Consider the following 115,343-nt stretch of genomic DNA (forward strand, 5'->3'; position numbering starts at 1 on the left):
GAAAAAGATGTGAAAAAAATTTATCCACAAGGTTATAAGATGTGAAAAACTTGTCGATAAATGTTGTGGATACGAAAAAAACGACAAAAATTTTATCCACAACAATAATCACAACATAGTCAAAAAAAGATACTCCTGGAGTAGTTGACATTTCTCTAAATTTCTCACTATAATTAGAAAGACTGTCTTTTAACAGTTATTCCTCAGGGAGGTGTCATATATGAAAAGAACGTATCAACCAAATAAGCGGAAGCGTAGTAAAGTACACGGTTTCCGTGCGCGCATGAGCACAAAGAACGGAAGAAAAGTTCTTGCTCGCCGTCGTCGTAAAGGAAGAAAAGTATTATCTGCATAGGCCACTGAACGATCAGTGGTCTTTTTTCTAACGGGAGTTACGATCGAGGTGTGATTGGGACACATGAAAAAAAAATATCGCATAAAAAAAAATGATGAATTTCAAGAAGTATTTCAACGAGGAACATCGGTAGCGAATCGGCAGTTTGTCTTATACGTTTTAGATCAACCGGGACAATGTTATTTTCGTATCGGATTATCCGTTAGCAAAAAGATCGGAAAAGCAGTCGTTCGAAATCGCGTGAAACGTTATATTCGCCAAGTGTTTCACGAAGAACGTGATCGGATCGAAGCGGGAAAAGACTATGTCATTATTGCGCGAATGCCAGTAGCTACGATGGGGTATGAAGAGGTAAAAAAAAGTTTATTGCATGTTTTGAGGCGGGCGAACGTTTTTCATTAAATGTTTGGACGAGCGATATGTTAAAATATTTCGTGGAACGTATAAAGTAAGGGGGAAAAACGAGTGAAAAAAAGGCAAGTCGCATGGCTGTTTTTACTTCTTGCTGTTGTGTTAGCAGGATGTTCAGAAATTAACCAGCCAATTACTGCAGAAAGTAAAGGATTTTGGAACGAGTACATCGTTTACCCACTATCTTGGTTAATCACATACATGTCTGAGTTGTTTGGCTCCAATTACGGTTTAGGGATTATTGTCGTTACGATTTTAATTCGCCTAGCTATCTTGCCGTTGATGATTCAACAAACGAGAAGTTCCAAAGCAATGCAAGCGTTACAACCAGAACTACAAAAACTTCGTGAAAAATATAGTTCAAAAGATGCGCAAACGCAACAAAAACTGCAACAAGAAACGATGTTGCTTTTCCAAAAGCACGGTGTGAATCCGTTAGCAGGGTGTTTGCCGTTATTCATTCAAATGCCGATTTTAATTGGATTTTACCACGCTATTATGCGTACAGAAGAAATTGCACGCCATAACTTTTTATGGTTTGACTTAGGGGAAAAAGACCCGTTCTTTATCCTGCCGCTTGTCGCAGGGGTAACGACATTTATCCAACAAAAGATGATGATGGCGGGCACGGAACAACAAAATCCGCAACTGGCAATGATGCTTTGGTTAATGCCAATTATGGTCGTTGTATTTGCCATTAACTTTCCAGCTGCCCTCTCACTTTATTGGGTTGTCGGAAACTTGTTTATGATTGCACAAACGTATTTCATTAAAGGACCAGACTTAAAAGCAACAAAACAAGCTGGGGGAACAGGAAAGTGAAACGAGTGACGATGGGTGGCCAAACGGTAGAAGAGGCAGTGGAAAAAGCGTTAGCGCAATTACATGTGCCGAAAGAAGCGGTCGATATTGTTGTTGTTCAACAAGAAAAAAGGCCGTTTCTTGGCTTGTTCGGCGGAAAAGAAGCGGTCGTTGAAGTAACGATTAGCAACCCGTTTTTTTGTGTGGAATCGTTTTTAAAACATGTGATTGAACAAATGAATGTACGTGTCAATCTTTCTTGTCAAGCGGAAGGAGATCGTTTCGTTGTCTCGCTTTCGGGGCAAGATGTAGCACGAGTAATCGGAAGACACGGTCAAACACTTAACGCTTTACAATTATTGGCGCAAGGAGTTTTAAACCGTTGCACCGATCGTCCGCTTCATGTTGTGATTGATGCGGAAGGGTATCGGAAACGAAGAGAAGAGACGCTCGTTCGTTTAGCGAAAAATATGGCGAAAAAAGCAATCCAAACGGGACAAGATATTTCGTTAGAGCCAATGAGTGCATGGGAACGGAAAGTCATTCATACAGCGTTAAGCGATGATGAAAGGATACAAACGTTTTCAGCTGGGGCGGAGCCGTATCGTCATGTCGTTATTTCACTAAAACGATAAACATTCTCTAGGGGAAGTCGTTCCTAGAGAATTTTTTTTGTCAATTGAAACGTTACGTGTATGTTGTTATTCACATGTGGATAAGTTAAAATTTATTTGATTATCATTGTGAGGAAAACATACATGATATAGATTGTGGATATTTTTGTTTTTATGAAAGAAGGTGAACAAGATGGAATTTGATACAATTGCAGCGATTTCAACTCCGATGGGTGAAGGGGCGATTGCGATCGTCCGTTTAAGTGGGGATGAAGCGATAAAAATTGTTGATCAACTGTTTGTCGGTGTTGGGGGGAAGAAACTAAAAGACGTCCCATCTCACACAATCCATTACGGGCACATTGTGCATCCAGAGACGAAAGAAATTGTTGAAGAAGTGATGGTCACAGTGATGAGAGCTCCAAAAACGTTTACACGTGAAGATGTTGTTGAAATTAATTGCCACGGGGGGCTTGTTTCTGTTAATCGCGTGCTTCAGCTCGTGTTAGCACATGGAGCTCGTCTAGCACAACCCGGAGAATTTACAAAAAGAGCTTTTTTAAACGGGCGTATCGATTTATCACAAGCAGAAGCGGTAATGGATTTAATTCGTGCAAAAACCGATCGAGCGATGGCTGTCGCATTGAACCAAATGGAAGGACGTTTATCGAAACTCATTCGTCGATTACGTCAAACAATTTTAGAGACGTTGGCACATGTCGAAGTAAATATTGATTACCCCGAATACGACGATGTCGAAGAAATGACGCATCGATTGTTGCTTGAAAAGGCAACAGAAGTGAAAAACGAAATTGAGCGACTGTTACAAACAGCACAACAAGGAAAAGTGTTACGAGACGGATTAGCGACAGTCATTGTCGGGCGACCGAATGTTGGGAAATCGTCGCTATTAAACAGCTTGGCCCACGAAAACCGAGCGATTGTCACCGACATTCCAGGTACAACAAGAGATGTCATTGAGGAGTACGTCAACGTTCGCGGTGTACCGCTCCGTCTATTAGATACAGCAGGTATTCGTGAAACAGAAGATATTGTTGAACGAATTGGGGTCGAGCGATCACGGAAAGTGTTAAAAGAGGCAGACTTAATTTTACTCGTCCTCAACTATAACGAACCGTTAACGGAAGAAGATGAACGATTGTTCGAAGCGGTCAAAGGGATGGATGTTATTGTCATTGTTAATAAAACAGATTTACCGAAACGAATTGATATGGAGCGAGTACAGCAATTGGCGCAAGGCGCACCAATCATTACAACATCGCTGTTAGAAGAAAAGGGAATCGACCAACTAGAAGAGGCGATTGCCTCATTATTTTTCAGCGGAGATGTGGAAGCGCGCGACTTAACGTATGTATCAAACTCGCGTCATATTGCGTTATTGACGCAAGCGAAAAAAGCGATCGAAGAAGCGATTCACGGCATCGAAGCAGATATGCCAATCGACATCGTGCAAATTGATTTAACGAGAGCGTGGGAATTGTTAGGGGAAATCATTGGAGATACGGTGCACGAAAGCTTAATTGATCAATTGTTTGCACAATTTTGTTTAGGAAAATAAGGAGGGTATTTATGCATTACGAGGCAGGATCTTATGATGTCATCGTTGTAGGTGCTGGGCATGCAGGATGTGAAGCAGCGCTTGCTGCTGCGCGCATGGGAGCAAGTACGTTAGTGATCACACTCAATCTCGATATGATTGCTTTTATGCCATGTAACCCATCGATCGGTGGCCCTGCGAAAGGTATCGTCGTTCGCGAAATTGACGCATTAGGCGGAGAAATGGGGAAAAATATCGACAAAACGCATATTCAAATGCGTATGTTGAATACAGGAAAAGGGCCGGCTGTGCGGGCGTTACGTGCACAAGCAGATAAATTTTTATATCAACAAGAAATGAAAAAAACGCTAGAAAATCAAGAGAATTTAACATTATTGCAAGGAAAAGTAGAAAAATTAATCGTAGAAGACGGTGTATGTAAAGGAGTTATTACGCATACAGGTGCTCGCTATCATGCCAAGGCTGTCGTCATTACGACAGGAACGTTTTTACGCGGTGAGATCATTATCGGGGACATTAAGTATTCGAGTGGTCCGAACAATCAGCAGCCATCAATTAAGCTTTCAGAACATTTAGAGGAACTCGGTTTTGAATTGGTTCGTTTTAAAACGGGGACGCCACCGCGTGTCAATAGCCATACGATCGACTACAGCAAAACAGAAATTCAGCCAGGCGATGAAGTGCCGCGCGCATTTTCATATGAGACGACACAATATATTACCGATCAGCTCCCTTGTTGGCTTACTTATACGACAGAGGAGACGCACCGAATTATCGATGAAAATTTACATTTGTCACCGATGTATTCAGGGATGATTAAAGGGACAGGTCCGCGCTACTGTCCATCGATTGAAGATAAAATTGTTCGTTTCCATGACAAGCCACGTCACCAAATTTTCCTTGAGCCAGAAGGAAGACATACGAAAGAAGTGTATGTACAAGGATTGTCTACAAGCTTGCCGGAGCATATTCAACGCCAAATGTTAGCGACAATACCGGGGTTGGAAAAAGCGCAACTCATGCGAGCTGGCTATGCGATTGAATACGATGCGATCGTTCCAACGCAACTGTGGCCAACGTTAGAAACGAAGGTCGTTCAACGGTTATATACAGCAGGACAAATTAATGGGACATCAGGATATGAAGAGGCGGCTGGTCAAGGGCTTATTGCCGGCATTAATGCGGCATGCAAAGCGCTCGGAAAAGAGGAGTTAATTTTAAGTCGCTCAGAAGCATATATTGGCGTTTTAATTGACGATCTTGTTACAAAGGGAACGAACGAGCCGTACCGCCTGTTAACATCTCGTGCGGAATATCGTCTTTTATTGCGTCATGACAACGCAGATTTACGTTTAACGGAGATTGGTTATAAACTCGGACTAATTTCCCAAGAGCGATACGAAAAGTTTGTAGCGAAAAAAGAAGCGATCGAAGCGGAAAAGAAACGTTTAAAATCGTACATTATTAAACCGACGCCGCAAGTGCAAGAAATGATTCGTCACGTTGGGGGAAGCGAGTTAAAAGACGGCATTCGAGCAGCTGACTTGTTAAAGCGTCCAGAAATGACGTATGAGCATATTCAAATGATTGCACCGGGAGAACAACCGATTGATCCTGAAGTAGCGGAACAAGTAGAAATTCAAATTAAGTACGAAGGGTATATTGAAAAATCGCTACAACAAGTTGAAAAATTAAAGAAAATGGAGAATAAAAAAATTCCAGAAGACATTGATTACGATGCGATTACAGGGTTGGCGACAGAGGCGCGACAAAAATTAAAACAAGTTCGTCCGCTTTCAATTGCACAAGCATCGCGCATCTCGGGAGTCAATCCAGCGGATATTTCAATTTTATTAGTTTATTTGGAGCAGGGAAAAATCGCACGCGTGTCAAATGAATAAAGAGGGATGAATGATGGATGTAAATGTATTTAAACAAATGTTAGAGGAGAAAGGAATTTTGCTTTCTCCTCAACAACTCGCTCAATTCGAAACATATTATCAATTGCTTGTCGAATGGAATGAAAAAATGAACTTAACGGCTATTACAGACAAAGAAGGCGTATATTTAAAACATTTTTTCGATTCCATTACACCTGCTTTTTATTACGACTTCTCGCGGCCGTTATCCATTTGCGATGTTGGGGCGGGGGCAGGGTTTCCGAGCATACCGTTAAAAATTTGCTTTCCTCACTTACATGTATCAATTGTCGATTCATTGCAAAAACGAATTACGTTTCTAAATCATTTAGCTGCACAACTTCAGCTTGAAGGAGTAGCTTTTTATCACGATCGTGCTGAAACGTTTGGACAAAAAACGGTTCGAGAGTCGTTTGATGTCGTGATGGCTCGTGCGGTTGCTCGTTTGTCTGTGCTAAGTGAACTTTGTTTACCGCTTGTAAAAGTAGGCGGGACGTTTATCGCGATGAAAGGAGCATCAGCACACGAAGAGCTTGAGCAAGGGAGCACAGCGATCCGCGTGCTAGGCGGCGAAGTGACAAAAGTAGAACAATTTTTATTGCCGATTGAGGAAAGCGAACGAGCGATTGTTTTTGTTGAAAAGAGACGAAAAACACCGAAGAAATATCCACGCAAACCAGGGGTACCAAACAAACTTCCAATTGAATGAATGTTTTGAGTTCTCAAAGGTGGTGTCAGGGGGAAATGAAGCATCCTTTTTCGCGCTTTTTTAGCTTTGGTGAGAAAGAGCAAGAAGAAATCGTTGTACCAAATGAAGAAATAAAGCGAATCGCTATTTCACAAATTGTCCCAAACCGTTTTCAGCCGCGGACCATTTTTGTTGAAGATAAAATTGACGAGCTTGCTCAAACGATTCGAACACATGGAATGATTCAGCCAATTGTCGTTCGAGAATGTGAAGATGGGAAGTTTGAAATTATTGCCGGGGAACGAAGATGGCGGGCGGCACAAAAGCTTGGCTGGACGGATATCCCTGCCATTATTAAAAATTTAAACGATACGGAAACAGCTTCTGTTGCTTTAATTGAAAACTTACAGCGGGAAGAATTGACGCCTATTGAAGAGGCGATGGCTTATGCTCGCTTGCTAGAATTGCATCATTTAACGCAAGAAGCGTTAGCGCAACGGCTCGGAAAAGGACAATCGACGATTGCTAACAAACTTCGCTTATTAAAGCTGCCTCAAGAAGTACAAGACGCATTATTACAACGTCAAATTACAGAAAGGCATGCTCGTGCTTTAATTGCGTTAAAAGATTACGATAAACAGTTAAAGTTGCTTGAAGAAATTATCGAAAAGCAACTAAACGTGAAACAAACAGAAGATCGAGTCGCAAAAATGCTAGAAGGAGATGCAAATGAAAAACGCCCGAAACCGAAGCGAAAATCGTTGAGTAAAGATATGCGTATCGCTGTCAATACGATTCGTCAGTCGTTAACGATGGTCGCTGATAGTGGTGTAGCTATTGATTCAGAAGAAGAAGAGTTTGAAGACTATTACCAAATTACAATCCGCATCCCGAAAAGACAAAAATAACACCTCATCAAAAACGACGATGAGGTTTTCTTTTTGTATATGAAAATATTGAAAAATTCATGATACAATAAAAGTATTATAGGTAAAGGATGGGGAGCGTTGTGGGGAAAATTATTGCGATTGCCAATCAAAAAGGCGGTGTTGGCAAAACGACAACGGCGGTAAATTTATCGGCGTGTTTAGCTCATATGGGGAAGAAAACGTTACTTGTCGATATTGATCCGCAAGGAAATGCGACAAGTGGCATTGGTGTGGAAAAACATGAAATTGAACAATGTGCATATGACTTGTTAGTTGAGGAAGTGGATGTACGTCAAGTCATTCGCCCGACAAATATTGAGCGATTGCATATTATTCCTGCCACCATTCAATTAGCAGGAGCTGAGATTGAGCTCGTTCCAATCGTTTCAAGGGAAGTGCGCTTACAAAAAGCATTAAGTCCGGTGAAAGATATGTATGATTTTATTATTATCGACTGTCCACCTTCCCTCGGATTGTTGACGATTAATGCGTTAACTTCAGCAGATACAGTATTAATTCCTGTGCAATGTGAATATTACGCATTGGAAGGATTGAGTCAACTATTAAATACGATTCGTCTCGTGCAAAAACATTTAAATTCGAATTTACGCATCGAGGGTGTATTGCTCACGATGTTTGATGCGCGCACAAACCTTGGTATTCAAGTGATTCAAGAAGTTAAGAAGTATTTCCGTGAAAAAGTGTATGAAACGATTATCCCGCGCAATGTACGACTAAGTGAGGCACCAAGCCACGGGAAGCCAATTATTTTGTATGATGCGAAATCGCGGGGAGCGGAAGTATACGCAGACTTTGCCAAAGAGGTGATCGCAAATGGCTAAAGGGCTCGGAAAAGGCATTCATGCTCTTTTTACTAACTTGGAAGCAGAAAAAGGGGAAACGGTTCAAGAAATCGATATTCAACAACTTCGTCCTAACCCATATCAACCGCGCAAAACGTTCGATGAACAAGCGCTAGAAGAATTAAAGCAATCGATTATGGAACATGGGATCGTCCAACCGCTCATCGTTCGTCAGACGATCAAAGGGTATGAAATTGTCGTCGGTGAGCGGCGCTTTCGAGCAGCGCAATTAGCAGGAATGAAAACTGTTCCAGCGGTTGTGCGTGAACTTTCGGATGAAAAAATGATGGAGATTGCATTACTTGAAAATTTACAGCGTGAAGATTTAAATCCAATTGAAGAAGCAACAGCCTATCAATTATTGCTTACGCGATGCAAATTAACGCAAGAAGAGTTAGCGAAACGTGTAGGAAAGAGCCGACCGCATATTGCGAACCACCTTCGGCTTCTTTCACTTCCAAGTGATGTTCAGCAAATGATTGAAGAAGGTACATTATCGATGGGACACGGTCGGGCGTTACTTGCATTAAAAAACAAACAAAAGCTTGCAGCTGTTATTCAACGAGTCATGCAAGAATCGCTTAATGTCCGACAACTCGAGGCACTTATTCAGCAACTAAACAAAAATGTTCCACGTGAAACATCGAAAAAGAAAGAGGAAAAAAATTTATTTTTGGCACAAAGTGAAGCGTTATTGCGCGAGCGTTTAGGAACAGCAGTATGTATTAAAAAGCATCGAAAAAAAGGGAAAATCGAAATCGAATTTTTCTCAGAAGAAGATTTGACGCGTATTTTGCAACTGTTAAATGCGTACGATGAACAAATGGACGAATAGGATGTGAAATTAGTTGGCTTTACTCGGTACGCTTGTTAACGGAATATGTATTATTATTGGATCTCTGTTAGGTGCTATGTTCAAAAATATCCCAGAGCGCGTAAAATCAACGGTAATGAACGGAATTGGGCTTTCCGTCGTCGTGCTCGGCGTAAAAATGGGATTAGAAAGTGATCAATTTTTAATTGTCATTATTAGTTTAGTTTTTGGTGGAGTGCTAGGGGAAATATGGGATATTGAAGAAAAGCTTGAAAGGTTAGGAAAATGGGTGGAAAGAAAAATAGGATACGGAGCAGAAGGGGCAATCTCTAAAGGGTTTGTTAGTGCCACGCTTCTGTTTGTCGTTGGTTCGATGGCTATCGTCGGTGCGCTACATAGCGGGTTAAGAGGCGATCATCTTGTACTATATACAAAATCGATTTTAGACGGCTTTGCGAGCATCATCTTAACCGCTACGTTTGGCATCGGCGTTATTTTCTCAGCCATTCCCGTTGTCGTTTATCAAGGATCGATTGCCTTACTGGCTACGCAAATTAATCAGTTCATTCCATCAAGCGCCCTTGAAGCATTTATTGCTGAATCGACCGCAACAGGCGGAATTTTAATTATTGCGATTGGGTTAAACATGTTAAATCTTACATCTGTTCGTGTCGCAAACTTATTACCAAGTATTTTAATCAATGCGTTAATTGTTGCTTTCATGCATATGTTATTCTGATAGTTTATATTTCAGTTCGTTCACTTTCAACGACGCAAATCGTTGTTGTTTTTTCAGTTGCATTCCAGCTTCATAAATGCCTGTTGCAATTGTTTCTGCCATATTCATTACTAAATGAAGTCGGGTGTTTTGTAGCACGAAAAATTCCATAAATCCGCTCACATTGACAATTCCGGTAATGTGGGCATCACCGACAGAAGGGAGATTTTTATTGACAGCCGCTCCTGGTTTTAATGGACCTTTTTCAATTGTAACCATCCCGATGTTTTTCACGCGCCCGAGACAAGCATCAACAGCGATAATGAATGCCTGTTTATGTTGTTGTTGAATGTCTTTTAGCTTTTCTTCTAAATTAACGGCATGAATTGGATCTTTTAACGTTCCATACACATAAAACGGCAACGATCCTTTTTGCTCGAGCATTGTGCCGACAAGTGGACCGAGTGAATCGCCAGTCGAACGATCGGTACCGATGCAAATGATGACGACAGGTGTATGTGTAGAAGTTGGAAGTAAATATAAAATCGATGATGCAAGTTGGGATGCCGCATTCGGTTCATCGTAAAAAAATTTGTTTTGCATACGTCCGTTCCCTCCTCCGATTAAATGACATGGTAACAGTATACGGAAAAATGTGAATATATATACATTGAACGTCCTAGAAAGTTCACGCGCTACAAATGTAAGCAAAATACTGTTACAATAACTTATGCGTAAACAAGGGAGCTTGTATAGGTCATTTTGCCACGGTGGAGGTGTTTAAATGGAGCAAATCAAAAAAGTATACGTTCGTGTTGTTGAGAAAATATTGGAAGGTGACTGGCTCGTCACAGTCGGTGTCAGTTTGTTTAAAATGATGGCGATCATTCTCGTAGCATCAATTTTGCTGAAGGTTGTTAAATTAACGATCGCGAAGTTTTTTGCCGTTCGGCAAAAAGCACCGCTCCGATTATCTGAACGAAGAGAAGCAACATTGATGCGCTTATTGAACAATATGGCTACGTATAGCATTTACTTTATTACGTTTATGATGATTTTAGATGCTGTTGGCGTCGATATTCGTGCCATTTTAGCTGGCGCTGGCATCGTTGGGCTTGCTGTTGGTTTCGGAGCACAAAACCTTGTTCGCGATATTATCACGGGGTTTTTTATTATTCTTGAAGATCAATTTGCGGTTGGAGATTATGTACGTATCGGGACATTTGAAGGACATGTAGAAGAAATCGGTTTGCGTACAACGAAACTGAAAAGCTTTACGGGTGAAGTGCATATTTTGCCGAACGGGACGATTACGCAAGTGACAAACTTTTCTTTAAATAATAGCGTAGCAGTTGTTGATGTAAGTATTGCTTATGAAGGTGATTTAGAGAAGGCGGAAGCTGTGATTCGCGAAGTATTACAAGAAATGCCAAGCAAATATGAAGATATTGTGAGCACGCCAGAATTGTTAGGCGTACAAAATTTAGGACCGTCTGAAGTGGTCATGCGCATTACGTGCGAAACGAAGCCGATGCGTCATTGGCATATTGCTCGCGCCTTGCGAAAAGAAATTAAGCTTCGTTTGGACGAGCGTGGCATTGAAATTCCGTTTCCTCGTTTAGTTCTTTATAATCGTGAACAACAAGCGGAACGTGCTTAAACATCGGAAAGGAGTGTGCTATATTGAATAAAGAGTATGGCATGCATGATATCGTCGAAATGAAAAAGGAGCATCCTTGCGGGACAAATCGTTGGAAAATCATTCGAATGGGCATGGATATTCGCATTAAATGTGAAGGATGCGGGCACAGCGTTTTGTTACCGCGGAAAGAATTCGAGCGAAAAATGAAAAAAGTGCTTGTCAAACATGAGGAGTAGATGAAGAGAGGAGTATGATGATGGGTTTAACAGCAGGAATTGTTGGTCTTCCAAACGTCGGAAAATCAACGTTGTTTAATGCGATTACAAAAGCAGGTGCCGAATCTGCCAACTATCCGTTTTGTACGATTGAACCAAACGTCGGGATCGTTGAAGTGCCAGATGAGCGGCTAAAAACGTTGACAAAACTATTTAATCCAAAACGTACTGTTCCAACGGTATTTGAGTTTACGGATATTGCTGGAATTGTAAAAGGTGCGAGCAAAGGTGAAGGATTAGGAAATAAGTTTTTATCTCACATTCGTCAAGTCGATGCGATTTGCCAAGTTGTTCGTTGTTTTTCTGATGAAAATATTACGCATGTGGCTGGAAAAGTCGATCCGATTGCCGATATTGAAACGATTAATTTAGAGCTTATTTTTGCCGATTTAGAAACAGTAGATAAGCGAATCGATCGCGTTGGGAAAATGGCTAAACAAAAAGATAAAGAAGCGGTATTCGAATACGACATTTTAAGTCGCTTGAAGGAAACGTTTGAAGCAGGAAAACCAGCTAGAACGCTTTCGTTTACAGAAGAAGAAATGAAAGTCGTAAAGCAATTGCATTTATTAACGATTAAACCGATGTTGTATGTTGCGAACGTTGGGGAAGAAGATTTAGCTGATCCGAACAACAATGAGTACGTCCAACAAGTAAAAGCATTCGCAAAAGAGGATAACGCAGAAGTGATCGTCGTTTGCGCAAAAGTTGAGGCCGAGATGGCGGAGTTAGACGATGAAGAAAAAGAAATGTTTTTACAAGAGCTTGGCATCGAACAATCCGGTTTAGACCAACTTATTCGTGCATCATATAGCTTGCTTGGACTAGCAACATATTTTACAGCGGGTGAGCAAGAAGTGCGTGCATGGACGTTCCGTAAAGGAATGAAGGCACCGCAATGCGCAGGCATTATTCATTCTGATTTTGAACGAGGATTTATTCGTGCAGAAACAGTATCGTATGAAGACTTAGTTGCAGCAGGATCGATGGCCGCTGCTCGTGAAGCAGGAAAAGTACGATTAGAAGGCAAAGATTACGAAGTGCAAGATGGCGATATTATTCATTTCCGTTTCAACGTCTAATCTTGCATATGAAAGGTGTTCGTGATATAATTATCAAATGTGAGTAATGATATATTGCTCCTTGCTCTGTACAGAGCCGTGTAGACCAAAAGGAGGTGACTGTGATGAGAAAGTACGAAATTATGTACATTATCCGTCCGAACATGGAAGAAGAAGCGAGAAAAGCAGTTGTTGAGCGTTTTAATAACGTGTTAACTGAAAACGGTGCGGAAATTACAAACGTAAAAGAATGGGGTAAGCGTCGTCTCGCTTATGAAATTGAAAAATTCCGTGACGGTTACTACATGATTTTGAACGTTGTTGCGAAGCCAGCGGCAGTTCAAGAGTTTGACCGTTTAGCACGCATCAGCGAAGATATCATTCGTCATATCGTCGTGAAGGAAGAAGAATAATTTCCTCATGAATAGGAGTGGTTCTGATGATTAATCGCGTAATTCTCGTCGGAAGACTGACGAAAGATCCAGAATTACGCTATACTCCAAATGGAGTTGCTGTTGCCACGTTTACGCTAGCGGTGAACCGAACATATACAAACCAACAAGGTGAACGTGAAGCAGATTTCATTAACTGTATCGTTTGGCGCCGGCAAGCTGAAAATGTGGCAAACTACTTAAAAAAGGGTAGTTTAGCTGGAGTAGAAGGTCGAATTCAAACGAGATCATACGAAAACCAAGAAGGAAGAAAAGTGTATGTGACAGAGGTTGTCGCTGATAGCGTGCAGTTTTTAGAGCCGCGAGGTGGCGGTGAGCAACGTGGCATGGCATCAGGCAGCTATGGCGAGCCGTTTCCATTTGGATCAAATCAGAACCCGAACGAAGGACGTAGCAGCGGATTCAGTCGAATTGATGATGATCCATTTGCGAACGATGGACAACCAATCGATATATCGGATGATGATTTGCCGTTTTAATATACACACGATCAATGAAAGGAGGATATACGATGGCAGGACGTAAAGGTGGACGCACAAAACGTCGTAAAGTTTGCTACTTTACAGCAAACGGAATTACACACATCGACTACAAAGATGTAGACACATTAAAGAAATTTATTTCTGAGCGTGGTAAAATTTTACCTCGTCGCGTAACAGGTACGAGCGCAAAATATCAACGTAAATTAACAATTGCAATCAAGCGTGCTCGTCAAATGGCTTTATTACCATACGTTGCGGGCGAATAAAAAGAAAAGCAGTAAGGGGGACGGAGCCTTACTGCTTTTTGTTTTCGAGGAGGGAAAAAAGTGAAAAACGCGCGTGTATTAACAGAAGGGGCTGTGCAACTCGCCATTTTTACTGTGCTCCTTTTACTTAGTTTATATATGCCTGTATTCGGGATGGTTGCTACGTTTTTTTTAGCGATTCCATTTCTTTTATTTACGATGCGCCATACATATAAAAATGGTTTATTTTTACTTGCTACATCATTTATTCCGTCCATTTGGTTCGGTTCACTTTTCTCTGTTCCGATGACGTTTATGTTTGCAAGTAGCGGAGTAGCCATGGGGCATGTATGGCGAAAACACGGTGGGAAATACGCGGTTTTACTCGTTGGTACGCTCTCTTTTTTAGTCAGTATGATCATCATTTATGCGAGTTCTGTTTTGTTTTTTGACATTCACATTGGCAAACAAATTGAAGAAATTATGCAACAATCATTTCAAAGTGCACAAACCATATTAGAAACAATCGGGCAACCAGCAAACGAACAATTTGAAAAAACGATGAAACAAACGATGGACGTTGTCATCGATTTATTGCCGACTGCGTTCGTTTTCGCTGCTGCATGTTTTGCTTGGATTACTCAACAAGCTGCTTTGCCTATTTTAAAGCGATTAAATATGCCGATTGGCAACTGGCAACCGTTCCGGGAACTCGTTTTACCAAAAAGCTTATTGTGGTACTATTTAGCGACAATGCTTTTATTATTTTTTCCGATCGGGCACGGCTCATTTCTTTATGTTGCGCTCATCAATTTATTTCAAATTTTACAGTTGCTTATGATGATCCAAGGGTTCTCGTTCATTTTCTACTGGATGCATCATAAACATATGGGACGTAAAGGCGCTATTGCGATTGTTGTTCTATCTCTATTTTTCCCTTTTTTACTTCACCTCGTGCGAATATTAGGTATAATTGATTTAGGATTTGATTTGCGAAAGAGGTTGAAAGATTAATGACGCAAGGAGCTGACGTTCATGTCCAGTTTGTATGAAAAGCAGAGGCATCGCTATCCCTTGTATGTTTTGATCGGTATTACGTTCATATTGCTTGTTATCGTGACGTACTTTGAATGGGTAATTGGGATAGTTGCTGCTGTGCTCCTTGGACCTACGTTATTCCACGTATTTCGATCGTATAAAGTCGCCCAAGAGGAAATTGAAGATTATATTTCTACTCTTTCTTACCGCATTAAAAAAGTTGGCGAAGAAGCGTTAATGGGTATGCCAATTGGCATTATGCTCATTAACGATGAGTTAGAAATCGAGTGGACAAACACCTTTTTATCCTCTTGTTTTGGAGTCGATACGTTAGTCGGCCAATCGTTATATGATGTTGCTGAGCAACTCGTTCCGTTAATGAAAAAAGAAGCGACAGAAGAAGTCATTACGTTACGTGACCGAACGTTTAAAGTAATCATTCGTCGAGAAGAGCGGTTACTTTACTTTTTTGACATTACTGAACAAGCAGAACTAGAGAAAAAATACGAGCAAGAAAAAATCGTATTAGGCGTCATTTTTCTCGACAATTACGATGATGTGACGCAAGGGATGGACGATCAAAAGAAAAGCCAGCTCAATAGTCAAGTGACGTCCATTTTAAACAGATGGGCAAGCGAATATGGGTTATTTTTAAAACGGACGTCGTCAGATCGATTTGTCGCTGTGTTAAACGAACATATTTTACAACAGCTCGAGAAAAATAAATTTTCCGTTTTAGATGAGGTGCGTGAACAAACAGCGAAAAATCATGTGCCGTTAACGTTAAGTATCGGTATTGGAACAAACTCTCCTTCTTTGCCGGAATTAGGAGCATTGGCTCAGTCAAGTTTAGATTTAGCGCTTGGGCGTGGTGGCGACCAAGTAGCGATTAAACAACCAAATGGCAAAGTGAAATTTTACGGTGGAAAAACGAATCCGATGGAGAAACGGACAAGAGTCCGAGCCCGTGTCATATCGCATGCGCTAAAAGAGCTCATTTTAGAAAGTGAGCAAGTGTTTATTATGGGACATAAATATCCCGATATGGACGCCATTGGTGCTGCCATCGGTATTTTAAAAGTAGCCCAAATGAATCAAAAGGAAGCGTTTATTATTATTGATACGAGCCGTATTGACTCTGGAGTACAACGGTTGCTTGAGGAAGTGAAAAAGCAGACGGAACTTTGGTCTCGCTTTATTTCTCCTGAGCAAGCATTAGAGTTAGCGACAGAAGATACGTTGCTTGTTGTCGTAGATACACATAAACCTTCCCTAGTGATTGAGGAACGGTTATTGTTGCGACTAGATCGGGTTGTAGTCATTGATCATCATCGTCGCGGTGAAGAATTCATTCAAGATCCGATTCTTGTTTATATGGAACCGTATGCGTCATCAACGTCAGAGTTAGTGACGGAATTGTTAGAATACCAACCGAAACGTTCGAAGCTTTCTATGCTTGAGGCGACAGCTTTATTAGCTGGCATTGTTGTTGATACGAAAAGTTTTACGTTGCGCACAGGATCGCGGACGTTCGATGCCGCTTCATATTTACGTGCGCAAGGGGCGGATACAACACTTGTCCAAAAATTGTTAAAAGAAAATATTGAGCATTACGTTAAACGTGCTAAAATAATTGAGAACGCTATCATCGATGAACACGGTTTCGCGATTGCGAAAGGAAATGTGAACGAAACGTACGACCCTGTTTTAATTGCTCAAGCAGCGGATACGTTATTATCTTTGCATGGCGTTGTCGCTTCGTTTGTCATCTCGAAGCGAAACGATCAAACGATTGGAATTAGCGCTCGTTCATTAGGAGATGTCAACGTTCAGTTAATTATGGAAAAGCTTGATGGCGGAGGCCATTTGACGAATGCTGCGACTCAGCTTGCCAATGTAACGATGGACGAAGCGGAAAAACGATTGCGAGCAGCCATTCGAGAATATATTGAAGGAGGTAAAGAAACATGAAAGTCATCTTTTTAAAAGACGTGAAAGGAAAAGGGAAAAAAGGAGAAGTAAAAAACGTTGCTGATGGTTATGCGCAAAACTTTTTATTTAAACAAGGGCTGGCGATTGAAGCAACTCCAGCGAACTTAAAAGCGTTAGAAGCGCAAAAAAATAAACAAAAGAAAGAAGCGGAAGAAGAATTAGCTCGCGCAAAACAATTGAAAGAAAAAATGGATACGTTGACAGTCGAGTTGTTTGCGAAAGCTGGTGAGGGAGGCCGTTTATTCGGTTCGATCACAAGCAAACAAATTGCTGAGGCGCTCCAGCAACAACATGACATTAAGATTGATAAACGGAAAATTGAATTAGATGATGCGATTCGAGCGCTAGGATATACGAATGTACCAATTAAGCTTCATCCAGAAGTGACTGCAACATTAAAAGTACATGTGCAAGAGCAAAAGTAATGAAATGTGATTTTATGCCGGATTTTTTCCGTGCATATAATCACATTTTTCTTATGAGAAAGGATGGTGAGCGTATATGAACGACGTATTTGCTGATCGACTCCCCCCACAAAATATTGAAGCTGAGCAAGCTGTGCTCGGAGCGATTTTATTGGAGCCATCCGCGCTCACGACCGCTTCAGAAATATTAATTCCCGAAGATTTTTATCGAGCTGCCCATCAAAAAATTTTCCGAACGATGTTGCAACTATCTGATCGTGGTGAACCAGTCGATTTAGTAACCGTTACATCTGAACTAGCAGATGCGAATGCCCTTGAAGAAATAGGGGGCGTTTCATACTTAACCGAGCTAGCGAATGCTGTTCCGACGGCGGCAAACGTACAATATTATGCGAAAATTGTAGAAGAAAAATCTATTTTACGCCGTTTAATTCGTACAGCTACATCTATTGCTCAAGACGGTTATACGCGGGAAGATGAAGTAGAAGATGTGTTAAATGAAGCGGAGCGAAAAATTTTAGAAGTATCGCAACGAAAAAATACGAGCGGATTTCAAAATATAAAAGATGTGCTCGTTCAAGCATATGACAATATTGAAATGCTCCATAATCGTAAAGGTGAAATCACCGGAATCCCAACCGGTTTTATTGAGCTTGATCGAATGACGGCTGGATTTCAACGAAGCGATTTTATTATTGTTGCTGCTCGTCCATCTGTCGGGAAGACGGCATTTGCATTAAATATTGCGCAAAATGTGGCGACGCGTACAGGTGAGAATGTGGCCATTTTCAGCTTAGAAATGGGAGCGCAACAGCTTGTGATGCGTATGCTTTGTGCGGAAGGAAACATTAACGCTCAAAACTTGCGGACGGGCAAACTGACACCGGAAGACTGGGGAAAGTTGACGATGGCGATGGGAAGCCTTTCGAATGCTGGTATTTTTATTGATGATACGCCGAACATTCGCGTAAGTGAAATTCGTGCCAAGTGTCGTCGCTTAAAACAAGAACAAGGACTTGGAATGGTATTAATCGACTACTTACAGCTTATCCAAGGAAGTGGACGAAACCGCGAAAATCGTCAACAAGAAGTATCGGAAATTTCTCGCTCATTAAAAGCGTTAGCTCGTGAATTAGATGTTCCTGTCATTGCTTTATCACAGCTTTCTCGTAGCGTAGAGCAGCGCCAAGATAAACGCCCGATGATGTCTGACTTGCGTGAATCGGGAAGTATTGAGCAAGATGCGGATATTGTTGCTTTTTTATATCGCGATGATTATTACGATAAAGAATCGGAAAACAAAAACATCATTGAAATTATTATCGCAAAACAACGGAACGGTCCGGTTGGTACTGTACAGCTTGCTTTTGTTAAAGAGTATAACAAGTTTGTCAACTTAGAGCGCCGCTTCGATGATGCAAACGTTCCGCCTGGAGCTTAATTGAATACGAATAAAAAACATAAAATCATATATAAACGTTCGGTTTTTTATTGATTTTTCGTAGTTGATTTGGTACACTTACTTTGTTTGGAATTGATGAAGCGGAGGTGCTCGCCATGTCTTCAGTTGTTGTTGTTGGAACACAATGGGGCGATGAAGGAAAGGGAAAAATTACAGACTTTTTATCACAACATGCAGAAGTGATTGCACGATATCAGGGTGGAAATAACGCCGGACATACAATTGTATTTAACGGCGAAAAGTATAAATTACATTTAATTCCTTCTGGCATTTTTTATAAAGATAAAATTTGTGTCATTGGAAACGGAATGGTTGTTGATCCGAAAGCGCTTGTGCAAGAATTAGCGTATTTACACGAGCGCGGTGTAAGCACGGAAAATTTGCGCATCAGCAACCGTGCCCATGTGATTTTGCCTTATCATTTGAAGCTTGATGAAGTAGAAGAAGAACGAAAAGGGGCTAATAAAATCGGAACGACGAAAAAAGGAATTGGCCCTGCTTATATGGATAAAGCGGCACGTGTCGGCATCCGCATCGCAGATTTGCTCGACCGTGAAGTATTTGAAGAAAAATTAGCCCGTAATTTAGCGGAGAAAAACGTACTTTTTGAAAAAGTGTACGGTGTTGAAGGATTTAAACTAGAACACATTCTTGATGAATATTATGAATATGGGCAACAAATCGCAAAGTATGTTTGCGATACGTCCGTCGTATTAAACGATGCGCTCGATGAAGGACGTCGTGTTTTATTTGAAGGCGCCCAAGGCGTCATGTTAGATATTGACCAAGGAACGTATCCGTTCGTTACTTCATCTAACCCTGTGGCTGGTGGGGTAACGATTGGTGCAGGTGTTGGTCCGACAAAAATTAAACATGTTGTTGGTGTAGCTAAAGCATATACAACACGTGTCGGTGACGGTCCGTTTCCAACGGAGTTAAACAATGAAATCGGTGACCGCATTCGTGAAGTAGGCCGCGAGTATGGAACGACGACAGGGCGCCCACGTCGTGTCGGTTGGTTCGATAGCGTTGTTGTTCGCCATGCACGCCGAGTTAGTGGGATTACAGATTTATCTTTAAACTCAATCGATGTATTAACAGGTATTGAGACGTTAAAAATTTGCATCGCTTATCGATATAAAGGACAGATCATAGAAGAGTTTCCTGCAAGCTTAAAAGTGCTAGCGGAATGCGAACCTGTATATGAAGAATTGCCAGGGTGGACAGAAGATATTACTGGCGTAAAAAGCTTAGACGAACTTCCAGCTAACGCACGCCATTACGTTGAACGCATTTCGCAATTGACAGGCATTCCACTTTCTATTTTCTCTGTCGGGCCAGACCGTTCTCAAACGAATGTTGTCCGTAACGTATATGCATAAGAAAAAACGTCGATGACCCGTTCGTCGACGTTTTTTTAAAAAAAAACTATTGTCTTATTACTAATTATATAATAAAATAATAAATGTCCGTTAGAATACGGTTCCGTGGTGTAGGGGTTAACATGCCTGCCTGTCACGCAGGAGATCGCGGGTTCGAATCCCGTCGGAACCGCCATTTTTTTATAATCATAGGCGTACATCGTGAGCAAGCAAAACGAGAGCGGGACGAAGGACGTTTTGTTTTCGAATAAATAAAGGATGAAGCTACAATTCATATGGCTCGGTAGCTCAGTCGGTAGAGCACGCTCGAATGGACTTCATTGATCAGGCACCAGCGTACCGCTCGAGCCGCATCTTGAATAAGCAAACGGAGAGCGGGACGAAGGACGTTTTGTTTTTGAATAAATAAAGGATGAAGCTACAATTCATATGGCTCGGTAGCTCAGTCGGTAGAGCAAAGGACTGAAAATCCTTGTGTCGGCGGTTCGATTCCGTCCCGAGCCACTTGTAAGCATAGATACGTATATGTGTCTATGCTTTTTTATTTTATAATAGTGACATGGTACACTATATGTAAATACGCCTTTTTGGGGGAGTGAACATAAATGGAGAAAAAAATTTTAGTTGTTGATGATGAAAAGCCGATTGCTGACATTTTGCAATTTAATTTAAGAAAAGAAGGATATGACGTATATTGTGCGTACGACGGTGTGGAGGCATTACAAAAAGTAGAAGATATTCAACCCGATTTAATTTTATTAGATATTATGCTTCCGCAAAAAGATGGTATGGAAGTATGCCGCGAAATTCGTAAAAAATACGATATGCCGATCATTATGTTGACAGCGAAAGATTCTGAAATTGATAAAGTGCTTGGACTAGAGCTCGGTGCGGACGATTATGTCACGAAACCATTTAGCACGCGCGAGTTGCTGGCGCGCGTGAAAGCTAATTTGCGTCGCCATCAACAAAGACAAGAACAAGATGTAAAGGAAATGAGCGAAATAAAAATTGGTTCGCTCACCATTCATCCAGACGCTTATATTGTATCTAAACGAGGCGAGGAAATTGAATTAACTCACCGCGAGTTTGAACTTCTTCACTACTTAGCGAAACATATCGGTCAAGTGATGACACGTGAACATTTACTTCAAACGGTATGGGGATACGATTATTTTGGCGATGTGCGTACCGTTGATGTAACGGTTCGACGTTTGCGTGAAAAAATTGAGGACAACCCTTCGCATCCGACGTGGATCGTGACGAGACGAGGGGTAGGATATTATTTACGAAATCCGGAACAGGAGTAACCGCATGAGAAAAGTAAGTATATTCCAATCAATTCACGTGAAATTTGCCTTGATTTACATTTTGCTTATTTTAATTGCGATGCAAATTATCGGGGCTTATTTCGTGCGCCAATTAGAAGCGCAACTCGTTGAAAACTTTAAAAACTCTTTGAATGAGCGCGTAATTTTGCTTGCTTATAATATTGAACAAGAAATGAATAAAGAACGCGATAAAAAAAGCCCTACAATCGAAGAAGAAATTCGCGCGATTTTACAAGATTTCGTGTCACAAGATATTTCTGAAGTGCGCGTTATTGATAATAAAAGTAAAGTATTAGGAACATCGAACCCATACAATCAAAATATTGTCGGAAAACGTACGACAGATTTACTAATTAAACGAACGTTAGTCGCGGGCGAAATGACAGAAAAAATGCTTGTCGACCCGAAAACAGGTCATCGCATGTATATTTCCTCGACTCCAATTAAATTAAAGAACGAAATAAAAGGGGCTATTTATGTTATCGCCTCGATGGAAAATGTTTTTGCACAGATGAGGCAAATTAATAACATTTTAGCGACCGGAACAGGAATCGCTTTAGTCATTACAGCGTTGCTAGGCATTTTACTAGCGCAAACGATTACGCGTCCAATTTCAGATATGCGTAAACAAGCATTAGCGATGGCCAAAGGTAATTTTTCACGGAAAGTAAAAGTATATGGGTATGATGAAATTGGCCAACTTGCGCTTAGCTTTAACAACTTAACGAAAAAATTGCAAGAAGCGCAAGCGACGACCGAAGGAGAGCGCCGCAAGTTAGAATCGGTATTAACGCATATGACGGATGGTGTAATTGCAACAGATAGAAAAGGGAGAATTATTTTAATTAATGATGCAGCGCTAAACATTTTAAATGTTTCACGTGAAACAGTGTTGTCTGCTCCTATTGTGAGCGTATTAGGATTAGATGAACAATACACATTTGAAACGCTGCTTGAAGAGCGTGAAACGTTAATTTTAGATTTTAGTACAGAGGAAGAAATGTACATTTTACGTGCTTCTTTATCTGTTATTCAAAAAGAAAAAGGGTTTGTAAACGGTTTAATCGTTGTGTTGCACGATATTACAGAACACGAGAAAATTGACCGCGATCGTCGAGAATTCGTTGCCAATGTATCACATGAACTACGGACACCGTTAACGACAATGCGCAGTTATTTAGAGGCGCTCGCAGACGGGGCGTGGCGCGATGAGGAAATTGCCCCACGGTTTATTGAAGTGACACAAAATGAAACAGAACGAATGATTCGTCTCGTCAACGATTTGTTGCAGCTTTCTAAGCTCGACAGTAAAGACTACAAATTGAAAAAGACACGCGTTCATTTTATTCCATATTTTCATAAAGTGATCGATCGATTTGAACTAACGAAAAAAGAAAACGTGTCGTTCGTTCGAGACTTTCCAGACGAAAAAATCTTTGTTCATATGGACGAAGATAAAATTACACAAGTGCTTGATAACATTATTTCTAACGCCTTAAAATACTCTCCGCAAGGAGGAAAAATTACGTTTCGCGTAAAGAAAAAAGAGGAGCATATTGAAGTAAGTGTGAAAGATGAAGGGGTGGGCATTCCTAAATCGGATTTATCGAAAATTTTTGAGCGCTTTTACCGTGTCGACAAGGCACGCTCGCGGAAGCTCGGTGGAACAGGGCTAGGTCTTGCGATTGCAAAAGAAGTTGTCGTTGCACATGGTGGGCGTATTTGGGCTGAAAGTCAAGAACGGAAAGGGACAACGATTTACTTTACTTTGCCGATTGAACAACAGAAAAAAGGATGAAAATGATGAGATACGAAACGATTAAATCGATTGTATTGACGATTCTTGTATGTACGAGCGTTTTTTTAACGTGGAGTTTATGGACGTATCAGCCGAAATATGACTTCATTGAAAACGCAAAATACATTCAAAACGTCCCTGTCAGCAATGTTGCGGTCGATTATGGAACAGTTGTTCAGCCGCGTTATATTTTTATTCATAAAGATGCACAACATTACGGGATGACACATCATTCGGACATTTATAAATTTATGAAGGAAATGAAAAATTGGACGTTCGATCATTTTGAAAATATATCAGACACAGTGAAAAAAGAACAATTTCTTTCATTTATCCACGGGAAAGGAAAAATAGAAATTATTTATCCAGATGATATACCAATCGAAATGTATCGCACGATTTTTCAAATAGACGATACAGATGTTGAAAAAGTTCGCTTTGATCGAATCATTATTCCGATGAATGAAGACGAAGAAGAAATTCACGTATATTTCGTATCTGCCAATGAAAAGCGTATATATAAAGCGGTCGCTCAAGATGTGTCGATTGAGAATTTGAAACAAACATATTATGCACGCGCAGAGCGTTATACACCGTTTTTATCGTACGACATAAGCGAAACAAAATCATTATTTTTACCAGCTCGTCCACTCGTATTAAACCGATTGCAATACTATATGGATGAATTAAGTGCAGATCGTTTTAAAGATGCGTTATTTACAGATCCGAGTTTTGTGAAAAAAGATGTCCTTAGTTTTGGAGAAGAATATACAGATGGTTCGCGTTTAATGGATGTCGATTTATCTAAAAAGTTACTATTGTATGTCAACCCAGCGGCTCGTGGCGAAACACAAACGTTTGATCCAACGATCTTGCAAAAAAGCATCGATTTTGTGAACGATCACGGTGGTTGGACGGATACGTATTATTTTGATCGCTTAGACGAAAACGGTAGAAAAGTAACTTTTCGTTTGTTTGCCAATGGTTATCCTGTATTTAATCGTTACGGTATGGCAGAAATTATACAAATATGGGGAGAAAATGAGATTATCAATTACCAACGTCCATTATTTACATTAGCTATTCCCGATCGGGTGAGCTTGCCAATTACACTTTCGTCTGGATATGAAGTCATTGATCAGTTGAAAAAACAAAAAAATATTCAACATGAGTTAATTGATGACATCGCAATCGGTTATGAGCTCATTCGTGATTCGGAGCGGGAAAATATCGTCATGTTAGAACCAGCTTGGTACTGTTTATATAGCGGAACGTGGCGCAAAATTGTGATGACGACAGATGAACGAAGAGGGGATATCATTGGATTGGAGTAAAACGAAGACGATTTTTATTATTACATTTTTTATTCTTGATATATTTTTAGGGTACCAATTTATTCAGAAAAAAAATAGTAGCCAGCTTGATGTTATTTTAGAAGCGACAATTGAAGAGCAACTTGAAGCGGATGGCATTACGTATGTTGATTTGCCGAAGGAGATCACGAAAGCGACATATGTAAGTGGGAAAAGTAAAACGTTTACGGAAGAAGAAGTTAAAAATTTGCCAAACCAGCAAGTAGAAACGGCAAACGAAACCGTTTTGCAAGCGCATTTTATTAAACCTGTTCCGTTACAAGATCCAAAAGACGGTTATCGTTTAACAGAGTTTTTAAGGCAAAATATCATTGCGGGTGATCAATATGCGTTTTGGAAGTACGACGAAGATTTACAAGCGCTCATTTATTTTCAACAATACGAAGGCAAGACGATTTATAAAAACATAAGCAGTATGTTGCTTATTTATGTGAACGATCAAAATGAAATGGTCGGTTATGAACAAACGTTGCTCATTGATTTAGAAAAAAACGAGAAAAAACAAGAAATTTTGCCAGCAATTAAAGCGTTAGAGACGTTGTATAAGCGAAATTACTTAAAGCCAGGTGATCAAGTAACGAAAATCGATCTTGGCTATTACGCGCTTGTCCAATTCACGACTTCGCAAGTATTAACACCGACATGGCACGTTGTTGTGAATGGAAAAACAGATTATTATGTCAATGCATTTGAAGGACAAGTAATTAGCGATGAAAATAAAGTGTTGGAGTGAATAACATGAGGTTTAGCGTTTTGGCGAGCGGCAGTACGGGTAACGCCTTTTACGTAGAAACGGAACGTGAACGGTTACTTGTTGATGCAGGGTTAAGCGGCAAACAATTAGAGCAACTATTTGCTCATATTGATCGCCACATTCAAGATGTCACAGGTGTTTTAGTGACACATGAACATAGTGACCATATTAAAGGTTTAGGCGTCATTGCTCGGAAGTATCGCCTTCCGATTTATGCGAATGAAAAAACATGGAAAGCGATGGACGGGCTCATTGGTGACATTCCATCTGAACAAAAATTTATTTTTCCAACTGGTACCGTTCGGACGTTTGGAGATATAGATGTTGAGTCATTTGGTGTATCGCACGATGCCGCCGAGCCTATGTTTTATGTATTTCATTATGAAGGAAAAAAGCTAGCGCTTATCACAGATACAGGTTATGTTAGCGAACGAATGAAAGGTGTCATTTGTCATGCGGATGTATTTGTATTTGAAAGCAACCATGATGTAGAAATGTTACGTATGGGGAAATATCCATGGAACATTAAGCGACGTATTTTAAGTGACGTCGGACACGTATCGAACGAAGATGCCGGTCTCGCCCTAGCGGATGTGATCGGTGACAAAACAAAACGCATTTATTTAGCTCATTTAAGCCAAGATAACAATATGAAAGAATTAGCGCGAATGACAGTTGCTCAGACGCTTGAGAAAAAAGGGATGATCGTCGGGGAATCTTTTCAACTATATGATACGGATCCGGTTCGTCCGACAGCGCTCGTTTCCGTATAAATTTCACCGTTTTTTCACCAACATACCGTATGTATATTATTAGATGATTGGCGAAAAAACAGGTTATAATGGAAAAGGGGTCAATATTTGAGATAGAAAGGACGGGTGAAAAATGGGCTATTATGATGATCATTATGCACATGTTCGTCAAAAACAAAAAGGGAACCGCGGAGGAACGTTTTTAGCAGGTTTAGTCGGAGCGGTTTTAGGCGGAATGCTTGTCATCGTCTCTATTCCTTCGCTAGTGAAATGGGACGTGTTACCTTATTCACTTGAACAAGCGGAAGAAAAACAGACGACGGTGACAGAGCAGCCAAAAGTAGATAAAAGTGTAGCGGTGGATGTTGTGACTCAAGTAACGAAAGCAGTCAACAAAGTATCTAATGCGGTTGTCGGCATTGTAAATATTCAAGAAGCAAGTTTTTGGTCAGAGAGCGGGGAAGCCGGAACAGGTTCAGGTGTTATTTATAAAAAAGAAGGGAATAAGGCATATATCGTCACTAACCATCACGTCGTTGAAGGTGCGAGCCGTGTCGAAGTGAGCTTAAGCGACGGAACAAAAGTGCCAGCTCGTCTTCTTGGAAGCGATGTATGGACCGATTTAGCAGTATTAGAAATCGATGCGAAACATGTCACAAACGTAGCTGAATTCGGTAACTCAGATGTCGTGAAGGTCGGGGAGCCAGTGATTGCAGTTGGAAACCCGCTTGGTTTACAATTTGCAGGTTCTGTGACGCAAGGAATTATTTCTGGGGTAAACCGTACGATTCCAATTGATATTGATCAAGATGGCATCCCAGATTGGCATGCAGAAGTATTACAAACAGATGCTGCGATTAACCCAGGAAATAGCGGAGGAGCGCTCGTAAATATCGAAGGTCAAGTCATTGGAATTAACTCGATGAAAATTGCGCAAGAAGCGGTGGAAGGCATCGGATTATCTATTCCGATTAATTACGCAAAACCGATCATTGCGGATTTAGAGAAGTTTGGACAAGTTCGCCGACCATATATGGGAGTAGAACTCCGTTCATTAAGCGATATTCCAGCATATCATTGGCAACAGACGCTTCATTTGCCGGCAAACGTGAAAGAAGGGGTTGCTATTTTACAAGTCGTGCCGGGATCACCAGCTGCCCAAGCCGGTTTACGTGAATTTGATGTCATTGTCGCGTTAGATGACGAAAACATTTCGGATGTCATCGCCTTAAGAAAGCATTTATATAATCGGAAACAAATTGGCGATACGATGAAAGTAACGTTTTATCGCGATGGCAAAAAACAAACAGTGACATTAAAATTGGCTAAACAATCATTATAATGAAACGGCAGGGCATTCCCTGTCGTTTCATTCGTAAACGAGGAGTGGTATGCTTTGTGGAAATGTTGTGAACAACATGTCGAACTTGCGATTGATATGTATGTGGATGAAAAACAACAAGCACCTGAGATATCAACAGTTTCTGTGGATAAAAAAGAAGAAATGTGCGATTTTTGTGAACAACGTGCGGTATATATAGTAGGGAACTAATGTTTCTACACAATATGTGGATTTGTATTGTGGATATGTGGATAAAACCTGTGGATATTATGTTTGTAAAGTGGGGATCACTTGTGAATATATATATTATTGCTGTGGGTAAGTTGAAAGAAAAATATTTAAAACAAGGGATCGAAGAATATACGAAACGATTATCATCGTATGCAAAAATCGACATCATTGAAGTAGCGGATGAAAAAGCGCCAGAGCAATTAAGTGAACAACAAATGGGGCTCGTAAAAAAGAAAGAAGGCGAGCGTATTTTAGGTAAAATAACAGACGATATGCACGTCATTGCTTTAGCGATTGAAGGAAAAATGATGTCTTCTGAACAATTCGCTCAAACGCTTGATCGGTTAGCGACATACGGGAAAAGTAAAGTGGCTTTTGTCATTGGAGGGTCTCTCGGCTTAAGCGATGACGTCATGAAACGAGCAAACGAATCGCTTTCATTTTCAAAAATGACGTTTCCGCATCAACTCATGCGCCTCATTTTAACCGAGCAAATTTACCGCGCTTTTCGCATTAACCGAGGAGAACCGTATCACAAGTAAAAATAAGAGGATAGCTTTTCGCCATCCTCTTATTTGCGATGCATTTTAAACTGTAAAAACAATTCATTGTAGTACGCAAGCATGCTTTTCCCCAGGTTTTCATACACTTCAAGTTTATTGGCAAGTTGTTCGCTCGGGTAAAAACGCTCATCTTCAACAATTTCCTTCGGCAAATATTCGAGCGCTTTTTTATTTGGTGTTGAGTAGCCGACGTATTCGGCATTTTGGGCGGCATTTTTCGGATCAAGCATAAAATTAATAAATTGATGGGCACCTTCAATGTTTTTTGCCGTCTTTGGAATGACCATATTATCAAACCATAAGTTTGTTCCTTCTTTTGGGATGACATAATCGAGCCGTTCATTTTCCCACATAATTTCTGCCGCATCCCCTGACCAGACGATGCCGATCGCTGCTTCTTCGTTCGCAAGAAGCATTTTAATTTCGTCGCCGACGATCGCTTTGACGTTTGGCGTGAGGGCATCTAGTTTTTGTTTTGCTTGTTGTAAATGCGTTTTGTTCGTATCATTGAGCGAATAATGTAAACTATTTAACGCCATACCTATAATTTCGCGCGCGCCATCGACAAGTAAAATTTGATTTTTAAACGCCGGATCCCATAAATCGTTCCAACTTGTAATTTCTTTCCCACCAAGCAGGGCGCGGTTGTAGACGATGCCGACCGTTCCCCAGAAGTAAGGAATGGAATATTGATTGCCTGGATCAAACGATAAGTTAAGAAAACGCTCATCAATATAGCGTAAGTTTGGGATTTTGGCATGATTGATGGGAAGTAACAACCCTTCTTCTTTCATTTTGCTGATGGCGTACTCCGAAGGGACAGCAACGTCAAATGTCGTGCCACCTTGCGCAATTTTTGTCATCATCGCTTCGTTCGAATCAAACGTTTGGTAAATGACTTTTAAGCCTGTTTCTTTTTCAAATTTTTTAATGAGTGCGGGGTCAATGTAGTCGCCCCAGTTATAAATTGTTACGGTATTATTTCCTCCATACCCTTTAGACGATTCGATTGTTTTTGTAACATAAAGCAAGCTAAAAGCAACGAGCCAAACAAGTAAAAAAAGCGACACTACTTTTTTCATTTTTGTCCCCCCTTGACGCTAGTCCGTTGTGTCATGACGTAATACACAACGACAAGGAAAAGCGTAAATAAGAAAAGAAGGGTAGATAAAGCATTGACTGATAACGAAATCCCTTGTCGTGCCCGCGAATAAATTTCAACAGACAACGTCGAAAAACCGTTTCCCGTCACGAAAAACGTAACTGCAAAGTCATCAAGCGAGTACGTGAGTGCCATGAAAAAACCAGCGAAAATGCCAGGGGTAATGTACGGGAGAACGACTTTTGTCAATACGTTCCATTCATTTGCCCCTAAATCGCGTGCCGCATCAATTAGCGTTGGGCTCATTTCTTGTAGCTTGGGCAACACCATTAACACGACGATCGGAATGCTGAAAGCAATATGCGACAGGAGAACGGACGTAAAGCCGAGCTGAATGCCAGCGATCGTAAATAAAATGAGAAACGATGCCCCGATAATGACGTCAGGGCTGACAATTAAGATGTTATTTAACGTAAGCAACGTTTGTTTCCAACGATGTTTTGCATAATAAATGGCAATTGCTCCGAAAACGCCAATGATTGTCGCTAGCGATGACGATAATAATGCAATAATCATCGTGTGCAACACGATGACAAGCAAGCGTGTATCAGCAAACACTTCTTTATACCAATCGAGCGTAAACGATTCAAAATGATGCATCGTTCCCCCACTATTAAACGAATAGTAAATTAAATAAAAAATAGGCATGTATAACACGAAAAACACAAACGCTAAGTAGAGGCGAGAAACTTTCATTGTCTCACCCCCCATTTTTTATTCCCTGTCAACGCCATTATACTAGCCATGGCGATCATTAAAAAGACAGCGATTGTCGCACCCATTCCCCAATTTTGCGTCACGAGAAAATGTTGCTCAACAGCGGTACCAAGCGTAATGACGCGGTTTCCAGCGATCAACCTCGTCAACATAAAGAGCGAAAGCGACGGAATAAACACGGCTTGACATCCTGCTTTTACGCCATCAAGCGTAAGCGGAAAAATGACGCGACGAAATGTCGTCCATTCGTTCGCTCCTAAATCGCGTGCTGCATCGATCAACGAAGGATTCAATTTTTCAAGCGCATTAAAAATCGGCAAAATCATAAACGGAATAAAAATATAGACGGATACGAAAACAAAACTAAAGTCTGTAAACAATAACTGTTTCGTTCCGATCCCAAGTGCTTCAAATAGCGCGTTCACTGCGCCATACGTGCCGAACAATCCGAGGAAAGCGTACGCTTTCAACAATAAATTGACCCATGTCGGCAAAATAATAAGCAACAACCAGAGCTGCTTATGCTTCGTTTTTGTCAACAAATAGGCCGTTGGATAAGCGATAAGAAGCGAAATGGCTGTAATTAAGAAGGCATACCAAAACGAATTGAACGTCATTCGTAAATACACAGGTGTGAAAAAAGTTTCATAGTTGACGAGCGAGAAATGGCCTTCAATATCGAAAAACGAATAATAAACAATAAGAATAATCGGTGCAATGACGAACAATCCGATCCATAGCCAATATGGGATAGCATAAGCGTAACGGCGCATGTTATTCCCCTCCGCTCTGCTTCATGACATGGATCGCTTCTGGTTCAAAATGAAGGCCAATTTCTTCCCCGATGTCCGCCTTTTTTGTTGAGTGAACGAGCCACTCGTTCCCATGCGTATCATAACAACAAAGCTCATAATGTACGCCGCGAAATAAAACGGAATCGACGCGTACACGCAATTTGCCTCGTTCAACCGTTGTTAATTCTAAATCTTCAGGTCGGATGACAATATCCACTTGTTCGTTTTTCGCAAATCCGTGATCGACGCACGTAAATTGTTGATTTGCAAATTCCACAACAAAATCGTCAATCATCGTTCCCGTAATGATGTTTGACTCCCCAATAAAATCAGCGACAAAGCGGTTGACAGGCTCATCATAAATATCTTTTGGTGTACCGCGTTGTTGAATCTTTCCTTTATTTAACACAAAAATTTCATCTGACATCGCAAGCGCTTCTTCTTGATCGTGAGTGACGAAAATAAATGTAATGCCAAGTCTTCGTTGCAGTTCGCGCAACTCATATTGCATTTCTGTTCTCAGCTTTAAATCGAGCGCAGAAAGCGGTTCATCTAATAAAAGGACGTCTGGTTCGTTGACGATCGCGCGGGCGATGGCGACACGTTGCCGTTGTCCGCCTGACATTTCATGAATGGCGCGTTGTTCGTATCCTTCTAAGTTGACGAAACGAAGCGCTTCTTTTACTTTTCGTTCAATGTCTGCCTTTGGCATTTTTTTTATACGCAAGCCAAAAGCAACGTTTTCAAACACGTTTAAGTGAGGGAAAAGCGCATAGTCTTGGAACACCGTATTCACTTGCCGTTTATTTGCTGGAACATTGTTTATTCGTTTTCCGTGGAAATAAATATCACCTTTCGTCGGTTCGATAAAACCAGCGACTAAACGAAGAATGGTCGTTTTTCCGCAACCGGACGGACCGAGAAGCGTATAAAATTTGCCTCGCTCGATTTCAAAGCTGACATCATCGAGTACAGGAAGATCATCATCGTATTGTTTCGTCACATGGTCAAAGCGAATGATGACGCGATCGTCCATATTGTTTTTCCCACCTCATTTAGCTATTTTTTAAATTCATTATGAACGATCCGTCTGTATTCAGCAACTTTTTATTGAAGAACGCCGTAGCTAATAATTTCAACCGTTGGATGAATATCGATCTTTGCTTTCGCGAATGCTTTTGGCCAGCTTTTTTGCTTTTGAAACTGTTTGTATTCGTAAGCGCGGGCATACAAACCAAATCCGACTGGATCGACTTCGTATTTTTGTATTTTTTTAACGACGGATTCCAGTTGTTTTTGTATTTCTTTTGCAAGCCATTTCTCTACCTTTTTCTTTTCTTTTTTCATATCGATGTATGTTGTTGACTCAGTGACAATGACACCGAGCTTCATACGAACGTCAAAATGGAACGCCCCGTTTCGAAATGACGGTTTATATGAAAAATCACCATGTTCAACCGAAATGCTGACATATTCTTTTTGTTTTTTCGTTTGAAACGTAAGCGATGTAGCAGGTTTAACATTTTTTTTCAATATCGCAAAATACGGACTTTCTTTTTGTAAAAGGCTACCGACATATTTTCGTTGTTCATTAAATAAAGCAATGCCCCCCGCTATTAAGTCGCCTTTATGCACTTTTAAAATGGGTGCAAATGAAGTTTGGGCACGATCGAGCGATAAACGCCGAAAATCAAGCATATTAATTTTTGTCGTTTGTTTACTTACATGGGCAGTTAATATGACATCGCGAATAGCGACAGATAAACGCGGTTTATCGTTGAGACGAACGTACATTAAATCTTTTAATGGGCCATCGAAAACGATAAAATTCGCTGTTGTTGAATTTTTTGGATCGCGATAAAACACATCCAAATAGGAAAACATGTCGTGTTTTTTCGCGAGCGTTTTGCTGACGATAATGTTTTGCGCTTTTCCACCAACAATTTTTCCAGACGCAAACGCGTTTGCTTTTGAACGTCCGTCGCGCGGTGTCATTCCAACTGTACGAATGACTTCGTAAATGTTTTTTGCTTCTTTATTAAATACCGGGCTAATCGAGTAAATGAGTAAATTTCCATTTTTCCCCTCATCTAAACCGACCGTCAATGCGAGTGTTAATTCGTCAAGTTGTGTTTTCATTCCACATCCAGTAGTTATAAAAAAGCAAAGTATGGCATATATACACTTTTTCATTTCTTTTTCCCCCTTTGAAACCATCGTGCAATGGAGGTGTAAATAAATAAACCGATAGGGAAAAAGTAAGCTCCCCACAAACCGTATTTCTCCCACCACGATCCTAACGTTTGAACATGAAAAAACGATGGATTGTATAAAAAAGACGTGAAAATAAATATACAAACGGCAACGAGTAATACGATCGTATGATCCTTTTTTCCAATGAGTTGACTAATGCCGAAAACAGTTGTAAAAATGTACGGGATACCTGTCGTTGACATAACAAACAAATAAAACGATAAAAAAATCACTTCAAATCGTTCAATAAACGGAAATTCAATTGTTTTCAGTAGCGACAACGTCGGCCAAATGAGCAAAGGTGTTTCATCTGGACTAAAAAAAATAAAACATGTGATCGTAATGAGCAAAAATGTAAGAGCAGAGATGCTGTTGGCGATGACCATCGCTTTTACGGCATGTTTTTTTTCTTTTAAAAACGGGTAAAACACGAACGCTAACTCAAAGCCTAAAAAAGATAAAACCGTCGTTTTCACCGCTTGAATAATTGGAGCCCATCCTTCTTTTAACATAGGGAGCATATGCAAAATCGTTCCCTTTTGTAACGGCACAGCGATAAGAATAGGCATCCAAAGCGTTAAATAAAAGACAACTTCAGCATAACGCCCAAGTATGCGCACACCATTTTTCGTAATGAAAAAGCCAGGGAGCATAAATAACATCATAATAAGATAGTTTGGTGTGTTTGGTAAAATCCATACTTGTGTAATATGAATGGCAGTAAAAACGACGGTGATTGACGCTAATAAAGCGTAAGCGACAAAAGCGATATGGATGAACGTTCCGAATGTACGACCGAAGTAGCGACGAGAAAGATCAAAAATTGTATCTTGCTGATGCTTTTCCATCGTTTTTATAATGATCGTACTTGCGATGATCGAAATGATCCAACCGATGACAATGGCGATCCATCCATCTGTATTGGCGATATCGGCAAGTTGGGCTGGAAGTGATAAAATGCCGATGCCGATTTGTGTACCCGAAATAAGAAAAATATATTGCATCGTTGTTATTTCGTTAAATTGATATCGTTTCATACGCACCACTTATTTGCGAAATTTTTTTTGTCTTGTCAGTTGCGTTGGGCGAGCAGATAACGGCCGTGTACGCATCATCCAAAGCGGGAAGCGTAAAAGTGTATCTTTCCAATCGCGCAACCGCGTCGGAGCAAACGGGCTTCCTGCAGGTGTGCCGAGCGACTCTAATGAAATTAAATGGCCGATAATAAGCATGAACCCGATCACCATTCCGACTAAACCGAACAAAGAAGCAGCAATCATCATTGGAAAACGCAATAAACGAATCGACTCGGACATATCTGGGTTCGGAATAATAAACGATGCAATCGCTGTTAACGAGACGATGACGACCATAATGTTGCTGACGATACCGGCTTCAACGGCCGCTTGTCCAATGACGACCCCCCCAACAATGCCGACCGTTTGTCCGATTGGCGCAGGTAAACGCAAACCCGCTTCACGCAACATTTCGAGCGCAAGCTCCATTAAAATGGCTTCTAAAATCGGCGGAAGCGGGACGCGTTCTCGTGACTCTCCAACCGTAAGCAATAAATTGAGCGGAATAATTTCGTAATGAAACGAAAGTGCTGCAATGTAAGCGGACGGTAAAAAAATCGCCATAAAAAAGGCAAGCAACCGCAAAAGTCGCAAAAACGAGGCGATCATCCAACGTGTACTGTAATCATCAACGGTTTGGAAAAACGTAATAAACGTCATCGGTCCAATCATGACGCTAGGCGAGCGGTCAACAACGATAACGATGCGACCTTGCAGTAAGTTGCTTACCGCAGCATCTGGTCGCTCCGTCAACAAAAATTGCGGAAACGGTGAAAACGGATTATCTTCAATATATTGCATCAGTTCCCCGGTATTGACGATCGTATCGACATCAACTTGTTCAATCCGATCTTTTAACTCTTGCAGCACTTCTGGATGGGCGACATCTTCTAAATACAATAATGCGACAGGGGTATGTCCGCGTCTGCCGACGGTCGTTTCTTCAATTTTTAATTGTTGGTGCGGCAAGTAACGACGAATTAACGCAATATTTTTTTCACACGTTTCAATAAAACCTTGGTGCGACCCCTTAAGCGATGATTCAATTTGCGGCTCTGCGATCGCGCGTTGCGGCCATCCTTGCGTATCCAAAAGCAATACGTGGTCGTCACCGTCTAGGAATAGCGCGGTTTCCCCTTGAAACACTCGTTGAATGACATGTTCCCATTTTGTCGTATATGATTTTGAGCCGATTGGCAGTTGAATATCCGCAATCGTGTGAATTTGTTTCGTTTCAAATAAAAGCGGATCAATAATGTTATTATTAATCGAATTTTTATCCACGAGCGTATTGAGATAAATAAGCAACGCTCGCTTTTTTGGTTCCCCAATAAATAGATGGCAATATATGAGATCAGGCGTTTTTGTAAAATAATCACGCAACGTTTGTTCGTTCATATCGAGCGAGTGCGTGACGGTTTGTTGTATTCCGTTCATCATTCATCCCCTTTAAGCTGTTGAAGTGGTTCGATAGCTGGTCCTTCTAGCACTTTTCCAGTAAAACAGAAGCGTGAACCGTGGCACGGGCAGTCCCATGACCGTTCGCTATTGTTCCATTCGAGTTCACAACCCATATGTGTACATGTCGTATCGACGACATACAGTGTGCCTTGTTCATCGCGGTAGGCACCTGCCCGTTTTCCGTCCACATTGACAACGGCTCCTTCTCCTTTCGATATGTCGTGCGGAGTAAGAAGAGCATATTCGAGTTTTCCAGTTAAAAAATGTTTAGCGACATCAATGCCCTCAGTAAACAAATTGTTTAGTGATGGGTCAGCGATAAATCGTGACGGAGTAAATAAATGTGCGTAACGATGTTCTTTTTGTAACGCTAAATCTGTCAAAAGACGAGCTGCGACCATACTTGTCGTCATCCCCCATTTTCGATATCCTGTTGCGACAAGAATGTGCGGGAGACTTTTGCGAATCGGACCGATGTATGGAAGATTGTCTAGCGTGATGAGATCTTGCGCCGACCAACGATATAGCACATGTGATAAACCGAACGTATGTTCACAAAATGATTGTAACGCTTCATAGTGTTGAATCATGTTGATCCCTTGTCCGACTTTATGCGACTCGCCACCGATTAGAAGAAGCGGCTTACCGTCCATCGTTGTGCAGCGAAGAGATCGCTTCGGTTCATTTGCGCTCAAATACATGCCTTGCAATCGTTCGTGAGCTTCGACCGCAATGACGTAAGATCGCTCTGCATGCAAGCGTGCAAAGTAAAAAGCAGGGTCAAAAAACGGAAAGTGGGTACAAATGACAACAGTGTCACATGTGATCGTTGCTCCATTTTTCGTTCGTACAATCGGCCGCTCCGTTGTCTCGATATGTTGTGCGACAGTTTGTTCGTAAAAAGATGCCCCGTATTTTACTGCAAGCTCGACTAATGTTTTTATATAATGGAGCGGATGAAATTGCGCTTGGTTGCGCATCATGACTGCACCTTGGATGGAGAAAGGAAGCGACAGTTGATCGACATATGCCCCGTCGATGCCGAGCGTTTCATACGCTTTCCATTCCGCCTCAAGCTTATATAATTGCGTTTCTTCAGTTGTATACACGTATGCGTCTTCTACCGATAAGTCGCAATGAATATCGTGTTCTTTTACGATATGCAAAATCGATTGCAGCGCTTCTTTATTTGCTTCGTAATATTGACGGGCGCTATCTTCACCGAAGTGGGCTATCAGTTCATGATAAATGAGATCATGCTGGGCAGTCATTTTCGCAGTCGTATGTCCTGTTGTGCCGTGACATAGCCGATCTGCTTCGATGACGGTGACGCGCACTCCATGTTTAGCGAGCAAATAAGCCGTCGTAATGCCTGTTATTCCTCCACCAATAATCGCTACATCTGTTTCAATCGGTTGCGTCAGAGATGGAAAAGACGGAATCGTTGTTGTTTGTAGCCAATACGATTGTGATAACTTTGGTAAAGACATGTTTTTGTTCCTCCATAACCATGTTTTTCTTAATTTTCCCCAAATCGAAAAGTTTATGATGAACATTTGTAAAGATGATAAAATGGAAATAGACGAGTATCGAAACGTTTTTATAACATAACGTAAGAGGGAGATCGAAAGTGAATAAAGATGCAAACATTCGTTTACAAGATAACGTGGTGTTAGAACATTATGGGCTTAATGAATTGCATTTAGAATCTGTTCGTCATTATCGCGAACAATTTGCAAAAGCAAAGCCAAATCATCCGTGGAACGGGTTAGAAACGAAAGATTTTTTATATAAAATTGGGGCATGGGGAAAAATACGAGATACAAACAAAGAAGGGCTCACATTAGCAGGGCTCCTTATGTTCAGCGAAGAGCGAATGATTACAGAAGTTTTACCACAATACTTTTTAGAATATCGCGAACATGACGACAATGATATGCATTGGACAAATCGTTTCACTTCACAAGACGGAACGTGGTCGGGAAATATTTATGATTTTTATTTTAAAGTGATGAACGAGTTTAAAGATGTATCTACATTTGAAAAAGAAGCTGTGCATGAAGCGCTCATCAACGCGATTGTCCATGCCGATTACAACGGTGATGGAGGCGTTATTGTTGAACGGCAGCGATCATATATACAATTTTCTAATCCTGGGCTTTTCGGCATTCCTTTAGAACAAGCGTATAGCGGCGGGATTAGCCATTTGCGCAATCCGAATATGTTTAAAATGTTTATTTACATTCAATTTTGTAAACGTGCTGGAGTCGGTTTAAAAACGATAGAGACGATTTGTTTACAGCAACTTGCTGTTGAGCAATATGATTTTCAAAAACGAACGGTCGTTACATTGCCTATTGTGTCCTTCTCAGAAAGACACGAACATATAGAGAAGATCGAGGCAGTAAGTGATTGGACGGATGATGTGCCATTGTTGGACTTCGTAAATAAAGACGAAAACTCCTATAATATCGAACAAAACTCCGTTAATAACGAGATTAAGTCCGTGAATAAAGAACAAAACTCCTTGAATAGCGAGCTAAACTCCGTAAACAAAGGGCTTAACTCCATAAATAATAAGGATAGCTCCATAAATAAAGACGAAAACTCCGTAAATATCCCTTTCGACTCCGTAAATAAATCGGATGAGGAAGAAGAAATAAATGTCGATCAGGAGCTATGGAACATTGCTGAAATTGCACGTAAGAAAAAAAGGCTTGCACCGACTAAAATGGAAGAAATCATTTTGCAACTATGCGCTCATCGACCGTTAATGTTAAAACAATTAGCGTATTTATTAGATCGAACGCCAGACGGTTTACGAAACAACTATTTAGGAAAGTTATTAGCAGAAGGAAAAATGAGGTTAAAGTATCCAGAACAACCAAATCATCCGAAACAAGCATATATGACGAATAAGTAATATTCATGATTTGTTCAATATTTCACAATCTATAATAGAGAAAAGAATGTTACAATGATGGTAACAAAAGAAAAGTTGAGGTGACAAACAATGCTTGTATGCGAATGGAGAAACTTTTCAACAGATGCGGAAACATATACACTAGAGCTATTTGAAGAAATGATTGGCGATGAATTTGAAGCGATGATGTTTGAAGATGATCAAGAAATTCCTTCTTATATATGGACAGTAAACTATGTTGTCATTGTCAAACGAAATACGCGCATGTACAACGATATTTCGTTTACGAAAATTCCGCGCAATCCAGTATGTGAGTAACCGCCTTCTTTATGAAGAAGCGGTTCTCTTATAAAACATACTTGCTCAACATTTCACAAAGTTGACACACACGAACAAAATTCCTTTCGCTATAATGAAAATGTGAAAACAATCACAATTTTATTTTCAATTAGATTGTGAAAAATTTCACAAGAACAATACAGGAGGGTCTTATATGGCTGTTGATGAAAAAGTATTAGACCAAAAGAAAGAAGTTACGAAAATGATCGACACCCTTGTGGCGAATGCGCAAAAGGCGTTAAAAGCATTTCGTGATTACGATCAAGAAGCGATTGACCATATCGTCAAGCAAATGGCGTTAGCTGGACTTGATAAGCATATGTATTTAGCAAAATTAGCGATCGAAGAAACAAAACGTGGCGTGTATGAAGATAAAATTATTAAAAACATTTTTGCGACAGAATACATTTACCATAACATTAAATACGATAAAACGGTTGGCGTCATCCGAGAAAATGAACAAGAAGGCATCATTGAAATTGCCGAGCCTGTTGGGGTGATTGCTGGGGTTACACCGGTAACAAACCCAACATCAACAACGATGTTTAAGGCGCTTATTTCAATTAAAACGCGCAACCCAATCATTTTTGCGTTCCACCCATCTGCGCAAAAATGTAGCAGTGAAGCAGCACGCATTTTACGCGATGCAGCCATTGCAGCTGGCGCGCCAGAGCATTGTATTCAATGGATCGAAACGCCTTCTGTCGAAGCGACTCAACAATTGATGCATCATCCTGGCGTTTCGCTTATTCTTGCGACAGGTGGAGCAGGCATGGTTAAAGCGGCATATAGCTCAGGAAAGCCAGCATTAGGGGTTGGACCTGGTAACGTGCCTTGCTATATTGAGAAAACCGCAAATATAAAACGTGCCGTGAACGATCTTATCCTTTCAAAAACGTTTGACAACGGTATGATTTGTGCATCTGAACAAGCGGTCATTATTGATAAAGAAATTTATGATGCTGTGAAAAATGAGATGATCGCAAACAAATGTTATTTCTTAAATGAAGAAGAAAAGAAAAAAGTTGAAAAGCTTGTCATTAATGAGAATACGTGCGCAGTCAATCCGAATATCGTCGGTAAACCAGCATATGAAATTGCGAAAATGGCAGGCGTTGATGTGCCAGTTGATACGAAAATTGTTGTGGCAGAACTAAAAAGCGTCGGTCCGCAAGAGCCGCTTTCTCGTGAAAAATTAAGCCCGGTATTGGCGTGCTATAAGGTGAATAGTACAGAGGAAGGATTAAAACGAGCAGAAGAGATGCTTGAATTCGGTGGACTTGGCCACTCGGCTGTCATTCATTCAGAAAATCAAGAAGTCATTCTTGAATTCGGTAAGCGAATGAAAGCAGGACGGATCATTTCGAACGCCCCATCTTCACAAGGAGCGATCGGAGATATTTACAACGCATACATTCCGTCATTGACGCTCGGTTGCGGTACGTTCGGTGGCAACTCTGTTTCGACAAACGTTGGGGCGACACATTTAATTAACATTAAAAAATTAGCGAGAAGGAATGTAAACATGCAATGGTTTAAAGTTCCGCCAAAAATTTATTTTGAAAAACATGCGACACAATATTTAGCGAAAATGCCAAACATCTCGCGTGCCTTTATCGTTACAGACCCAGGTATGGTGAAGCTCGGCTATGTTGATAAAGTGCTGTACTATTTACGCAAACGCCCAGATTATGTGCATTGCGAAATTTTCTCAGAAGTTGAGCCAGATCCATCGATTGAAACGGTCATGAAAGGTGCCGATATGATGCATGCGTTCCAACCAGACGTCATCATCGCTCTCGGCGGTGGTTCGGCGATGGACGCGGCGAAAGCGATGTGGTTGTTCTATGAACATCCGAATACAGACTTCAATGGGTTAAAACAAAAGTTTTTAGATATTCGTAAGCGTGTATTTAAATATCCAAAACTCGGTCAAAAAGCGCAATTTGTCGCGATTCCAACAACGTCTGGTACAGGTTCAGAAGTGACATCGTTTGCGGTCATTACAGATAAGAAAAATAACGTCAAATATCCGCTTGCTGATTATGAGTTAACACCAGATGTCGCCATCGTTGACCCACAATTTGTTATGACGATGCCAAAACATATTACAGCGGATACAGGTATGGACGTATTAACACATGCCATTGAGGCGTACGTATCGAACATGGCGAACGACTATACAGACGGATTAGCGTTAAAAGCGATTCAGCTCGTTTTTGAATACTTGCCACGCGCATACAAAAACGGCAACGATGAAGTAGCGCGCGAAAAAATGCACAACGCATCAACCATTGCTGGGATGGCATTTGCGAACGCCTTCTTAGGCATTAACCATAGTTTAGCGCATAAACTTGGTGCAGAATTCCATATTCCGCACGGACGGGCAAATACGATTTTAATGCCGCATGTCATTCGTTACAACGCGCAAAAACCGAAGAAGTTTACAGCGTTTCCGAAGTACGAACATTTCGTAGCTGACGAACGTTATGCTCAAATTGCGCGCTTGCTCGGCTTGCCAGCAAGAACGACAGAAGAAGGAGTAGAAAGCCTCGTTCAAGCGGTCATTAAGCTCGCAAAAGAACTCGACATGCCATTAAGCATCGCAGCAACAGGCGTCAGCAAAGAAGCATTCGAAAGCAAAGTTGACCAACTTGCTGAATTAGCTTTCGAAGATCAATGTACAACAGCTAATCCAAAATTGCCATTAGTCAGCGACCTTGCCGACATTTATCGCCAAGCGTATAAGGGAGTGTAAGAAGATTAGGGACGTCCTGCGAAGGATGTCCCTTCTTTTTGTTTATGGTACACTAATAGAGGAAAGCGAGGGACGGATCATGAAGCAAGTAAAGACGAATGCTGTGCGCATGCTTGAGCGCGCGCGTGTGCCATATGAACTGTTGACTTACGACTATACGGATGGGCAAATTGATGGAATATCGGTTGCGAAAAAAATTGGGCAACGTGAAGAAATTGTATATAAAACGCTTGTGACAAAAGGGGTGAGCGGACAACTTTACGTATTCGTCATCCCTGTCGCAGCGGAGTTGCATGTAAAAAAAGCAGCGGCCGTTGTTGGAGAAAAAAGCGTGCATATGTTGCCTGTGGCAGACATTGAAAAAATGACAGGGTATGTGCGTGGCGGTTGTTCGCCAATTGGAATGAAAAAGATGTATGACACGTATGTTGACGAATCCGCCCTTGCGCACGAGCAAATCATTGTGAGCGCAGGGAAAATTGGCATGCAAATGAAACTTTCTGTTCGAGATTTATTAAAGCTGACAAATGGAAAAACCGCACATGTCGTCAAAGAGTAGAAAGGAGAATTTTCGCATGCGAATGATAAGAGAGGAAGAACTACACATCGAAGAAGGATTGTTGGATGATGACAATCGGTTGCTTGCGGAAATGATTTTGCCAAGTCGGTTAAAGCGCATGTATGATGTGCTAAGTGCACGAACAAGGTATATTACTATTTTGACGGAAGCGGTAGACGACCCGCACAATCAGGCAGCGGTATTGCGTTCAGCGGAGGCATTTGGCATTCAAGATGTTCATGTCGTTACCGGAGCGGCTCCGTTTGAGCCGAACAAATGGGTGACGCGACATGCGGACAAATGGTTAACGGTGCATAAACATTCATCGATTGAACGGGCGATTCGCCATCTCCAACAAAAAGGCTACCAAGTATATGCAAGCTACCTCGGAGAAGGGACGATTCCGCTTGAACAAATTGACGTATCGAAACCGACGGTGCTTTTGTTCGGAAATGAGCATCGTGGGGTATCCGAAGAAGCGCTTGCTTTAGCGGACGGAAAGTTTATCATTCCGATGAACGGATTTGTGCAAAGTTTTAATATTTCTGTCGCGGCAGCGATTTCCCTTTATGAAATCACGAAGCGGGCGAAACAAGTGGCAGGGGAGCGTTATCATTTATCGCTAGCAGAAAAGAAAGAAATATACGAACATTGGATGAAGCTTTCGCTTAGCCCACGGCTAAGAAAAATGGTGGAAAGTAAAATAGGAGGACGCAATGATTGAAGCGGTGATTTTTGATTTAGATGGCGTCATTGCTGATACTGTTGAACTGTATTATATTGCGACAAAACGTGTCGCCGATGAAATTGGGGTACCGTTTGATCGACAGCTCAATCAAAAGCTACAAGGGATGAGCAGACAGGCGATGGTTGAGGCGCTTCTCGGTGAAAAAGCGCATGAATGGTCGGAGGAAGAAAAGCGAGCTCTTGGTGACCTTCGCGGTCAATATTATCGCGAGTTGATCGAGCAATTGTCGTCAAGTGACGTGTTGCCGGGAATGAGGGAGCTTCTTTGCGACATTCAGCGCGACGGTGTCCCGATGGCTCTCGCATCGTCAAGCTCAAACGCACGTGTCGTTGTCGAACGACTCAACGTGCGCTCTTTTTTTGATGTCATTGTGGATGTCAAAACGATTACGCGCATGAAGCCAGATCCGGAAATTTTTTTAACAGCTGCGAGACAGCTTCGTGTCGACCCATCTCATTGTATTGCTATTGAAGACGGGGAAGCGGGAATGAAAGCGATCAAACAGGCGAATATGTTTTCCGTCGGCATCGGAGTGCATTTAGCCTCGCTGTCTCCCGATTGGCTCGTTCAGCGGACAACGCAATTGACATGGGACGAGTTAAAAAAGCGATTTATGCAAAAAGCTGGTCAATGACGACCAGCTTATTTTGCGCCTAATATTTCCCTTGCTTTTTCGACAAGTTCTTCTGATGGCGTCGGGATGCCTTCAAGTGGATATGTGAGTCCAAGCGCTTTCCATTTGTATACACCGAGTTGATGATACGGAAGAACTTCAATTTTTTCGACGTTGTGCAACGTACGAATGAAGTCAGCTAAGCGATGTAAATCTTCTTCATCGTCTGTGACGGTTGGAACGAGCACATGGCGAATCCAAACAGGTACGTCTCGTTCTGATAATAGACGTGCAAACGCTAAAATATGTTCATTCGTTTTTCCTGTTAGTTTACGATGTTTTTTTTCATCAATATGTTTTAAATCAAGCAAAATTAAATCTGTGTATTGAAGCAATTCATTTAATTTTTTTTGAAATGATGCTTCCGTCGTATAACATCCGCCAGACGAATCAATCGTTGTATGAATGCCAAGCTGTTTACAACGGCGAAATAGCTCAATTAAAAAATCGATTTGTAAAAGCGGTTCTCCGCCACTAACCGTTATTCCGCCGCCGGATGCTTGCATAAAAGGCAAGTACGTCTTTGCATCAGCAATAACTTCATCAACAGACATTTGTTTTCCTTTGCCAATCTCCCACGTATCTGCGTTGTGGCAATATTGGCAGCGCAATAAACAGCCTTGAGTAAAAATGACGTAACGAATACCGGGACCATCCACCGTTCCGCACGATTCGATTGAATGAATAAATCCGTTCATGTTGTTTCCTCCTAGGTAGAAAGCTCCCACGATGCGTGGGAGCTTCCATTACATTGTTTCATGGAACGTCCGATTAATGACGTCAATTTGTTGTTCGCGTGTTAATTTAATAAAGTTGACCGCATAACCTGATACGCGAATAGTCAATTGCGGATATTTTTCAGGATGTTCCATCGCGTCAAGCAACGTGTCGCGGTTAAAGACGTTGACGTTTAAATGATGACCGCGTTTTTGCGCATAGCCATCTAAAATCGCGACAAGGTTTTGAATGCGTGTCGCTTCATCTTTCCCGAGCGCTTTTGGTACGATCGAGAACGTGTTCGAAATGCCGTCTAATGCATATTCATACGGTAATTTTGCGACAGAGCTTAACGATGCAAGCGCTCCTTTTGTATCGCGACCGTGTAATGGATTCGCCCCAGGGGCGAACGGTTCACCAGCGCGACGACCATCTGGTGTATTTCCTGTCTTTTTACCGTATACGACGTTTGATGTGATCGTTAAGATGGATGTCGTATGTTTCGAATCGCGATACGTTTTATGTTTGCGCAATTTTGTCATAAAGCGTTCAACAATATCGACCGCAATCGCATCAACGCGATCATCGTTATTTCCGTATTTCGGGAAGTCGCCTTCAATTTCAAAGTCGACAGCTAAGCCGTTTTCATCGCGAATCGTTTTTACTTTCGCATATTTAATGGCACTTAATGAGTCAGCGACAACGGACAACCCAGCGATACCAGTTGCCATCGTGCGCAAAATGTGCGTATCGTGAAGCGCCATTTCGATTCGTTCATAACAATATTTATCATGCATGTAATGGATGACGTTTAATGTATTAATATACAATTCTGCTAGCCATTCCATGACGTTGTCAAATTTGCGCATCACTTCATCGTAGTCTAAGTATTCAGATGTGATTGGCGCAAACTCTGGGCCGATTTGCACTTTTAATTTTTCATCCACGCCGCCGTTAATTGCGTATAATAATGCTTTTGCAAGGTTTGCACGCGCGCCGAAAAATTGCATTTGTTTGCCGATGCGCATCGCGGATACGCAGCATGCGATGCCGTAGTCGTCGCCGAACTCAGGTCGCATTAAATCGTCATTTTCATATTGAATGGAGCTTGTTTGAATCGACATTTTCGCGCAATATTTCTTAAACGCTTCTGGCAACTGTGTTGACCAAAGCACCGTTAAGTTTGGTTCTGGCGCCGGGCCTAAGTTATCGAGTGTATGCAAGAAGCGGAATGAGTTTTTCGTCACAAGCGGACGACCGTCAATCGCGACACCGCCAATGGACTCTGTGACCCACGTTGGGTCGCCGCTAAATAGCTCATTGTATTCTGGCGTTCTTGCGAATTTGACGAGACGCAATTTCATAACGAAATGGTCAACAAGCTCTTGCGCTTCGCGTTCTGTTAATGTTCCTTCTTGCAAGTCGCGCTCGATATAAATATCTAAAAATGTAGAGACGCGACCTAAGCTCATGGCTGCACCGTTTTGTTCTTTAATCGCCGCAAGGTAAGCGAAATATAACCATTGGAACGCCTCATGTGCGTTGCGCGCCGGTTTAGAAATATCATATCCGTAGCTTGCAGCCATTTCTTTTAATTCTTGAAGAGCGCGAATTTGTTCCGCTAATTCTTCCCGAAGACGAATGATGTCTTCGCTCATTGTACGCGCACCTGTATTGCGTAAATCTTTCTTCTTCTCTTCAATTAAGCGATCCACACCGTATAAGGCAACGCGACGATAGTCACCGATAATGCGACCGCGTCCATATGCGTCAGGAAGTCCTGTAATAATTCCTGCTTTGCGCGCTGCTTTCATTTCATCGGTATATACGTCAAATACGCCTTGGTTATGCGTTTTACGATATTGCGTAAAAATTTTCTTTACTTCATCGCTTACTTCATATCCGTAAGCTTCGCATGCTTGCTCCGCCATGCGAATGCCGCCAAATGGCATAAGCGCCCGTTTAAACGGTTCGTCTGTTTGAAAACCAACAACTTTTTCAAGTTCTTTATTCAAATAGCCAGGTCCATGCGACGTAATGGTTGATACGATTTCTGTATCCATGTTGAGAACGCCGCCTCTTTCGCGTTCTAGTTTGGAAAGTTCCATCACTTGTTCCCAAAGCTTTTTCGTCGCTTCCGTCGGACCTTGTAAAAACGATTCATCCCCTGTGTAAACGGTTACGTTATTTAAAATAAAATCACGAACGTCAATTTCTTTTTTCCATTTATCACCTTTAAACGTTCTCCAAGCGTCCATTAACGCTTCATGTACAGTAAGTAGCGCCATTATAATCTCCTCCCATTCATTCAGGAATAATAAAAATATCCCCTATATAAAGAATACTACTTTTTGACAAGGTGAGGAGCATAAAGGATTGACGAATTTGTGAAAAGTTGATCAAAAACATTTTTTAAAATAAAGATTTTTCCAAAAATTATTTTTATAAAATTTGTTGCATAAAAACAAAAAAGCTGATAATATGTGAAACATGAGGGGCATAACATGTTTATACACAAACATTTATTATTTTACAACAAATAGTAAGGGGGATTAACAATGATAAAAAAAGGAATGATTGCAGCGCTTGTTTTTATGCTTATGTTTGCGCTTGTTGGATGTGGTAGTTCGACAGAAAAAACAGCGACAACAGAAAAGAAAATTACTGTCGTCACAGATGCGGCGTTTGCCCCATTTGAATACATGGATAAAGGGGAAATTGTCGGCTTTGATGTCGATTTATTAAAAGCTGTCATGAAAGAAGCTGGACTAGAATATGAATTAAAAAACATCGGCTGGGATCCATTGTTTGCGGCTATTCAAGGGAAAACAGCGGATATGGCCGTTTCAGGAATTACAATTAACGATGATCGGAAAAAAACATATGACTTTTCTATTCCTTACTTTGAATCAACACATATGATTCTTGTTAAAGAAGGAAGTTCGATTAAAAGCGCGAAAGATTTACAAGGAAAAGTTGTCGGTGTCCAAAATGGTACAACTGGACAAGAAGCGGTTGAGAAGATTTTAGGAAAAGAGAATAAAAATATTAAAAAGTTTGAGAATACGGTCGTTGCGATTATGGACTTATTAAACGGCGGTGTGGAAGCCGTTGTCACAGATAATGCCGTGGCGAACGAATACGTAAAAAATAATCCAGATGCTAAAATTGTAGCATTTGAGGATCCAGAACATTTTGAATCTGAATTTTACGGCTTTATGTTCCCGAAAGGAAGCGATTTAAAACAAAAAGTAGACGAAGCGTTGAAAAAAGTCATCGAAAATGGCACGTACACAGAAATTTATAAAAAATGGTTTGGTACAGAACCGAATATGGAATCATTACAACAACAGCAATAACGTTGATGTAAAAATTGCGTAACTGCTAAGGTTACGCAATTTTTACAAAGGGAAAGGTGATTGATGATGGATTTTCGTTTCAATATCATTGTTGAATATGCACCGTTTTTTTTGAAAGGGGTGCTCTGGACGATCGGCTTATCGTTAGTCGGTATCTTTTTCGGGACGATTCTCGGTTTAGCCATTGGGCTCGGAAAAATGGTTCAAAACCGCCTCATTCGTCTTCCTTTTGATTGGTACGTCCATTTTTTCCGTGGCACGCCATTGTTCGTACAAATTTTACTTATTCATTTTGGCGTGATGCCGATTTTTACCGCTCAACCGAACCCGCTCGTGTCTGGCGCCATTTCTTTATCTTTAAACGCAGCTGCGTATATTGCGGAAATTTTCCGTGCTGGCATCCAGTCCATTGATCGCGGTCAAATGGAAGCGGCTCGTTCGCTTGGAATGACGCACGTACAAGCGATGCGTTACATCATTTTGCCACAAGCCATTAAACGAATGATTCCGCCGCTTGGCAATGAATTTATCGTTCTCATTAAAGATTCTTCTCTTGCAGCAATTATTGCAGCGCCTGAACTCATGTATTGGGGACGAGCGATGCAAGGTCAATATTATCGCGTTTGGGAACCGTACTTAACTGTTGCGCTCATTTACTTAGTGCTTACCCTCTCGTTAAGCAAGTTGCTACATCGGTTAGAAAGAAGGTATGACGCATGATTCAAGTGACAAATTTAAAAAAATCGTTCGGATCGCTACAAGTGTTAAAAGGAATTGATGTGCACATTCATGAAAAAGAAGTGGTTGTCGTTATCGGCCCTTCTGGTTCAGGAAAGTCGACATTTTTACGTTGTTTAAACTTGCTTGAAGATTTTGATGAGGGGGATATCGTCGTTGACGGATTTCATTTAAAAGATCCGAAAACGGATTTAAATAAAGTGCGTGAAGAAGTTGGCATGGTGTTTCAACGATTTAATTTATTTCCGCATATGACGGTGCTTAATAATATTACACTCGCCCCGATGAAAGTGCGCAAATGGTCGAAAGAAAAAGCGACAGAAAAAGCGATGCAACTGCTTGCGAAAGTCGGCTTACAAGATAAGGCACACGTATATCCGGATTCATTATCTGGTGGACAGGCACAGCGTGTTGCTATTGCTCGTGCGCTTGCGATGGAGCCAAAAGTGATGTTATTTGATGAGCCAACATCTGCGCTCGATCCAGAAATGGTAGGGGAAGTGCTTGCCGTCATGAAACAACTAGCAAAAGAAGGAATGACGATGGTCGTCGTGACGCATGAAATGGGATTTGCGCGTGAAGTCGGGGATCGTGTTCTCTTTATGGACGGTGGAGTGATCGTGGAGGAAGGAACGCCACAACAAATTTTTGATGCACCACAACATGAGCGAACGAAGTCATTTTTATCCAAAGTGTTATAAGAAAAAGGTGTCCCGTGTGTCAGGACACCTTTCGTTTTTATGCTAATAATTGTTTCTCTAATGCCACTTCGACAGGAACGTAGTCGTAACCGAGGTCGCGTGCGACAGCTTCGTATGTGATTTCTCCGTTTGCGACGTTTACACCAAGGCGTAATGCAGGGTTGTCTGCGACCGCTTTGTGTACGCCTTTATTTGCAATTTGTAGTGCGTATGGCATTGTGACGTTTGTGAGCGCAAGTGTTGATGTGCGCGGCACAGCTCCAGGCATGTTCGCTACTGCGTAGTGAACGACGCCGTGTTTCACATATGTTGGGTTGTCGTGCGTTGTCACATGGTCGCTCGTTTCAACAATACCGCCTTGGTCGATCGCTACGTCAACGATGACCGAACCTGATTGCATCGCTTTCACCATTTCTTCTGTCACTAGTTTTGGCGCTTTTGCTCCTGGAATTAATACCGCACCGATCACAAGGTCAGACTCGGCAACAGCTTGTGCGATGTTCATTGGGTTAGACATAAGCGTATTAATTTGGCTTCCGAAAATATCGTCAAGTTCACGTAAACGTTCTGCGCTTAAGTCAATAATCGTGACGTTTGCACCTAAGCCGATCGCCACTTTTGCTGCGTTCGTTCCGACGACACCGCCGCCAATGATCGTTACTTTTCCGCGGCTAACGCCTGGGACACCGGAAAGAAGAATACCTTTTCCGCCTTTTGTTTTTTCAAGAAATTGGGCGCCAATTTGTGCTGCCATGCGTCCTGCTACTTCGCTCATCGGTGTCAAAAGCGGTAACGTACGACCAACTTGTACCGTTTCATAAGCGATTGCGATGACGCCTTTTTCTTTTAGCGCACGCGCTAACTCTGGTTCAGCAGCGAGGTGTAAGTATGTGAACAAGACTAAGCCTGGACGGAAGTATTCGTATTCGCTTGGTAGCGGTTCTTTTACTTTCATGACCATATCGGCTTGTGCCCATACATCTGCGGCACGTTCTACGATTTGTGCCCCTGCATTCACATATGCTTCATCTGTGAAACCGCTTCCAATTCCTGCATCTTTCTCAATGATGACAGTATGTCCATTGCTGACGAATGACATAACGCCAGCTGGTGTAATCGCTACACGATTTTCATTATTTTTAATCTCTTTTGGAACACCAATAATCATGTGCTGTTTCCCCTTTCATGTTGTCTTTCGTTATTATCTACAGTATAAATGTTTTTTATCATTTGTTGTTTGTTTAGAAAAGAGAAAGAAAAAACAAGCTTTTGTGGATTTCCACAAAAGCTATGTTGTCCGATATTTGTCTAATTTCATATCGATATATAGCTTTACTTTTTCGCTCATATTGCTTAAGTCGATGTTTCCGATTTCACTTATTCGCTTCAGACGGTAAGCGAGTGTATTCGGATGAATATTGAGCGTTTTCGCCGTTTCATTGACGTTGCTGTCACAGTCAAGATACGTTTCAATCGTCTCCACTAAGTTGGTGTGATGCTGTGCGTCGTACTGTTTCAGCTTTTCGAGCGCAACGTTGTGGAAATCCCCATGTCGTTTTTGTTCAAAAAGTAAATCAAAAAATTGATACATGCCAAGATGCTGATAGCTTTGAATATTCGCAAGTTGATGAGGAAAGGCGCGTTTCATTTTTAACACCGTTTGTGCTTCTTCATAACTTTTTGCAATTTTTGTGTAGCACTCATATACATTTCCGAACGCCCCCATCATAATGTCGACGCGAAATCGCTCTTTCATTTGCGTCATAAACGAGCGAAAAAATCGCTCAATGTGCGATTCCCCGTAGACGTTCGAGCTTGGAGCGACGAGCACGATAAGCCGCTGATGGTCGATCGTATAAAGCGGAATAGCGAGTTGTTGTGTCGTTTTTAATAAATAATCAATTTGCCGCTCCACTTGCGTTTGAATCTGTTGTTGAAATTGAAAAATGCCAACAGAAAAAAACGGATATACATGCACGTTTAATTGGTGACATTGTTCAACGATGTCGTGAGGAGAGGAAACATGCCCTGTTAGTAGTTTCCAAAAAAACTCTTGAATGCGCTCTTCTTTTTTATGTTTGCGAATTTGCAATTGCAACAACAAATTTTTTGCTGCTTTCGCTGCTTGTTTTAACAAATGGAACTGTTGCTCTGTCCACGGCTCATTCATTTCAATTGCCCAAATAAATCCGAGCACCTCTTTATTTTTCCAAATCGAAATGGCGATGCGATTGCCGAGCCCGACTTCTGAAATTTCCGCGACACGAACAGGCTCCTCGCTTTGCAGAAGCTTTGGGATCACCCCTTCGCGCCATAAGCTATTAATGACGCGTTCCGGCACGCGCCGATGGATAATGGTTGCCGTACGGGCAGGATCGGTGTAATGCTCATGTCCGCTATAAGCAATTAAGCGATGGTTTGCATCTTCAATCGTAATCGGACATTGCAATAACTCGCTCACACGATCTGCAAACTCCTCTAAACTTTCAAAATGAGTGGCAAAAGGATTCATTACATCCACTCCGTTTCTTACGTTGTTTTTACGATTATTGTAGCATATTGACAAATGAAAGAGCTTACTTTACTCTATAAGTGAAAAAGTCGCATATTGTGGGATTGTGACTGCGTTGCAGGCAAGACCTAAAACGGATGAAAGAAGGTTTCTTTCTTGCGTTTTAGGTCTTTTATTTTTATCCAAATAATTCTTTAGGAAGGAGATATTTCAAATGTTTCGTTTGTTTCGTAAGCGTGAAGAGGTCATTGTTTCCCCTTTAACAGGAAATGTACGATCGCTTGAAAATGTTCCAGACCCTGTGTTTGCCCAGAAAATGATGGGCGATGGTTTGGCGATTGAGCCGACAGATGGCGTTGTTGTTTCACCAATTAATGGAGAAGTAGTACAAGTGTTCCCGACAAAACATGCTGTTGGTTTGCGTTCGGATGAAGGATTAGAAATTCTTATTCACGTTGGCATTGATACAGTTCATATGCATGGAGAAGGATTTGAAGCGTACGTGAAAGCAGGGGATCGTGTTAGGGCAGGCGATCTGCTTTTGTCGTTTGATTTGTCGCTTGTACAACAAAAGGCGAAAAGTCTCCTTACCCCAGTAGTGATTACAAACGGGGAGGTGGTAAACGAGTGTCATCGAGAGCATACAGAAAAAGCGGAAAGAGGCAGCACAGTTTTAATGAGATTGAAATTGAAATAATATATATGTGATAAAACAAAGAGTGTTAAGGGGACGAAGATGACGTTGCGAATCCATAAAATTTTAAATAATAACGCTGTCGTTGTATTGGATGAAGGGCAAGAGAAAATTGTAATGGGTCCAGGTATTGCTTTTCAGAAAAAGAAAAATGACATCATCCCTCGTGCGAAAATCGAAAAAATTTTTGTGATGGAAGAAGAAAATGAAAAATTCCAAGAGTTGTTACGTACCCTTCCAGAAGAGCATATTGACATCGCTGAAGAAATTATTAGCTATGCCGAAGGAGAATTGCAAGCCCCGTTGAATAACCATATTCATATTGCGTTGACTGATCATTTATCTTTTGCGATTGAACGAATTCAGCAAGGGTACCAAATTCAAAATAAGCTGTTAAATGAAATTAAAGTGTTATATAAGAAAGAATATCAAATTGGTCTTTGGGCAAAGCGACTTATTCGGGAACGTCTCGGTATCGATATCCCTGATGACGAAGTCGCTCATATTGCTCTTCATATTCATACAGCGAAAATGGACGCAGCTAGCATGAATAAAACGTTACAACAAACAACTTTAATTCGTGAAATGATCGATTTAATGAAACAGAAATTACATGTTCATATTGATGAAGAAGGAATATCTTACCAAAGACTTGTGACACATTTGCGTTTTGCACTGAACCGAATTGAAAACGGTGAGTTGTTTCATTCGATGGATGATGATATGTTAGCGCTCATTCAAACGAAGTACGAAAAAGAGTTTGCATGTGCTGTTGCGATGGCTGAATATGCGAAAAAGGAATACGGAATTGAATTTCCTGTCACCGAATTAGCTTATATTACGTTGCACATCCAACGTCTAACCATAAAATAATATTTTTGTTTGTTATTGACTTAATTTCAATAATAAGATAAAATGAAAGCGGATAAAAAATCAAATATCGTAGGATTGTTACTGCATAAGCAGGCAAGACCTAAAATGTACGACGATGTTTAAGGCATTCGTATGTACATTTTAGGTCTTTTTGTTTTCTATCATTTTATATGCAGAGGAGGAGTTTATATGAATTACGAACACATAACAAAGCAACTTTTGTCTTTGCTTGGTGGAAAAGAAAATGTCATTAGTGCGGTTCATTGTGCAACTCGTCTTCGTCTTGTTTTAAAAGACGAAAAGAAGGTTAATCAACAAGCAATTGAACAACTTGATGGGGTCAAAGGTGCATTTTCTAGTTCCGGTCAGTATCAAATTATTTTTGGTACAGGTGTTGTCAACAAAGTATACGAACAGTTTGTCAAAGAAGCAGGTTTACAAAACGTAAGTGCCGATGTGCACCAAGAAGCAGTCAAGCAAAAGATGAATCCGATCGCTCGTCTCGCGAAAACGTTGTCAAATATTTTTGTTCCAATTATTCCAGCTATTGTAGCTAGCGGATTGCTTATGGGATTGCTCGGGATGATGAAGGCGTTCAAATGGGTAGCGCCAGATAGTGCATGGATTGTATTACTTGATATGTTCTCAAGTGCCGCTTTCATTATTTTGCCAATTTTAATTGGTTATAGTGCTGCGAAAGAATTTGGGGGAAACCCGTTTCTAGGAGCAGTGATCGGCGGAATTATGACTCATCCTGCTTTGTTGAATCCTTGGGGATTAGGAAGTGCTGAACCTGAGTATTTGCATTTTCTCGGTTTTGATATCGCAATGATTGGATATCAAGGAACGGTCATTCCAATTTTGCTTGCAACATATGTCATGAGTAAAATCGAAAAAAGCTTGCGAAAAGTCGTTCCACACGCAGTCGACTTGCTTGTTACACCATTTATTACGGTTATTTTAACAGGTTTCACTGCGATTTTAGTCATTGGTCCACTTGGAAATATAGTTGGGAAAGGAATTACAACAACGTTAAACTTCGTATATGACACAGGTGGAGCGCTTGCAGGCCTCATTTTCGGTGGTCTGTATTCGATGATTGTAATCACAGGTGTTCATCATAGTTTCCATGCGATTGAAGCCGGATTGCTTGCGGATATTGGTAAAAACTATTTATTGCCTATTTGGTCAATGGCAAACGTTGCTCAAGGTGGAGCGGGTTTAGCAGTATTTTTAAAATCAAAACGGACGAAAACAAAAGAAATCGCTTTGCCAGCTGCATTTTCCGCTTTTCTAGGCATTACTGAGCCTGTTATTTTTGGGATTAACTTAAAATATCGAAAACCGTTTATTGCAGCAGCTATCGGTGGTGCTGTCGGTGGTGCGTATGTGGTATTTACAAACGTTGTGGCAAATGCGTACGGATTAACTGGTATTCCAATGATTGCGATCGTGGCACCGATGGGGATGGCGAACTTAATAAACTATTTAATCGGCTTTGCAATTGCGGTTGGTACAGCATTTGTGGCAACATGGATATTAGGATTTAAAGAAGAATAAGGCGAGCGAATAACTCGCCTTTTTATGTAGGAGGGAATGACGATGAAGCAAGGAATTATTAGTCTTGGTGAAGCGTTAATTGATTTTATTCCACTTGATGCAACAAATCGGTCGTATCAAAAAAGTCCAGGGGGAGCGCCGGCAAATGTTGCGGTTGGTGTCGCACGGCTCGGTGTTCCATCGACGTTTCTAGGGAAAGTTGGTCGCGATGTATTAGGCGTTTTTCTAAAAGAAACGCTTGATGCATATGGAGTGAATACATCTTTCCTTCAATTTAGTGATGATGTTCGTACAGGTGTTGTTTTTGTAACGTTAGCGGAAAACGGAGAACGGAGCTTTGATTTTTACATTAACCCGAGCGCTGATCGCTTTTTATGCGAAGAAGAAATTGATGAGTCGTTATTTCGGACACATCGCATTCTTCATTTTGGTTCGATCTCACTGATTAGTGAGCCAGCACGAAGCGCTACAAAGCGAGCTGTTATGCTAGCTAAAGAAAACGGCATGATCGTTTCATATGACCCAAATTTACGCCTCGGTTTGTGGGAAGGTGAAAAACAAGCCCGTGAAATGATTATGTCGATGTTAAGAGAGGCAGATGTACTTAAAATTTCTGAAGAAGAGTTGACATTTATTACGGGAGAGAAAGATATTCAAAAAGGTATTGATGCCCTTGCCCCATACAATATTCCTCTCATCGTCGTCACGCTAGGGGAAAACGGTAGTTATGCGTTTACGAAAGAGGGATCCGTCTTTACGCCAGCGCTTAAAGTAGAGGCGGTTGATACGACAGGAGCCGGTGATGCTTTCGTTTCTGGCATGCTGTATTGCTTGCACGAAAGAGAAGGAACAATTGATTCGTTATCCCTTACGGAAATTGAACAAATGGCGCGTTTTGCGAGCGTTTCTGGAGCGTTAGCTGCATCAACGAAAGGAGCAATGACAGCGTTGCCAACACGCGATGAAGTCGAACGTATTTTACGCGAAGGTTGGTCGAAATGAAATCATTGAACGAAAAAAAACAAATACAGCTTGCGGAAGAAGAAGTAAAAAAATATGCTTCAATTGTTGAAAGTGACCCAAATCGTTTGCGTTATCATTTAATGCCTCCTGTCGGATTAATGAACGATCCAAATGGACTGATTTATTGGAAAGGGACGTACCATGTGTTTTATCAGTGGATGCCGTTTCAAACGACACATGGAGCAAAATTTTGGGGACATTATACATCGCGTGACTTTGTTCATTGGGAAAGACAAGCGCCTGCATTAGCTCCAAGCGAATGGTTTGATCGAAACGGTTGCTACTCCGGAAGCGCTGTGGACAATGATGGTGTACTTACACTTTTTTATACAGGGAATGTCAAAGACGATGACGGAACACGCCATACGTATCAATGTATGGCAGTATCAAGTGACGGTGTTCGCTTTGAGAAAAAGGGAGTTGTTGTTCATCTCCCAGACGGTTACACGGCTCATTTTCGTGACCCAAAAGTGTGGAAGCATGAAAACAAGTGGTATATGGTGATTGGCGCACAGAGCGAGCAATTAGATGGGAAGGCAGTATTATTTCGCTCTGATGATCTCATGCATTGGGAGCATATCGGTGCTATAGCAGGAGGAGAGGACGGAAACTTTGGGTACATGTGGGAGTGCCCAGATGTATTCCGTTTAAGCGGAAAAGATGTACTGATCGTCTGTCCGCAAGGATTGCAACCGGAAGGCATGCACTATCAAAACGTATATCAAGCAGGATATTTTGTCGGACAGTTAAATTATGAAACAGGACAATATGTACACGGTACATTTACTGAGCTGGATCGAGGGTTTGAATTTTATGCGCCACAAACGATGGTCGACGAGCATGGGCGTCGCGTGATGATTGCTTGGATGGGGGTACCAGATCAAGACGAAGATCAGCACCCGACAATTGCTTATCGATGGGTACATGCATTGACATTACCGCGTGAACTCGTTTTAATCGGAGATAAATTATATCAGCGTCCGATTGAGCAGTTGCAGTTGCTTCGGAGTGACGAAGTTCATCATCCAAATGTATTCTTGCAGAAGGAAGTTAGGCAATTTGATGGTGTAAAAGGAAAAACGGTTGAACTGCTACTTAAACAGATCGATGGTAAAGGTGTTTTCTCCATTCATATACAAAACAATGTTTCATTTTCATATGATTTTGAACAAAAAGTTGCGACGTTAGAGAGAGAAAGTTTTGCTCGAAATGGCATGAAAGAGAAACGACAATGTTTATTATCACAATTACACACGATTCACATGTTTATCGATACGTCGTCTATTGAAATTTTCTTAAATGATGGAGAAGAAGTATTTACGGCGCGGTTTTTCACGAAAGAAGAAAATGAACATATCTCATTTCAGACAAATGCGGAAGCTTCGTTTCATTTATCTAAATGGAAATTATGTTAAAACTTTTTCTTGTCAAATGTTCAGTTTTTTTCGTATGATGAAAGAAAAGGGAGTATTCCTTCAAATATGGAAGGTTGCTCCTTTTTCATTCATAAATAAAAGGTGATGAAGCGATGGAGCAAGATAAGCTAAAAAAAGTCGTTGAAGCAGCGAAATTGTATTATTTACTAGACTACAATCAAAACGACATTGCAAAAAAGCTTGGCGTATCGCGGCCGACGGTGTCGCGTCTACTACAGCAAGCAAAAGAAGAAGGAATTGTAGAAATTAAAATTAACGATCCGGCTGAAGATATTCAACAGTTAGCAAAACAGCTTGAACAAAAGTTCAATCTAAAAAAAGCAATTGTTGTATCGGTTCCAGAACATCAAGATGGCATTATTAAAAAATATTTAGGAAAAGAAGCCGCTGAGTATTTACGTTCGATCGTCAAAGACGGCGATGTGATCGGTGTGACGTGGGGAACAACGTTGTATCACGTTGCATTACAGCTAAAGCATAAACATGTCAAAGACGTGAAAGTTGTGCAATTAAAAGGTGGCGTTAGTTTATCCGAAACGAATACGTTTGCGTCAGATATTTTGCACTTGTTTGGAAGCGCCTTCAATGCAACGGTGCACCATTTGCCGCTACCTGCAATCGTGGATCATGTCGTTGTTAAGCAGGCGATGGAGGCGGACCGCCACATTCGCAAAATTCTTGATCTCGGTCGGCAAGCGAATATTGCTGTATTTACGATCGGACCAATTAAATCAGAGTCGCTATTGTTCCAGCTTGGTTATTTTACAGAAGAAGATTTACAAACGATTTATTCAAAAGCTGCTGGTGACATTTGTTCGCGCTTTTTTGATCAAAATGGAAAACTATGTAGCGAAGAGCTCAATGCACGCACGCTCGGCATTGAGTTAGAAGAGCTCAAAAAGAAAGAATATTCGATTGTCATTGCGGGAGGCATTCATAAAGTGGCTGGCATATACGGCGCGTTGAAAGGGAAATACGCCAACGTATTAGTGACAGATCAATTTACTGCCGAATGTTTGTTAGAAAAAGAATAAAGAAACGACAAATGGGGGAAAAGAAAAAAGCCCCCTTTTATTTATGTATTTATGAAAAAAGGAAGAAACATTTAGCGAAACCATGAATTTTCTTTGACATTTGTTCATGTTAACGTTTACATATGTTCGTTTTCCTGTTATATTGATTACGTAATCAAAATTCAGCTTATAGGAGTGTTCAACATGAATATCGTTTGGGGACTTGTTGGTATTATCGTTGTCCTTGGGATCGCTTTTCTTTCTTCAAACAACCGCAAAGCGATTAATCCGCGAACGATTTTAGGTGGTCTCGCGATTCAAGTCGCTTTTGCGTTTATCGTTTTAAAATGGGAAGCAGGGAAAGCAGCATTGCAGTGGTTAACAAATGGTATTACAAACATTATTAACTATGCGAACGAAGGAATTAACTTTTTGTTCGGTGGTGTGTTTGCGGCAAAAGGAATTGGATTTGTGTTTGCGTTCCAAGTGTTGCCGGTCGTCATTTTCTTCTCCGCATTAATTTCTGTTCTTTACTACATTGGTGTGATGCAATGGATTATCAAAATGATCGGTGGTCCGCTTGCGAAATTGCTCGGAACGAGCAAAGCGGAGTCCATGTCAGCAGCGGCCAACATTTTCGTCGGTCAAACGGAAGCGCCTCTTGTTATTCGTCCGTATTTATCTAAAATGACACAATCGGAATTGTTTGCAGTTATGACAGGGGGATTGGCATCTGTTGCTGGTTCGGTGCTCGTTGGTTACTCGCTTTTAGGTGTTCCGCTTGAATATTTACTTGCGGCAAGTTTCATGGCAGCGCCAGCAGGATTAGTTATGGCGAAAATGATTGTGCCAGAAACAGAGCCGATTAAAGAAGATGAGCATTTTGAGATGGAAAAAGACGAAGAATCAACAAACGTCATCGACGCAGCTGCGCGCGGAGCAAGCGATGGTTTGAAGTTAGCGTTAAATATCGGTGCGATGTTGTTAGCGTTTATCGCTCTTATTGCGTTAATTAATGGATTGCTTAGCGGCATCGGTAATTTGTTTAATTACGAAGGTTTGACGCTTCAGAACATTTTAGGATTCCTCTTTGCGCCTATTGCATTTGCGATTGGTGTACCGTGGTCTGAAGCGGTGACAGCTGGTGGATTTATCGGACAAAAATTAATTTTAAACGAATTTGTTGCGTATTCATCATTCGCACCACAAATTCCAGATTTATCTGCAAAAACGGTAGCGATCGTTAGCTTTGCGCTATGTGGATTTGCTAATATTTCTTCGATGGGTATTTTACTTGGTGGATTAGGAAGCTTAGCGCCAAATCGTCGTAGCGACATTGCGCGCATGGGCTTAAAAGCTGTCCTTGCTGGTATGCTTGCTTCATTGTTAAGCGCATCCATTGCGGGTATGTTTATTTAAAAAACAAGGAGGAATGAATGATGAACATTGCTAGCATGATTGATCATACGTTATTAAAACCAGAAACAACGAAAGCACAAATTGAAAAATTAGTGGAAGAAGCGAAAAAATATGAATTTGCATCTGTATGTGTGAATCCAACATGGGTGAAATTCGTTGCTGAGCGTTTACAAGGAACGAAAGTAAAAGTGTGTACAGTCATCGGCTTTCCGTTAGGAGCGACAACACCAGAAGTAAAAGCGTTTGAAACAAAACAAGCGATTGAAAATGGTGCGCAAGAAGTCGATATGGTCATCAATATCGGTGCGTTAAAAGACGGGGATCATGAGCTTGTAGAGCGCGACATTCGTGCTGTTGTTGATGCAGCAAAAGGAAAAGCTTTAACAAAAGTGATTATTGAAACAGCGTTGTTGACAGATGAAGAAAAAGTGCGCGCATGCGAAATTGCCGTTCGCGCTGGGGCAGATTTCGTTAAAACATCAACAGGATTCGCAAGCGGTGGTGCAACAGTAGAAGACGTCGCATTAATGCGTAAAACAGTTGGTCCAAACGTTGGCGTAAAAGCATCTGGCGGCGTGCGTAGCGCAGCGGACGCAAAAGCGATGATTGATGCAGGCGCAAACCGTATCGGTACAAGTTCTGGACCAGCAATTATGGAAGGAACAACTTCAAACGAAGCATACTAATGGAGGCATTGACCTATGAAAGAAGTATTACTTAGCTTACTTGCTGGGCTTGTTGTCGGGATTTTGTTTAAGTTTTTACGTTTGCCATTGCCAGCTCCGCCTGTATTGGCAGGAATGATGGGGGTATTTGGCGTATATTTAGGTGGCGTCGTTGCCGATTGGTTAATGAAGACGTTTTTTAACTAAACAGCCCAAGAAGGGATGATCAACAATGAATAAACAACAGTTAATTGAAGCGGCAAAACAAGCGAGGGAGCGGGCGTACGTTCCGTATTCCAAGTTTAAAGTTGGAGCAGCACTATTAACGAAAGATGGAAAAGTGTACGGTGGCTGCAACATCGAAAATGCATCATACGGCTTATGCAACTGCGCTGAGCGTACAGCTTTATTTAAAGCGTACTCAGAAGGCGATCATGAGTATGCGATGTTAGCCGTCGTTGCAGATACGGAGCGACCAGTTCCGCCGTGTGGCGCATGCCGTCAAGTCATTGTTGAATTATGTGATCCAAATATGCCTGTCATTTTAGCGAATATGAAAGGCGACATGCAGGAAACAACAGTAAAAGAACTTCTTCCTGGAGCGTTTTCAAAAGAAGACTTGCGATAAGCGTCGGTTTTTCCCGACGCTTTTTGCATTGATACATAACAAAAAAGGAAATATAATCATGAGGAAGACAATTTGACAGCTGACAACGGAGGGATGACATGAGTAAAGACGTATCAAGAAACAAGTTGCTTTGGATTGCCGGGCTTGGCTGGTTATTTGATGCGATGGATGTAGGGATGCTTTCGTTTATTATTGCTGCATTGCAAAAGGAATGGAATTTAACGGCTGAACAAATGGGTTGGATTGGAAGTATAAATTCGATCGGCATGGCAGTCGGTGCGCTCGTTTTTGGATTGTTAGCTGACCGCATTGGGCGAAAACAAGTTTTCATCATTACGCTTTTATTATTTTCGATCGGTAGCGGACTATCCGCACTTGCGACAACGTTAACGGTCTTTTTAATTTTACGTTTTTTTATCGGCATGGGACTTGGTGGCGAACTGCCTGTTGCGTCAACGCTCGTATCGGAAAGCGTTGCTGCACATGAACGCGGGAAAGTTGTCGTTTTATTGGAAAGCTTTTGGGCAGGTGGTTGGTTACTAGCAGCGCTCATTTCATTTTTCGTTATTCCAGCGTATGGATGGCAAATGGCACTTATTTTAGGAGCTGTACCAGCGCTATATGCCATTTATTTGCGCATCAATTTGCCAGATTCGAAAAAGTTTATGGCGACAAAAACGGAGCGCCGTTCCGTTTGGCAAAATATCGCAGACGTTTGGGCAAAACCGTACGCAAAACAAACGACAATGCTTTGGATTTTATGGTTTTCAGTCGTCTTTTCGTACTACGGCATGTTTTTATGGCTACCGAGCGTCATGGTCATGAAAGGATTTAGTTTAATTAAAAGTTTTGAGTACGTGCTCATCATGACATTAGCGCAGCTGCCGGGTTATTTTAGCGTCGCATGGTTAATTGAACGCATCGGTCGAAAAGCAGTACTGATCATTTATTTAACTGGTACCGCATTAAGTGCTTATTTCTTCGGAAATGCTGACTCAGCTGCGGCATTAATGACGTTTGGAGCATTGTTATCGTTTTTCAACCTTGGGGCATGGGGAGCGCTTTATGCCTATACACCAGAGCAATATCCAACGATCATTCGTGCGACGGGTGCAGGAATGGCTGCTTCATTCGGACGCATTGGCGGCATTTTAGGGCCGCTTCTCGTCGGCTATCTCGTCGCACAAAAAGTATCCATCACGATGATTTTTGCGATTTTTTGTATCGCGATTTTCATCGGCGCGCTTGCTGTTCTTTTCCTTGGCAAAGAAACGAAACAACAAGAACTCGCATAATCATACGAAAAGAAGCTATAATGGTATCATTGTAGCTTCTTTTTTTGAAAGGGGATTTTCTTTTGGGTGTTTCTGTAGTCGTTGCGACATATAACCGATTACTTCCATTAGCAGAATTGTTAGAGTCGTTAAGCAAACAAACGTATAAACCAACGCAAGTCATTATTGTTAATGATGGTGGTCCATCTGTGCAAGCTGCTGTCGATGCATATCCGGAGCTTTCTGTTGAACTCATTGAATTGCGTGAAAATGTCGGTCATGTCGAGGCGCGTAATATCGGTGTACGTGCCGCCACAGAAGATTTTATTATGCTTTGTGATGATGACGATTTACTATTGCCATGCCACATTGAGCGAATGATCGCTAATATGAATGATGCCGATTTTGTATATTCGGACGTAGAAATTTTTCATTATCGTATTGAAAATGGAGTGCGCATACCGACCGATCGCTTTTTATTTGCATATGAATTCGATTTGCAAGCGATGCGTACATTTTCGACGTATGTTCCTTCAGGGAGCATGTATCGGCGCACAATTCATGATACAATTGGATATTTTGATCCGTACGTTCATAACTATTGGGATTGGGATTTCTTTTTACGTGTGGCGAACGAGTTTCGTGTGAAACGTGTAGCGACAGCGAGCGTCCTTTATGCATTTTCGAATGAAGGCGATCATTTATCGAAGCAAATGAATGAAACGAGACAAATGTATTTAAATCGATTAAGTGAGAAACATCTGCTCGGTCATTTACCGACAAAAAACTTTTGGCTTCTTTTGTCAGAGCCGGAAGTACAAAAGCGACAAGCAACGAGCGAAGTCATATGGAATGGTGAACCGTTTCGTTCCCGTCTCGCCCACTTTATTCATTGTTAGGAGGGGGAAAATGTATTGGTGGAGCATTCAGCAATTATTTCTTTTGCTTTTGTTTTCACCGCTTCTTACTCGTCACGTATTTTATGGGCGCGTCAGCTCGTTTTTATTGTTTGTTTGCTTCGCTTTTGGAACGACCGTATTTGCAGAATATATGGTGAAGAAAAAAGGAAAACAAACATGGCTATTTGTCGCTGCGCTATTATGTAATGTTTCTGTTTTACTTGTTTTTTCTTTTGCTATGTGAGAAAGCAGAGTCTTTGCGAAGGCTCTGTTTTTTATTTATGAAAAAGGAATAAAAAGAAAATGTGTCGAAAAACTAAGACAGTTGTATAGTTTTTACTTGACAAATAAACATTCCTATATGATAATTTATATCGAATTATAATTGTTATAATTTATTTTTGCGTTCAGTCATATTTTTCGTATGGCTGGAGCATACTACTAACATGCAAAAAAATGATGCAGGAGGATGATTGACAATGCCATTAGTAGGAAAACAAGTACAACCATTTAAAGCGATGGCGTTCCATAACGGCGATTTCATCGAGGTAACAGAAGAAAACTTCAAAGGAAAATGGAGCGTCGTTTGCTTCTATCCAGCTGACTTTACATTCGTTTGTCCAACAGAATTAGAAGATTTACAAAACGAATATCCAAAATTAAAAGAGCTTGGTGTAGAAGTATACTCCGTTTCAACAGATACACACTTTACACATAAAGCATGGCACGACCACTCACCAGCGATCAGCAAAATCGAATATGTGATGATCGGTGACCCTTCTCAAAAATTATCACGCATGTTCGAAGTGCTTGATGAAGAGACAGGCCTTGCACAACGCGGTACGTTCATTATCGATCCAGATGGCGTTATTCAAGCTGTTGAAATTAACGCTGATGGCATCGGTCGTGATGCAAGCACAATCGTAAACAAAATTAAAGCAGCACAATACGTGCGCAACAATCCTGGCGAAGTGTGCCCAGCAAAATGGCAAGAAGGTGGAAAAACATTAAAGCCAAGCCTTGACCTTGTAGGTAAAATTTAAGGAGGCTTATGTCAATGATATTGGATGCTGAAATTAAAGCACAGCTCGCCCAATATCTACAATTGATGGAAAATGACATTGTGTTAAAAGTGAGCGCGGGAGACGATGAAGTTTCCCGCGATATGCTTGCTTTAGTCGATGAGCTTGCGACAATGTCATCGAAAATTAAAGTAGAGAAAACAACGCTAGAAAGAACACCTAGTTTTAGCGTCAATCGCATAGGGGAAGAAACAGGCGTTGTATTTGCGGGCGTGCCTTTAGGACATGAATTTACTTCTTTGGTGCTTGCATTGCTTCAAGTGAGCGGAAGACCGCCGAAAGTCGATCAAGCAGTCATTGAACAAATTAAAAATTTAAAAGGGACGTATCGTTTTGAAACATACGTCAGCTTAACATGCCATAACTGCCCAGACGTCGTTCAAGCGTTAAACGTGATGAGCGTACTAAATCCGAACGTCTCACATACGATGATTGATGGGGCTGCATTTAAAGAAGAAGTCGAGCGAAAAGATGTCATGGCTGTGCCAACCGTCTTTTTGAACGGTGAACCGTTCGCAAGCGGCCGTATGTCGCTTGAGGAAATTCTTGCGAAGTTAGGAAGCACGCCGGATGCTTCTACTTTTGAGGAAAAAGATCCGTTTGATGTGCTCGTCATCGGTGGAGGACCTGCAGGTGCAACAGCTGCCATTTATGCAGCGCGTAAAGGCATTCGCACAGGAATTGTTGCTGAACGCTTCGGCGGTCAAATTTTAGATACGTTAGGCATTGAAAACTTTATTAGCGTCAAATATACAGAAGGTCCGAAGCTTGCTGCGAGCCTTGAGGAACATGTGAAACATTACAATGTTGATATTATGAACTTGCAGCGTGCAAAACGGCTAGAAAAGAAAGACCTTATTGAAGTAGAGCTTGAGAATGGTGCGATTTTAAAAAGCAAAGCAGTCATTATCGCAACAGGCGCACGTTGGCGCAATCTCGGCGTCCCAGGCGAAGCAGAGTTTAAAAATAAAGGCGTCGCTTACTGCCCACATTGCGACGGTCCGTTATTTGAAGGAAAACATGTCGCAGTCATCGGCGGTGGAAACTCTGGCGTTGAGGCGGCAATTGACTTGGCTGGAATTGCTAAGCATGTGACGGTGCTTGAATTTGCGCCAGAATTAAAAGCAGATGCGGTATTGCAAGATCGTTTATACAGCTTACCGAATGTCACAGTAATCAAAAACGCGCAAACGAAAGAAATTACAGGCACAGATAAAGTGAATGGTATCACATATATTGATCGCGCAACAGGCGAAGAGCACCATATTGAACTTCAAGGTGTATTCGTGCAAATCGGACTTGTACCGAATACCGAATGGTTAGAAGGAACGGTAGAGCGCAATCGCTTCGGCGAAATTATCGTTGATAAGCGCGGAGCGACAAACGTCCCTGGCGTCTTCGCTGCTGGCGATTGTACAGATAGCGCATATAAACAGATTATCATTTCCATGGGTTCAGGCGCAACAGCTTCTTTAGGAGCGTTTGACTACTTAATTCGAAATTAATATGATCAACCCCTTAACTCACTTTGACCCGCTTTACTGCTTATGTAAAGCGGGTTTTGTTCCCCCCTTGACTCTCCTATTGCGGTTTGATACAATATTAGCCAAATGAAATATAGGTGCAACGATGAAAGATGGATAGTAGCTAAGGTAGTTCTTTTATAGCGAGCTAGGGGTGGTGGAAGCCTAGTAAAGACGCTTAGCGAAACGGCAGTCTGGAGTTGCTTCACGCAAAAGTGGATGCGTTATGCATCAACTAGGGTGGAACCGCGGGAGTTACGCTCTCGTCCCTAGGCGAAAGGCCTAAGGATGAGAGCGTTTTTTGTTTACATTTTATTATAAGGAGGATGAACGATGTCAGTAACGATGGAGCAAATTGTAGCACACGCGAAACATCGCGGCTTTGTTTTTCCCGGTTCAGAAATTTACGGCGGATTAGCAAATACGTGGGATTACGGTCCGTTAGGGACAGAATTAAAAAACAACATTAAGCGAGCATGGTGGAAAAAATTCGTTCAACAATCGCCATACAACGTCGGTTTAGATGCGGCTATTTTAATGAACCCACGCACGTGGGAAGCATCTGGTCATTTAGGAAACTTCAACGATCCGATGATTGACTGTAAACAATGTAAAGCACGTCATCGGGCGGATAAGTTAATTGAAAGCGCGCTTGAAGCGAAAGGGATTGAAATGGTTGTCGATGGGCTTCCTTTTGAAAAAATGGAGCAGCTCATTCAAGAGCACGACATTGCTTGTCCAGATTGCGGCAGCCGCGACTTCACAAACATTCGTCAATTCAACTTAATGTTTAAAACGTTCCAAGGCGTGACCGAGTCGAGCGCAAACGAAATTTACCTTCGTCCTGAAACGGCACAAGGCATTTTTGTAAACTTTAAAAACGTACAACGAACGATGCGCAAAAAATTGCCGTTCGGTATTGCGCAAATCGGAAAAAGCTTCCGAAACGAAATTACACCAGGAAACTTTACGTTCCGCACACGTGAATTTGAACAAATGGAGCTTGAATTTTTCTGTAAGCCGGGCGAAGAATTACAGTGGTTTGATTATTGGAAACAATATTGTGAACAATGGCTTTTATCGCTTGGTATGAAGCGTGAAAACATTCGTTTACGCGATCATTCCGAAGATGAATTATCCCACTACAGCAACGCCACAACAGATATTGAATATAAATTCCCGTTTGGTTGGGGCGAGCTATGGGGCATTGCATCGCGTACCGATTACGATTTGCGTCGCCATATGGAATATTCAGGAGAAGACTTCCACTACCTTGATCAAGAAACGAACGAACGTTTTATTCCATATTGCATTGAGCCTTCACTTGGTGCGGATCGCGTCACGCTCGCCTTTATGATTGACGCGTATGAAGAAGAGCAACTGGCAGACGGTACGACGCGCACAGTGATGCATCTTCACCCAGCGTTAGCGCCATATAAAGCGGCTGTATTGCCATTATCGAAAAAGTTATCAGAAGGTGCGCGTGCGATCTTTGAACAACTTTCACAACATTTTATGGTCGATTACGATGAGTCTGGATCCATCGGAAAACGATATCGTCGTCAAGATGAGATTGGAACACCGTTCTGTATTACGTATGATTTTGATTCAGAACAGGACGGCATGGTGACCGTGCGCGACCGCGATACGATGGAACAAACACGCATTCCAATTGCGGAATTAAAAAGCTTCTTAGAAGAAAAAATTCAGTTTTAAGCAAAAACAGGCTATCCTATAAAGTAGGGTAGCCTTTGTATTAGAAAGGAGTGCGATGATGAGCATATTGAAAAACGATTGGGCTCCTTTATTAGAAGAGGAGTTTCAAAAACCGTATTATGTGAAATTGCGTCAGTTTTTAAAAGAAGAATATCGAACGAAAACGATTTATCCGGATATGCACGACATTTTCAACGCCCTTCATTACACCCCGTATGCGAATGTAAAAGTCGTCATTTTAGGACAAGACCCATACCATGGGCCGAATCAAGCGCACGGATTAAGTTTTTCCGTCAAACCGGGCGTCGCTTTGCCTCCATCGTTGTTAAACATTTTTAAAGAGTTGCAAGATGACATCGGGTGCTATATTCCAAACAACGGCTACTTATTAAAATGGGCAAAGCAAGGGGTATTGCTTTTAAATACAGTATTGACGGTACGACGTGGAGAAGCGAATTCGCATAAAGGAAAAGGTTGGGAGTATTTTACAGATCGCGTCATTGAACTTGTGAATGAAAAACGTGAACCCGTTGTCTTCATTTTATGGGGACGTCATGCGCAAGCGAAAAAAGCCTTGATCACGAATGAATATCATTACATAATTGAAGCGCCACATCCAAGCCCATTCTCCGCAGCGCGAGGCTTTTTCGGTAGTCGCCCTTTTTCAAAAACGAATACTTTTTTACAACAGACAGGGAGAGAGCCAATTGACTGGCAAATCGAAAACATATAATGAGCGAGTAAATTGTTATGCATGCAAGCATTTTTATGTCACGTGGGATGCGCAAATGCCGCGCGGTTGTCGCGCATTCGGTTTTAAAAGTGCGATGTTGCCGTCTATTGTCGTCAAGCAATCGTCTGGTGCGCCTTGCATGAAGTTTGTACAAAAAGAACATAAGGGGAGAAACGGATGAGTTCATCGCGCTCGATCGTCGTTTCCGTCATCGCGATGATTGTCGCCATTATCGCAGGAACGATCGGATTTATGTTTTCAGAACAATTAACGTTTTTTGATGCACTTTGGTTGACAGTTGTCACCATTTTAACGGTTGGTTATGGCGATACAGTGCCACAAACGTTTTATGGTAAACTGTTTGCCCTTATCATTATTCCGATTGGTATTGGCATTGTGACATATGCGACAGGGGCAGTCGTGTCGATGATGATGGAAGGGGAATTTTCAAAAACGGTTCGGAGGCGAAAAATGAAAAAGAAAATAGAAGCGATGACAAACCATATTATCGTATGCGGGTTCGGTCGTGTCGGGGAACAAGTCGTACGTGAACTTGTCAAAAACGGGACAGCTGTCGTTGTCATCGAGCGGAATACGGACCGGTTAGAAGAAATGAATGATCCGATTCCTTATGTCGAAGGGGATGCGACAGAAGATGACGTGTTGATTGCGGCAGGTATTGAACGAGCGGCAGGGTTGGTCGCCGCATTGCCTTCAGATGCCGATAACGTCTTTATTTCCCTCACAGCAAAAGGGCTAAATCACGACATTCAAATTGTCGCGCGCGCCGAGCGACCGGAATCGGAAGAAAAGTTGCGGCGTGCAGGTGCTGATAAAGTCATTAACCCATCGTTTTTGAGCGGTCGCCGTATGGCGATGACAATGTTAAAACCTGTCAGTGTCGATTACGTCGATACGATTTTTCACGGCCATGCAGAGCAATACGCGATTGAAGAAGTGACAATTGAGCCGCATTCTTCATTTGTTGGGACATCTGTCCGCGATCAAGCGGTGCGCACGCGCTTTCATGTGACGATTATTGCGATTCAGCGTCAAAACAACATGATTGGTAACCCAACGCCAGACGAGCGGTTTTTCGTTGGAGATGTCCTGATCGTATTCGGTGAAAAACGAGCGCTAGAGGCGTTTGAACAGGCGGTAAATAAAAAATAAGCAGCCAAATCAGGCTGCTTATTGTAATGCATAAATTCTTGCTTCGTGCGGACGCATATAAAGCGTTGTACCTTCTTCTTTTACATCTGTATAATTGCCGAGCAAAAGATGGCGGTGAGCCGAAGCAAGCTCTTCTGGCAACTCATATACGTTGTCGTTGTCGCAATGGTTTAAGACGATGAGCCAACGAACGCCATCGAGCTCGCGTGTGTAGGCGTAAATGTACGGATCATGTTCCGAAAAATCGCGGAACGTTCCGTACACCATAACGGCATGTTGCTTGCGCAATTGAATGAGCTTTTTATAGTAATAATATACAGAGTTCGGATCCGCTAACGCTTGTTTTACATTGATTTCTTTATAGTTCGGATTCACTTTTAGCCAAGGTGTTCCTGTTGTAAATCCAGCATGTTCGCTATCATCCCACTGCATTGGTGTACGCGAGTTATCTCGGCTCAGTAGCTGCAAGCTTTCAAGCACTTCTTTCGGATCGCGACCTTTTGCGACTTCTTCTGCATATTTATTTTTCATCGCAATGTCGTTATAGTCTTCGATCGTGTCGAACTTGACGCCAGTCATGCCAATTTCTTCACCTTGATAAATGTACGGTGTCCCAGGCAACGTATGCACGAGCGTAGCGAGCAATTTTGCTGATTCGACGCGGAACTGTTTATCGTTTCCGTAGCGCGTCACTTGTCGCGTATGGTCGTGATTGTTTAAAAACTGCGAGTTCCACCCTTTGCCCCACAATCCTTCGTACCAACGTTTTTGAATTTGTTTAAAACGAATCGGATCCCATGTCGGCATTTCGTCGCACACTTCAAAGTGGAACAAAGTATGTAGTTCGTTTCGGTCTTCTCCGACATATTTTAATCCTTCCTCTGGCGATACGAAAGCGACTTCTCCGACGGTGAAAATATCATAATGTTTTAATACTTTTTCGTGCATTTCTTGTAAATAATCATGCACGCCTGGATTGTTTGTTAAATAACGAATGTCATACGGGTTTTCGGCATCTGGGAATCCTTCAGGTTTGGCTAGTAAGGCAATCGCATCTAAACGGAACCCATCGATCCCTTTATCTAACCAAAAACGCATCATTTTATAAATTTCTTCACGAACTTCTTCGTTTTCCCAGTTCAAATCTGGCTGTTCTACCGCAAACGAATGGAAATAATACTGTCCTGTTTTTTCATCATATTCCCATGCGGATGGAGTAAAGTACGAGCGCCAGTTATTCGGTTTGTCGCGCCATATGTACCAATCGCGTTTCGGATTGTCTTTTGACGAACGAGATTCAATAAACCAAGGATGTTGATCAGATGTATGGTTCACGACAAGGTCCATAATTAATTTCATTCCACGTTTATGCACCTCGTTCAGCAAGCGGTCAAACGTCTCCATATCCCCTGCTTTATCCATGATGCGATAGTAATCAGAAATGTCGTATCCGTTATCTTTATCAGGCGACTCATAGCACGGATTCAGCCAAATGACATCCACCCCTAAGTCACGAATGTAATCGAGTTTTTGAATAAGCCCTTCTAAATCGCCATACCCATCACCATTTGAGTCAAAAAAGCTGCGCCAATACACTTGATATACGACGGCTTCTTTCCACCATGTCCGTTTCATTTGTTGTCACTCCTTTTTTAAGCGTTTTCAATTTGAAAAGTTGCTATGTATAAGATACCATTGTTGTAAAGGAAAAAGAAGTAGGGAGTGAAAACGTTTTGGACATATCGGTGACAAATGTATTCGCAAAGATAGAAGAAGAAATCGCAAAAGCAAAACATGCGTCATCATCGCAAGCGGTGCGTGAACATATATATGCTGTTCGCGCATTGTGCGACATTATTTTGCAACAACCATCACCAAGCACACAAGAAGTGACTTTGCCGCAACCGACAACAACCGAACGATTAGATATCGGTGCCGATGCGAACGGACGATCATTACTTGATTTTTAGGAGGGGAAAACATGAAACTATTTACAATCATCGCTTCAATGAGTGCAGCGCTATGTGTGGCGCTAGGAGCGTTCGGAGCACACGTGTTGGAAGGAAGAATTCCAGAGCGATATATCGACACGTGGCAAAAAGCCGTTCAATATCAAATGTTCCATACGATCGGTTTGTTTCTCGTTGCGCTGCTGGCAACAAAATGGCCCCAAGTGACGCCTGCTGGTTGGTTTATGCTTGCGGGAATCGTTTTATTTTCAGGTAGTTTATACGTACTAAGCTTAACGCAAATAAAAATACTCGGGGCGATTACGCCGTTTGGAGGCGTATCGTTCATCGTTGCGTGGCTATTTTTAACATATGTCGCGATAAAACAAATGTAAAACGAGGCGCTGTGGACGCCTCGTTTTTAACGTGGAGCATATGTGCTTAATCCGACACCAGATGCAAATGGGTATTCATAATTAATTTCTTCATCGAATGTCACATAGTCGAGATAAATCATTGGCAATAAATAACGCATTCCTGTTTGCGGATCGCTTAAAATGAGATGATCGCGACCAGCTGCTTCAATGACACCGCGGAAAATTTTCGCGTTCCATTCACGATTGTTTTCAAACGTCATATAAACGGTCGCAATTTTCCCTTTGTTTAAGCGCAAAATGTTTTCAATGTACGATTCTTCGATCGGAAGCATGCCAGGAAGCGGCTGACTGGCCGTTGTCGGCGTTTGCATCGCCCCTGTTTGTGGTGTAAATGTTGGTGTAGGCAAGCCAAACGGATATGTCGGCATTTGGTATGGATAGTAGTACGGATACGAATAATATGGCATTTGTTGACGTTCATCACTCATTGAAACTCCTCCTTTTAATATACGCGTGGACAATTAGAACTCGTCGGTGCATAAAAACAATGTGCCTTAAAACGTCCGGCATTCCATTGATTAAACCATTGCGGTGGGCAACTGCCATCTGGCCGGAAAAACCAAAGCGAATTCGTTGCCGGGTGAAAACGTTCTCCGCGGATGACGCGGCGGGCGAGACGTATGTCTTGTTCACGCGCCCGTTGATAAAAATACCCTTTTTGTACTGCTTCAAATCCTCCAGGGCTTTGAAATACCATTTGGCGAATGGTACGAAGCCCTTCAAAGTCTAAACAGTTTGCGCGCACGCGGTTCACTCCAACATTCCCAACCATCAACATACCGAGCTGTCCGTCTTCCTCTGCCTCTGCGCGCATAAGACGGGCAAGCAATTTGACATCTTCTTCTGTATACGCAACAACAGCCATCCCTTCACCTCACTTTATGAAAATCGCTATTAGCCTATGATGAGACATACGAAAATGTGAGGAAAGTCGTCATTGTTATATGTATGAAAGAGATAATAAAAAAAGACCTCCAAATCGGAGGCCTACACATGTAAAAACTGTTCTATTTTTTCTTTCGGTAAAATGTTGCCGACGAAGAAAGAGCCGAATTCACCGAATCGTGCGCTCACTTCATCGAAACGCATTTCGTACACAAGTTTTTTAAACTGAAGTACATCATTTGAAAAGAGCGTCACACCCCATTCATAGTCATCGAAGCCGACCGAACCGGTAATGATTTGTACGACTTTTCCAGCATATTTTCTTCCTGTCATGCCGTGTGCGCGCATTAAATTGCGACGCTCTTCCATCGGAAGCATGTACCAGTTGTCGTTTCCTTGACGGCGCTTGTCCATCGGATAAAAGCAAACATGGCTTGTTTTCGGTAAGATCGGATATAAACGGCGACGCACTTCTGGATTTTCGTACGGGTCGCCTGCTTCTGCTGGCAAGTAGTTGCTTAATTCAACGACAGAGACGTATGAATAAGCAGGTACGAGATATTCAGCGAGCTTTGTTTTATTGATTGCCGTTTCAATTTCATGAAGCTCTTCCATCGTTGGACGTAAAAGCATGAACATCAAATCTGCTTTTTGCCCCATAATTGTGTAAATCGCATGGCTGCCTTCATTTGCCGCTTCTGTTTTTTCCCATTTTTCCACTAATGTAAAAAACTCTTGTATTGCTTCTTGGCGCTCTTCATTTGTGAGCGTTTTCCAAGCCGCCCAATCAACCGTGCGGAAATCATGCAGACAATACCAACCGTCTAGCGTTTGTGCTGCTTCGCTCATGTCCAACACTCCTTTTGTTATGTACTACCGAAATTGTATCATATGTGTTTCGTTTATGCCAAACGCACTATTTGAACCGTTTGTAAATAAGAAAAGCAATGATAATGACAATGCCACCAACGATCGTGATCGTTGTAAAATGTTGTTCAATAAATGTTTTCGCTTGAGCGCCTAAAGTGAAAATAATAAGCCCTTCTGCGAAAAAGCGCGCCCCACGACCGATGAACGACCAAAAAAGCAACGTGCGAATGTTGACGTTAGAAATGCCGGAGAAAATAGTGAACACTTTATACGGAATAGGGGTAAACCCAGCGATGACGATCGCCATTGCCCCGTATTGTTGAAAATATTGTTCTACCTTATCCATTTTTTCATCAGAGATAAAATAACGCAAAATCGGTCTGCCGAATTTTTTCCCAATGTACCATCCAAGCAGCGCACCGAATACAGAAGCGACCGTTGTTAAAAAGGAAAACCATAACGCTTTCTCCGGTTGGGCAATGCTTAACGGAATTAATAACACATCAGGCGGAATCGGAAAAAATGAAGATTCTGTAAAAGAAACGATAACGAGACCGATGACGCCAAATTCAAGCAACCATTGTTCAATATGATGAATCCATTGTGACATATAATAACGCTCCTTTATTTGTACATGTTCCTTAACAAATATATCACTTTTTAGGTCATATATCACTCAAGATAAAAAACAGAATTGTTATAAAAAAAAGACTATTTTCGTTTATGGTGTAATTCATTGCTTTTCGTCTCAATAAGAGTATTCTAATAGATAGACGAATTTTTTTAAACTAAGGAGGAACATTTCGTGAGTGATTTATTTGCAGCCTTAAAACAAAAGGTGGCAGGAAAAAATGTAACGATCGTGTTTCCGGAAGGACTAGATGAACGTATTTTGACAGCGGTCGGACGTCTAGCGGCAGAAAATGTGTTGCATCCGATTGTCATCGGCGAGCAAGAAGCTGTCGTCCAAAAAGCGAAAGAGCTTGGTTTGACGCTTGGGAAAGTAGAAATCATCGATCCACGTACGTACGAAGGAATGGAGGAAATGGTTGCCGCGTTTATTGAACGTCGCAAAGGAAAAGTGACGGAAGAAGATGCGCGCAACATTTTACTTGATGAAAATTACTTCGGTACGATGCTTGTGTATATGGGGAAAGCGCACGGGCTTGTGAGCGGTGCCGCGCATTCGACAGCGGATACAGTTCGTCCTGCGTTACAAATTATTAAAACAAAGCCAGGTATTCGCAAAACGTCTGGCGTGTTCATTATGGTGCGCGGCGATGAGAAATACGTATTTGCTGATTGCGCCATTAACATCGCTCCAGATAGCCAAGATTTAGCGGAAATCGCTATTGAGAGCGCACAAACAGCGAAAATGTTTGATATTGAGCCACGTGTAGCGATGCTTAGCTTCTCCACGAAAGGATCGGCGAAATCGCCAGAAACAGAAAAAGTGATTGAAGCGGTGCGCATCGCAAAAGAAATGGCACCAGAGTTAACGCTCGATGGCGAGTTTCAATTTGATGCCGCATTCGTTCCGTCTGTGGCGAAAAAGAAAGCGCCAGACTCTGTCATTCAAGGCGATGCGAACGTCTTTATTTTCCCAAGCTTAGAAGCGGGAAATATCGGATATAAAATTGCACAACGTCTCGGCAATTTTGAAGCGGTCGGTCCAATTTTACAAGGACTAAATCAACCGGTGAACGATTTATCACGCGGATGTAACGCCGAAGATGTGTACAAGCTATCACTCATCACAGCAGCGCAGGCGCTTGCGGCGATGGAATAATGAGCGAATTGTTGCGACAACAAACGTGGCGAATAATTGACCACACAACCCTCGGGCCATCGTTTGATGCGAAGCAGTCATTTGCGTTTGATGATGCGCTTTGCGAATCGGTTGGAAACGGTGAATCGCATCCGATCGTTCGCTTATGGGTGCATCATCAGACCGTTGTGCTTGGCATTCAAGATACGAAATTGCCGTACATTGAAAAAGGACTCGCCTACTTACATGAGCACGGTTGGCGTACGATCGTTCGCAACTCTGGTGGGTTGGCGGTTGTATTAGATGAAGGGGTTTTAAACGTTTCACTTATTTTTCCTGATACAAAAAAAGGAATTGACATTGATCGTGGGTATGAGGCAATGGCCGCGCTCATTGCGCGCATGTTGCCAGAAGCGCACGTGCAAGCGGGGGAAGTTGTTGGCTCGTATTGTCCAGGAAGTTTTGATTTAAGCATTGATGGAAAAAAGTTTGCGGGCATTTCACAGCGCCGCATTCGAGGCGGTGTCGCTGTGCAAGTGTATATATGCGCAAACGGAAGCGGCGCGGCACGAGCGGAGTTTATTCGTCAGTTTTATGAGCGCGCGCTTGCGGGAGAACAAACGAAGTTTACGTATCCGACGATCGTTCCACATACGATGGCGTCGCTTAGTGAATTACTCGGCAAAGAAATGACAGTTTCTACGCTTATCATTCGCCTATACGAAGCGCTCCAATCGCTTGGGAGTAGGCTCGAGCCATCGTCGCTCACCCCAAAAGAATGGGAGCGATATAACATGTATTTTCAACGTATGATTGAACGAAACGAGACGATGTTGCCGAAATAAAAAGCTGTCCGATGCGACAGCTTTTTTACTCGGCAATCTTTTCGATTTTTTCTAAGTTTCCGTTGCGATCCATTTTGAAAATAGGTGGTTTAAACTCATCCTCTGAAATTTCCATTTGTCTTGCACGGTTAATGATGCGTGCCATCGTTCCGTAATCTTCGCGCAATTCTTCATTTTCTTTTTGAAGTTTTGTAAATTGTTGTTCTAGTTGTTTATATTGTTGTTGTAGTTGTTCGAGCTCAATCTTCAGTTGTTTATTTTCCACTAGCGCTGTTTCTTGTCCGATATACGATTGTTTTAAAGAGTGTAAAAAAGCAATAACATGGTCAAGCGTTAAATGGTTTGTTTCGACATGTTCATATTCATTTGTTTGCACTTCTAACGGTTCCATTCCTAACTCTTCAAGCGAAGGAACAGGTGGTGTATAAAGCGGCCGCTTTCGCAATGCGTGTTTATTTCCAAGGGCACGCTGCCGTTGTTTTCGGAACTTTTTCGCCATTTGTAACGATTCTTCATATTGTTGGCGAACGACCGCATTCCAGCGGAACCCGCATGCCGCTGACGTACGATTCAATTTATCGCCTACTTCTTCAAACGCATTTAATTGCGTGCTCCCTTCGCGCACGTGGCGCAACACCGTTTCAGCTAACAATAAATCTTCTTCTTCAGTCCAAGCATCTTGTCGTTTTTTTGTCATGAAAAAAACCCCTTTCGCATTCTTTTACTTTCATAATCACCAAAAAACGAGAAATATATACTATTTTTCAAAGGAAATAGATGCAGCTTGCATTGTTCGCGTATACGCGTTAGAATACTCGTTAGCGAAAAGGAGTGAGGACGGTATGCAAAATGAATTTCGCGTCTGTGACGACTGTCAAGCAACGAATTTAAAAACGTTGTTGCCAAGGTTAAAAAAATTAGATCCGAACGCAACAATCGAAATTGGCTGCCAATCGTATTGCGGTCCAGGTCGAAAAAAAGTGTTTGCGTTCGTCAACAATCGACCCGTATCAGCGATGACGGAAGACGAGTTAATCGAAAAAATTGCTGCGAAGTTGAAAAAATAAGGTGGCTGTCACCGATCAAGGGGCATTCTATGAGAAAGGAATGCCTTTTTTGTTTGATTTTAGTGCATGTCATTGAAGGAAGTCTTTGTTTTTTTAAAAGAACGCTCTATAATAAAGCTATGTTATGAACGGAAGAGAGGGAGAACGATTGTATCCCAACGAAAAATTGAGCGAAGAGAAAGTGTTCAAAGATCCGGTGCACCGGTATGTGCATGTGCGTGATAAAGTCATTTGGGATTTAATTGGTACAAAAGAATTTCAACGGTTGCGTCGCATTAAACAGCTCGGTACGACGTATTTGACGTTTCACGGTGCAGAACATAGTCGTTTTAACCATTCGCTTGGCGTATATGAGATCGTGCGCCGCATCGTTGACGATGTGTTCGCTGGTCGTGCGGATTGGGATGAAAACGAGCGGCTGCTTTGTTTATGTGCTGCGCTTTTGCATGATTTAGGACATGGACCTTTTTCCCATTCGTTTGAAAAAGTGTTTCATCTTGACCATGAACAATTTACGCGCGCGATTATTTTAGGCGATACAGAAGTAAACGCGGTGCTTCGTCGTGTATCGTTAGACTTTCCGAAAAAGGTTGCGGAAGTCATTGCGAAGACGTATGAAAATAAGCTCGTCGTTAGTCTCATTTCAAGTCAAATCGACGCGGATCGCATGGACTATTTATTGCGCGATGCATATTATACAGGCGTCAGCTACGGGCATTTTGATATGGAACGCATTTTGCGTGTGATGCGTCCACGCGAGGAGCAAGTCGTCATTAAACGAAGCGGCATGCACGCAGTAGAAGACTACATTATGAGCCGATACCAAATGTATTGGCAAGTGTATTTCCATCCTGTGACGCGCAGTGCAGAAGTCATTTTGACGAAAATTTTGCATCGTGCGAAACATTTGTATTTGACAGGCTATACATTTCAAACACCTCCTGTTCACTTCCAATCTCTTTTTCATGGACACGCGCAACTAGAAGACTACTTAAAGTTAGATGAGGCGGTGACATTATTTTATTTTCAACAATGGCAAGAGGAACGAGATGCGATTTTAAGCGATTTATGCCGCCGTTTTATGAATCGCAATTTATTTAAATACGTCGAATTTCAACCGACGAATGAAGAAATGAAAAAGTTGATGGAACTGACGACGTTGTTTAAAAAAGCGGGCATTGATCCGGATTATTATTTAGTCGTTGACTCCTCATCGGATCTTCCGTACGACTTTTATCGTCCGGGGGAAGAGGAGGAAAGGCTTCCGATTTATTTGTTAATGCCGAGCGGGGAGTTGCGCGAATTGTCGCGGGAATCGACGATCGTTGATGCGATTTCAGGCAAACGTCGCACCGATCATAAACTATATTTTCCACAAGATTTTCTTGACGACTTATCGACAAAACGAAACGTGAAGAAAAAAATAAAACAACTTTTATATGAATAGGAGATGGGGACGTTGCTTTTCGAGCATGCGAAAATGTTGAAAGCGTTAGCGGCAGTCGGGGAAATTGTTGGACGAAAGAAGCTACAAAAAATGATTTACATTGCGAAAAAAATGAACTTTCCTTTTTACGAAAAATTTGATTTTCATTTTTACGGTCCGTATTCGGAAGAGTTGACTTTGCGCATAGAAGAGCTATGTAACGTCGGCTTTGTGCAAGAAATGAGAGAGAAAAAAGGTGGGTATTATCAATATCGTTATGCGTTGACGGAAGCAGGGGAGCAATTTTTAACGCATTACAATTTGGACATGCCTGATTTAGATGTTTGTTTGCGCAGTTTAAATGAACAAAGCGCGAGATTTTTAGAGCTCGTTTCTACGATTCTATACTTTGAAGATTTAAGTAAAGATGAAGTGAAAGAAAAAGTATTTACATTAAAAAGTAAACAACGATATACGGAAGAAGAAATAGAAGAAGCGTATCGTTATATCGAGCAGTTACGCGAACAAGCGTACATAAAAAGCTGACAGCCCGCTGTCAGCTTTCGTCGCTTAATCGCTTTCCGCCAATGGCATAATGATTTTTAGACATTTCTTCAATAAAAACGACGATTTTTTCTTTTGGTGCACCTGTTGTTTCCGCAACAGCTTCTGTTACTTTTTCCACGAGTGCTCGTTTTTGTTCTTCTGTGCGACCTTCAAGCATTTTTACTGTTACATATGGCATCGCGATCGCCCCTTTCTCCTTTATTCGACAACTGTTATTATATCACGCATCGACCGTTGTCAGTAGTGCTTCCGCCCGTTTTTCGTGTATAATAATCAAAAAATGAAAAAAGTTTGAAAAGGAGAAGGAACGTGGACCAATTTTTAGCATATCCAATTCGAGAAATACCGTATGTCGTGTTGGCGCTTGCGATTGCGTTTTCTGTCCATGAGTTTGCGCATGCATACGTAGCGTATAAATTTGGTGACCCGACAGCGAAACAACAAGGGAGGCTAACGTTGTCGCCGCTTGCTCATTTAGACATATTAGGAACGTTGCTTATTTTCATTGCCGGATTTGGTTGGGCGCGTCCGGTACCCGTGAATCGCGGTTATTTTCGTCACCCGCGTTTAGCCGGCATTCTCGTTTCTGTCGCCGGTCCGCTCAGCAATTTGTTGCTTGCGGCTATCGGTTTCGCTTTATGGTATGCGATGATTCGCATCGGTGTATTTGATTTTATTCCGATATGGTTTCGTGACGGATTGTATCAGTTTTTTGAAATTTATATCGGACTGAATATTTTATTGTTCGTTTTTAACTTATTGCCGTTTCCACCGCTTGATGGATATCGCATCGTCGAAGACTTGGCGCCGATGCATGTGCGCGCGAAAATGACGCAATTTGAAAATTACGGGGCGCTCATCTTTTTAATTCTTATTTTTACGCCGTTAGATCGATATACAATTCAGCCGATTTTTCAAATCGCCATTCCATCCGTTGCTCAATGGTTACAAAGTATATTTTCAACGCTTATTTTATAATGAAAGGATGAACGATCGTGGAAGAGAAAAAAAAGCCGATGTTTAATATTATTAAAAAAGAGCCGAAAGTGCACGGAACGTTCGGTACAGGAGTACTCAGTCTCGCGAACGTTTCGCCAGTCATTATTGATGTCGAAGCTGGCGAGGCGTTTATTGATATGGGAGCGATGCATGCGCGCAGCTCCGTTGAAAAAGGAATTAAATTTACGCCAAACCGCGATGAAGTACCAAACGGCAAGCCGTATTGGCTCGTATGGGTGACGGTCGATCAGGCGGAAGAAGGGGCGTATTATGCGGGGGTAACAGCGTGCGAAATGACGGTTGATCGCGAAGCGCGCCGCGGGTATAAATCGCTTCCTGAGCACGTCAATCGCATGGACAAATCGTTAAAGCGCCATATTATTGTTGACCATATGGACGAGCGGTCAAAAGAAGTATTAGCTTCATTTTTACAGCAGTATAACCGAGACATGTGGGACCGTTCGAGCGAGGAGTTAAAACGACAACTTCAAAATCATGGATAAAATGTGACGGTTTTGTGAACGAAAACAGGTCTATACTTGTCGTTGAGTGGGAAAAGGAGTAAACTAAAGGTACAAATGTAACACATGATAAAACTAGGACACATAAACGCCCAAGCATATGAGCTTGGGCGTTTATGTTTAAAACCAATCGAACAGCCGTTTAAACCACGAATCTTTTTCTTTTTGTTTTTTCTTCTTTTTCTTTTCAGCTGGGTGGTCTTTGCAGTAGTCGGTCGGTTCGGTGCCGACGACGTAATATGTCAATCGCTTTGTCGGACAAGCGGTTGTCGCAAGTTTGCCGCTATGAGGATCGACATATACGCCAACGACTCCTTCTGGCGGTTCGAATGTCGCGACCTTTCTTGCGCGTAAACTATCTTCCATAAAATTGACCCAAATATGCTTCGCGTATTGTTTTTCATCTGTGCGATCAATCGTTTCATCGCGGTCATATCCCGTCCAAACGGCTGTAACGAGTTGCGGCGTATAACCGATCATCCAACTGTCTGTTTTCGTCGTCCCTGATTTGCCAGCATACGGGCGAGTCATGCGGGAAATGATCGATTGCCCTGTCACAGAAGCATAGTCGTTTAACGTTGGGTCAAACATGCCCGTCATTAAGTGCGTCGTCACAAACGCAAGCGCTGGGTCGAGTATTTGTTCATCGCTTCGCCGTTGTTCGTATAGCACTTTTCCTTCGTAGTTTGTCACTTTTTTTATAAATATCGGCTCGACTTTTTTTCCGCCGTTGGCGATCGTGCTGTAGGCGCGCGCCATATCAATGACTTTAACGGGCGATGTGCCGAGGGCAAGCGACGGCACTTGCTTTAGTTTGCTTGTAATGCCGAGTTGTTTCGCGATGGCAACAAGCTGTTCTTGTCCGAGCAACAAATGTGTTTTTACAGCGTATACGTTATCTGAAAGGGCAATGGCTTGGGCAAGCGTAATCGTATCGTTCGCGTAGTAGTTGTTAAAGTTGCGCGGTGTATACGTCGAGCCGTCCTCTAGCGTAAACGTCGTGGCCTCGCTGCGCAATAGCGTCGATGGTGTAAATCCGTGTTGGAGGGCGACATAATATAAAAACGGCTTAAACGTTGAGCCGGGTTGGCGTTCTGCTTGTGTCGCGCGATTAAATGGACTTTTTTCATAGTCTCGCCCTCCGACGAGCGCCTTTACTTCGCCTGTTTTTGGCTCCATCGCGACAAGGGCTACTTGAATGTTTGATTGCGAATGAATCGTTTCTTTTATTTTTTCCTCTGCGATTGCTTGCATGTTGACATCGAGCGTTGTGTATACGCGCAATCCGCCCATTTCAATCGTTTCTTCATCGAGCCCAAGCACCGTTTTCAACATATATTTGACTGCATCTTGAAAATATGGGGCAATCGTTTTTGTTTTCATTTGCTTGCCGTTTGAGAAATGAAGCGGCTCGTTCGCAGCTTGTTTTGCTTCTTCTTTTGACAAAACATTTGCCTCAACCATCGCTTGCAAAACGATGCGTTGGCGCTTTTTTGCGCGCTCCATATCGACAAGCGGAGAATAGTAGCTCGGTCCTTTCGGAATGCCGGCAAGCATCGCCGCTTCCGCCACCGTCAATTCACGGGCGGATTTTCCGAAATAAAAATTTGCGGCTGCCTCAATTCCGTACACACCATGTCCGTAGTAAATCGTGTTTAAATATCCTTCCAAAATGTCATTTTTCTCGTAGTTTGCTTCTAGTCGAATCGTATATAGCGCCTCTCGTATTTTGCGCCACCACGTTTTTTCGTAGCTTAAAAATAAATTGCGTGCATATTGTTGCGTAATTGTGCTTGCCCCTTGCACTTTCCCCATCGCTTTCATATTCGCAACGATCGCTCCGGCAATTCGCTTAAAGTCGAAACCGTAATGCTCAAAAAATTTTCGGTCTTCTATCGCAATCGTTGCATCAATGGCATGTTGCGACATGTCGGATAATTTAATCCAATATCTTTTTCCGCCGTAATGGTTTTCGCCAATTTTTGTGCCGTCTTCCGCATAAAAAATCGTTGATTGCGGAACGGCTAAAGGGGGAGGGCCTTGCCATTTGGCAAATATAATGAGCCCTGCGATCGTAAACGTGCATAATAAGCTGCTAATAACAGCGAGCCAAAGAAATAGCCGCATATATTTAAACGTTCGTTTCCATCGTTCGATGGCAATCATCTCCATAGCCATCACCTCATTTTTTTACGTTTAAAATTAGTATGAAAACATTTTTATTTTTTTAAACGTTTTCTAGCAATTTTTACTTGAAATTTTGCTAGATTGCTCTATACTTTTTCATGTTTAGCATTTTATTTTTTGGGCATGATAAGCGGTGCATTATTGACGAAAGGGTGTTCAATATGGAACTTTGGTTTACTGAAAAACAGACGGACAACTTTGGGATTACAGCACGAATTAAACGCACTTTACATACAGAGCAAACGGAATTCCAAAAGCTCGATATGGTCGAAACAGAAGAATTCGGGAACATGCTTATTTTAGACGGAATGGTGATGACAACGCAAAAAGATGAGTTCGTCTATCATGAAATGGTTGCGCACGTTCCGCTATTTACGCATCCGAATCCAGAAAACGTTCTTGTTGTTGGCGGTGGAGACGGCGGCGTCATTCGCGAAGTGTTAAAGCATCCGAGCGTGAAAAAAGCGACGCTTGTTGAAATTGACGGAAAAGTTATCGAGTATTCGAAAAAGTATTTGCCAGAAATCGCTGGGCAATTAGACGATCCACGTGTTGAAGTGAAAGTGGACGACGGTTTTATGCACATTGCGCAAAGCGAAAACGAATACGACGTCATCATGGTTGACTCGACAGAGCCAGTCGGTCCAGCGGTTAATCTATTTACAAAAGGGTTTTATGCAGGCATTGCGAAAGCGTTAAAAGAAGACGGCATTTTTGTCGCGCAAACAGACAATCCGTGGTTTAAAGCGGATTTAATTCGCACTGTTCAACGCGATGTGCGCGAAATTTTCCCGATTACACGTCTATATATCGCAAACATTCCAACGTATCCGAGCGGCATGTGGACGTTTACACTCGGTTCGAAAAAATATGATCCGCTTGAAGTGAGCGAAGAGCGCTTCCACGACATCGAAACGAAATACTATACAAAACAGCTTCATAAAGCGTGCTTCGTATTGCCGAAATTTGTTGAAGACTTAGTGAAGTAAGGGGAGAAAACGATGCGATTTGATGAAGCGTATTCTGGCAACGTATTTATAAAAAGCCATCCAAATTTTGAAGAAAGCCAAGCGGTTATTTATGGGATGCCAATGGATTGGACAGTTAGCTACCGCCCAGGCTCTCGCTTCGGCCCAGCGCGTATTCGCGAAGTGTCGATCGGGCTTGAGGAATACAGCCCATATTTAGACCGTGAGCTCGATGAAGTGAAATATTTTGATGCGGGTGACATTCCTTTACCGTTCGGTAATGCGCAACGCAGTTTAGATATGATTGAACAGTTTGTCGATCGCATATTGGAAGCCGGGAAATTTCCGCTCGGTCTTGGCGGCGAGCATTTAGTGTCGTGGCCGGTGATGAAGGCGGTATATAAAAAGTATCCTGATTTAGCAATTATTCATATGGATGCGCATACGGATTTGCGCGAGCATTATGAAGGTGAACCGTTGTCGCATTCTACGCCAATTCGTAAAATTGCGGAACTCATTGGACCGAAAAACGTATATTCTTTCGGCATTCGTTCAGGAATGAAAGAAGAATTTGAGTGGGCGAAACAAAACGGGATGTACATTGCGAAATTTGACGTGCTTGAACCGTTAAAAGAAGTGCTTCCGACGCTTGCAGGTCGTCCGGTATATGTCACGATCGATATTGACGTATTGGATCCAGCGCATGCGCCGGGAACAGGAACAGTTGATGCTGGCGGCATTACGTCAAAAGAACTATTAGCTGCGATTCACGCGATCGCTCGTTCCGACGTGCGCGTTGTCGGGGCAGATTTAGTCGAAGTGGCGCCGGTATATGACCATTCTGAACAAACAGCCAACACAGCAAGCAAACTCGTACGCGAAATGCTTCTCGGTTGGGTGAAATAAAGACGAAAATCTCTGTCTGCGCGACAGGGATTTTTTTCATAAAAGTATTGCCAACGTCATACATTGAAAGTAACATTTACATAGTGAAAATGTTTGAAAGGAGGTGAGAAAAATGGGCATTCGATTAATTAAAATTTCTGCTGTTTATTTCGCAATCGGTGTCTGTTTAGGGCTTTATATGTCAATGACACACGTGTTTACATTTACGCCTGTTCACGTTCATATTAATTTGCTCGGTTGGACAGCGTTAACGCTTGCTGGTATTTTATATCATTTATTCCCTCATATTGCGGAAACAAAAACAGCGAAAGCGCACTTTTGGCTTCATAACATCGGCTTACCGGCGATGATGATCGGCTTAGCGTTTGTCGTTTCTGGAAACGAAGCGTTCATTCCGCTTACAGCGCTCGGAGGCACTCTTGTGACGTTGGCAGTGCTAACGTTTGCATGGAATGTAGTAAAAAACTTAAAGCAGGCATAATATGTTAGGCGGTCTCTAAAAAGAGGCCGCCTATTGCATGTATTCCCCTCTTTTTCTATACTTAACTACAGCACAACAACAGCGAGGGTGTGGGGAAGGTGAACGGAATACCGATACAACTAAAGCAAGTGACGGAAATTCGTGATGGCGCGCGAAAAGAAATTGTTGTCATCGAGGCAAATGGTTTATACTACTTAAAAGGAGATGCGACGTATGTGACGTTTGAAGAGACGCATGAAGGAGAAACGATTAAAAACGTCGTAAAAATCGCCAATGATGAAGTTGTCGTGCTTCGCTCTGGGGTCATTTCGATGCGCCATACGTTTCGTAAACAGTCGGAAACGATCGGCACGTACGAAAGTCCAGTGGCGCGCTGGGAAATAAAAACAAAAACAGAACAAGTATTGTATCAGTATAACGAGAAAACGAAAAAAGGGCAGTTGTTTTTTTCTTACATACTTCACTTATCAGGGAAACATGTTGGTCGTCATGCGGTGACGATTTCGTTTAAGGAGGCAAAGAAATGAATATTGTTGAACAAATGAAAAAAAAGTTAAAAGAAGAAATAAAAGAAGCGGTTATTCGTTCAGGGGTCGCGACAGAAGCGGACGTTCCAAACGTCATTTTAGAGACGCCGAAAGATAAAGCGCACGGCGACTATTCAACAAATGTCGCGATGCAATTAGCGCGCGTGGCGAAAAAGGCGCCACGTATGATTGCGGAAGACATCGTTCGTCATTTTAACGGTGAAGCGGTATTCGTTAAAAAAGTAGATATTGCTGGACCAGGATTTATTAATTTTTACATGGACAATCGTTATTTAACAGAGCTCGTTCCTGCGATTTTACAAGCAGGGGACGCATACGGTGAAACAAATGTCGGTCAAGGTCAAAAAGTGCAAGTCGAGTTTGTTTCAGCAAACCCGACAGGTAGTTTACATTTAGGACATGCCCGTGGAGCAGCGGTTGGCGATTCATTATGCAACATTTTGAAAAAAGCAGGCTTTGATGTCACGCGTGAATATTACATTAACGATGCCGGCAATCAAATTGCCAACTTAGCGAAATCGGTAGAAGCACGCTATTTTCAAGCGCTCGGAATCGAGAAAGACATGCCGGAAGATGGATATTTCGGTGAAGATATTATTGAATTAGGGAAAAAGCTAGCGGAAGAACATGGCGACAAATTTGTCGCGCTCGATGAACAAGAACGGCTTCAACAGTTCCGGGAATACGGATTAGCGTTTGAAATGGATAAAATTAAAAAAGATTTAGCGGACTTCCGCGTCACATTTGACGTTTGGTATTCGGAGACGTCGCTTTATCATAACGGAAAAATCGATAAAGCGCTTGAAACGTTACGTGAAAAAGGTCATATTTACGAACAAGATGGCGCGACATGGTTCCGCTCGACGACATTCGGCGACGACAAAGACCGCGTGCTCATTAAGCAAGATGGAACGTACACATATTTATTACCAGATATCGCATACCATCAAGATAAGCTTGAGCGCGGCTTTGAAAAAATTATTAATATTTGGGGAGCGGATCATCACGGTTACATTCCGCGCATGAAGGCGGCGATCGCTGCGCTCGGATACGATCCGGATGTATTAGAAGTTGAAATTATTCAGCTCGTTAGCTTATATCAAAACGGCGAAAAAGTGCGCATGAGCAAGCGAACAGGAAAGGCGGTGACGTTGCGCGACTTAATGGAAGAAGTCGGATTAGACGCAACACGCTATTTCTTCGCGATGCGCTCATCGGATACGCATTTAGATTTCGACATGGACCTAGCGGTGTCGCAATCGAACGAAAACCCTGTATATTATGCGCAATATGCCCATGCACGCGTATGCAGCATGCTTCGTCAAGGGGAAGAACAAGGACTATCTTATAATGGTGAACTATCTTTCACATACGAATTAGCAGAAAAAGAAATTGACTTATTGAAACAGCTAGGGGAGTTTCCTTCCGCTGTGGCAGAGGCAGCTGTGAAACGTTCACCGCATCGCATGACGAACTACATTTTTGATCTCGCATCGGCACTTCATAGTTTTTACAATGCGGAAAAAGTACTTGATGCAGCGAACGTTGAAAAAAGCCGTGCCCGCCTAGCGCTCATGAAAGCGGTGCAAGTAACGTTAAAAAATGCTTTAGCGCTCGTTGGAGTACATGCGCCAGAAAAAATGTAATACGAAAGCCCTTCTCGGCGGGGAAGGGCTTCTTATAATAACGGAGACAACATCGTTGCAACGGCTTCTTTGAAGCGATGAAGCCATGATTGCTTACGAAAATATTCCGCTGTCAACAATGTAGATGTGTCGATATCGCGAGCGATCGTTTGTTTTACATGTTGAATAAACGGTTTGTCATATATATAACAATTCATTTCGTAATTAATAAACAAGCTGCGGCGATCGAAATTTGCGGTGCCGATATCACATATGTCATCATCAATGACGATCACTTTTGTGTGGTAAAACCCGTTATAAAACTGATAAATATGAGCGCCTGCATGAAGAAGCTGACGAAAATAAGGGAATGAAGCTTCTTTTACAAACGGATGATCCGCTTGGATCGGTGCGATAATCGTCAGTTGAACGCCGCGTTTTATCGCTTCAAAAAGAGCGTCCATGATTTTTTTACTTGGGATAAAATACGGAGTACCGATGATGATTTCTCGTTTTGCGTGTTTGATGAGTTGAATAAACTCCTCTTCCAAATACGCCCCATCTGTCGGAACAAATCGATGTTTCACCGTTCCTTTTTGGAGAGGTGGGAAATATCGTTCATCATCTCCAAACGTTTGTCCTGTCGCTTCTTTCCAATCTTCCGCGAACTGCCGTTGTAAATCAGCCACCCCTTCCCCCGTTATTTTTAAATGATAGTCGCGCCAATGGCCAAACTTTGGATCTTGACCGATATATTCTTTTCCGATGTTAAATCCGCCTAAATAGCCGATTTTTCCGTCAATGACCGTAATTTTGCGATGATTTCGCTCGTTTAGCTTATAGAAAAAAAACAGCAATGTCGGACGGTTCGCAAAGGCAAATTGCCCGCTTTTTTGTCGGAGGGAAGACGGTAGCCCGAAACTTCCGACCCAATCGACGAGCACACGCACTTCTACCCCTTCATTTACTTTTTGTTCAAGTAAAGAAAAAAAGCGTTGTCCCATTTCATCATCGCGCACGATATAAAATAAAATGTGGATATGATGTTTTGCTCGTTCTAACTCTGCAAAGTAATCATCGAACAGCGTTTCCCCCGTCGTAAATAGCGTCATATCGCTTTGTCGCTCGACGCCGATTTTTTTCCGTGCCACAGCTTTTGAAACTTTGTTGCCCCAATTGTAATCAAGAAAAAGAAGAAACAATAAAATGATGACAATCACGAGCCAGCGCATGCCCTCACTCCTTTCGTTGTTGTAGTGTCCCCAAAAAGAAAATAAAAAATAAGAAAAAATATTGACTGAATGCTCATTCATTATATAATGAAAGTAAGTTTGTTCAGAAAATTTATTTTATTTTTACAACAAAGGGGGAAGGGTATTGTGCTTTGGTTGAACTGGATCGCTTTTTTACTTGTGACAGCGTACGCCGTTCATTTATTCGTGTATCTCGTCAAAACACGCATCGCCTATATTAAACTAGGGAAAAAAGTGGAGTTTGACGGAAAAGTAAAAGAGCGTTTGCAAAACATATGGGTGAACGTCTTTGGGCAAAAAAAGCTGTTAAAAGACAAAAAAAGCGGCATTATCCACGTCATGTTCTTTTACGGCTTTATTCTCGTACAGTTTGGTGCCATTGATTTCATCATTAAAGGGCTTGTCCCAGGGGCGCACTTGCCGCTCGGACCGCTATATCCAGCGTTTACGTTTTTTCAAGAAATTGTAACATTACTTATTTTAGTGGCTGTTTTATGGGCGTTTTATCGCCGTTACATCGAAAAGCTTGTTCGTTTAAAACGCGATTTTAAAGCAGGGCTTGTCCTTATTTTTATCGGTGGACTCATGCTTTCCGTGTTGTTCGGTAACGGTATGGGACGCATTTGGCATAACGAAGGAACATCATGGAGCGAACCTGTCGCTTCTGCGATTGCACTTGCGTTTAGTTGGGTAGGAGAAACAGGAGCTGCTGTATTGTTTTTTGTCGCTTGGTGGGTGCATTTGCTTATTTTATTAACGTTTTTAGTGTACGTGCCGCAATCCAAACATGCGCATTTAATCGCTGGACCAGTGAACGTCTTTTTTAGCCGATTAACGAGACCGAAGCTTGAGAAAATCAATTTTGAAGATGAAACACAAGAATCGTTTGGTGTTGGGAAAATCGAAGACTTTAAGCAAACACAACTCATCGATTTATATGCCTGTGTAGAGTGTGGACGCTGTACAAACATGTGTCCAGCAACAGGGACAGGGAAAATGCTATCCCCAATGGATCTTATTTTAAAATTGCGCGACCATTTAACAGAAAAAGGCGCAGCCATTACATCGAAGGCGCCTTGGGTGCCGACGTTTGCGTTTGCGAATACAAAAGGAAACCAGCTCGCTTTGATGGCGCAAGGGATGCAAGAACAAGCCGCAACGATCGAAATGCCGAACTTAATTGGCGATGTCATTACAGAAGAAGAAATTTGGGCATGTACGACGTGTCGCAACTGTGAAGACCAATGTCCGGTCATGAACGAACATGTTGATAAAATTATTGACTTACGTCGTTATCTCGTATTAACAGAAGGAAAATTAAATGCTGATGCACAACGGGCGATGACAAATATCGAACGTCAAGGCAATCCGTGGGGATTGAACCGAAAAGAGAAAGAAAACTGGCGCGAGTTGCGTGAAGATGTACGCATTCCGACAGTGAAAGAAATGCAAAAAGCAGGCGAAGAATTCGAATATTTATTCTGGGTCGGTTCGATGGGGTCGTTTGATAATCGAAGCCAAAAAATTGCGTTAGCTTTTGCGCGTCTATTAAATGAGGCGGGGGTAAAATTTGCGATTTTAGGAAACAAGGAGAAAAACTCTGGCGATACGCCGCGTCGTCTAGGAAACGAATTTTTATTCCAAGAACTAGCAACCGCAAACATTGCTGAATTTGAAAAAGCAGGCGTGAAAAAAATTGTGACGATCGATCCACATGCGTACAACACATTTAAAAATGAATATCCAGATTTCGGATTTGAAGCAGAAGTATATCACCATACAGAATTACTAGCAAAGCTTGTCGAAGAAGGTCGCCTCGTTCCAAAATATGAAGTCAACGAAGTCGTGACGTTTCACGATTCATGCTATTTAGGTAGATATAACGACGTATACGATGCACCACGTCAAATTTTGAAGGCGATTCCAGGCGTGAAGCTCGTTGAGATGGCGCGCCATCGTGAGACAGGCATGTGTTGCGGTGCTGGTGGCGGATTAATGTGGATGGAAGAAACGACGGGTACGCGCATTAACGTGGCGCGCACAGAACAGGCGCTAGAAGTGAATCCAACAATCATCAGCTCTGGCTGTCCGTACTGTTTAACGATGTTATCGGATGGAACGAAAGCAAAAGAAGTAGAAGAAAAAGTCGGCACGTATGATGTGGCCGAGCTGTTAGAAAAAGCTGTATTTGGCCCTGTTCATTAAAAATTCTAAAAAAAATAAATAGTTTTATTTTTAAGATATTTTCAGTATAATGAAAGCAACAGGAAGGTGTACGATTTTCGTGCGCCTTCTTTGCCCGTCCATTGTTGAACGAGCGTTCGCTCAATATTTTTGAAAGGGCTTTCTTATGACGAAAAGGGGGAGAAACATGGGGAAAACGGTCATTGTTAGCGGGGTACGTACGCCATTTGGGAAATTCGGAGGAAGTTTAAGTGCATTGAGCGCAGCACAACTTGGAGGCATTGCGATCAAAGAAGCGTTAGTGCGCGCAAATGTGAATGCAGAACATGTCGATGAAGTCGTATTTGGTACCGTATTGCAAGGTGGACAAGGGCAACTTCCATCGCGGCAAGCAGCTAGAGAAGCAGGCATTCCGTGGGAGACGAAAACAGAAACGATTAATAAAGTATGTGCCTCTGGTATGCGCAGCGTTACGCTTGGCGATCAAATGATTCGCGCGGGCGATGCGGACGTCATCGTGGCGGGTGGAATGGAATCGATGAGCAATGCGCCGTATATGTTGCCGAAAGCGCGTTGGGGTTTGCGCATGGGCGATTCGACAGTAAAAGATTTAATGGTGTATGACGGATTAACATGTAGCTTCACAGGTGTGCATATGGGCATTTATGGAAGTGAAACAGCGAAAGAATTAGGTATTACGCGCGAAGAGCAAGACCGTTGGGCGTATCGCAGCCATCAATTAGCGATTGCGGCGATCGAAAGCGGAAAGCTAGCAGAAGAAATCGTCCCTGTTGCCATTCCGCAACGAAAAGGAGAGCCGATCACGGTAGCGATTGATGAATCGCCACGAAAAGATACATCGCTTGAAAAATTAGCGAAACTCGCGCCCGTGTTTGATCCAACAGGCACGATTACGGCAGGAAATGCGCCGGGCGTAAATGACGGAGCTTGCGCGCTTGTATTAATGAGCGAAGAGCGCGCGCAAAAAGAAGGACTTACTCCGCTTGCGACGATCGTTGCTCATACGGCCATTGCGGTCGAGGCAAAAGATTTCCCAAAAACGCCAGGCATCGTCATCAATGAATTGTTGCGCAAAACAGGAAAAACCGTACATGACATTGATTTATTCGAAATTAACGAAGCGTTTGCAGCGGTCGCTTTAGCAAGCATGAAAATTGCTGATTTGCCAGAAGAAAAAGTGAACGTCAACGGTGGCGCCATTGCGCTCGGGCATCCGATCGGTGCAAGCGGTGCGCGCATTATTATTACGTTAATTCATGAATTAAAACGCCGTGGTGGCGGCACGGGCATTGCAGCTATTTGTAGCGGCGGCGGTCAAGGCGACGCAATCATGATCGAAGTTCATTAATGGGGGATGGGAAGATGAAAAAAGTGATGGTTGTTGGCGCTGGGCAAATGGGCTCAGGTATTGCCCAAGTGTGCGCAACGGCAGGATATGATGTCATTTTAAACGATGTGAACGAAGGGCGCGTCCAGTGGGGGCTTAACAATATTAAAAAAAGCATAAACAAATTTGTTGAAAAAGGATCGTTAAGCGAACAACAGCGCGATGAAACGATGGGCCGTATTCGTCCCTCGACAAACGTGCGCGATGGAAGCGATGTTGATATCGTGATCGAAGCGGTCGTTGAAAATATGGACGTGAAAACAGCGTTATTTGCACAACTAGATGAAATCACACCTCCGCATGCCATTTTAGCAACAAATACGTCCTCATTACCGATCACAGAAATTGCCGCAGCAACGAAACGACCAGAAAAAGTGATTGGCATGCATTTTATGAATCCGGTACCGGTCATGAAACTCGTGGAAATTATTCGCGGTCTCGCAACAGCTGATGAAGTGTATGAAGCGATTGAACAAATGACAAAAACGTTAGGAAAAGTGCCGGTTGAAGTAAACGACTTTCCAGGATTTGTTTCCAATCGTGTATTAATGCCGATGATTAACGAGGCGATTTATTGTTTATATGAAGGGGTTGCGACGAAAGAAGCGATTGACGAAGTGATGAAGCTCGGGATGAATCATCCGATGGGACCGCTCACCTTAGCCGATTTCATCGGATTAGATACGTGTTTATACATTATGGAAGTGCTTCATGATGGACTTGGGGATGACAAATACCGTCCGTGTCCGCTTTTACGTAAATATGTGAAAGCAGGCTGGCTCGGACGAAAAACGGGACGAGGATTTTACACGTACGAATAAAGGGGTTGGCATCATGAATTTACATTTTACAGAAGAACAACAAATGATGCGTCAAATGGTGCGCGAGTTTGCCGCAAATGAAATCGCACCGTTTGTTGAGCGCATGGAGCGGGGAGAGTTTCCGCGCCCCATCCTTGAAAAAATGGCGGAGCTCGGTCTTATGGGCATTACCATCCCAGAACAATATGGCGGGGCAGGAATGGATTTTACGTCATACATTATCGCCATTCATGAAATTTCAAAAGTGAGTGCAACGGTTGGGGTTATTTTATCTGTCCATACGTCTGTCGGCACAAATCCGATTTTATATTTCGGAACGGAAGAGCAAAAGCAAAAATATGTGCCGAAGCTAGCGCGAGGAGAATATTTAGGGGCGTTTTGTTTAACAGAGCCAGGATCAGGATCCGACGCAGCAAGCTTAAAAACGACGGCTGTTCGCGATGGTAACCATTACGTATTAAACGGCTCAAAAGTATTTATTACAAACGGTGGAGAAGCTGATACGTACATCGTGTTTGCCCGCACAAATTTAGAAGAAAAGGGAAGCAAAGGAGTTAGCGCATTTATTGTTGAAAAACAGACGCCTGGGCTTGTTATCGGAAAAGACGAGAAAAAAATGGGGCTTCACGGATCGCGCACAGTACAACTGTCGTTTGAAGATATGTGTGTGCCAGCAGAAAACTTGCTCGGTCAAGAAGGGGACGGATTTACAATTGCGATGGCTAATTTAGATGTCGGGCGCATTGGAATTGCGGCGCAATCGCTCGGCATTGCCGAAGCAGCACTGGAACATGCGACGAGCTATGCGAAAGAACGCATGCAGTTCGGCAAGCCGATTGCCGAGCAACAAGGTATCGCTTTCAAACTAGCAGATATGGCAACGAACGTCGAAGCGGCAAAACTGCTCGTGTATCATGCTGCCTTTTTGCGTTCAAACGGCATGCCGTGTGGAAAAGAAGCATCGATGGCGAAGCTGTTTGCATCAAAAACAGCGATGGAAAACGCTATCGAAGCGGTACAAATTTTTGGCGGAAACGGCTACACAGAAGATTACCCGGTTGAACGGTTATTCCGCGATGCGAAAGTATGTGAAATTTACGAAGGAACGAGCGAAATTCAACGGCTTGTGATTAGTAAACATTTGTTAAAGGGGATGGGAAAATGAATTTTCAACTAAGTGAAGAACATGAAATGATACGAAAAATGGTGCGCGACTTTGCGAAAAATGAAGTGGCACCGACAGCGGCGGAACGCGATGAAGAAGAACGATTTGATCGCAGCATTTTTAACAAAATGGCGGAGCTCGGTTTAACGGGCATTCCGTGGCCAGAACAATACGGTGGCATCGGCAGCGACTATTTAGCATACGTCATCGCTGTCGAGGAGCTTTCCAAAGTGTGCGCCTCGACAGGAGTGACGCTATCAGCTCACATTTCGTTAGCGAGTTGGCCGATTTATAAATTTGGGACAGAACAACAAAAACAAACGTATTTACGGGCGTTAGCGACAGGTGAAAAGCTTGGCGCATACGGTTTGTCTGAGCCAGGGGCAGGTTCTGACGTTTCAGCGATGAAAACGCGTGCGGTTCGCGATGGCGACCATTACGTACTAAACGGCTCAAAAGTATGGATTACAAACGGCGGAGAGGCGGACATTTATGTCGTGTTTGCGGTCACTGACCCAGAGAAAAAGCATCGTGGCATTAGCGCATTTATTGTTGAAAAAGGAACGCCTGGGTTTTCGATCGGGAAAAAGGAGAAAAAGCTCGGCATTCGTTCATCGCCAACGACAGAGCTTATTTTTGAAGATTGCCGCATTCCGAAAGAAAATTTACTCGGCGAAGAAGGGGAAGGATTTAAAATTGCGATGATGACGCTCGATGGCGGACGAAACGGCATTGCGGCGCAGGCGGTTGGCATCGCGCAAGGGGCGCTAGATGCGGCGGTTGAATATGCGAAAGGGCGCGTTCAATTCGGCAAGCCAATCGCAGAACAACAAGGCATCGCTTTTAAACTAGCGGATATGGCAACGGCCATCGAAGCGGCACGTTTATTAACATATCAAGCAGCATGGCTCGAATCAAACGGCTTACCGTACGGAAAAGAATCAGCGATGGCGAAATTGTTTGCAGGGGATACAGCGATGAAAGTTACCGTTGAGGCGGTACAAATTTTCGGCGGTTACGGCTATACGAAAGACTATCCAGTAGAACGCTTTATGCGCGATGCAAAAATTACGCAAATTTATGAAGGCACGCAAGAAATTCAGCGCATTGTTATTTCAAGAATGTTAACGAAATAGGAGTGATGTAATGAAGAAGCGTGAAGTGCCCGCGTCTGTGAAAGACGAACGGCTTGTGAAAAAAAGGCGCAATCAAATGATTAAAGGGGCAATTTCGTTATTTAAACAAAAAGGGTTTCATCAAACGACGACGCGCGAAATTGCCCGCGCTTCTGGCTTTAGCATCGGAACGTTATACGAATACATTCGCAAAAAGGAAGACGTTCTTTATTTAGTGTGCGACCGAATTTACGATGAAGTACGCGATCGCATGGAGCAAGCCATCGATACGACAAAAGGGGATTTAGACGGGTTAAAATTAGCGATTGATTACTATTTTCGCGTTGTTGACGAGCTGCAAGACGAAGTGCTCGTCATGTATCAAGAAGCGAAGTCGCTCGGCAAAGAATCGCTACCGTACGTGTTAAATAAAGAATTGCAAATGGTGGCGATGTTTGAACATATTTTACGGCGCTGTGTCGATAACGGGGTATTTTCGCTTACAGAACAAGAAATTCAATTGTTTGCACATAACATTTTCGTTCTCGGTCAAATGTGGGGGTTCCGTCGGTGGGCGTTGAAAAAAATGTATACGCTCGATGAATATATTGAATGGCAAACAAAGCTATTGCTTGAAGGCATTATGAAGCGGTAGCGAAAGGGGATGGGAGAAAGATGGCGCACATTTATCGTCCAAAACATCACGTTCGCTTTGTGACGGCATCGAGTTTGTTTGATGGGCACGATGCGGCCATTAACATTATGCGCCGCATTTTACAAGCGAGTGGAGCGGAGGTCATTCATCTAGGTCATAATCGTTCAGTAGAAGAAATTGTGAACGCTGCGATTCAAGAAGACGTACAAGGAATTGCAGTATCTTCGTATCAAGGCGGACATATGGAATTTTTTAAATATATGTACGACTTATTGCAACAGCGAGGCGCTTCGCATATTCGCATTTACGGTGGCGGTGGCGGCGTAATTATTCCAAGGGAAATAAAAGAATTGCACGCGTATGGTATCGCTCGTATTTTTTCACCAGAAGACGGGCGGCGTTACGGGTTGCAAGGAATGATTAACATCATGATGGAAGAATGCGATTTCCCAACGGTCAGAGAAATAACAGATGAAGTGGAACGATTAGCAAACGGAGACGTTCAAGCGGTGGCGCGCTTAATTACTGTGTGTGAAAACCGCGTGAATGCCCATAGTGAAGTAGCTGCGACAGCAGAAGCGGTTTTACAACGGGTCAAAGCGATGGCCAAGCGCGTTCCCGTCGTCGGGATTACCGGAACAGGTGGAGCCGGCAAAAGCTCGCTCACAGATGAGCTCGTCCGTCGCTTTTTAAATGAAATTCCTGAGAAAAAAGTGGCGATTTTATCGGTTGATCCGACAAAACAAAAAACGGGCGGTGCATTGCTTGGTGACCGCATTCGCATGAATGCGATTTCTTCCCCGCGCGTCTATATGCGCAGCTTAGCGACGCGCAGTTCGCGTTCGGAATTGTCGCTTGCGATTCAAGATGCCATTGAAGTCGTCAAAGCGGCAGGCTTTGATTTAGTGATCGTAGAAACGAGCGGCATCGGTCAAGGCGATGCAGCGATTAAAGATATTTGTGATATTGCGATGTATGTGATGACGAGCGAGTTCGGCGCCCCATCGCAGCTCGAAAAAATCGATATGATCGACTATGCCGATCTGATCGTCATTAATAAATTTGAACGCAAAGGTTCAGAAGATGCGAAACGCCAAGTGCAAAAACAATATCAACGAAGCCATCAATTGTTTGATCGCGATGTGAGCGAAATGCCTGTATTCGGCACGATCGCAAGCCAATTTAACGACCCGGGAACAAATACGCTCTTTGTCGCATTAATCGACTTAATTAACGAACGAATGGGAACAAATTGGACGACGACGTTGCAAAAAGTGGATCATGTCGAAAAACAAAATGTGATCATTCCGAACGAACGGCGCCATTATTTGCGCGAAATTGCTGATACGATTCGACAATATCATAAACGCGTCAATGAGCAATGTGACATCGCTCGCCGCATATTTCAGCTTGAAGGCGCCATTGAAACGATGAACGAACGCCATGATGAACAAGCGTTGGCAGCTTTGCAAGAGGCTAAGCGAGCATATGAAGAAAAATTAACACCAGAGTCAAGAAAGTTATTAGCTTCATGGGAAGATGTGAAAAAGAAATATAACGCAGAACAGTTTGTGACAAAAGTGCGCGAGAAAGAAATTGTCACACCGCTAAAGACGAAAAGTTTAGCAGGTTTAGACATTCCGAAAGTGGCGTTGCCGAAGTTTAAAGATTACGGGGAAATTTTACGCTGGCTTTATAAAGAAAATGTTCCAGGTGCATTTCCATTTACAGCTGGTGTATTCCCGTTTAAACGGCAAGAGGAAGATCCGAAGCGACAATTTGCCGGAGAAGGTACGCCGGAGCGGACGAATCGCCGTTTCCATTACTTATGCAAAGACGACCCAGCGAAACGGTTAAGTACGGCATTCGACTCCGTGACGTTATATGGAGAAGATCCGAATGAACGTCCGGACATTTTCGGAAAAATTGGCGAGAGCGGTGTAAGCGTTTGTACGTTAGATGACATGAAAAAGTTGTACAAAGGTTTTGATTTGTGCGATCCCCTCACGTCCGTATCGATGACGATTAATGGACCTGCGCCGATCATTTTAGCGATGTTTATGAATACAGCGATCGATCAACAAGTGGAAAAGAAAGAAGCAGAGCTCGGTCGAAAACTGACGCAAGAAGAATACGAACAAGTGAAAGCACAGACGTTGCAAACGGTACGTGGAACGGTCCAAGCGGACATTTTAAAAGAAGACCAAGGGCAAAATACGTGCATTTTTTCAACCGAATTTGCTTTGCGCATGATGGGAGATATTCAACAATATTTTATCGACAATCGTGTCCGTAACTATTATTCTGTTTCCATCTCAGGCTACCATATTGCGGAAGCTGGAGCAAATCCGATTACACAATTAGCGTTTACGCTTGCGAACGGCTTTACGTACGTCGAATATTATTTAAGCCGAGGCATGCACATTGATGACTTTGCACCAAACTTATCATTTTTCTTCAGCAACGGTCTCGATCCAGAATATACAGTAATCGGTCGAGTAGCAAGACGCATTTGGGCGGTTGCGATGCGAGAAAAATACGGGGCGAATGAACGAAGCCAAAAGTTGAAATATCACGTACAAACATCAGGACGTTCGCTTCACGCCCAAGAAATTGATTTTAATGACATTCGCACAACGTTACAGGCGCTCATGGCGCTTCATGATAACTGTAACTCGCTTCATACGAACGCTTACGACGAGGCAATCACAACGCCGACTGAAGAGTCTGTCCGTCGCGCGATGGCGATTCAGCTCATCATTACAAAAGAACATGGGCTAACGAAAAACGAAAATCCGCTACAAGGTTCATTCATTATCGAAGAATTAACAGATTTAGTTGAGGAAGCGGTGTTGAAAGAGTTTGAGCGTCTCGACGAGCGTGGCGGTGTGCTTGGTGCGATGGAAATGCAATATCAGCGCGGCAAAATTCAAGATGAATCAATGTATTACGAAATGAAAAAACATAGCGGAGAACTGCCGATTATTGGCGTAAACACATATTTAAATCCGAACGCAGCAGTCGAAGAAGAAATTGAAAGCTTGCAGCTCGCGCGGGCATCATATGAAGAAAAGCAGCTTCAACTCGAAAACTTACGCAAATTCCATGAAGAACATAAAGACGAAGTGGAAGAAGCGCTTGCGCGGTTAAAACATGTCGCGGTAAGCGGCGGAAACATTTTCGCCGAGCTGATGGAGACGGTAAAAGTCGCCAGCTTAGGACAAATTACAAAAGCGTTGTATGAAGTCGGTGGACAATATCGCCGCAATATGTAATGTCGGGGAATGTCCCGACATTTTTTTTGGGCAACGCTCTAGCATAAAGTAAATGAATTTGTTTATAATGAATGGTATGGATTTTTGTTGTTTTCATACGTTGGAGAAAGGGAGTGCGGAAAGTGAGTTTGGAGCAATACTCTCAAGAACAATTGCGAGAGATGTCTTTTGTCGAACTTGCATATTTGCTATTGTGTGAGAAAAAGCAGACGGTATCTTTTCAAGAGATGGTCGAACAGCTAGTCGCGATTAAAGGATTATCTGAAAGCGAAGTGAGCGCGCGGTTGGCGCAGTTTTATACAGATTTAAACGTCGATGGACGGTTTATTTGTATCGGGGAAACAGCTTGGGGCTTGCGCGCATGGTATCCATACGATCAAACAGAAGATGAAGCGGTACCTGTCGAGCGCGTGAAGAAGAAGAAAAAAGTGGCGGATGACTTTGATGACTTTGACGATATCATCGATGAAGACGAATTAGTATATGACGATTTAGACGAAGAGTTATTAGATGATGAAGAGCTGTTAGACGATGATTTTGTATTAGATGAAGATGAAGAAGTGATCGACGATTTATTAGATGAAGAACTCAATTTAGATGATGCCCCGCTTGATGAAGAGTTAGACGTCGTCGATGAAGAATTAGAGTTAGAAGAAGATGAGGAATTATAACCTTGACTTTTTACATCGATATATGTAGAATTCTGTTTGGGCTCTTTTCATAGAGATACGTTCGCTCCCTTACATATTTGTAAGCGGAGCGTTTTTATTTTTCCCCGAATTCGCACACACTGTAACTATTCCAAATGAGTTGAGGGGGAAGGTTTGATGACGAAATATATTTTTGTAACAGGCGGCGTCGTTTCATCGCTTGGGAAAGGAATTACGGCTGCTTCACTCGGTCGATTATTAAAAAATCGTGGTTTGAAAGTAACGATTCAAAAATTTGATCCGTACATTAACGTTGACCCTGGAACGATGAGTCCGTATCAACACGGAGAAGTGTTCGTCACAGATGACGGAGCGGAAACGGACTTAGATTTAGGTCATTATGAGCGCTTTATTGACATTAACTTAAACAAATATAGCAACGTGACAACAGGAAAAATTTATTCGACCGTATTGAAAAAGGAACGCCGTGGCGACTATTTAGGCGGAACGGTACAAGTTATTCCGCACATTACAAACGAAATTAAAGAACGTGTGTTCCGAGCAGGACGTGAAACGAACGCTGATGTCGTCATTACGGAAATTGGCGGAACGGTTGGCGACATCGAATCTCTTCCGTTTTTAGAAGCGATTCGGCAAATTAAAAGCGACGTCGGTCGCGACAATGTGATGTACATTCATTGTACGCTTGTGCCGTACATTAAAGCGGCAGGTGAAATGAAAACGAAACCGACGCAACATAGCGTTAAAGAGTTGCGCAGCTTAGGCATTCAGCCAAACGTCATCGTCGTGCGCACAGAAATGCCAATGTCTCAAGATATGAAAGATAAAATTGCTTTATTCTGTGACATTGATCCGAAAGCGGTCATTGAAGCGCGCGATGCCGATACGTTATACGCTGTACCGCTCATGCTTCAAGAACAAAAATTAGACCAAATTGTTTGTGAGCATTTAAAACTAAACTGCAAAGAAGCGGATATGACAGAATGGATCGCACTCGTTGAAAAAGTGCGCAATTTATCAAACAAAACAACGATTGCGCTCGTTGGAAAATACGTTGAGCTTCAAGATGCGTACATTTCTGTCGTGGAAGCGTTACGTCATGCAGGATATGCGTTTGATGCGGATATAGATATTCGTTGGATTAACTCTGAGCATGTCGATCGCGACAATGTGGCGCAGTTGCTTCAAGGAGTAAACGGTATTCTCGTTCCAGGCGGATTTGGCGATCGTGGAATTGAAGGAAAAATTGAGGCGATTCGCTATGCGCGTGAGCAACGCATCCCATTCCTTGGCATTTGTCTAGGTATGCAGTTAGCATCTGTGGAGTTTGCTCGTCATGTCGTCGGATTAAAAGATGCCCATTCAGCAGAAATTAATCCAAACACACCACATCCGATTATCGACTTATTGCCAGAGCAAAAAGATATCGAAGATTTAGGGGGAACGCTTCGTCTCGGTTTATATCCGTGCAAGCTCGTTGAGGGAACGAAAGCGTACGAAGCATATCAAGATGAAGTCATTTATGAGCGCCATCGCCATCGTTATGAATTCAACAATGAATATCGTACGATGATGGAAGAAAACGGTTTTGTCTTTTCAGGAACAAGCCCAGATGGCCGTCTTGTAGAAATTATCGAGTTGAAAGATCATCCGTGGTTTGTCGCAGCGCAGTTCCATCCGGAATTCACATCTCGTCCGACGCGCCCGCAACCACTTTTCCGCGAATTTATTCGCGCATCGCTAGAAAAATAATAGAGGATGTCCGCTATGGGCATCCTCTTATTCATATTCGGCAACCATTTCTTTTGTCATTAGCAATAAACTATGATAAGCGAACAAAGCGGCGACAGCCGAAGGGAAGCCGATACGTGAGCCACCTTCTATTGGAACGAGCGGCTGTTTTAAACATAAATCAATATGCACATCGACGTAATCAACGAGCGACGGTTTCGTTTCCTCTGCGATAGATGACATACCGATCGTCCATATGTTTTGTTCGTGAAGCTGTTTGGCGATGCGAATCGCTTCTTCATCTGTGCAAAAGCGTGAAACGATGAGCACGCGGTCAGCGGTCGTTACTTCGTTCATGTTTAGCGGTTTAACGTTCGGCAATTTTTCAGCTCCATGTAGCGCTTCAGCAACGACAGCTTCCATTTCGTCCATGCCGTAAACAAAAATGGTCCCGTCGCTAATGATCGCTTGGGCAAATAAACGGGCAGCATCTTCAAACTGCTCCTCCTCTTGCGCACTTATTCGCTGAAACACACCTGCAAGCTGCGTCGATAATATTTTTAACATGATCCATCTCCTTTTCATGCGACTTTTCCTTTGTTGCTCATTATATTAGAAAATAAAAAAATGATCAAAATTAGAACATGAAGCAGGATAAATGGTAAAAATTTCGAAATAATGATACGATAATAAAAATAGGAATGTTACATATGAAAAAGAGAAAATAGAGGTGTTTATCATGGCGGGGAAGATTTTGATTGTGGACGACCAATTCGGCATTCGCATTTTATTAAACGAGGTGTTTCAAAAAGAAGGATATGAAACGTATCAAGCAGCAAACGGTGTTCAAGCGCTCGATTTGTTTGCGAAGCACTCCCCCGATTTAGTGTTGTTAGATATGAAAATTCCAGGCATGGATGGGGTAGAAATTTTAAAGAAGATGAAAGAAATGAATGAGCATGTAAAAGTCATCGTGATGACGGCTTACGGCGAACTCGATATGATTCATGAAACGAAAAAGCTCGGTGCGCTGACCCATTTTGCGAAACCTTTTGATATAGACGATATGCGTGATGCAGTGAAAAAATATATTGGTTAACCGTTGACAGCTTTTTGAACTTTTTTCACAAAGTTTCGTTCGTTTCGGTGAATAATGTTGATGTATGGAAACAAAGTTTGTTATTCTTATAATGTACATACTATTCGATATCGTCTTGTATAAATTTGTCGTATTTTGGTCATTGTACATGTGAAAGGCGCTTTCGGATAGTGAATAATGGCTACATTTAAGGAGGATTTAGCGATGCCTTTAGTTTCGATGACGGAAATGCTTAAACAAGCATTGGCAGGCAAGTATGCAGTCGGTCAATTCAATATTAACAACTTAGAATGGACACAAGCCATTTTAGCAGCAGCGGAAGAAGAAAAATCTCCTGTGATCCTTGGCGTGTCTGAAGGAGCAGCTCGCTACATGGGCGGCTTCAAAACGATTGTGAACATGGTGAAAGGATTAATGGAAGACATGAACATTACTGTTCCTGTCGCAATTCACCTTGACCACGGTTCAAGCTTTGAAAAATGTAAAGCAGCGATTGACGCTGGATTTACATCAGTCATGATCGATGCATCCCATCATCCGTTTGAAGAGAACGTTGAAATTACAACAAAAGTTGTTGAGTATGCTCATGCGCGTGGTGTATCTGTTGAAGCGGAGTTAGGAACAGTCGGCGGACAAGAAGATGACGTTGTTGCGGAAGGAATTATTTATGCAAATCCAGATGAGTGCGAAGAGCTTGTCAAGCGCACAGGCATTGACTGTTTAGCGCCAGCGCTCGGTTCTGTACACGGTCCATACAAAGGAGAGCCAAAATTAGGATTTAAAGAGATGGAAGAAATTCGCGATCGTACAGGTGTACCGCTCGTTTTACACGGCGGAACAGGCATCCCAACAGAACAAATTCAACGTGCCATCTCGCTTGGTACATCTAAAATTAACGTCAATACAGAAAACCAAATGGCGTTTACAAAAGTTGTGCGCGAAGTGTTAGCGAAAGATGAAAAAGTGTACGATCCGCGCAAATTCCTCGGCCCTGGTCGCGATGCGATTAAAGAAACAGTCATCGGCAAAATGCGCGAATTCGGTTCTTCCGGCAAAGCGTTGTAATACAAGCCGCACCGTTTCAGCCTTGCTGAAGCGGGCGGTTTTGTTTCATTCCATTTTTGAAAGCGTTTAGGAGGTTGAAAATTATGAAATTTTTTATTGACACGGCAAATATTGATGAAATTCGCCACGCCCATGAACTAGGCATTTTAGCGGGGGTAACAACAAACCCAAGCCTCGTCGCAAAAGAAAACGTATCGTTCCACGATCGTCTTCGTGAAATTACTTCTCTCGTTTCCGGTTCCGTTAGTGCGGAGGTAATCGCAACCGATGCAGAAGGAATGATTGCAGAAGGGGAAGAATTAGCAAAAATCGCACCAAACATTACAATTAAAGTGCCGATGACGCCAGAAGGGTTAAAGGCGGTAAAAGTATTTAGTGAAAAAGGAATTAAAACAAACGTCACACTTATTTTTAGCGCGAATCAGGCATTGCTAGCGGCGCGTGCTGGTGCGACATACGTATCGCCGTTTTTAGGTCGTTTAGATGATATCGGCCATAACGGCTTAGAGTTAATTGAAACGATTGCGAACATTTTTGCCATTCACGACATTGATACAGAAATTATCGCCGCATCTATTCGTCACCCACAACATGTGACAGAGGCAGCATTAAAAGGTGCACACATTGCGACAGTGCCTTACAATGTGCTTATGCAACTATTTAAACATCCGCTTACAGATCAAGGCATCGAAAAGTTTTTAGCAGACTGGAATAAAGCAAACCAAAAATAATGATTTAGCAGTTTTCCGTCGCGTTCTAGGACTTGCTTTGCGAGAAGGGAGACACATATGGAAAAGTTAAAAATTGTTGGCGGTGACCTCCTTCAAGGCTCCGTGCGCATTAGTGGAGCGAAAAATAGCGCCGTCGCGCTCATTCCAGCCGCTATTTTAGCAAACTCACCTGTAGTCATTGAAGGGTTGCCGAACATTTCAGACGTTCATGTGTTAGGACAATTAATTGAAGAAATTGGCGGTACATTTCATTTTGACGAAAACGAAGTCGTCATTGACCCGTCGCATATCGTTTCCATGCCTTTGCCGAACGGAAAAGTGAAAAAATTGCGCGCGTCATATTACTTGATGGGCGCGATGCTCGGACGTTTTAAAAAAGCGGTCATCGGTCTTCCGGGCGGCTGCCATTTAGGGCCGCGGCCGATCGATCAGCATATTAAAGGGTTTGAGGCGCTTGGAGCGAAAGTGACTAACGAGCAAGGAGCGATTTATTTACGGGCGGAAGAGCTTCGTGGAGCGCGCATTTATTTGGACGTTGTCAGCGTTGGGGCGACGATCAACATTATGTTAGCTGCCGTCCTAGCAAAAGGGAGAACAATTATTGAAAACGCGGCAAAAGAGCCGGAAATTATTGACGTTGCGACGTTGTTGACGAACATGGGCGCGCGTATTAAAGGGGCAGGAACGGATGTCATTCGCATTGACGGTGTAGAACAGTTGCACGGTTGCCGCCATTCCATTATTCCGGATCGCATTGAAGCGGGAACGTATATGATTATCGGTGCAGCCATGGGGAAAGAAATGATTATTGACAACGTCATTCCGCAGCATTTAGAAGCAGTCATTGCAAAAATGCGAGAAATGGGTGTCGTTGTTGAAACGAGTGATGACCAAATTTTTATTGCGACGAAAGACCATCTTCGTGCCGTCGATATTAAAACGCTCGTTTACCCCGGCTTTCCGACCGATTTACAACAGCCATTCACTTCACTATTAACGAAAGCGTCTGGGACGAGCATTGTGACAGATACGATTTATAGCGCCCGATTTAAACATATTGATGAATTGCGGCGCATGAACGCCAATGTGAAAGTCGAAGGACGTTCAGCCATTATTACGGGTCCATCACGACTACAAGGGGCGAAAGTGCGTGCAACCGATTTGCGTGCAGGTGCCGCGCTTGTCGTCGCTGGATTAATGGCCGAAGGGGTTACAGAAATTACAGGATTAGAACATATTGATCGCGGCTACAGCAACTTAGTTGACAAACTTGTCAACCTTGGCGCTACCGTTTGGCGCGAACAAATGACAGAACAAGAAATCGAGCAACTGAAGAACACATAATGCACCAAAGGGGAGAGGGAGAAACGATGGAAAGAAGTTTATCAATGGAGCTTGTCCGCGTCACAGAAGCGGCTGCATTAGCTGCAGCCCGCTGGATGGGGCGCGGGAAAAAAGACGAAGCAGACGAAGCGGCCACGTCTGCGATGCGCGACGTATTTGATACGATTCCGATGAAAGGAACGGTCGTCATCGGTGAAGGGGAAATGGACGAAGCACCGATGCTATATATTGGGGAAAAGCTCGGCAACGGGTACGGTCCGCGCGTTGATGTGGCGGTTGATCCGCTTGAAGGAACGAACATTGTCGCTTCTGGTGGATGGAACGCGTTAGCGGTCGTCGCTGTGGCGGATCACGGCAATTTGCTTCATGCGCCAGATATGTACATGGACAAAATTGCGGTTGGGCCAGAAGCGGTCGGCATGATCGACATTAACGCTCCAATTATCGATAATTTAAAAGCTGTTGCCAAAGCGAAAAATAAAGATATTGAAGACGTTGTGGCGATCATTTTAAATCGTCCGCGCCATGAGCGCATCATTGCGGAGTTGCGTGAAGCAGGAGCGCGCATTAAGCTCATTAATGACGGCGATGTTGCCGCAGCGATTAATACAGCGTTTGACCATACAGGGGTAGACATTTTATTTGGGTCAGGAGGCGCTCCAGAAGGGGTGTTAGCCGCTGTGGCGCTCAAATGTCTCGGCGGGGAAATACAAGGGAAGCTATTGCCGCAAAACGATGCGGAACTCGAGCGATGCAAAAAAATGGGGTTAGATGTAAACCGTGTATTGCGTATGGAAGATCTCGTAAAAGGGGACGACGCCATTTTTGCCGCAACGGGTGTAACGGACGGAGAATTGTTGCGCGGTGTGCAATTTAAAGGGACATACGGCGAGACGCATTCCGTTGTCATGCGCGCGAAATCAGGTACCGTTCGTTTCATTGAAGGTCGCCATAGCTTAAGGAAAAAGCCGAACCTCGTCATCAAATAATCGCGAGATGCGCGAACTTTTCGCGCTCTCGCTCTTTTTCTATTGATTGACAACATAAAAAAAGGGTAAAATAATCATGTTACGTTTCTTCTCGTAATCATCTTTTCATCTTCGCTGTTTCCATCCAAAAGAGCAATTCATGAAAATTAAATAAAAGAGTGGTGTAAGTATGGAGTTAGGAGATTTAACGATTGCAACGCTAGAAAATATGACGATTAAAGAGCTATATGAATTAGCTCGCCAATACAAAGTTTCGTATTACAGTAAACTGACAAAGAAAGAATTGATTTTTGCCATTTTAAAAGCGCGCGCTGAACAAGACGGCCTCTTTTTCATGGAAGGCGTGCTTGAAATTATTCAATCAGAAGGATTCGGTTTTTTACGTCCAATTAACTATTCCCCTAGTTCGGAAGATATTTATATTTCCGCATCGCAAATTCGCCGCTTTGATTTGCGCAACGGTGATAAAGTATCAGGAAAAGTGCGCCCGCCAAAAGAAAATGAACGGTATTTCGGCTTACTGCACGTCGAGGCAGTAAACGGTGAAGACCCAGAAATTGCGAAAGAACGCGTTCACTTCCCGGTGCTGACACCGCTTTATCCGAACCGACAAATGAAACTAGAAACAACACCGGACAAGCTATCTACTCGCCTCATTGATTTGATTGCTCCGATCGGATTCGGTCAGCGCGGTTTAATTGTTGCGCCTCCGAAAGCGGGAAAAACGATGTTGTTAAAAGAAATTGCCAACAGCATTACAACGAACCATCCAGATGTTGAACTTATCGTTTTGCTTATTGATGAGCGCCCAGAAGAAGTGACGGATATTGAACGTTCTGTATCGGCAGATGTCGTCAGCTCGACGTTTGATGAAGTGCCGGAAAACCATATTAAAGTGGCAGAGCTTGTGCTCGAACGTGCGATGCGTCTCGTTGAACATAAGCGTGATGTCGTCATTTTAATGGATGGTATTACACGTTTAGCGCGCGCATACAACTTAGTCATTCCGCCAAGCGGACGTACGTTATCGGGAGGAATTGACCCGGCCGCATTCCACCGTCCGAAACGGTTTTTTGGAGCGGCGCGAAACATCGAAGAAGGGGGCAGCTTAACGATTTTAGCTACCGCTCTTGTCGATACAGGTTCGCGCATGGACGATGTCATTTATGAAGAATTTAAAGGAACAGGAAATATGGAGCTTCATCTCGATCGTTCATTAGCGGAAAAACGAATTTTCCCTGCTATCGACATTCGTCGTTCTGGCACGCGAAAAGAAGAGTTATTAATTCCAAAAGAACATTTAGAAAAATTGTGGGCCATTCGTAAAACGATGTCAGATACCCCAGACTTTATTGAGCGATTTATTCATCGATTAAAGCAAACGAAAACGAACGAAGAATTTTTTGCGATGTTAGATGAAGAGTGGAAAACAGCCGGAAATTTAAAACGGTTATAAATGGATAGTTGCAAAACAGTGATACGATTGTTATAATTTTATCATGTGTGTTTTTCATTGCATATAAACTCTGTTTCGAAAAGATTCAGGGCGGAAGGAGATGAAATAAGATGAAAGCAGGAATCCATCCAAACTATAAAAAAGTGATGGTTAAATGCGCGTGTGGAAACGAGTTTGAGAGCGGTTCTGTGAAAGACGAAGTGCGCGTAGAAATTTGCTCAGCGTGCCACCCATTCTACACAGGACGTCAAAAATTCGCTTCTGCTGCAGGACGTGTTGATAAATTTAACAAAAAATACGGCCTTAAGTAATCCGTATGTCATGAAAACAGGCAAGCGAACTTTTTTCACTTGCCTGTTTTTTTCGTGAAAGTTTGAAAGAAAGGGGTCGCCCTGATGTATGTTATGAAGCAATCCGGCTGGCTAGAAGTCATTTGCGGAAGCATGTTTTCCGGAAAATCGGAAGAACTGATCCGCCGCGTACGACGCGCGCAGTTTGCGAAACAAGAAGTGAAAGTGTTTAAGCCAGCGATCGATAATCGATATAGCGAAGAAGCAGTCGTTTCTCATAATGGAACATCTGTTATTGCTATTCCTGTGTCATGTGCATCAGACATTCGAAAGCACTTGACAACGCATACAGACGTTGTCGCGATTGATGAAGTGCAATTTTTTGACGAACATGTCGTTGATGTTGTTCAACGGCTCGCCGATGAAGGATATCGCGTCATCGTAGCAGGTTTAGATCAAGATTTTCGCGGCGAACCGTTCGGCCCTGTTCCAACGCTGATGGCGATTGCTGAATCGGTGACAAAGCTACAGGCGGTTTGCACCGTTTGCGGTTCCCCTGCATCGCGCACACAGCGGCTCATTAATGGGCGTCCAGCATCTTACCACGATCCCGTCATTTTAATCGGAGCAAGCGAATCGTACGAACCACGATGCCGCCATCATCATGAAGTGCCTGATCATCCGGCGAAAATACAACAATTACAAATGAAAGAGCTCTCATGAAAAAAACGAGGGCTCTTTTTATTTGTATGAACTAGAAAAAGTTATTTGTTGAAAATGAATATTATTTTCATTTATAATAACATATATTCAAAACAGAGGAGGAATAGGAAATGTTTGTTCAAATGAAGACGATTATTGTAGCAGAAGGACATGGTGAGAAGATTGTCGAGCGATTTGCAGGCAAAGGTTTAATAGAACAACAATCGGGCTTTATCGATTTAAGTGTTCTTAAGAAAAAAAAGAGAAGAGGGGATGAAGAGTTTCTTATTATGATTCGCTGGGAATCCGAGGAAGATTGGAAAGCGTGGGAAACGAGCGAAGCGCATCTAGCTGGTCATAAAGCTGAACGTGGGAAGCCCTCCCCTTCCTACATCATTGAAGGAAAACAAGATGTATATCACGTCCTCACGACAAAAAGTTGTGCTCAGTGAAGTAGTGTTTTTAGACGTGCAAAAAGCGGGATATTACCCGCTTTAATTTTGTAGCCCGCTGTTTTTTCTTGTAAGCAACATGTAAATTAAATAAGGAGAGCCAATAATAGAAGTGACTACACCAATCGGAATATCTGCTGGTGCTAGTATGTTTTTCCCAATCATATCGGCTACGAGTAAAAGTGTCGCCCCGATAAGAGCTGATAGAGGTAGTAAACTGTAATAATTCGGACCAATTAAACGTCGGGCCAGATGTGGGGCTAATAATCCAACGAAAGAAATGCCCCCTCCGACTGCTACGCAAGCACCAGCTAGAGCGGCGGATATACAAAGCAAAAATCTTCTCTGGCGTTCGACATGAACACCAAGTGCGATTGAAACGGATTCGCCCAATTGAAATATGTTCATTGCTTTTGCCTGCCAAAATGAGATGGGGAGTAAAATGACAATCCATGGAACAAGCGCCCAAACATATTTCCATTGAGCTCCCCAAATACTTCCTGTTAGCCAAATAGTTGCTTTCTGGAAGTCTCGCGGATCCATTTTCATTTGAAAAATGATTAATAGCGCTCCGCACAAGGCGTTAATTCCAATGCCAACGAGCAAAAGGCGATTAGGTTCAATACCTTTTTGCCATGACAATATATAAATGATTATAGCAATAGTAAGGGCACCTACAAAAGCAAACATAGGAAGAAAAAAAGGTGAAGTGAAATATTTTCCATGTAAAAAATAAATGCATAATACAACGGTCAATCCAGCTCCAGCATTGATACCTAAGATTCCCGGATCTGCAAGGGAATTTCTTGATAGCCCTTGTAATATGGCACCAGACAAAGCGAGTCCTGCACCGATGAGAAGAGCCATTATCATTCTTGGAAGACGAAGTTGGAACAAAACAAGCTCTTGTTTCGCCGTTCCGTTTCCAATCAATGTATTGAGAATATCATGAAAACTGATCGCAATCATTCCAGTAGACAAACTAATGATAAAAATGAAAATAATTAGAAATACGAAAATCAAAAACCATTTCATTGCACGAGAGAACGTAAGCCACCAATCCATTATATGCTCCTCCTTTTGCGACGGGCGAGATGAAGTAAAATAGGCACCCCAAGTATGGCAGTAATGGCGCTTACCGGTGTTTCAAAAGGGGCATTGATCATTCGAGCTAAAACATCTGCAGTTAATAAAAGCAGCGCTCCTGCTATGGCGCTACTAGGCAAAATCCATTTATATTCATGACCGACGAACAGTCGTACAATATGCGGAATAATTAAGCCGATAAAACCGATTGTTCCTGCGATCGAGACAGCAACACTTGATAGGAGGATGACAGCGATTAAACCGATCACTCTCGTCTTATGATTTGATTGTCCTAAACTTATAGAAGTTTCCTCTCCGAGTGAGAGAAGTGTTAATGGACGACTGATCCATAAGGACAAGGTAAGACCAATGAGAACGATAGGAATTAAAATATATACATGATCCCACTTAGTTCCAGATAAACCACCTGAAAACCAAAAGCTAACATCTTGAGCAACTTGAAAATAGAGAGCAATGCCTGTTGATAAGGCGCTAAATAGCGTACTTAAAGCAACCCCTGCTAATGCGATTGTCACAGGTGAAAATTTTTCTTTAGAAATATTTGAAAATACAAGAATTAATATCGAGGCAATTGCTGAACCGACAAATGACCATCCTAAAAGCATCCAATAAGAACCGGATGATAAAATGGCAAAGCAAAGAGCGATGGCGAGTCCTGCTCCTTGTGTAACGCCAATAATGGACGGATCAGCTAATGGATTTCTAGTTACTCCTTGCATAATGGCACCAGCTACAGCTAACGCTGCCCCAATAAACAAAGCGGCAAAGGCACGAGGCAGACGAACTTCCCAAACTAGCTGATGCTTTATGTTATCAGGCTGAAAAGACACGATTGCGTCTATCAGAACATGGAGGGGAATCGCTACCGCTCCTAGTCCAACAGACAACAGAAAAGATAAAAAAACAAGAAAACTTCCTGTTATACACCAAGTTATCGGATGATTAAATCCTTTTTTAAGAATATTTTTTGGAATGACCATTTTTGCCACCTCAAAAACTTTTGTTGAAAATGATTATCATTTATATAAATTCTTTATTAGTCTACTATCATTTTTTGTTCTTTGTCAATCATTTTCAAGAAAGGAAGGTTCTATTAGTGACCTACGTTTTATTTCATGATTGTATAAAAGTTTCATACACGGAAATAAAAGAAGGGGAAAAGAAAGAGTTTCAAGAAGGAAGTCATCTTTTATACGTATCATCCGGACAAGGGCAATTAACACAGGGGGAGAAACAGATGCTGCTTGTTGAGGGGATGAGCGTCATTGTGGAATCTCCTTGTTTGTTAACTTCTTCTTCTGAAAGCATGGATGTATACATTTTAGATTGTCACCAACAATCAAAATGGCTCGTTCCGTTTCGAGATGTTGTGTTTGCAAGGCAGTCACCTATAAAAATGGTTCCAATTTGGAAGGAGTTACTGAGAATCCAAAAAAGTAGCGTTTTGTCTGAGCAATGTCGATTTCAATCTTTAATCTGGAAGATGCTTTCAATGATAACAGACTATATGAAAATGGATGGAATTGAACAAGCTAGTCAATATATTCGACAGCATTTGCACGAGACGATATGTGTATCGGATCTAGCTAATCGCATAGGGATGACATCCTCTTCTTTTGCGCGCGTTTTCCGTCAAAAAACTGGAGTGTCTCCGAAGGAATTTATTCATCAAGAACGGATGAAATTAGCTAAGAAACTAATGATTCAGGAAAAGGGGATAGCATTGAAAGAAATTGCACTTCGAATTGGTGTGCAGGACGAGTTTTATTTCAGCCGACTATTTAAAAAAAGAGAAGGAGTCGCTCCGACAATTTTTATGAAACGTGCTCAGAAAAGGATAGCGATCATTAGCCAACTTTTACTACAAGATCATTTATTATCGTTAGGAATACAACCAGTTGCGGCTCCTGCATATCCGACAGAATTTTCCCACGGACTCCCGTCCTACTTATGTCGCGGTCTCGAAGGAACGTTATTATTAAACGCTGAAAAATATTTTAATCGGGAAGAAGTGTTGAGAACACAACCTGATATGATCATTAAAACACCACTTCGTCAAGATGCAGAACAGTCCGCATTATGGACACAGCAAACACATGTGCATCATATCCCTTTTCAGTCGACTTGGGATGCTTATTTGCAGAAAATTGCTTATATCGTAGAAGAAGAACAAAAAATAGAGTCAATCATTGAAGATATTCAACAATTAGAGAGTAGAGCGAAAGAGATACTTCGTCCATTGTCTAGCGTTGGAAAGTGGTCTGTCATTTGGGTTCGTGCAAACGAAGTGCGCTTATATGGCAAAACAGGTCACGCCTTTTCAGATTTGTTTTTTCAAAAACTCGGTTTTGAACCAGATGATTGTTTGCCGGATAAAAGTTATAGGGTCATTCAAGTCGAAGATCTTGCTTACATGAATCCTGATCGAATATTAATTCTTTGGAGTCATGAGAAAGATGTACAAAAACTAGTAAACAACAAAGAGTGGAAAAAGATCGACGCAATAAAAAATCGAAATGTTTACTATCCTAACAGTATAGAATGGGATCCTTGGGGACCGTTAGGGAGAAAGCATATGATTAATCATATGGTAAACTTTTTCAAAAAATATATAAAGTAAAATATAACAATAAAACCATCAAATAGTTTATTTTGTCCATGCGAAAAAGCGAATATATCCATGTTCAACGTTAGTTGCCACAGTTTAATATTAAAAATGAATTTCATTTTCATTTATTTTTAGGAGGATGGTTATGAAGCGTTTATTAACTTCATTTAGTATGCTGGTGATCGCTTTGTTACTTGTTCTAGTCGGATGTGAAGCCAAGGAACAAGCAAGCGGTGAGCCGAAGGAGGAAACAAAGAAAACTCGTACTGTGGAGCATTTGATGGGAAAAACAGAAGTGCCGTTAAACCCGAAAAAAGTAGTTGTTTTATCGCATGTGTCATGGGAAGGTTCGCTCGTTTCTGTAGGTGTAAAACCGTATGCAGTTATGGCGTATGACAACGAATTTCCGCCACACTTAAAGGACGAACTTGAAGGGGTTAAGGCCTTGCCGTATGCAGATGAATTCAGTCCTGAACAAATTATAGATTTAGATCCAGATTTATTAATTATTAGTGATCGCTACAAGCCTTTATACGATCAATTAGCAGACACCATTCCAACCGTTGTCATCGAAGTAGGGGGAGACTGGAAAGAAGATCATCTAAAAATTACAGAAGCAGTTGGAAAATTGGAAGAAGGAAAAAAAGTAATTGAGGATTTAGAAAAAGAGGCGAAAGAAATCGGTAAACGCATTAAGGAGAAAGTTGGAAACGAAACATTTATGGCGGTAGCAATTGGTAAAAAAGATATTCGTGTCTTCGGAACGAAAAATCATGCTGTAAACGCATTGTTATTTGATGATTTAGGATTAACCCCTGCGGAAGGTTTGCCGGAAGACTTTGGTGAAAACGTTTCTATTGAAGGGCTAGTAAAATACAATCCAGATCACATTATTGATATTACATATTTTAACAGCGGAGAGTTTTATGATACTGTGACAAAAGGAGAAGTTTGGAACAGTTTGAAAGCTGTTAAAAATAATCACGTTTACACACTCACTACTACATGGGGATTTTGGGATCCAATTGAGCGGAAAAAAGGATTAAAAGAGATTGAGAAAATGTTGCTAGGTGAATAATCTCTAGTCAAGGTCGTTCGTTATATGAACGATCTTGCCTTCTTTATTTACCAAAAAATTTTTGTGTTAATTGAGAATCACTATCGTTTCATCTGGAGGGATTGAAATATTTCATGAACAAATCATCTAAACAAGTTGCTGAGCAAGCGACGCTTCAAGCGTTTTTGAATAGTTACCTGCGCGAAGTCGATGCGGGAACATGGTTTGATGTGAAAGAGTGGGGAAAGAAAAACAAGGTGAACATGATGCCAGACATTATGCATGTGCTTGAATTGACATTGTCAAATCAAAACGTTCGGCTCGCTATTGAAGTGAAGTACAAGTCTTTTGTCGGCAGACATATATTTGGACACGTATTGAAATATGTGTTTCAGACGAAAGAATGGAAAGTAGAACATGCGCTTTCTGTTATATTGATGTTCATTCAGGAGCTCAACTCTCAAAAAGGAAATTCATTATCTTCCAGCTATGATGAACTACTTTTTCGGCTAATTGACAGCTACCAAACGATGAGCCTATATATTGAAAAAAGGAGAAATGACGGGGAATTTTTATATTCTGCTCAAAATCGTTTCATCGAAACCGAGCAGTCGCTCCTATTTG

General features: G+C 42.2%; 118 protein-coding genes and 2 tRNA genes (1 of these 120 running past the window's edge). 95 read left to right on the forward strand and 25 right to left on the reverse strand.

What is annotated here, in order from left to right; translation table 11 throughout:
* Nucleotides 1-220: 220 nt before the first annotated feature.
* The 11 genes from rpmH (at nucleotide 221) to JV16_RS06680 (ending at nucleotide 9,712) form a co-directional block, all read left to right on the forward strand.
* Nucleotides 221-355: a 50S ribosomal protein L34 gene (gene rpmH / locus JV16_RS06630; protein WP_003397591.1), complete on the forward strand. Its 135-nt coding sequence runs from the start codon at nucleotides 221-223 to the stop codon at nucleotides 353-355.
* A 63-nt stretch (nucleotides 356-418) separates the two neighbouring features.
* The gene (gene rnpA / locus JV16_RS06635) at nucleotides 419-757 is read left to right on the forward strand and encodes a ribonuclease P protein component (RefSeq protein WP_042534863.1); all 339 of its coding nucleotides are present in this window, start codon (nucleotides 419-421) and stop codon (nucleotides 755-757) included.
* Between the two features lie 63 nt (nucleotides 758-820).
* Nucleotides 821-1,588: a YidC family membrane integrase SpoIIIJ gene (gene spoIIIJ, locus JV16_RS06640; RefSeq protein ID WP_042534865.1), complete on the forward strand. Its 768-nt coding sequence runs from the start codon at nucleotides 821-823 to the stop codon at nucleotides 1,586-1,588.
* Nucleotides 1,585-2,202, forward strand: a complete 618-nt coding sequence (gene jag, locus JV16_RS06645; protein ID WP_042534867.1) for an RNA-binding cell elongation regulator Jag/EloR — start codon at nucleotides 1,585-1,587, stop codon at nucleotides 2,200-2,202. The genes spoIIIJ and jag overlap by 4 nt, the downstream gene beginning before the upstream one ends.
* A gap of 172 nt (nucleotides 2,203-2,374) precedes the next feature.
* The gene (gene mnmE / locus JV16_RS06650) at nucleotides 2,375-3,760 is read left to right on the forward strand and encodes a tRNA uridine-5-carboxymethylaminomethyl(34) synthesis GTPase MnmE (RefSeq protein WP_042534869.1); all 1,386 of its coding nucleotides are present in this window, start codon (nucleotides 2,375-2,377) and stop codon (nucleotides 3,758-3,760) included.
* 11 nt (nucleotides 3,761-3,771) lie between these two features.
* Nucleotides 3,772-5,661 carry a tRNA uridine-5-carboxymethylaminomethyl(34) synthesis enzyme MnmG gene (gene mnmG / locus JV16_RS06655; RefSeq protein WP_042534871.1) on the forward strand — a complete coding sequence of 630 codons (1,890 nt, stop codon included), beginning with the start codon at nucleotides 3,772-3,774 and terminating at the stop codon, nucleotides 5,659-5,661.
* A gap of 13 nt (nucleotides 5,662-5,674) precedes the next feature.
* Nucleotides 5,675-6,388: a 16S rRNA (guanine(527)-N(7))-methyltransferase RsmG gene (gene rsmG / locus JV16_RS06660; RefSeq protein WP_042534872.1), complete on the forward strand. Its 714-nt coding sequence runs from the start codon at nucleotides 5,675-5,677 to the stop codon at nucleotides 6,386-6,388.
* 35 nt (nucleotides 6,389-6,423) lie between these two features.
* The gene (noc, locus tag JV16_RS06665) at nucleotides 6,424-7,275 is read left to right on the forward strand and encodes a nucleoid occlusion protein (protein WP_042534874.1); all 852 of its coding nucleotides are present in this window, start codon (nucleotides 6,424-6,426) and stop codon (nucleotides 7,273-7,275) included.
* Between the two features lie 101 nt (nucleotides 7,276-7,376).
* Nucleotides 7,377-8,138: a ParA family protein gene (locus tag JV16_RS06670; protein ID WP_042534876.1), complete on the forward strand. Its 762-nt coding sequence runs from the start codon at nucleotides 7,377-7,379 to the stop codon at nucleotides 8,136-8,138.
* Nucleotides 8,131-8,994, forward strand: coding sequence for a ParB/RepB/Spo0J family partition protein (locus tag JV16_RS06675; RefSeq protein ID WP_042534878.1), 864 nt, complete (start codon nucleotides 8,131-8,133; stop codon nucleotides 8,992-8,994). Before JV16_RS06670 ends, JV16_RS06675 begins: the two co-directional genes overlap by 8 nt.
* Before the next feature lie 13 nt (nucleotides 8,995-9,007).
* Nucleotides 9,008-9,712, forward strand: coding sequence for a DUF554 domain-containing protein (locus JV16_RS06680; RefSeq protein WP_042534880.1), 705 nt, complete (start codon nucleotides 9,008-9,010; stop codon nucleotides 9,710-9,712).
* On the opposite strand, the gene yyaC is transcribed toward JV16_RS06680, so the two are convergent.
* Nucleotides 9,704-10,294 carry a spore protease YyaC gene (gene yyaC, locus JV16_RS06685; RefSeq protein WP_042534882.1) on the reverse strand — a complete coding sequence of 197 codons (591 nt, stop codon included), beginning with the start codon at nucleotides 10,292-10,294 and terminating at the stop codon, nucleotides 9,704-9,706. The genes JV16_RS06680 and yyaC overlap by 9 nt on opposite strands.
* A gap of 181 nt (nucleotides 10,295-10,475) precedes the next feature.
* On the opposite strand from yyaC, the gene JV16_RS06690 reads away from it, so the two are divergent.
* The 21 genes from JV16_RS06690 to rlmH all read left to right on the forward strand — a co-directional run bounded on the left by JV16_RS06690 (nucleotide 10,476) and on the right by rlmH (nucleotide 28,270).
* On the forward strand, nucleotides 10,476-11,351 hold the full coding sequence (locus JV16_RS06690) for a mechanosensitive ion channel family protein (RefSeq protein WP_042534884.1): 876 nt from the start codon (nucleotides 10,476-10,478) through the stop codon (nucleotides 11,349-11,351).
* A 41-nt stretch (nucleotides 11,352-11,392) separates the two neighbouring features.
* Nucleotides 11,393-11,569, forward strand: a complete 177-nt coding sequence (locus tag JV16_RS06695; RefSeq protein WP_216367525.1) for a DUF951 domain-containing protein — start codon at nucleotides 11,393-11,395, stop codon at nucleotides 11,567-11,569.
* A gap of 20 nt (nucleotides 11,570-11,589) precedes the next feature.
* Nucleotides 11,590-12,690, forward strand: coding sequence for a redox-regulated ATPase YchF (ychF, locus tag JV16_RS06700; RefSeq protein WP_021094404.1), 1,101 nt, complete (start codon nucleotides 11,590-11,592; stop codon nucleotides 12,688-12,690).
* Between the two features lie 104 nt (nucleotides 12,691-12,794).
* Complete coding sequence (gene rpsF, locus JV16_RS06705) at nucleotides 12,795-13,082, forward strand: 30S ribosomal protein S6 (protein ID WP_009361077.1); 288 nt, start codon at nucleotides 12,795-12,797, stop codon at nucleotides 13,080-13,082.
* A gap of 26 nt (nucleotides 13,083-13,108) precedes the next feature.
* Complete coding sequence (gene ssb / locus JV16_RS06710; RefSeq protein ID WP_021094403.1) at nucleotides 13,109-13,600, forward strand: single-stranded DNA-binding protein; 492 nt, start codon at nucleotides 13,109-13,111, stop codon at nucleotides 13,598-13,600.
* Between the two features lie 32 nt (nucleotides 13,601-13,632).
* A complete protein-coding gene (gene rpsR / locus JV16_RS06715; RefSeq protein ID WP_003397568.1) occupies nucleotides 13,633-13,869 on the forward strand; it encodes a 30S ribosomal protein S18 in 237 nt (78 codons plus the stop codon).
* Between the two features lie 60 nt (nucleotides 13,870-13,929).
* Nucleotides 13,930-14,862: a YybS family protein gene (locus JV16_RS06720; RefSeq protein ID WP_021094402.1), complete on the forward strand. Its 933-nt coding sequence runs from the start codon at nucleotides 13,930-13,932 to the stop codon at nucleotides 14,860-14,862.
* 21 nt (nucleotides 14,863-14,883) lie between these two features.
* Nucleotides 14,884-16,857 (forward strand): DHH family phosphoesterase, encoded by a 1,974-nt coding sequence (locus tag JV16_RS06725; protein ID WP_042534887.1) that lies wholly within the window; start codon nucleotides 14,884-14,886, stop codon nucleotides 16,855-16,857.
* Nucleotides 16,854-17,303 carry a 50S ribosomal protein L9 gene (rplI, locus tag JV16_RS06730; RefSeq protein ID WP_021094400.1) on the forward strand — a complete coding sequence of 150 codons (450 nt, stop codon included), beginning with the start codon at nucleotides 16,854-16,856 and terminating at the stop codon, nucleotides 17,301-17,303. Before JV16_RS06725 ends, rplI begins: the two co-directional genes overlap by 4 nt.
* 76 nt (nucleotides 17,304-17,379) lie before the next feature.
* Nucleotides 17,380-18,744, forward strand: a complete 1,365-nt coding sequence (dnaB, locus tag JV16_RS06735; protein ID WP_009361072.1) for a replicative DNA helicase — start codon at nucleotides 17,380-17,382, stop codon at nucleotides 18,742-18,744.
* A 116-nt stretch (nucleotides 18,745-18,860) separates the two neighbouring features.
* Nucleotides 18,861-20,147, forward strand: a complete 1,287-nt coding sequence (locus tag JV16_RS06740) for an adenylosuccinate synthase (protein ID WP_021094399.1) — start codon at nucleotides 18,861-18,863, stop codon at nucleotides 20,145-20,147.
* Nucleotides 20,148-20,246: 99 nt separating this feature from the next.
* Nucleotides 20,247-20,322, forward strand: a tRNA-Asp gene (locus JV16_RS06745).
* A 256-nt stretch (nucleotides 20,323-20,578) separates the two neighbouring features.
* Nucleotides 20,579-20,651, forward strand: a tRNA-Phe gene (locus JV16_RS06750).
* 101 nt (nucleotides 20,652-20,752) lie between these two features.
* Nucleotides 20,753-21,457: a response regulator YycF gene (yycF, locus tag JV16_RS06755; protein ID WP_021094398.1), complete on the forward strand. Its 705-nt coding sequence runs from the start codon at nucleotides 20,753-20,755 to the stop codon at nucleotides 21,455-21,457.
* A gap of 4 nt (nucleotides 21,458-21,461) precedes the next feature.
* Nucleotides 21,462-23,276 carry a cell wall metabolism sensor histidine kinase WalK gene (gene walK, locus JV16_RS06760; RefSeq protein WP_021094397.1) on the forward strand — a complete coding sequence of 605 codons (1,815 nt, stop codon included), beginning with the start codon at nucleotides 21,462-21,464 and terminating at the stop codon, nucleotides 23,274-23,276.
* A gap of 5 nt (nucleotides 23,277-23,281) precedes the next feature.
* Nucleotides 23,282-24,610 (forward strand): YycH family regulatory protein, encoded by a 1,329-nt coding sequence (locus tag JV16_RS06765; protein WP_035063041.1) that lies wholly within the window; start codon nucleotides 23,282-23,284, stop codon nucleotides 24,608-24,610.
* Nucleotides 24,597-25,382, forward strand: coding sequence for a two-component system regulatory protein YycI (locus tag JV16_RS06770; RefSeq protein ID WP_021094395.1), 786 nt, complete (start codon nucleotides 24,597-24,599; stop codon nucleotides 25,380-25,382). The genes JV16_RS06765 and JV16_RS06770 overlap by 14 nt, the downstream gene beginning before the upstream one ends.
* 5 nt (nucleotides 25,383-25,387) lie before the next feature.
* Entirely contained in the window at nucleotides 25,388-26,176 is a 789-nt protein-coding gene (locus JV16_RS06775; protein WP_021094394.1) for an MBL fold metallo-hydrolase, read from the forward strand.
* Between the two features lie 112 nt (nucleotides 26,177-26,288).
* Nucleotides 26,289-27,497 carry a S1C family serine protease gene (locus JV16_RS06780; protein WP_021094393.1) on the forward strand — a complete coding sequence of 403 codons (1,209 nt, stop codon included), beginning with the start codon at nucleotides 26,289-26,291 and terminating at the stop codon, nucleotides 27,495-27,497.
* A 54-nt stretch (nucleotides 27,498-27,551) separates the two neighbouring features.
* On the forward strand, nucleotides 27,552-27,707 hold the full coding sequence (locus JV16_RS15165) for a CxxH/CxxC protein (RefSeq protein ID WP_009361064.1): 156 nt from the start codon (nucleotides 27,552-27,554) through the stop codon (nucleotides 27,705-27,707).
* Nucleotides 27,708-27,790: 83 nt separating this feature from the next.
* Entirely contained in the window at nucleotides 27,791-28,270 is a 480-nt protein-coding gene (gene rlmH / locus JV16_RS06785; protein WP_035063040.1) for a 23S rRNA (pseudouridine(1915)-N(3))-methyltransferase RlmH, read from the forward strand.
* 29 nt (nucleotides 28,271-28,299) lie between these two features.
* Here rlmH and JV16_RS06790 read toward each other — a convergent pair whose 3' ends face one another.
* The 8 genes from JV16_RS06790 to JV16_RS06825 form a co-directional block, all read right to left on the reverse strand.
* Nucleotides 28,300-29,373, reverse strand: coding sequence for an ABC transporter substrate-binding protein (locus tag JV16_RS06790; protein ID WP_021094391.1), 1,074 nt, complete (start codon nucleotides 29,371-29,373; stop codon nucleotides 28,300-28,302).
* A complete protein-coding gene (locus tag JV16_RS06795; protein WP_021094390.1) occupies nucleotides 29,370-30,149 on the reverse strand; it encodes an ABC transporter permease in 780 nt (259 codons plus the stop codon). The genes JV16_RS06790 and JV16_RS06795 overlap by 4 nt, the downstream gene beginning before the upstream one ends.
* Nucleotides 30,146-30,943 (reverse strand): ABC transporter permease, encoded by a 798-nt coding sequence (locus JV16_RS06800; RefSeq protein ID WP_021094389.1) that lies wholly within the window; start codon nucleotides 30,941-30,943, stop codon nucleotides 30,146-30,148. Before JV16_RS06800 ends, JV16_RS06795 begins: the two co-directional genes overlap by 4 nt.
* 1 nt (nucleotide 30,944) lies before the next feature.
* The gene (locus JV16_RS06805) at nucleotides 30,945-32,000 is read right to left on the reverse strand and encodes an ABC transporter ATP-binding protein (protein ID WP_021094388.1); all 1,056 of its coding nucleotides are present in this window, start codon (nucleotides 31,998-32,000) and stop codon (nucleotides 30,945-30,947) included.
* A 71-nt stretch (nucleotides 32,001-32,071) separates the two neighbouring features.
* The gene (locus tag JV16_RS06810) at nucleotides 32,072-33,103 is read right to left on the reverse strand and encodes a Ger(x)C family spore germination protein (protein ID WP_244463798.1); all 1,032 of its coding nucleotides are present in this window, start codon (nucleotides 33,101-33,103) and stop codon (nucleotides 32,072-32,074) included.
* A gap of 50 nt (nucleotides 33,104-33,153) precedes the next feature.
* Complete coding sequence (locus tag JV16_RS06815; RefSeq protein ID WP_042534891.1) at nucleotides 33,154-34,254, reverse strand: GerAB/ArcD/ProY family transporter; 1,101 nt, start codon at nucleotides 34,252-34,254, stop codon at nucleotides 33,154-33,156.
* A 9-nt stretch (nucleotides 34,255-34,263) separates the two neighbouring features.
* Complete coding sequence (locus JV16_RS06820; protein ID WP_042534892.1) at nucleotides 34,264-35,733, reverse strand: spore germination protein; 1,470 nt, start codon at nucleotides 35,731-35,733, stop codon at nucleotides 34,264-34,266.
* Complete coding sequence (locus JV16_RS06825; protein WP_042534894.1) at nucleotides 35,730-37,244, reverse strand: FAD-dependent oxidoreductase; 1,515 nt, start codon at nucleotides 37,242-37,244, stop codon at nucleotides 35,730-35,732. Before JV16_RS06825 ends, JV16_RS06820 begins: the two co-directional genes overlap by 4 nt.
* Before the next feature lie 140 nt (nucleotides 37,245-37,384).
* On the opposite strand from JV16_RS06825, the gene JV16_RS06830 reads away from it, so the two are divergent.
* The 6 genes from JV16_RS06830 to pgmB all read left to right on the forward strand — a co-directional run bounded on the left by JV16_RS06830 (nucleotide 37,385) and on the right by pgmB (nucleotide 43,715).
* The gene (locus JV16_RS06830) at nucleotides 37,385-38,677 is read left to right on the forward strand and encodes a transcriptional regulator (RefSeq protein WP_042534896.1); all 1,293 of its coding nucleotides are present in this window, start codon (nucleotides 37,385-37,387) and stop codon (nucleotides 38,675-38,677) included.
* Nucleotides 38,678-38,767: 90 nt separating this feature from the next.
* Nucleotides 38,768-38,995: a hypothetical protein gene (locus JV16_RS06835; RefSeq protein ID WP_021094383.1), complete on the forward strand. Its 228-nt coding sequence runs from the start codon at nucleotides 38,768-38,770 to the stop codon at nucleotides 38,993-38,995.
* Nucleotides 38,996-39,170: 175 nt separating this feature from the next.
* The gene (gene adhE, locus JV16_RS06840; protein ID WP_042534898.1) at nucleotides 39,171-41,774 is read left to right on the forward strand and encodes a bifunctional acetaldehyde-CoA/alcohol dehydrogenase; all 2,604 of its coding nucleotides are present in this window, start codon (nucleotides 39,171-39,173) and stop codon (nucleotides 41,772-41,774) included.
* Between the two features lie 79 nt (nucleotides 41,775-41,853).
* On the forward strand, nucleotides 41,854-42,333 hold the full coding sequence (gene ybaK, locus JV16_RS06845; RefSeq protein ID WP_042534900.1) for a Cys-tRNA(Pro) deacylase: 480 nt from the start codon (nucleotides 41,854-41,856) through the stop codon (nucleotides 42,331-42,333).
* 16 nt (nucleotides 42,334-42,349) lie between these two features.
* Nucleotides 42,350-43,057, forward strand: coding sequence for a TrmH family RNA methyltransferase (locus JV16_RS06850; RefSeq protein WP_021094380.1), 708 nt, complete (start codon nucleotides 42,350-42,352; stop codon nucleotides 43,055-43,057).
* Nucleotides 43,050-43,715: a beta-phosphoglucomutase gene (pgmB, locus tag JV16_RS06855; protein ID WP_021094379.1), complete on the forward strand. Its 666-nt coding sequence runs from the start codon at nucleotides 43,050-43,052 to the stop codon at nucleotides 43,713-43,715. The genes JV16_RS06850 and pgmB overlap by 8 nt, the downstream gene beginning before the upstream one ends.
* 8 nt (nucleotides 43,716-43,723) lie before the next feature.
* Here the strand turns inward: pgmB and pflA are convergent, their stop codons facing one another.
* Both pflA and pflB read right to left on the reverse strand, forming a co-directional pair.
* Nucleotides 43,724-44,452 carry a pyruvate formate-lyase-activating protein gene (gene pflA, locus JV16_RS06860; protein WP_042534902.1) on the reverse strand — a complete coding sequence of 243 codons (729 nt, stop codon included), beginning with the start codon at nucleotides 44,450-44,452 and terminating at the stop codon, nucleotides 43,724-43,726.
* A gap of 48 nt (nucleotides 44,453-44,500) precedes the next feature.
* Nucleotides 44,501-46,729, reverse strand: coding sequence for a formate C-acetyltransferase (gene pflB / locus JV16_RS06865; protein ID WP_420864985.1), 2,229 nt, complete (start codon nucleotides 46,727-46,729; stop codon nucleotides 44,501-44,503).
* A 300-nt stretch (nucleotides 46,730-47,029) separates the two neighbouring features.
* Between pflB and JV16_RS06870 the strand changes: the two genes are divergently transcribed.
* The 3 genes from JV16_RS06870 to JV16_RS06880 all read left to right on the forward strand — a co-directional run bounded on the left by JV16_RS06870 (nucleotide 47,030) and on the right by JV16_RS06880 (nucleotide 49,269).
* Nucleotides 47,030-47,830, forward strand: coding sequence for a basic amino acid ABC transporter substrate-binding protein (locus JV16_RS06870; RefSeq protein ID WP_042534906.1), 801 nt, complete (start codon nucleotides 47,030-47,032; stop codon nucleotides 47,828-47,830).
* A 66-nt stretch (nucleotides 47,831-47,896) separates the two neighbouring features.
* Nucleotides 47,897-48,550: an amino acid ABC transporter permease gene (locus tag JV16_RS06875; protein ID WP_042534908.1), complete on the forward strand. Its 654-nt coding sequence runs from the start codon at nucleotides 47,897-47,899 to the stop codon at nucleotides 48,548-48,550.
* On the forward strand, nucleotides 48,547-49,269 hold the full coding sequence (locus tag JV16_RS06880) for an amino acid ABC transporter ATP-binding protein (protein ID WP_042534910.1): 723 nt from the start codon (nucleotides 48,547-48,549) through the stop codon (nucleotides 49,267-49,269). Before JV16_RS06875 ends, JV16_RS06880 begins: the two co-directional genes overlap by 4 nt.
* 37 nt (nucleotides 49,270-49,306) lie before the next feature.
* On the opposite strand, the gene ald is transcribed toward JV16_RS06880, so the two are convergent.
* Together ald and JV16_RS06890 are read right to left on the reverse strand one after the other, a co-directional pair.
* On the reverse strand, nucleotides 49,307-50,437 hold the full coding sequence (ald, locus tag JV16_RS06885; protein ID WP_042534911.1) for an alanine dehydrogenase: 1,131 nt from the start codon (nucleotides 50,435-50,437) through the stop codon (nucleotides 49,307-49,309).
* A 120-nt stretch (nucleotides 50,438-50,557) separates the two neighbouring features.
* A complete protein-coding gene (locus tag JV16_RS06890; protein WP_042534913.1) occupies nucleotides 50,558-51,781 on the reverse strand; it encodes a PucR family transcriptional regulator in 1,224 nt (407 codons plus the stop codon).
* Nucleotides 51,782-51,995: 214 nt separating this feature from the next.
* Here JV16_RS06890 and JV16_RS06895 point away from each other — a divergent pair, with 214 nt between their 5' ends.
* The 19 genes from JV16_RS06895 to JV16_RS06985 all read left to right on the forward strand — a co-directional run bounded on the left by JV16_RS06895 (nucleotide 51,996) and on the right by JV16_RS06985 (nucleotide 69,492).
* Nucleotides 51,996-52,478: a PTS sugar transporter subunit IIA gene (locus tag JV16_RS06895; RefSeq protein WP_042534915.1), complete on the forward strand. Its 483-nt coding sequence runs from the start codon at nucleotides 51,996-51,998 to the stop codon at nucleotides 52,476-52,478.
* A 39-nt stretch (nucleotides 52,479-52,517) separates the two neighbouring features.
* Nucleotides 52,518-53,348 (forward strand): PRD domain-containing protein, encoded by an 831-nt coding sequence (locus JV16_RS06900; RefSeq protein WP_042534916.1) that lies wholly within the window; start codon nucleotides 52,518-52,520, stop codon nucleotides 53,346-53,348.
* A gap of 189 nt (nucleotides 53,349-53,537) precedes the next feature.
* Nucleotides 53,538-54,908 (forward strand): sucrose-specific PTS transporter subunit IIBC, encoded by a 1,371-nt coding sequence (locus JV16_RS06905; protein ID WP_042534918.1) that lies wholly within the window; start codon nucleotides 53,538-53,540, stop codon nucleotides 54,906-54,908.
* 36 nt (nucleotides 54,909-54,944) lie between these two features.
* Nucleotides 54,945-55,910 (forward strand): aminoimidazole riboside kinase, encoded by a 966-nt coding sequence (locus JV16_RS06910; RefSeq protein ID WP_042534920.1) that lies wholly within the window; start codon nucleotides 54,945-54,947, stop codon nucleotides 55,908-55,910.
* A complete protein-coding gene (locus JV16_RS06915) occupies nucleotides 55,907-57,346 on the forward strand; it encodes a glycoside hydrolase family 32 protein (protein ID WP_042534922.1) in 1,440 nt (479 codons plus the stop codon). The genes JV16_RS06910 and JV16_RS06915 overlap by 4 nt, the downstream gene beginning before the upstream one ends.
* A gap of 113 nt (nucleotides 57,347-57,459) precedes the next feature.
* Nucleotides 57,460-58,401: a sugar-binding transcriptional regulator gene (locus tag JV16_RS06920; protein ID WP_035064386.1), complete on the forward strand. Its 942-nt coding sequence runs from the start codon at nucleotides 57,460-57,462 to the stop codon at nucleotides 58,399-58,401.
* Nucleotides 58,402-58,584: 183 nt separating this feature from the next.
* Entirely contained in the window at nucleotides 58,585-59,799 is a 1,215-nt protein-coding gene (locus JV16_RS06925) for a NupC/NupG family nucleoside CNT transporter (protein ID WP_035064388.1), read from the forward strand.
* 17 nt (nucleotides 59,800-59,816) lie between these two features.
* Nucleotides 59,817-60,485 (forward strand): deoxyribose-phosphate aldolase, encoded by a 669-nt coding sequence (deoC, locus tag JV16_RS06930; protein WP_009361022.1) that lies wholly within the window; start codon nucleotides 59,817-59,819, stop codon nucleotides 60,483-60,485.
* A 15-nt stretch (nucleotides 60,486-60,500) separates the two neighbouring features.
* Nucleotides 60,501-60,671 (forward strand): XapX domain-containing protein, encoded by a 171-nt coding sequence (locus JV16_RS06935; RefSeq protein ID WP_003397112.1) that lies wholly within the window; start codon nucleotides 60,501-60,503, stop codon nucleotides 60,669-60,671.
* Nucleotides 60,672-60,696: 25 nt separating this feature from the next.
* Nucleotides 60,697-61,092: a cytidine deaminase gene (locus tag JV16_RS06940; RefSeq protein WP_019416459.1), complete on the forward strand. Its 396-nt coding sequence runs from the start codon at nucleotides 60,697-60,699 to the stop codon at nucleotides 61,090-61,092.
* Nucleotides 61,093-61,190: 98 nt separating this feature from the next.
* On the forward strand, nucleotides 61,191-62,387 hold the full coding sequence (locus tag JV16_RS06945) for an MFS transporter (protein WP_019416458.1): 1,197 nt from the start codon (nucleotides 61,191-61,193) through the stop codon (nucleotides 62,385-62,387).
* Between the two features lie 62 nt (nucleotides 62,388-62,449).
* Nucleotides 62,450-63,265 (forward strand): glycosyltransferase family 2 protein, encoded by an 816-nt coding sequence (locus JV16_RS06950; RefSeq protein WP_009361019.1) that lies wholly within the window; start codon nucleotides 62,450-62,452, stop codon nucleotides 63,263-63,265.
* A gap of 10 nt (nucleotides 63,266-63,275) precedes the next feature.
* Nucleotides 63,276-63,509 carry a hypothetical protein gene (locus tag JV16_RS06955; RefSeq protein WP_042534924.1) on the forward strand — a complete coding sequence of 78 codons (234 nt, stop codon included), beginning with the start codon at nucleotides 63,276-63,278 and terminating at the stop codon, nucleotides 63,507-63,509.
* 235 nt (nucleotides 63,510-63,744) lie between these two features.
* Nucleotides 63,745-64,308, forward strand: coding sequence for an alkyl hydroperoxide reductase subunit C (gene ahpC, locus JV16_RS06960; RefSeq protein WP_009361017.1), 564 nt, complete (start codon nucleotides 63,745-63,747; stop codon nucleotides 64,306-64,308).
* A 14-nt stretch (nucleotides 64,309-64,322) separates the two neighbouring features.
* Complete coding sequence (ahpF, locus tag JV16_RS06965; RefSeq protein ID WP_009361016.1) at nucleotides 64,323-65,852, forward strand: alkyl hydroperoxide reductase subunit F; 1,530 nt, start codon at nucleotides 64,323-64,325, stop codon at nucleotides 65,850-65,852.
* A 351-nt stretch (nucleotides 65,853-66,203) separates the two neighbouring features.
* Entirely contained in the window at nucleotides 66,204-67,586 is a 1,383-nt protein-coding gene (locus JV16_RS06970) for a glycine--tRNA ligase (protein ID WP_009361015.1), read from the forward strand.
* A 58-nt stretch (nucleotides 67,587-67,644) separates the two neighbouring features.
* Nucleotides 67,645-68,319: a uracil-DNA glycosylase gene (locus JV16_RS06975; RefSeq protein ID WP_042534926.1), complete on the forward strand. Its 675-nt coding sequence runs from the start codon at nucleotides 67,645-67,647 to the stop codon at nucleotides 68,317-68,319.
* Nucleotides 68,294-68,500, forward strand: coding sequence for a hypothetical protein (locus tag JV16_RS15170; RefSeq protein WP_019416453.1), 207 nt, complete (start codon nucleotides 68,294-68,296; stop codon nucleotides 68,498-68,500). Before JV16_RS06975 ends, JV16_RS15170 begins: the two co-directional genes overlap by 26 nt.
* Nucleotides 68,497-69,492, forward strand: a complete 996-nt coding sequence (locus JV16_RS06985; RefSeq protein ID WP_042534928.1) for a potassium channel family protein — start codon at nucleotides 68,497-68,499, stop codon at nucleotides 69,490-69,492. Before JV16_RS15170 ends, JV16_RS06985 begins: the two co-directional genes overlap by 4 nt.
* 18 nt (nucleotides 69,493-69,510) lie before the next feature.
* Here the strand turns inward: JV16_RS06985 and JV16_RS06990 are convergent, their stop codons facing one another.
* Entirely contained in the window at nucleotides 69,511-71,127 is a 1,617-nt protein-coding gene (locus JV16_RS06990) for a glycoside hydrolase family 13 protein (protein WP_042534930.1), read from the reverse strand.
* A gap of 98 nt (nucleotides 71,128-71,225) precedes the next feature.
* Here JV16_RS06990 and JV16_RS06995 point away from each other — a divergent pair, with 98 nt between their 5' ends.
* Both JV16_RS06995 and JV16_RS07000 read left to right on the forward strand, forming a co-directional pair.
* A complete protein-coding gene (locus JV16_RS06995; protein WP_009361011.1) occupies nucleotides 71,226-71,462 on the forward strand; it encodes a YwdI family protein in 237 nt (78 codons plus the stop codon).
* Nucleotides 71,463-71,473: 11 nt separating this feature from the next.
* Complete coding sequence (locus JV16_RS07000) at nucleotides 71,474-71,836, forward strand: DUF423 domain-containing protein (protein ID WP_042534932.1); 363 nt, start codon at nucleotides 71,474-71,476, stop codon at nucleotides 71,834-71,836.
* A 26-nt stretch (nucleotides 71,837-71,862) separates the two neighbouring features.
* Here the strand turns inward: JV16_RS07000 and gerQ are convergent, their stop codons facing one another.
* The 4 genes from gerQ to JV16_RS07020 all read right to left on the reverse strand — a co-directional run bounded on the left by gerQ (nucleotide 71,863) and on the right by JV16_RS07020 (nucleotide 74,243).
* Nucleotides 71,863-72,306 carry a spore coat protein GerQ gene (gene gerQ / locus JV16_RS07005; RefSeq protein WP_021094358.1) on the reverse strand — a complete coding sequence of 148 codons (444 nt, stop codon included), beginning with the start codon at nucleotides 72,304-72,306 and terminating at the stop codon, nucleotides 71,863-71,865.
* Between the two features lie 14 nt (nucleotides 72,307-72,320).
* On the reverse strand, nucleotides 72,321-72,743 hold the full coding sequence (locus JV16_RS07010) for a cell wall hydrolase (RefSeq protein WP_021094357.1): 423 nt from the start codon (nucleotides 72,741-72,743) through the stop codon (nucleotides 72,321-72,323).
* 122 nt (nucleotides 72,744-72,865) lie between these two features.
* The gene (gene hemQ / locus JV16_RS07015; protein ID WP_042534934.1) at nucleotides 72,866-73,612 is read right to left on the reverse strand and encodes a hydrogen peroxide-dependent heme synthase; all 747 of its coding nucleotides are present in this window, start codon (nucleotides 73,610-73,612) and stop codon (nucleotides 72,866-72,868) included.
* A gap of 67 nt (nucleotides 73,613-73,679) precedes the next feature.
* A complete protein-coding gene (locus JV16_RS07020; protein ID WP_042534935.1) occupies nucleotides 73,680-74,243 on the reverse strand; it encodes a YqaA family protein in 564 nt (187 codons plus the stop codon).
* A 195-nt stretch (nucleotides 74,244-74,438) separates the two neighbouring features.
* Here JV16_RS07020 and pta point away from each other — a divergent pair, with 195 nt between their 5' ends.
* Nucleotides 74,439-75,422 (forward strand): phosphate acetyltransferase, encoded by a 984-nt coding sequence (gene pta, locus JV16_RS07025; protein ID WP_021094354.1) that lies wholly within the window; start codon nucleotides 74,439-74,441, stop codon nucleotides 75,420-75,422.
* A complete protein-coding gene (lipL, locus tag JV16_RS07030; protein ID WP_275451379.1) occupies nucleotides 75,419-76,246 on the forward strand; it encodes an octanoyl-[GcvH]:protein N-octanoyltransferase in 828 nt (275 codons plus the stop codon). Before pta ends, lipL begins: the two co-directional genes overlap by 4 nt.
* A gap of 25 nt (nucleotides 76,247-76,271) precedes the next feature.
* Here lipL and JV16_RS07035 read toward each other — a convergent pair whose 3' ends face one another.
* Nucleotides 76,272-76,943, reverse strand: coding sequence for an RsfA family transcriptional regulator (locus tag JV16_RS07035; RefSeq protein ID WP_042534939.1), 672 nt, complete (start codon nucleotides 76,941-76,943; stop codon nucleotides 76,272-76,274).
* A gap of 145 nt (nucleotides 76,944-77,088) precedes the next feature.
* On the opposite strand from JV16_RS07035, the gene JV16_RS07040 reads away from it, so the two are divergent.
* The 3 genes from JV16_RS07040 (at nucleotide 77,089) to JV16_RS07050 (ending at nucleotide 79,285) form a co-directional block, all read left to right on the forward strand.
* On the forward strand, nucleotides 77,089-77,313 hold the full coding sequence (locus JV16_RS07040; protein ID WP_003397078.1) for a YuzB family protein: 225 nt from the start codon (nucleotides 77,089-77,091) through the stop codon (nucleotides 77,311-77,313).
* A gap of 124 nt (nucleotides 77,314-77,437) precedes the next feature.
* Nucleotides 77,438-78,760, forward strand: a complete 1,323-nt coding sequence (locus tag JV16_RS07045) for an HD domain-containing protein (RefSeq protein ID WP_035063033.1) — start codon at nucleotides 77,438-77,440, stop codon at nucleotides 78,758-78,760.
* A 12-nt stretch (nucleotides 78,761-78,772) separates the two neighbouring features.
* Nucleotides 78,773-79,285, forward strand: coding sequence for a YwgA family protein (locus tag JV16_RS07050; protein WP_143255532.1), 513 nt, complete (start codon nucleotides 78,773-78,775; stop codon nucleotides 79,283-79,285).
* 10 nt (nucleotides 79,286-79,295) lie between these two features.
* Here JV16_RS07050 and JV16_RS07055 read toward each other — a convergent pair whose 3' ends face one another.
* Nucleotides 79,296-79,484 (reverse strand): 2-hydroxymuconate tautomerase, encoded by a 189-nt coding sequence (locus JV16_RS07055; RefSeq protein ID WP_003397075.1) that lies wholly within the window; start codon nucleotides 79,482-79,484, stop codon nucleotides 79,296-79,298.
* Between the two features lie 131 nt (nucleotides 79,485-79,615).
* On the opposite strand from JV16_RS07055, the gene JV16_RS07060 reads away from it, so the two are divergent.
* Nucleotides 79,616-80,284, forward strand: coding sequence for a site-2 protease family protein (locus tag JV16_RS07060; RefSeq protein ID WP_021094348.1), 669 nt, complete (start codon nucleotides 79,616-79,618; stop codon nucleotides 80,282-80,284).
* Nucleotides 80,285-80,301: 17 nt separating this feature from the next.
* On the forward strand, nucleotides 80,302-80,808 hold the full coding sequence (locus tag JV16_RS07065; RefSeq protein WP_042534943.1) for a YwhD family protein: 507 nt from the start codon (nucleotides 80,302-80,304) through the stop codon (nucleotides 80,806-80,808).
* A 138-nt stretch (nucleotides 80,809-80,946) separates the two neighbouring features.
* Here JV16_RS07065 and JV16_RS07070 read toward each other — a convergent pair whose 3' ends face one another.
* On the reverse strand, nucleotides 80,947-82,998 hold the full coding sequence (locus JV16_RS07070) for a transglycosylase domain-containing protein (protein WP_042534945.1): 2,052 nt from the start codon (nucleotides 82,996-82,998) through the stop codon (nucleotides 80,947-80,949).
* Nucleotides 82,999-83,174: 176 nt separating this feature from the next.
* Here JV16_RS07070 and speE point away from each other — a divergent pair, with 176 nt between their 5' ends.
* From speE to argS, 5 genes are all read left to right on the forward strand, one after another.
* Nucleotides 83,175-84,002: a polyamine aminopropyltransferase gene (speE, locus tag JV16_RS07075; protein WP_009360997.1), complete on the forward strand. Its 828-nt coding sequence runs from the start codon at nucleotides 83,175-83,177 to the stop codon at nucleotides 84,000-84,002.
* 12 nt (nucleotides 84,003-84,014) lie between these two features.
* The gene (speB, locus tag JV16_RS07080; RefSeq protein WP_004893113.1) at nucleotides 84,015-84,887 is read left to right on the forward strand and encodes an agmatinase; all 873 of its coding nucleotides are present in this window, start codon (nucleotides 84,015-84,017) and stop codon (nucleotides 84,885-84,887) included.
* A gap of 112 nt (nucleotides 84,888-84,999) precedes the next feature.
* Entirely contained in the window at nucleotides 85,000-85,368 is a 369-nt protein-coding gene (locus JV16_RS07085) for a hypothetical protein (protein ID WP_009360996.1), read from the forward strand.
* An 89-nt stretch (nucleotides 85,369-85,457) separates the two neighbouring features.
* Nucleotides 85,458-85,895 carry a YwiB family protein gene (locus JV16_RS07090; protein WP_035063030.1) on the forward strand — a complete coding sequence of 146 codons (438 nt, stop codon included), beginning with the start codon at nucleotides 85,458-85,460 and terminating at the stop codon, nucleotides 85,893-85,895.
* On the forward strand, nucleotides 85,892-87,562 hold the full coding sequence (gene argS / locus JV16_RS07095; RefSeq protein WP_021094343.1) for an arginine--tRNA ligase: 1,671 nt from the start codon (nucleotides 85,892-85,894) through the stop codon (nucleotides 87,560-87,562). Before JV16_RS07090 ends, argS begins: the two co-directional genes overlap by 4 nt.
* A 32-nt stretch (nucleotides 87,563-87,594) precedes the next feature.
* Here argS and cls read toward each other — a convergent pair whose 3' ends face one another.
* Entirely contained in the window at nucleotides 87,595-88,773 is a 1,179-nt protein-coding gene (cls, locus tag JV16_RS07100) for a cardiolipin synthase (protein ID WP_042534947.1), read from the reverse strand.
* A gap of 87 nt (nucleotides 88,774-88,860) precedes the next feature.
* Between cls and JV16_RS07105 the strand changes: the two genes are divergently transcribed.
* The 9 genes from JV16_RS07105 to JV16_RS07145 all read left to right on the forward strand — a co-directional run bounded on the left by JV16_RS07105 (nucleotide 88,861) and on the right by JV16_RS07145 (nucleotide 101,840).
* Nucleotides 88,861-90,999 carry a (Fe-S)-binding protein gene (locus JV16_RS07105; protein ID WP_042534986.1) on the forward strand — a complete coding sequence of 713 codons (2,139 nt, stop codon included), beginning with the start codon at nucleotides 88,861-88,863 and terminating at the stop codon, nucleotides 90,997-90,999.
* A 166-nt stretch (nucleotides 91,000-91,165) separates the two neighbouring features.
* Nucleotides 91,166-92,347, forward strand: coding sequence for an acetyl-CoA C-acetyltransferase (locus JV16_RS07110; protein WP_021094340.1), 1,182 nt, complete (start codon nucleotides 91,166-91,168; stop codon nucleotides 92,345-92,347).
* A 14-nt stretch (nucleotides 92,348-92,361) separates the two neighbouring features.
* The gene (locus JV16_RS07115; RefSeq protein ID WP_420864984.1) at nucleotides 92,362-93,207 is read left to right on the forward strand and encodes a 3-hydroxybutyryl-CoA dehydrogenase; all 846 of its coding nucleotides are present in this window, start codon (nucleotides 92,362-92,364) and stop codon (nucleotides 93,205-93,207) included.
* Between the two features lie 13 nt (nucleotides 93,208-93,220).
* A complete protein-coding gene (locus tag JV16_RS07120) occupies nucleotides 93,221-94,372 on the forward strand; it encodes an acyl-CoA dehydrogenase (protein ID WP_042534951.1) in 1,152 nt (383 codons plus the stop codon).
* On the forward strand, nucleotides 94,369-95,508 hold the full coding sequence (locus tag JV16_RS07125; RefSeq protein WP_009360988.1) for an acyl-CoA dehydrogenase: 1,140 nt from the start codon (nucleotides 94,369-94,371) through the stop codon (nucleotides 95,506-95,508). Before JV16_RS07120 ends, JV16_RS07125 begins: the two co-directional genes overlap by 4 nt.
* Nucleotides 95,509-95,518: 10 nt before the next feature.
* Nucleotides 95,519-96,142: a TetR/AcrR family transcriptional regulator gene (locus tag JV16_RS07130; protein WP_009360987.1), complete on the forward strand. Its 624-nt coding sequence runs from the start codon at nucleotides 95,519-95,521 to the stop codon at nucleotides 96,140-96,142.
* A 20-nt stretch (nucleotides 96,143-96,162) separates the two neighbouring features.
* The gene (gene icmF / locus JV16_RS07135) at nucleotides 96,163-99,417 is read left to right on the forward strand and encodes a fused isobutyryl-CoA mutase/GTPase IcmF (RefSeq protein WP_021094337.1); all 3,255 of its coding nucleotides are present in this window, start codon (nucleotides 96,163-96,165) and stop codon (nucleotides 99,415-99,417) included.
* 71 nt (nucleotides 99,418-99,488) lie between these two features.
* Nucleotides 99,489-100,088 (forward strand): DNA-directed RNA polymerase subunit delta, encoded by a 600-nt coding sequence (gene rpoE, locus JV16_RS07140; protein ID WP_042534954.1) that lies wholly within the window; start codon nucleotides 99,489-99,491, stop codon nucleotides 100,086-100,088.
* A 156-nt stretch (nucleotides 100,089-100,244) separates the two neighbouring features.
* Nucleotides 100,245-101,840 carry a CTP synthase gene (locus JV16_RS07145; RefSeq protein WP_042534956.1) on the forward strand — a complete coding sequence of 532 codons (1,596 nt, stop codon included), beginning with the start codon at nucleotides 100,245-100,247 and terminating at the stop codon, nucleotides 101,838-101,840.
* A 27-nt stretch (nucleotides 101,841-101,867) separates the two neighbouring features.
* Here JV16_RS07145 and JV16_RS07150 read toward each other — a convergent pair whose 3' ends face one another.
* Complete coding sequence (locus tag JV16_RS07150) at nucleotides 101,868-102,386, reverse strand: DUF2529 domain-containing protein (protein WP_042534957.1); 519 nt, start codon at nucleotides 102,384-102,386, stop codon at nucleotides 101,868-101,870.
* A gap of 172 nt (nucleotides 102,387-102,558) precedes the next feature.
* Here JV16_RS07150 and JV16_RS07155 point away from each other — a divergent pair, with 172 nt between their 5' ends.
* The 9 genes from JV16_RS07155 to JV16_RS07195 all read left to right on the forward strand — a co-directional run bounded on the left by JV16_RS07155 (nucleotide 102,559) and on the right by JV16_RS07195 (nucleotide 109,947).
* On the forward strand, nucleotides 102,559-102,918 hold the full coding sequence (locus tag JV16_RS07155) for a response regulator (protein ID WP_009360982.1): 360 nt from the start codon (nucleotides 102,559-102,561) through the stop codon (nucleotides 102,916-102,918).
* A 204-nt stretch (nucleotides 102,919-103,122) separates the two neighbouring features.
* Nucleotides 103,123-103,983, forward strand: a complete 861-nt coding sequence (locus JV16_RS07160; RefSeq protein ID WP_021094333.1) for a class II fructose-bisphosphate aldolase — start codon at nucleotides 103,123-103,125, stop codon at nucleotides 103,981-103,983.
* 83 nt (nucleotides 103,984-104,066) lie between these two features.
* On the forward strand, nucleotides 104,067-104,714 hold the full coding sequence (fsa, locus tag JV16_RS07165) for a fructose-6-phosphate aldolase (RefSeq protein WP_009360980.1): 648 nt from the start codon (nucleotides 104,067-104,069) through the stop codon (nucleotides 104,712-104,714).
* Between the two features lie 57 nt (nucleotides 104,715-104,771).
* Nucleotides 104,772-106,058, forward strand: a complete 1,287-nt coding sequence (locus tag JV16_RS07170; protein WP_009360979.1) for a UDP-N-acetylglucosamine 1-carboxyvinyltransferase — start codon at nucleotides 104,772-104,774, stop codon at nucleotides 106,056-106,058.
* A gap of 26 nt (nucleotides 106,059-106,084) precedes the next feature.
* Complete coding sequence (glpX, locus tag JV16_RS07175) at nucleotides 106,085-107,047, forward strand: class II fructose-bisphosphatase (RefSeq protein ID WP_009360978.1); 963 nt, start codon at nucleotides 106,085-106,087, stop codon at nucleotides 107,045-107,047.
* Nucleotides 107,048-107,216: 169 nt separating this feature from the next.
* Nucleotides 107,217-108,503 (forward strand): transcription termination factor Rho, encoded by a 1,287-nt coding sequence (gene rho / locus JV16_RS07180; protein WP_042534959.1) that lies wholly within the window; start codon nucleotides 107,217-107,219, stop codon nucleotides 108,501-108,503.
* A gap of 110 nt (nucleotides 108,504-108,613) precedes the next feature.
* On the forward strand, nucleotides 108,614-108,814 hold the full coding sequence (gene rpmE / locus JV16_RS07185) for a 50S ribosomal protein L31 (protein WP_003397039.1): 201 nt from the start codon (nucleotides 108,614-108,616) through the stop codon (nucleotides 108,812-108,814).
* Between the two features lie 84 nt (nucleotides 108,815-108,898).
* Complete coding sequence (locus tag JV16_RS07190; RefSeq protein WP_042534961.1) at nucleotides 108,899-109,516, forward strand: thymidine kinase; 618 nt, start codon at nucleotides 108,899-108,901, stop codon at nucleotides 109,514-109,516.
* Between the two features lie 110 nt (nucleotides 109,517-109,626).
* Complete coding sequence (locus JV16_RS07195) at nucleotides 109,627-109,947, forward strand: antibiotic biosynthesis monooxygenase family protein (RefSeq protein WP_042534963.1); 321 nt, start codon at nucleotides 109,627-109,629, stop codon at nucleotides 109,945-109,947.
* 42 nt (nucleotides 109,948-109,989) lie between these two features.
* Here the strand turns inward: JV16_RS07195 and JV16_RS07200 are convergent, their stop codons facing one another.
* Together JV16_RS07200 and JV16_RS07205 are read right to left on the reverse strand one after the other, a co-directional pair.
* A complete protein-coding gene (locus JV16_RS07200) occupies nucleotides 109,990-111,012 on the reverse strand; it encodes a FecCD family ABC transporter permease (RefSeq protein WP_042534965.1) in 1,023 nt (340 codons plus the stop codon).
* Complete coding sequence (locus tag JV16_RS07205; protein WP_042534966.1) at nucleotides 111,012-112,034, reverse strand: FecCD family ABC transporter permease; 1,023 nt, start codon at nucleotides 112,032-112,034, stop codon at nucleotides 111,012-111,014. Before JV16_RS07205 ends, JV16_RS07200 begins: the two co-directional genes overlap by 1 nt.
* Nucleotides 112,035-112,291: 257 nt before the next feature.
* On the opposite strand from JV16_RS07205, the gene JV16_RS07210 reads away from it, so the two are divergent.
* The 3 genes from JV16_RS07210 to JV16_RS07220 form a co-directional block, all read left to right on the forward strand.
* Complete coding sequence (locus JV16_RS07210) at nucleotides 112,292-113,674, forward strand: AraC family transcriptional regulator (RefSeq protein WP_244463799.1); 1,383 nt, start codon at nucleotides 112,292-112,294, stop codon at nucleotides 113,672-113,674.
* A 133-nt stretch (nucleotides 113,675-113,807) separates the two neighbouring features.
* Nucleotides 113,808-114,740, forward strand: a complete 933-nt coding sequence (locus tag JV16_RS07215; RefSeq protein WP_042534968.1) for an ABC transporter substrate-binding protein — start codon at nucleotides 113,808-113,810, stop codon at nucleotides 114,738-114,740.
* Nucleotides 114,741-114,853: 113 nt separating this feature from the next.
* A protein-coding gene (locus JV16_RS07220) for an IucA/IucC family protein (RefSeq protein ID WP_042534969.1) crosses the window boundary here: on the forward strand, nucleotides 114,854-115,343 show its start. Its footprint extends 1,331 nt past the window's final position; only the first 490 of its 1,821 coding nucleotides appear in the window; it begins with the start codon at nucleotides 114,854-114,856; the stop codon falls past the right edge of the window.

The sequence above is a fragment of the Anoxybacillus ayderensis genome (assembly GCF_000833605.1).
GTDB classification, from domain to species: Bacteria; Bacillota; Bacilli; order Bacillales; family Anoxybacillaceae; genus Anoxybacillus; species Anoxybacillus ayderensis.

Bases quoted from the DNA above. Each gene is read 5' to 3' on its own strand.
- rpmH (WP_003397591.1), top strand. From the start codon at position 221: ATGAAAAGAACGTATCAACCAAATAAGCGGAAGCGTAGTAAAGTACAC.
- rnpA (WP_042534863.1), top strand. From the start codon at position 419: ATGAAAAAAAAATATCGCATAAAAAAAAATGATGAATTTCAAGAAGTA.
- mnmE (WP_042534869.1), top strand. From the start codon at position 2,375: ATGGAATTTGATACAATTGCAGCGATTTCAACTCCGATGGGTGAAGGG.
- mnmG (WP_042534871.1), top strand. From the start codon at position 3,772: ATGCATTACGAGGCAGGATCTTATGATGTCATCGTTGTAGGTGCTGGG.
- rsmG (WP_042534872.1), top strand. From the start codon at position 5,675: ATGGATGTAAATGTATTTAAACAAATGTTAGAGGAGAAAGGAATTTTG.
- noc (WP_042534874.1), top strand. From the start codon at position 6,424: ATGAAGCATCCTTTTTCGCGCTTTTTTAGCTTTGGTGAGAAAGAGCAA.
- JV16_RS06675 (WP_042534878.1), top strand. From the start codon at position 8,131: ATGGCTAAAGGGCTCGGAAAAGGCATTCATGCTCTTTTTACTAACTTG.
- yyaC (WP_042534882.1), bottom strand. From the start codon at position 10,294: ATGCAAAACAAATTTTTTTACGATGAACCGAATGCGGCATCCCAACTT.
- JV16_RS06690 (WP_042534884.1), top strand. From the start codon at position 10,476: ATGGAGCAAATCAAAAAAGTATACGTTCGTGTTGTTGAGAAAATATTG.
- JV16_RS06695 (WP_216367525.1), top strand. From the start codon at position 11,393: ATGCATGATATCGTCGAAATGAAAAAGGAGCATCCTTGCGGGACAAAT.
- ychF (WP_021094404.1), top strand. From the start codon at position 11,590: ATGGGTTTAACAGCAGGAATTGTTGGTCTTCCAAACGTCGGAAAATCA.
- rpsF (WP_009361077.1), top strand. From the start codon at position 12,795: ATGAGAAAGTACGAAATTATGTACATTATCCGTCCGAACATGGAAGAA.
- ssb (WP_021094403.1), top strand. From the start codon at position 13,109: ATGATTAATCGCGTAATTCTCGTCGGAAGACTGACGAAAGATCCAGAA.
- rpsR (WP_003397568.1), top strand. From the start codon at position 13,633: ATGGCAGGACGTAAAGGTGGACGCACAAAACGTCGTAAAGTTTGCTAC.
- JV16_RS06725 (WP_042534887.1), top strand. From the start codon at position 14,884: ATGTCCAGTTTGTATGAAAAGCAGAGGCATCGCTATCCCTTGTATGTT.
- rplI (WP_021094400.1), top strand. From the start codon at position 16,854: ATGAAAGTCATCTTTTTAAAAGACGTGAAAGGAAAAGGGAAAAAAGGA.
- dnaB (WP_009361072.1), top strand. From the start codon at position 17,380: ATGAACGACGTATTTGCTGATCGACTCCCCCCACAAAATATTGAAGCT.
- JV16_RS06740 (WP_021094399.1), top strand. From the start codon at position 18,861: ATGTCTTCAGTTGTTGTTGTTGGAACACAATGGGGCGATGAAGGAAAG.
- yycF (WP_021094398.1), top strand. From the start codon at position 20,753: ATGGAGAAAAAAATTTTAGTTGTTGATGATGAAAAGCCGATTGCTGAC.
- walK (WP_021094397.1), top strand. From the start codon at position 21,462: ATGAGAAAAGTAAGTATATTCCAATCAATTCACGTGAAATTTGCCTTG.
- JV16_RS06765 (WP_035063041.1), top strand. From the start codon at position 23,282: ATGAGATACGAAACGATTAAATCGATTGTATTGACGATTCTTGTATGT.
- JV16_RS06775 (WP_021094394.1), top strand. From the start codon at position 25,388: ATGAGGTTTAGCGTTTTGGCGAGCGGCAGTACGGGTAACGCCTTTTAC.
- JV16_RS06780 (WP_021094393.1), top strand. From the start codon at position 26,289: ATGGGCTATTATGATGATCATTATGCACATGTTCGTCAAAAACAAAAA.
- JV16_RS06790 (WP_021094391.1), bottom strand. From the start codon at position 29,373: ATGAAAAAAGTAGTGTCGCTTTTTTTACTTGTTTGGCTCGTTGCTTTT.
- JV16_RS06795 (WP_021094390.1), bottom strand. From the start codon at position 30,149: ATGAAAGTTTCTCGCCTCTACTTAGCGTTTGTGTTTTTCGTGTTATAC.
- JV16_RS06800 (WP_021094389.1), bottom strand. From the start codon at position 30,943: ATGCGCCGTTACGCTTATGCTATCCCATATTGGCTATGGATCGGATTG.
- JV16_RS06805 (WP_021094388.1), bottom strand. From the start codon at position 32,000: ATGGACGATCGCGTCATCATTCGCTTTGACCATGTGACGAAACAATAC.
- JV16_RS06810 (WP_244463798.1), bottom strand. From the start codon at position 33,103: ATGAAAACACAACTTGACGAATTAACACTCGCATTGACGGTCGGTTTA.
- JV16_RS06815 (WP_042534891.1), bottom strand. From the start codon at position 34,254: ATGAAACGATATCAATTTAACGAAATAACAACGATGCAATATATTTTT.
- JV16_RS06820 (WP_042534892.1), bottom strand. From the start codon at position 35,733: ATGATGAACGGAATACAACAAACCGTCACGCACTCGCTCGATATGAAC.
- JV16_RS06825 (WP_042534894.1), bottom strand. From the start codon at position 37,244: ATGTCTTTACCAAAGTTATCACAATCGTATTGGCTACAAACAACAACG.
- JV16_RS06835 (WP_021094383.1), top strand. From the start codon at position 38,768: ATGCTTGTATGCGAATGGAGAAACTTTTCAACAGATGCGGAAACATAT.
- adhE (WP_042534898.1), top strand. From the start codon at position 39,171: ATGGCTGTTGATGAAAAAGTATTAGACCAAAAGAAAGAAGTTACGAAA.
- ybaK (WP_042534900.1), top strand. From the start codon at position 41,854: ATGAAGCAAGTAAAGACGAATGCTGTGCGCATGCTTGAGCGCGCGCGT.
- JV16_RS06850 (WP_021094380.1), top strand. From the start codon at position 42,350: ATGCGAATGATAAGAGAGGAAGAACTACACATCGAAGAAGGATTGTTG.
- pgmB (WP_021094379.1), top strand. From the start codon at position 43,050: ATGATTGAAGCGGTGATTTTTGATTTAGATGGCGTCATTGCTGATACT.
- pflA (WP_042534902.1), bottom strand. From the start codon at position 44,452: ATGAACGGATTTATTCATTCAATCGAATCGTGCGGAACGGTGGATGGT.
- pflB (WP_420864985.1), bottom strand. From the start codon at position 46,729: ATGGACGCTTGGAGAACGTTTAAAGGTGATAAATGGAAAAAAGAAATT.
- JV16_RS06870 (WP_042534906.1), top strand. From the start codon at position 47,030: ATGATAAAAAAAGGAATGATTGCAGCGCTTGTTTTTATGCTTATGTTT.
- JV16_RS06875 (WP_042534908.1), top strand. From the start codon at position 47,897: ATGGATTTTCGTTTCAATATCATTGTTGAATATGCACCGTTTTTTTTG.
- JV16_RS06880 (WP_042534910.1), top strand. From the start codon at position 48,547: ATGATTCAAGTGACAAATTTAAAAAAATCGTTCGGATCGCTACAAGTG.
- ald (WP_042534911.1), bottom strand. From the start codon at position 50,437: ATGATTATTGGTGTTCCAAAAGAGATTAAAAATAATGAAAATCGTGTA.
- JV16_RS06890 (WP_042534913.1), bottom strand. From the start codon at position 51,781: ATGAATCCTTTTGCCACTCATTTTGAAAGTTTAGAGGAGTTTGCAGAT.
- JV16_RS06895 (WP_042534915.1), top strand. From the start codon at position 51,996: ATGTTTCGTTTGTTTCGTAAGCGTGAAGAGGTCATTGTTTCCCCTTTA.
- JV16_RS06900 (WP_042534916.1), top strand. From the start codon at position 52,518: ATGACGTTGCGAATCCATAAAATTTTAAATAATAACGCTGTCGTTGTA.
- JV16_RS06905 (WP_042534918.1), top strand. From the start codon at position 53,538: ATGAATTACGAACACATAACAAAGCAACTTTTGTCTTTGCTTGGTGGA.
- JV16_RS06910 (WP_042534920.1), top strand. From the start codon at position 54,945: ATGACGATGAAGCAAGGAATTATTAGTCTTGGTGAAGCGTTAATTGAT.
- JV16_RS06915 (WP_042534922.1), top strand. From the start codon at position 55,907: ATGAAATCATTGAACGAAAAAAAACAAATACAGCTTGCGGAAGAAGAA.
- JV16_RS06920 (WP_035064386.1), top strand. From the start codon at position 57,460: ATGGAGCAAGATAAGCTAAAAAAAGTCGTTGAAGCAGCGAAATTGTAT.
- JV16_RS06925 (WP_035064388.1), top strand. From the start codon at position 58,585: ATGAATATCGTTTGGGGACTTGTTGGTATTATCGTTGTCCTTGGGATC.
- deoC (WP_009361022.1), top strand. From the start codon at position 59,817: ATGATGAACATTGCTAGCATGATTGATCATACGTTATTAAAACCAGAA.
- JV16_RS06935 (WP_003397112.1), top strand. From the start codon at position 60,501: ATGAAAGAAGTATTACTTAGCTTACTTGCTGGGCTTGTTGTCGGGATT.
- JV16_RS06940 (WP_019416459.1), top strand. From the start codon at position 60,697: ATGAATAAACAACAGTTAATTGAAGCGGCAAAACAAGCGAGGGAGCGG.
- JV16_RS06945 (WP_019416458.1), top strand. From the start codon at position 61,191: ATGAGTAAAGACGTATCAAGAAACAAGTTGCTTTGGATTGCCGGGCTT.
- JV16_RS06955 (WP_042534924.1), top strand. From the start codon at position 63,276: ATGTATTGGTGGAGCATTCAGCAATTATTTCTTTTGCTTTTGTTTTCA.
- ahpC (WP_009361017.1), top strand. From the start codon at position 63,745: ATGCCATTAGTAGGAAAACAAGTACAACCATTTAAAGCGATGGCGTTC.
- ahpF (WP_009361016.1), top strand. From the start codon at position 64,323: ATGATATTGGATGCTGAAATTAAAGCACAGCTCGCCCAATATCTACAA.
- JV16_RS06970 (WP_009361015.1), top strand. From the start codon at position 66,204: ATGTCAGTAACGATGGAGCAAATTGTAGCACACGCGAAACATCGCGGC.
- JV16_RS06975 (WP_042534926.1), top strand. From the start codon at position 67,645: ATGAGCATATTGAAAAACGATTGGGCTCCTTTATTAGAAGAGGAGTTT.
- JV16_RS06985 (WP_042534928.1), top strand. From the start codon at position 68,497: ATGAGTTCATCGCGCTCGATCGTCGTTTCCGTCATCGCGATGATTGTC.
- JV16_RS06990 (WP_042534930.1), bottom strand. From the start codon at position 71,127: ATGAAACGGACATGGTGGAAAGAAGCCGTCGTATATCAAGTGTATTGG.
- JV16_RS07000 (WP_042534932.1), top strand. From the start codon at position 71,474: ATGAAACTATTTACAATCATCGCTTCAATGAGTGCAGCGCTATGTGTG.
- gerQ (WP_021094358.1), bottom strand. From the start codon at position 72,306: ATGAGTGATGAACGTCAACAAATGCCATATTATTCGTATCCGTACTAC.
- JV16_RS07010 (WP_021094357.1), bottom strand. From the start codon at position 72,743: ATGGCTGTTGTTGCGTATACAGAAGAAGATGTCAAATTGCTTGCCCGT.
- hemQ (WP_042534934.1), bottom strand. From the start codon at position 73,612: ATGAGCGAAGCAGCACAAACGCTAGACGGTTGGTATTGTCTGCATGAT.
- JV16_RS07020 (WP_042534935.1), bottom strand. From the start codon at position 74,243: ATGTCACAATGGATTCATCATATTGAACAATGGTTGCTTGAATTTGGC.
- JV16_RS07035 (WP_042534939.1), bottom strand. From the start codon at position 76,943: ATGACAAAAAAACGACAAGATGCTTGGACTGAAGAAGAAGATTTATTG.
- JV16_RS07040 (WP_003397078.1), top strand. From the start codon at position 77,089: ATGCAAAATGAATTTCGCGTCTGTGACGACTGTCAAGCAACGAATTTA.
- JV16_RS07045 (WP_035063033.1), top strand. From the start codon at position 77,438: ATGAACGGAAGAGAGGGAGAACGATTGTATCCCAACGAAAAATTGAGC.
- JV16_RS07055 (WP_003397075.1), bottom strand. From the start codon at position 79,484: ATGCCATATGTAACAGTAAAAATGCTTGAAGGTCGCACAGAAGAACAA.
- JV16_RS07070 (WP_042534945.1), bottom strand. From the start codon at position 82,998: ATGGAGATGATTGCCATCGAACGATGGAAACGAACGTTTAAATATATG.
- speE (WP_009360997.1), top strand. From the start codon at position 83,175: ATGGAACTTTGGTTTACTGAAAAACAGACGGACAACTTTGGGATTACA.
- speB (WP_004893113.1), top strand. From the start codon at position 84,015: ATGCGATTTGATGAAGCGTATTCTGGCAACGTATTTATAAAAAGCCAT.
- JV16_RS07085 (WP_009360996.1), top strand. From the start codon at position 85,000: ATGGGCATTCGATTAATTAAAATTTCTGCTGTTTATTTCGCAATCGGT.
- argS (WP_021094343.1), top strand. From the start codon at position 85,892: ATGAATATTGTTGAACAAATGAAAAAAAAGTTAAAAGAAGAAATAAAA.
- cls (WP_042534947.1), bottom strand. From the start codon at position 88,773: ATGCGCTGGCTCGTGATTGTCATCATTTTATTGTTTCTTCTTTTTCTT.
- JV16_RS07105 (WP_042534986.1), top strand. From the start codon at position 88,861: ATGAAAGTAAGTTTGTTCAGAAAATTTATTTTATTTTTACAACAAAGG.
- JV16_RS07110 (WP_021094340.1), top strand. From the start codon at position 91,166: ATGGGGAAAACGGTCATTGTTAGCGGGGTACGTACGCCATTTGGGAAA.
- JV16_RS07115 (WP_420864984.1), top strand. From the start codon at position 92,362: ATGAAAAAAGTGATGGTTGTTGGCGCTGGGCAAATGGGCTCAGGTATT.
- JV16_RS07120 (WP_042534951.1), top strand. From the start codon at position 93,221: ATGAATTTACATTTTACAGAAGAACAACAAATGATGCGTCAAATGGTG.
- JV16_RS07125 (WP_009360988.1), top strand. From the start codon at position 94,369: ATGAATTTTCAACTAAGTGAAGAACATGAAATGATACGAAAAATGGTG.
- JV16_RS07130 (WP_009360987.1), top strand. From the start codon at position 95,519: ATGAAGAAGCGTGAAGTGCCCGCGTCTGTGAAAGACGAACGGCTTGTG.
- icmF (WP_021094337.1), top strand. From the start codon at position 96,163: ATGGCGCACATTTATCGTCCAAAACATCACGTTCGCTTTGTGACGGCA.
- rpoE (WP_042534954.1), top strand. From the start codon at position 99,489: ATGGTATGGATTTTTGTTGTTTTCATACGTTGGAGAAAGGGAGTGCGG.
- JV16_RS07145 (WP_042534956.1), top strand. From the start codon at position 100,245: ATGACGAAATATATTTTTGTAACAGGCGGCGTCGTTTCATCGCTTGGG.
- JV16_RS07150 (WP_042534957.1), bottom strand. From the start codon at position 102,386: ATGTTAAAAATATTATCGACGCAGCTTGCAGGTGTGTTTCAGCGAATA.
- JV16_RS07155 (WP_009360982.1), top strand. From the start codon at position 102,559: ATGGCGGGGAAGATTTTGATTGTGGACGACCAATTCGGCATTCGCATT.
- JV16_RS07160 (WP_021094333.1), top strand. From the start codon at position 103,123: ATGCCTTTAGTTTCGATGACGGAAATGCTTAAACAAGCATTGGCAGGC.
- fsa (WP_009360980.1), top strand. From the start codon at position 104,067: ATGAAATTTTTTATTGACACGGCAAATATTGATGAAATTCGCCACGCC.
- JV16_RS07170 (WP_009360979.1), top strand. From the start codon at position 104,772: ATGGAAAAGTTAAAAATTGTTGGCGGTGACCTCCTTCAAGGCTCCGTG.
- glpX (WP_009360978.1), top strand. From the start codon at position 106,085: ATGGAAAGAAGTTTATCAATGGAGCTTGTCCGCGTCACAGAAGCGGCT.
- rho (WP_042534959.1), top strand. From the start codon at position 107,217: ATGGAGTTAGGAGATTTAACGATTGCAACGCTAGAAAATATGACGATT.
- rpmE (WP_003397039.1), top strand. From the start codon at position 108,614: ATGAAAGCAGGAATCCATCCAAACTATAAAAAAGTGATGGTTAAATGC.
- JV16_RS07190 (WP_042534961.1), top strand. From the start codon at position 108,899: ATGTATGTTATGAAGCAATCCGGCTGGCTAGAAGTCATTTGCGGAAGC.
- JV16_RS07195 (WP_042534963.1), top strand. From the start codon at position 109,627: ATGTTTGTTCAAATGAAGACGATTATTGTAGCAGAAGGACATGGTGAG.
- JV16_RS07200 (WP_042534965.1), bottom strand. From the start codon at position 111,012: ATGGATTGGTGGCTTACGTTCTCTCGTGCAATGAAATGGTTTTTGATT.
- JV16_RS07205 (WP_042534966.1), bottom strand. From the start codon at position 112,034: ATGGTCATTCCAAAAAATATTCTTAAAAAAGGATTTAATCATCCGATA.
- JV16_RS07210 (WP_244463799.1), top strand. From the start codon at position 112,292: ATGCTGCTTGTTGAGGGGATGAGCGTCATTGTGGAATCTCCTTGTTTG.
- JV16_RS07215 (WP_042534968.1), top strand. From the start codon at position 113,808: ATGAAGCGTTTATTAACTTCATTTAGTATGCTGGTGATCGCTTTGTTA.